Here is a 115,343-nt window from a genome sequence, read left to right as displayed (position 1 = left end):
TTAATCCAGGACCCATGTGCCATTGCCCTTCGGCATCGCAAAACATCTCGACATTCCACAGACCATCCGGACTGTCCGGATTCTCACGAACGCCGGTGTAAGACCAATCATACGTAGCGACCACCCTAGATAGACCATGCCCATCAACTCCACCCGCCTTAAGCTTGGCTTTCTCCTTGATCGCCTTGAATAACTCAACCGGGGAATCGAATACCTTGACTATATAGGGCTCGCGAATGTACTTGCCGGTTTTCGGATCCTTCTCACCGAGGTCTTTCTTCCACTTACCTATACGAACCCCGCCTGCGAAATCGTCTACCCATTGGATGGTCGATTCATCCGCCGCAATCCGAAACTGTTGACTTAGCCGAATATGGCTAAGCAAATACTCCCCTCCCCACCTATCAAGTCGTTCGAAAGGCTCCATCTCAGCATCACGTGACGCCCAGGTCTTATCCAACTCGTGATGGGGAAACAAGGCCTGTAGATCTTCATCCTTCCACTGCTGCGCATTCTGCAGAATCTGATTGGGATCAAATACCGCAACTACGACCCTTGACCTGCGCAGCAAATCATGGAGCATGTTCTTTCCGGAATAACCCTGATTTCCTTGAGTCAGCAGAAGATGGGCCTCGTCAACAAGAACAATGTCCGCCTTGCCCTGCGGTCTGTCCGGAATGCCACGACCGTTCGGCTTCTTTTCACTGAATTTGTTGATGAACTGGCTTGGCTTGAGCACCACTTCATCCGACTTCTTTTGCAATCCAAGTTTGGTTGCGATTTGGTTATAGACATGCACCTGCTGCTCATGGTTGACGAGAATATACGCCTTTCTTCGATCGACTACATTGAACGAAGAACCACGGTTCTCCATGAGCAGATCTTCATCGTCCTCATCATCAAGATGCCCATTGACGCCGAGCTCCGTCGATATGCGGTAGAACAGGTGGCTCAGTAACACTGTCTTGCCGGTGCCTGCCGCGCCCTGCACAAAAATCAAACGCGATGGAGAGGAGTCGGGGAAATCTGAAAGCACATCGGCAATCGCATTCATGATCGCAGTTTCCGCATTCATCTGGTCATCACTGAGCTGATGGAATGGCGAAGCTTTGAATAATGCGGAATCACGAATAATCTGTTCCGACGGGAATAACGTGGAATCCTGTTGATGCAGACCCAACCAGATATCGGAGAAAATCCGATCAAACTCATCTTGCGTATAGTAGTCGCCTTGGGCATTCGTTCTGCGATTGTTGAGATTTTTCACCGCGTCCGAGCCAAGCAGATAATGCATCAGCTTATTCTCTATATCCAATGTCAGAGACTTGTTGAAATGCTCATTCCCAATAACATATTGCCACACGGATCTTGGGTCCTGTTCCAGTTTCTTCTGGAATTCCTTCCAATCATCGCGCGAATTTGGATCTGAACGCAGGTGTTGAAAAGTACGGTTTTTTATATTATTCGTTTCTCCAACGTAGACCGTGTACTCGGGAACATTCCTATACTGGCTCTGCTTCTCCGAATGGACGACGTATACCGTAGGATAGTTGAAAATGTAGCGCAAAGCACTTTTCTCCACAACTGACGCATATGCCCCATCAGTGGGATTGACCACGCTTTCCCACGCCGTCTCCTCATTACCGATATCGGCATATGGCAAATGAACGATAATCGGTTCCGGAAGTCTATCTGCTGTCATACAGCCATTATCGCCCTCTTTCTTGTCTTCCACGGTATTGCACCCATTAAACTCGAAATCATGATTTCCAATTCAACCATCAATCTAATCCGTGATTTCGTCTCCGCCCGTGACTGGGATCAGTTCCATACGCCGGGCAATCTCGCCAAATCAGTCAGCATTGAAGCGGCCGAGCTTCTGGAGTGTTTTCAGTGGAGCGATGAGCCACGCAATGACGATTTGGAACATGTTCATGAGGAGATCGCTGATGTGCTCATCTACAGCATCATGTTGTCCAACAAACTTGGGTTCGACCTTGATGAAATCATACTTGACAAACTCAGCAAAAACGCTCGGAAATACCCAGTCGAAATCTCACGAGGCAACAGCAAAAAAGCCAGTTGACGACTGTATACTCCATACAGCATACGTATGTTCGGCACTGTCATTTTTTTATTCCCTTCTAGGAGGGGGCAGGCGAATGGCTACTCTCCCGTCTGGAAATTCCCATTGCCATGAAGGACCAGTTTGGGCTTGCTCGTCACGTTTCCATCAGCCGTTTCCCGTCCGCCTGAAACGACCGTCATAAAGCTGCCGAATGAAAATATCAAAACGAACACGTTCCGGGATTTTATGCGCATCAACCGCAATATATGGTTGCCCATCAAACACGAAGCTGAACGCGTCGACTTCCTTGCCTACGGAAGGCAGGCAAAAACACGAATACCGTGCGACTCAGCCAAGCTAACCATGTTGGGAAGAGGGTTCTTCCCATAACTCCAATCGCCGTGCAACGCCAAAGCCGAAGCTTCAGGAGGCATCTGCGCCACTTGCTCCATCGGGAGATCGCTGTCCGGAAGACGGAAATGGCTTTCAATCCAATGAAATAGCAGTAAGGCACTCCTCCCATGCCCTATGGCGGATTTGCGTTGCCGTGCGGTTGATTTACGCAACGAGCGGAACCAAACCTGCTGTTTCGCGTATGCAACGAATACGAGTGGAATCAAGTAGAAAACAAGACTCACCATCTTACGGAAATGGCGACAGCCACATCTTCGCTCTCGTTACGCTCATCATTATTTTCAGCCTCCGCGGAAAGCTGATTGAAATCAAGCGTCATCTGATCGGTCTGAGCATTGTGTCTTTGCTATTCAAGAGCAGTCACTGGCCCAAGGCGTCCAAGTCCAACCTCCTTTAACGAGAACCCCGTTGCGCTGTTGCCCGAGGCAAACGCCAAGACGAGACCATCATTACGGTACGCTCACGGAGACATACGATTATCAACATCCCTGTTGGACTTCCGCTGTTTGGTATGGGTGAGACCTAGATAACTTTCTCTTTAGCTCTCCGTCTTCACTTTCCATATTCTCGACCATGTATCTGAAATCTCTATTCTTTTACTCTTTCTGAACACATAGAAGGCATTGGCGAAATACAAAACCGCGTATGCCAGCAGAATAACAGCGTCAGAAAAACTGGTGCTTTGCGACAGAATGGCGTCTCCACTCTGCGCTTCCGAACCAAGGAAATAGATGGTGTCTGTGATTGTATGCAGGAACATGGTGATCCAGATATCGCCTGTTCTCAGGTAGATAGCGGCGAACAAGAAGCCTACACCCGTCGCATAAATGACTTGGAACAATGTGGTGACGGGATTCGCTCCGGATAAAATATTAAAACCATGCCACAGTCCAAAAAGAAGACTGGTAAATACAACAACCGGTATAACCAATCGTTCGCGTTCCTTGCTTCTCATGACAAGGGAAATCGGAATGACTCGGAGCATGATCTCTTCGCAGATTCCGGGCTGCATTCCCATCAGTAGTGCCACGCCGGGATTTCCATAGCTTTTATGTTCCAGTATCTCTGAAATCAAATTGAATGCACCTATTGCCAGCACACTCCACCCGAGAAGAACAAACTCGCCAAATCTTCTTGCATTGAAGAAACCCCGCAAATCTTTTCTGAATATGAGCCAATACAACAACAGAACGACTATGTGGGACACCATCGTAATCACTGTGGAAATTAGTCCCATATCTCCCATATATGCGCGATCCACTGAGCCATAAACAACCATGGCCGCGACTCCACCAGTGATAGCTTCAATGAACGTTTCAACTATTCCCGCCAATGCCATGGCAGCAGCCGCTACAACCAACGCATGCGCAACAGGATGCGTTTCAGACCAATTGCATTGCATTTCTCTTCTCACAGGTCACATCTCGCCTAAATTATTCTTCTGACCGCACTCATTTCGGCATTATTTTTACCTAAAGTCATGTTGGCAATTCCATTTTCTTCTGCCACATCACTTAACTCCCGAAATACTTTTTTGCATTTACACTGCTTCTATTCGATATCACATGAAATGTATGAACTGCACGCGTGCGAATATCTTATACCCCCTAATATTATCTTTGAAGCTGATCTTTGCACCGTTCAACACGCAAGGAAGTCTTGAAATCCTGATATGTTCCAGGACTTCCCTGATTCAGATTCGTGTATGAACGACAGTCGATCGGTCAGCGGCCGCCCTCACCTGTAGCATGACTTCAGATGGCCGGCTACGCTGGATGCAGTAGGATAAATAAGGGGTTCCTGGGGGAATTTTGCCGGAAGCAACGTACGAGGAGCTTCCTGCCACGAAAAGAAGAAATGAGAGCGAAACATGACACTTGAAACTGACAGACTCATTCTGCGCCGATGGGAAGAAAACGATGCGGAGGACTTATATACATACGCTAGCGATCCCGATGTGGGACCGATCGCCGGATGGCCCGCACATCAGTGTCTAGACGAGAGCCGGGACGTGATCAGGAATGTTCTTAACGGCAAAGAGGCTTATGCCGTCTGTCTGAAAGAAGACGGCAAAGCCATCGGCGCAATCGAGCTGAAGCTGAATGGCCATACCGATATGACCGACCGGGATGATGAATGCGAGATGGGCTACTGGCTTGGGAAACCCTTCTGGGGACGGGGCATCATGCCGGAAGCCGTGAAGGAAATGCTCCGCCATGCCTTCGAGGACTGCGGCATGCGCAAAGTGTGGATCGGCTACTACGAAGGCAACATCAAATCCAAGCGCGTCCAGGAAAAATGCGGATTCAAGTACCAGTGGAAAACGCAGGATGTGGATGTTCCGCTGATGCACGAAAAAAGGACAGGCAATGTGAGCCTGATGACGAGGGAAGAGTGGCTTTCAGGAAAGTAAATCGGTATGGTGCCCTCGAACTCATCCGAGGGCACCATACGTTTCTGATTACCGGACTCCTATGCCTCTTCGCGGGCGTCTTCGACAAGCTGGCGAATCAGGTTCTCGTCACGTTGGCGAATGACCGTCTGCCCGGTCTCGCCGGTCCACTCGTAGAAGCCCCGACCGGTTTTGGCCCCCAGATCGCCAGCCTGCACCTTGGCTTCCAGCAACGGGCTCGGCTCGGTGCCGTTGTCCATGTCTTTGAGCAGATAGGTGCTGACGTTGTAGAACGTATCCAATCCGCCCAGGTCGGCGCTGGCGACCGGTCCGACCAGATTCCAGCGGCGGCCGAGACTGTATTTCACCACGGTATCGATGGTTTCCGCGTCGGCGATGCCTTCGTTCATGATGTTGAACGCTTCGCGCAGTACGGCGAGTTGCAGGCGATTGCCCACGAATCCCAATGATTCCTTCCTGATTTTCGCGGGCTTCTTGCCGATCTTGCGCATGAGCTCGAATGTGGCTTCCTCCACCTCTTCGGCAGTGCTCTCACCCGGTACCACCTCGACCAGTGGCATGAGCTGCGCCGGATTCCAGAAATGCGCGACCACGAGTCGTTCCGGGTGCTTCAATACGGATTGAATGGCCGTCGGGCTCAGTCCGGAGGTGTTCGTTGCGAAAATGGCGTCTTCCGGAGCATATTGCTCAATCTCGCTCCAGACCTTCTGCTTGACGTCAAGTTTTTCGACGATTGATTCGATGATGAAATCCGCGCCTGCCGCGCCATGCTCGTAATCGGTATAGGTGGTGATGCGCGACAGCACATCCTCGACGCCCTCCCCCTGAGCCAGCAGACCGGCCTGCGCGAACTCCTCGGCATCGGAACGAATCCTTGCCATACCGGCATCAAGCAACTCCTGCGAGCAGTCGACCAGTTTCACCGGATAGCCGGCCACGGCGAACTGCAATGCCGTGGCATGGCCCATGGTTCCCGATCCGATATTGGCGATTGTTCGTATATCCCTGACCATTGCAACCTCGCAATCCTTGAATTGTTCATACGGACATCATCGTCCGCCAACGTCTTGTAGCCTAAGCCGCGAATCTGAACGTTTCATAAGAGCCCGCCTTCGTAAAGGAAGAACGTCTTCGGCGTCCCATCCGCATCCACGTGGCGTTCAGCCCGTCTGAGAGCGATCTGCAGGCACGAAATCACGTATCGATTCGTTCCATTCGCGTCAAGGCCTTGTTCCGGTACACCAAATCCTCGCGAACCGTGAAGCCAAGCCTCTCCCGGAAGGCATTTGCGAATGGTTCGTATGGCCCGCGAATCATCAGGTCTTCGTACGGGTCCGGATGAGTATGCTGAAGTCAAGTCCGCCAGAGATACCGCGAGAGAGGCATTATGGGAACGGTTGCAAGACAAGTGGTGTTTGGTGTGTGCATGGTGTTGGCTTTCGCATGCGTCTGCTATGCATGGGCTGTATTCAAAACGCATTCCGGCACCAACTTCTGGATGGTCTGGGTCGTGTTCGCGGTGTTGTTCGAAGCGCTCGGGGGCGGTTTCCTGTTCCACTGGTGGGACGCGATGCCCCGTCTGATCCGTGACATTCTCGTGGCACTCATCTGCATCGCGGTGGTGGCGTTCGGAACGGTCGAAGGCTGCATAGTCAGCAAAATGGGTGCGCAGGGCAAACCCGGTCTGGATTATGTGATCGTACTCGGTGCGCAAGTGCATAGGGCCAGGCCGAGCCGCGTACTGAAATTCCGACTTGACAAGGCAATCGAATATCTGAACGACAATCCGAAGACCATCTGCATTGTTTCCGGCGGGCAGGGATCGAACGAGCCGTTCCCGGAAGCCCAGGGCATGGCCGACTATCTCAAGACGAACGGCATTGCCGAATCCCGTATCGTGGAGGAATCCAAGTCGAAGACCACCGAAGAGAACATCATCAACAGCAAAAAGCTGATTGCCGACGAAAACGCTTCAGTGGGCATCATCACCAACGACTTCCACGTATTCCGGGCACTGCAGATTGCACGGAAGAACGGTCTTGATGATGCGCAAGGCATTGCCGCCGGTTCTCCGCCGGACATGCTCGTCAACAACATGGTCCGCGAGTTCTTCGCCGAAATCAAATTCCTGCTGTAGCACGCTGAATTAAGGCCTTGCTCAGAGGCGGGTCAGCCGGATGCCGGAAAAAGCGTGACGGCGCGTCATCAGTAGTCGATGCCGTTCACCATGGCCTGCTCCAGCCAATGTTCCGCCACGATCGGAATGCCGTAATCGCGGGCCTTGCGCGCTTTGGTCGATTCGGAATAGGGGTCGGCGGCGACCACGAGCCTCACCTGTTTGGTGACGGATGGCCTGACTTCAAGCCCCATGCTCTCCAGCTCGGCCTCCCAGTCGGATCGCCGCTGACGCATCGATCCGGTGAGCACGATTTTGTCGCCCACGTGCAGACGAAAATCCTTCGGCAACGGTGGATTGAAACCGGTCGCATCGTCGGCACCGATTGCCGATGCGCCGCCGATCATGCATTGCAGATTGTTTTCGACGTGACTGCGGCGGGGCAGCCATTCCCGTCGTTCGAAGGACGTGAGTTCCGGCCAGTGCTCCCCTGCCTCTTCGGCGGCATCCAGTCGGCGTCGCCAGCCACTCCATTCCGGATCGGCGTCCATAAGTCTGCCAAGCAGCAACGCCGTGGCGTGCGCGTCACTCAAGGCACTGTGCGCGTCCTCGTTGTCGATGCCGAATTCACGGCAACAATCGGCAAGACTGCCGACACCGATCAAGGATCGCGACAGTTTCATGGTGCACAGCATGGTATGCGAGTTCACAGGAATATCGGCACCCAACCGCCGATATTCCGACAATAGGAATTTCGAGTCGAACGCCACATTATGTGCCACGAATACACGCCCCGCAAGCAGGTCACGTAGTTCGCGCGCGATGCCTTCGAATTCCGGCGCATGAATGAGTTCGACGGCGCTGATGTGGTGAATCCACTGCGCGCCAATGTCACGGTGCACGCGAATCAGCGTCTCATGCTCGTCTTCAAGCGTGCCGTCCGGTGCCACGTGCACCAGGCCTATTTCTATGGCCCTATCGCCGCGTGCCGGATTCAGTCCGGTGGTTTCGAAGTCAACGACCGCATATCCTTTGGAATTCACGTACGTAAGTATAGGAAAAAGGCTGGAACCCATTCGGATTCCAGCCTTTCACAATGCTTGATTCAGTGAATCAGACTCACTCGGCATCCTTGTCGGCGGCGAGTTCGTCGGCCACGGCGGCAGCAGCGGAAGCGGCCTCGACGCTTTCGGCCTCTTCGTCCTCAGCTGCTTCGCCGAGGAAGGCGCTCAGGTCGAGGGTTTCACCGTCGGACTTGAAGGTCACGGCGCGCATGCCGGCAAGCAGGCCCTTGGAACGGCCGACTTCCTGCACGGCGGAGCCGAGCTGGCCATTACGCATGATGGCCTGGATGAAAGCGTTCGGATCCATACCGTACTGCTGGGCGATGGAGGCGAGGAAGTTGAACACGTCGGCCTGGGAGACCTTGACGTCCATCTTCTCAGCGAGCACGTCGAGCACCATCTGGTCACGCAGTTCCTTCTCGACGGTCTCTTCGGCTTCGGCCTTCTGCTCCTTGGTGGCCTTGTCCGGGTCGGCGGTCACGTTCTTGAGCTGCTGCTCGACCATTTCGGCCTTGACGCCCTTCGGCACCGGAATCTCCAGGCCCTCTTCGAGCTTGGCGATGAAGGCATCGCGGGCGGCGGTGGCCTGACGGCCTTCGGCATCCTGGGAGGCGGCCTTCTTGAGGTCTTCCTTCAGCTCGTCAAGGGTGTCGAACTCGGAGGCTTCGGATGCGAAGTCGTCGTCGAGTTCCGGGAGCTCCTCGGTCTTGACGGAGTTGACCTTGACCTTGATCTGAGCCTTTTCGCCTTCGTGCTCGCCTGCTTCGAGGGTGCCTTCGAAGGTGGTCTCCTCGCCGGCGGACAGGCCTTCGAGAGCCTCGTCCAGACCGTCGAGCATGGTGCCGGAGCCGAGCTCGTAGCTCACGCCCTCCTGGGAATCGACGGATTCGCCGTCGATTTCGGCGTTCAGGTCGATGTTGGCATAGTCACCCTTGGCGGCCGGGCGATCCACACCCACGAGGGTGCCGAAGCGCTGACGCAGGGCTTCCAGACGGTTGTTGATGTCTTCATCGGTGATTTCGGCCTTCTCGACCTCGATCTCCATGCCGTCCACTTCCGGCAGCTCGATGTCCGGGCGACGCTCGACGGTGGCCACGAACTTCAGCTTGGTCTCATCCTTGGCGGATTCCGGAACTTCCTGAACGTCGATCTCCGGCTGGGCCATCGGGTGGATCTTCTTGGTTTCGAGAGCCTTGGAATACAGCTCCGGCACGCCATTGTTCACGGCTTCGCCAGCGACGGCACCAAAGCCGATGCGCTGATCGATGATCTTGCCGGGCACGTGACCCTTACGGAAGCCAGGCACGTTGACCTGCTTGGCGATTTCCTTGCGAGCCTCGTCGAGATACGGGTTGAACTCCTCCGGATCGACGGTGACGGTGAGCTTCACCTTGGTCGGCTCAAGATTCCTGACGCTGATTTTCACGCTTGCGCTCCTGAAAAATACGGTTCTTCAACAGTTCTGCCGTTAGGCAACCTCTACATGATAGCGCGACTTACGGACTCTGCGATAAGCGACACCTGCCAATCGCGCGCGCCCTGCTCCTTAAGGAATCCGGCAACGTCGCGCTTTTGTGGTTCGTCCGTCCAGCATAGATTGCGCAAGTACTGCGGTTTGATGATAATCTCCGCAGGCGTACGCGTATCGACCGCGATCTGCTGCACCACTTTGCGTGCCTTCTCCAGCGTGCGCAATCGCTCCGGATAACGATCTTTCCAATACCGTATCGATCGCGGTGCGTGCGTCTGCGATTCGTCGTTGTTCGGTTGCGAGCTCGGCATGGTCGGCCATTCGCTTCTCGGCATGTCGAGCGCCTGCTGGATGACCGACTTCCAAAGACTCGGCTTCACCTTGCGCTGGATGGGGGCATACCGTTCGAACATCTTCTCCTGTGCGGCGTCGGCCTGAATGCGCACACGTTCGTTGATGGAACGGATGGCACGGAACTGCGCCGCATTGTGAGGCTTACGTTTCGCCGCCTCAATGATTGAGAAATCGGACAGCAGCAGAGCCGGAGCGATATCGAAACGCCGGGCCAATTCGTCGCGTTTCTCCCATAGGGCCTTCGCCACGGCAAGCGCCTGCCGGTCCTTGGCGATTTCCGTGATGCGGGAAATGCGCAGCCACGGTACCGGATGTTCCTTGCGCGGCCCCATCCCCTCGTGCAGCGCGTATGCGAACTCCTCTTCGGCCCAATCCCTTTTGCCCTGCCTCTTCAATTCGGTTCGCATACGCTGTTCGAGCTCGATCAGCAATTCCACATCCAAGGCGGCGTAATTGCGCCAGTCGCGTGGCAACGGCCGGTACGACCAGTCGGCTGCGGAATGTTCCTTCGCCAATGTCAATCCCAGAAAATGTTCGGTAACTGCCGCCAAGCCAAAACGGTGCATGCCAAGCAGACGCGCCGCGATCTCCGTGTCGAACAGATGATGCGGCTCCATGCCGAGGTCCGCGAATCCTGGAAGGTCCTGCAGGGAATCATGCAGAATCCACGTGGCGTCGCCTACGGCGCGATTGAAATCGTTCCAGTCGGCCCCCGCTTGCGCCAATGCCTGCGGATCGAGCAGGCCGATACCTGCACCGGTACGCTTGAACTGCACCAACCAATCCTCATGCCCGTAACGGTATCCGGAGGCACGTTCCGCGTCGGCGGCCAAAGAGCCTGTTCCGGCCGCCAGAAGATCGCAGTAATCGCGGAAGGCCGGCAACGTATCAATCACATCGGGTACGCCCTCACGCGGCTCGGACTGCAGCCTCGGCTCGTCAATCAACGGGAACACCTTCCTCGGATTACGTCATGGTTCGGAGGAACCAGGCCCATGATTCAACCTGAGCGCCGGCATCAAGACCCCCATCGGCATAGTCTAATGGAGTCCAAGACACACGAAGTTCGCAGCCCATGGACGGCACACCGCTCATCGATCCGAAGGTGGTGTTCCTGGTAACCGTGACGGTGCCGGAAACATTCTCCGCACCGGCTTCGTCCAGATGTTCGAGCATGGAATCCCAATACATCGACGGCGTGAGGCAATCCTCCTGCTCATCGGGCAATGGCAAAGACGCAAACGCGACGCAACGCCAATGGGAATGCCAATCGTCAAGGCAATCGTGCGAATACAGCACCATGATCCAGCCGTCCGCTGTCGCGCAACGGTTCCCGGTCATGGCGCAATCATTGCGGAAATAGGATTTTTCGTCGCGATACGAGCTGCTCTCCAATGCCACGCCGACGCCAAAATCGGCCATGGCGCAAGGTATCGGAATCTCACGATAGGCCACGCCGTTCACTCGCCGCATATTGCGCACGGAAAGAACGGCATTCCACACGACATCGGGCACGCCGAGAGGTCTGTTCATCGGCATGTCGGCGGCATGGTTTTCCCTGTTGTCGGCACGCGCTGCAGTGGGCGTGCCCAAAGGGAAAGCATAAATGTCCGCCATGATTCAAGGCTAAGGCAGACATCATGCGATTCATGGTATTTCGGGGTATTTCACTTCGCGTCGAATGTGAAGATTTGCAATCCCCACCGTTCCGAGTCGGTTTCGCCGACGACTTCCGCCGGCGAAACCCCGGGCAAGACCTTAATATACGACGAATCCATGGGAGCGGAACTGGTCCATGACACGCTGCTTCATGGCCGCCGACGGACCCTTCTGATCTTCCAACGGGTACGGGATGCGCAGCTCATGCCACTTCGGGCGGCCGAGCTGGTGGAATGGAAGCACATCGATATGCTCCACCGCATCGCCGAACGTTTCGCAGATCTTCGCCACGTTCTCGACGTTCTCCTCCGCGGAGGTGAGATCCGGCACAAGCACGAACCGTATCCAGATCTTCTTGCCCGCCTTGGCGAGACGCTGTCCGAAATCGATGGTGGGCTGCAGCACTCCCCCGGTCACGATACGGTAGGTTTCCTCATCACCGGACTTCACGTCAAGCAGACACAGGTCGATATCATCGATCATTTCGTCCGTATAGTTTCTGTTGAGGAAGCCGGAAGTGTCGAGGCAGGTGTGCACGCCCATCTCCTTGGACGCTCGGAACACGCGGGACACGAATGCCGGTTGCATCATCGACTCGCCTCCCGAGAAGGTGATGCCGCCACCGGTGGCCTTGAACAGGTCGGCATAGCGGTCGATCTTTTTGATCATCGCTTCCAGGTAGACGGGCTTGCCGTCGCGCATCTTCCAGGTGTCGGGATTCTGGCAGTACTGGCAACGCAACGGACAGCCACTCATGAACACCGTCATGCGTGTACCTGGCCCGTCGACGGACGTGTTGATGTCCCAGGAATGCACGAAACCGATGTCACCGCTTTTCAGCGCATTGATGCGGTCCCGTCGATCCATGCCGATCGGCGATTCGAAGCCGGACAGGCCTCCCATCAGCGTCTGGCTGGCGTAGGCTTTCGAGCCTTTGAGCATGTGCCTGGTGGTGGTGCGGAACTGTGCGATCTCAGACATCAATGTCCCTTTCATTTATTCCGAAGTCCCCCTATCCGGGAAACAAAACGCAAGGGGCGAAGCCTTTCAAGCACCGCCCCTTGCCGTATTACCGCTTCACGCGGCGCTCATCCGTCCTAGTCGACGACGGCGCCCTGGTGGAACGTACGGGAGATCACGTCGAGCTGCTGCTCCTTGGTGAGCTTGACGAAGTTCACCGCGTAGCCGGAGACACGCACGGTCAGGTGCGGGTACTTCTCCGGGTGCTCGACGGCATCCTCGAGCTGCTCCTTGCGCAGCACGTTGATGTTGGCGTGGTACAGGCCGTGGCCGTTGCCGGCGTCAAGGATGCCTACGAGGTTGCCGATACGTTCGTCCTCGTCGCGGCCCAGACCATCAGGGGTGATGGTGTTGGTCAGCGAGATGCCGTCAAGAGCGTCGTTGTAGTCGATCTTGCCGACGGAGAACATGGACGGCAGCATGCCGTGGGAATCCATGCCGTTCTCCGGGTTGGCGCCCGGAGCGTACGGGGTGCCCTTCTTGTGACCGGACGGGAAGGCGCCGGTGGCCTTGCCGTACTCCACGTTGGAGGTGATGGTCAGGATGGACTGGGTCGGGACGGCACCACGGTACACCGGCAGGCGCTTGACCTGGCCCATGACGGTGGAGACGACCCACTTGGCGATGTCGTCGGCGCGGTCATCGTCGTTGCCGTACAGCGGGAACTCGCCTTCGGTACGGTATCCGACGATCAGATCGTCATCGGCGCCTTCGACGTATTCGTCCTCGTGACCCGGGGTGGTCTTGGCATCCTTGTTGTAGATCGGGTAGACCTTGGCATACTTGCAGGCGGACAGGGAGTCGGCTGCGATCGACAGGCCGGACATGCCGCAACCCAGGGTGCGGTACACCTCCTTGTCGTGCAGAGCCATCTCGATGGACTCGTATGCATACTTATCGTGCATGTAATGGATGATGTTCAGAGCCATCACATAGGTCTCGGACAGCCATTCCAGAGCCTTCTCGTAGTTGGCCTTGACCTTCTCGTAGTCCAGGGTGCCGTCGGCTTCCGGAGCGATCGGTTCGATTACGCCCTTGTCGATGACCTGCATGCCGGTCATCTCGTCGCGGCCGCCGTTGATGGCGTACAGCAGGGCCTTGGCGGAGTTCACGCGAGCCGCGAAGAACTGCATCTGCTTGCCTACGCGCATCGGGGAGACGCAGCATGCGATTGCGGCGTCATCGCCCCAGTGGCCGCGGATTTCCTTATCGGACTCGTACTGGATTGCCGAGGTGTCGATGGAGATCTTGGCGCAGAAGCGCTTGTAGGCTTCCGGCAGCTTCGGATCCCAGAAGATGGTGATGTTCGGCTCCGGGCCAGGTCCAAGGTGCTCAAGGGTCAGGGTGTTGAGCAGACGGAACGAGGTCTTGGTGACCAGGGTGCGGCCGTCGTCGCCGAAGCCCGCATCGGACCAGGTCGCCCAGTACGGATCGCCGGAGAAGATCGCATCATAGTCCTGGGTACGCAGGAAGCGCACGATACGCAGCTTCATGACCAGGTTGTCGATGATCTCCTGAGCGTCGACCTCGGTAATCTTGCCGGCCTTCAGATCGCGCTCGAAGTATACATCGAAGAAGGTGGATACGCGGCCGAACGACATTGCGGCGCCGTCCTGGCTCTTGACGGAGGCGAGGTAACCCATGTAGGTCCACTGCACGGCCTCCTGGGCGGTCTGTGCCGGGCGGCTCAGGTCGAGGCCATACTCCTTGCCGAGGTTGATCAGCTGCTTCAGGGCCTTGATCTGTTCGTCGTGCTCTTCACGGAAGCGAATCCAGTGCTCGATCTCCGGCTCGGTGAAATCGTTGCGATACGGCACGGAATCCTTGTCGCGCTGCTTGAACTTGATCAGGGTGTTCACGCCATACAGGGCCACGCGGCGGTAATCGCCGATGATACGGCCACGGCCGTAGGCATCCGGCAGACCGGTGAGGATCTTGTTGTGACGAGCGACCTTGATCTGCTTGGTGTACACGCCGAAGACACCGTCATTATGGGTCTTGCGGTACTTGGTAAAGATCTTCTTGATCTCCGGATCCGGCTCCTTGCCGGCCTCACGAATGGCCTGCTCGACCATACGCCAGCCGCCGTTCGGCATCATGGCGCGCTTGCACGGCACATCGGTCTGCACGCCGACAACCACATTGTCGACTTCCGGGGAGTCGATGTATCCGGCCGGGAAAGAATCAATGCCTGCCGGGGTATGGGTATCCACGTCATAGACACGCTGCTTGCGCTCTACGGCCAGATAGTTATCGTCAAGATACTTCCACAGATGCTTGGTCTTGTCGGTGGCGTCGGCCAGGAAGGACTCGTCACCCTCATACGGCGTGTAGTTCTTCTGGATGAAGTCACGAACATCGATGTCCTTCTGCCAGTTGCCCTCGGTGAAGCCGTCCCAGGCCTTGGCCTCAAGCTCCTCCTGGGAGACCGCCGTTGCATCAACTGCTGCCATTTCCACTCCTTCTGGGTGTAGGGTTGGCGACGCATCGTTACGTCGTCGCTAATTCAAAATTCTATCGGTCCTCACCTGAGAACTGGCTGATATTCAAGCCGAATAAAAGTGATTTATTTCACATATCCAAGGTGTTGCTCAATGCCAAGTGTTTCCAATGCCTCCCGCAAGTCGGACGGATGAAATCCACTCCATCCGCACTCCAGAGGACCCGTTGCATGTTCCATGAACATCGCTTACTTGGAAAATCACAGATTGCGGGCCAGCAGACGGGCCACGTTTTCGGCGGTACGGGCCAGGTTGTCCGCCGCATGGTCGACGGCGTCGCGCATGGTGGAGACGCCTGGCATGATGCCGAAAATCGCGTCGATGCCCAGGTCATACAACTGATCGATACCCTCCCCGATGCTGCCGGCCAGCGCCACCACCGTGCAATACGGCGACGCCTGCTTGACCGCTCGGGCCACACCCATCGGCGTTTTGCCGTATTGCGTCTGAAAGTCGATGCCTCCTTCGCCGGTGAAGCAATAGTCCGCCCCTGCGGCCAGCCCCGCCAATCCGGTCGCCTCGATCACCAGGTCAACGCCAGATCTCATGCTTGCTTCGGTGAAGGCCAGGAATCCCGCGCCAAGGCCACCGGCCGCACCCGCACCCGGCACGGTCTCCACCTCGCGACCCAGCTGCTTGCGGATCACCGCAGCATAATGGGCCAGCGCGTCGTCCAACCGCTCGACCATGTCGGGAGTCGCACCTTTCTGAGGGCCGAACACGGCCGATGCACCGCGCACGCCGGTCAACGGATTGGTCACGTCCGAAGCCAGACGGATGCGCACGTCGGCAAGCCTTGGATCAAGACCGGAGACATCCACTTCAGAGAGTTCGGCCAGCGCCGCACCGCCAAACGGCAATGGCGCGCCGTTGTCGTCCAGCAGCCGTACGCCCAGTGCCTGTGCCATGCCCGCCCCGCCATCGTTCGTAGCCGAACCTCCCAGTCCCACGATGATGTCGCTTACGCCCTGCTCCAGCGCGTCCTTGATCAGTTCACCAGTGCCGTAGGTGGTGGCGATCAGCGGATTGCGCGTGGTCTCGTCGATGTATTGGATGCCGCTTGCCGCGGCCATTTCGATGACCGCAGTGCGGCCGTCACCGAGAATGCCGTATTCCGCATTCGTCGGATGACCGAGAGGATCGGTGACCAATACGCGCATGATGCGCCCGCCGGTGGCATCCACCAGCGATTGAACGGTGCCTTCGCCGCCATCCGCCATGGGGATGCTGACGCATTCGGCTTCGGGCAGCACCCTGAGAATGCCGGATTCGATGGATTGCGCCGCTTCTCGCGCGGTAAGGGAGCCCTTGAATGAGTCCGGGGCGATGACGATTTTCATGGGAATCCTTTCGGGGAGGAATATGAATGATTAGGTTATCGGACAATCGTTAGAACACGATGTTCAGTACCACGGCCACAACCGTCATGGTCAGGCCGACCAAGGCTTCGAAGGGCAGCACGCCCAGTCTTTCGCCGATGGACATGTTCATTGATTTGGCGGAGACGTGGAAGTAGTTGCCGTGCGGCAACGCGTCAATCACCGTGGCACCGGCCTGCATGGTGACCGCGGCGGCCACCGGCGTAGTGCCGAAGGCGAGAATCGTCTCGCCGAAGGAGCTCGCGCCGAGAATCACACCGGTAGAGGTGGATGCGGTGGCGGCGGCCATCAGGATGCCTGCGATCGGTGCGAGCAGGGCGCCGGGCACACCGGCGGCGGTAATCAAGCGCACGATCTGGTCGGGAAGGTCGGAGCTGGTGATAAGACCACCGAGAGCGCCAGCGCCGATCAGAATCATGACCACATCGATCATGCGTGCAATGCCGGCTTTGGTGTAATCGAGGATGCGCCGCCCCTGCCCCATGGCCAGCAGTCCCACGATGGCCGCAAACGGGAGAATGTACATCGCGTCGACCTGGAACATGGTGAGCGCCTTGATGCCCAGCACCGAACCCAGCGGATTGATGAGCAGTAGCACGACGGCGATTGCGGGCGCGACCATGGCCCTGCCGATGGAGGGCAATTCGCGAGAGGCCTTGCCACCGCTCTTCGCGCTTGCGTTCTCACCGCCGTTCAGATCGTCCATGGTAACGACCTGGCCACGATGCTGTACCAGCGTGGCCAGCAACACCGCCATGCCCAAGCCGAACAACGCCGGAATGAAGCTGGAGACCATCACTGCGGAAGGCTGGATGTCGAAGCCGGAAGCCGCAGCGATGGTGTTAGGATTCGGGGAGATGATGTTGCCGGCCTTGCCGCCACCGGAGAGCGCCACAAGCAGCGCCAATTTGGACACGTGCATCTTCGAGCCGACTTCAATGGCGATGGGCGCGACGATCAGCACCGCCACGGGAATGAACACACCCACGGCACAGATGACCATCGTGGCGAGCGCCAACGCGAAAATCGCAAGTTTCTCACCGAAGGTGACCACGATGGTCTGGGCGATGCGATTGGCCGCACCGGATTCCATCATCACCCCGGCCAACACGCCCGCGGCAAGTACACGCACCACCGTGCCCATCACGCTTTGTGTTCCAGAGACTACGATGTCAACGGTCTGTGACAGTGTGGCACCGCCGATGACACATCCGACCACGGCACCGAGCATCAGCGCGTAGGTGGTGTTGAGCTTACGCAGAATCAGACCGATGGCGAGCGCCAAACCAAGTAGCGCCGCCCACCAATGCAATGAAATGTCCACTTTGACACCTTTCGTAACGATGGATACGAAATCTTTTCGCTGCATTCATTATCCGTCGGGCACCCATGCAAAACCATGTGCCTTACCCCAGGAACATTCCCCCTGTTCTACCGAAAGAAATGGTACGTGTACTATTTTTGTATGGAAATCGATCCGAATATCGCCACCGACATCGTGACGCATCTCAAGGATGCGCTGCGCCACGAAATCAACTTCTTCAATACCAGCGGCATCATCATCGCCAGCACCGACCCCACACGCATCGGTTCCGGGCATGACGGTGCGCGACTGGCCATCGCCAGCAAGCAAACCGTGTGCGTGGATGACGAGCATCGATTCGCCGGCGCCCGGAACGGCATCAACGTGCCGGTGCAGTTCGACGGCGAGCCGGTGGCGGTGATCGGCATTACCGGCGAGCGCGATGAGGTTGAACCTTTCGGCACCGTATTGCAGAAAATGACCGAGATACTGATCCGCGAGCATCTCGACCAGCTGGCCCGATTCAATCGACGGACCATGCGTGATTCGCTGATCACGGCATTGGCCTACGGCAGCGGGAATGTTGCGGACAACGAACGTCTCGCGGCCATGTTGGGCATCGATCTTGATCTGCCGTGCATGATCGCATCGATACGCGGCGTTGACCCTCACGACCTGCTGACGTATCAGGAACGAATCGTCTCCGCATTGGATCGGCAGGTCGAGGACCGTCCTGACGTATTGGCCACGCTGACCCCACAGGAATGTCTGCTAGTTATCGTCGGTTCCGATGACGAGACCGCCGAATCCACCATCCGAGCCACGGAATCGCTGATTTCGTCGTTCACCGGGCATGCCACGCACTGTGGTGTCGGCGGCAGGGCATCCACCATGCATGATTGTCGGCGTAGCTACGATCAGGCCGTGGCCGCGCTGCGCTGGGGCATCACGGCCCATGCTTCGCCACGGCCGGCATCCGATGAACGTGATAATGCCTCGCCCCGTACACGGATCGCATCAACGGAGCTTCAACATTGCGATGACGAAAACACGAGTCTCTCGACTTTCACCCGATACGAGGACCTCGACTTGGGGCTCATAGTTCCCGTAATTCCTCCGGAACAGGCGCAGGCGCTAACGCGATTGGTGTTCGGTGGGCTGGACGATGGCGTGATCGACGCATACGAGATTACGTTCGATGCCTACACACGGCATAACGGCAGCATTAGCGCCGCCGCCAAGGAGCTGTTCCTCCACAAAAACACGATGCAGAACCATCTGAACCGCATCGCCGCCATCACCGGTTACAATCCGCGCAATCTCAACGATCACACCATTCTGGCGCTGGCATTTCTTCTGCGTAGGCACAACAGCCGTTGTCTACGCTGAACGGGGCAGGACTGGACGAATCGGATCAGACCGAATCGGGCCGGTCGTCAGTGGAATCCTTCAAATCCTCCGACCAGCGCTTCCATTCGCGGTCCTGCTCTTCCCATTTGAGATTGCGCTCCTGCACGATCTTCCATGCGTCAAGCGCATCCTCACGGGTTTTGTACGGGCCCATGCGATGGCTGGCCGGAGAGACCATGCCCAGCTCAGGCTGCTCGGTCACTGTGTTAAAGTACCACTGCTTTTCCATATCCATACTCCTTGACTCGCTTTGCCGTCTACTCACGGAAGGCGTTGGTGATTGGCAACCGGCGATCGCGTCCGAATGCGAGTGCGGTGACCTTCGGCCCCAACGGATACTGGCGACGCTTCCATTCGGCACGGTCCACCAAGCGCATCACCGTGTCGACGGTGGCTTCGTCGAAACCATCGGCCAGCAGGTCGGCGCGACCGTGCGCATGCTCGATGTACATGGCGAGCACCTGATCGAGCAACGCATATTCAGGAAGCGAATCGGAATCCTTCTGACCTGGGCGCAGTTCGGCGCTCGGCGCCTTCTCGATCGAATTGACGGGAATCATCACGCCGTCGGACAACGGAACGCCAGCCGAACCGGATTCATTACCGACGACATGCAGCCCGCCGATACCCATGCCTGCGGCGGCCGCCTTGTTACGCCAACGGGAAATCTCCCAGACGCGCGTCTTGAGCAGATCCTTGATCGGGGCATAGCCGCCGACCGCATCACCGTAGATCGTGGAATAGCCGCAGGCGAGTTCAGATTTGTTCCCGGTGGCCACCGCAAGCAGACCCTTGGAATTCGAATAGGCCATCACGATCACGCCACGGATGCGGGCCTGCAGGTTTTCAGCCGCCACGCCTTCCAGATCAAGCTGCTTCTGATAGGCCACGAACAGCGGTTCGATGGGCTGGATGTCGTAATGCGCGCCGATGTTGTTCGCCAGATCGGCCGCATCGTCCTTGGAACCATCGGATGAGTACATGCTCGGCATGGAAATGCCGTACACGTTGTTGCCACCGACCGCGTCGGCCGCCATGGCCGCCACCAGCGCGGAGTCGATGCCGCCGGACAGACCGAGGCACACACCCTTGAAATGGTTCTTGGCCATGTAGTCCTTCAATCCCAATACGCACGCAGTGTACACCTCTTCGTCGGGATCGGGTTTGTCCGCGATGACGCCAACGCTCTGGCGTTCGGCGGTAGTATCGAGGTCGAAGAGCGCCAGGTCCTCCATGAACATAGGCGAGCGCTGTAGCAACGTGCCGTCGGCATCGACGGTGAAGCTGCCGCCATCGAACACGAGATCGTCCTGTCCTCCGACCTGGTTGAGGTAGATCATCGGCGCGTTTACCTCGGCCGCACGCCGCACCGCCAAGTCGAAGCGAGTGTCGGTTTTGCCCTCCTCATACGGCGAACCGTTCATGGTCAGCAGCAGGTCGATGTCCTGTTTGGCGAGTTCGGCGACCGGGCCGCCATCCTGCCAGATATCCTCGCAGATGGCCACGCCGATACGCGCACCGTCCACGTCGAGCACCATGGACTTGTTGCCCGGGCTGAAGATGCGGAATTCGTCGAATACACCGTAGTTGGGCAGGAAGTGTTTGTCATAGCCGGCCCAGACCACGCCATCGTGCAGCACGACGAGTCGGTTGCGTGGTTTGGAGTTCTCACGGTCGGTACCCACGGTGCCGACCACCACGAACAGGTCATCGAGCCCATCTGCGGCGAGTTCGGTGGCAAGCCAGTTGGCTTTGTCCCATGCGGCCTTGCGGAAGGTGCCGCGGAGGGCCAGATCCTCGATCGGATAGCCGGTCAGGGTCATTTCCGGGAACACGACCACCTTGGCGTGCTGCGCTGCGGCCAGATGCGCGTAGTGCATGACCTTGTCGGCGTTGGCGTCAAGGTCTCCTACGCAGGTGTCGATTTGAGCGAGGGCGAAACGAATGTCAGTCATACTTGCCTAGTCTATTGCGCTGTGCGTATCGTCCACGCGAACGGCGCGCATATGGCATGAAAAACCACACGCGCGCCGTTCGTCCGCACCATTTCGCCCAGCTCGTCATCATGCGAGCTCGTTCAACACGGTAAGCGCCGCGTTGGCATAGAATTCCACACCGGCCTGCAACGACTCGTCGAGACCCACGAAGTTCGGACTGTGCCAATCCGGGCATCCCGCTTCGCCGTTGGATCCGATGAAGGCGAATACCGGCAGCGTGACCTTGCCGTATTCGCAGAAATCCTCCCCCGCCATCGAAGGACGGATCGGCTCGAGTTGAGCGTATTCGCGCACATCGTCCGCAACGGCCTTGGACAGTCCTTCGTCGGAAACAAGAGGATCCTGGAAATCATCCCAATCGATGTCGGCGGTGATACCGTACCCTGCCGCGATGGCGTTGACCTGTTCCGCGAAACGACGGCCGACCATCTCGCCATCGGACTTGTGGAAGTATCGTACGGTACCTTGGAAGCTGGCCTTATCAGGCACCACGTTCCACACATGGCCGCCGTGCAGTTCGGTGATCGACAGTACGAGCGGGTGGAATGGCGAGACGTTGCGGCTCACGATGGTCTGCAATGCCAGAATCATCGTGGCGAGCGCCTCGATCGGGCCGGTACCCTTGTGCGGGTAGCCGGCGTGTGTTCCGGTGGCGTGCAGGGTCACGTGGAATTTCACGCAGCCCGCCATCATCGGTTCGGGGCCGATGGCCACCTGTCCCGGCGCATAGTTCGGATTGTTATGCGCGCCGATGGCCGCCGAGACATCGCTCAGCAGTCCGGCGTCAATCATGGCACGGGCACCGGTTCCCGTCTCTTCGGAAGGCTGGAACAGCAGTTTGACGGAACCCTTGATCTGCTTGCGATGCTTGGCGAGCCAGAATGCGGCGCCAAGAAGATACGACATATGCAGGTCGTGCCCGCATCCATGCATCACGCCGTCGTTCACGGATGCGAACGGCAGGCCGGTATCCTCCTGAATCGGCAGACCGTCGATATCGGCGCGCAGGGCGATGCGCGGACCGGGTTCGACGCCGCGTATCAGGGCGACGACGCCTGATTCCAGAGGATTGTTCAGGATTTCGATGTCATGTGCCCGGAGCAGCTTCTCAATGTAGGCACTGGTCTCATACTCCTTGAAACTGCGCTCGGGGTGGGCGTGCAGATGGTGTCGGATTGCTATCAGTTCCGGCGTGATTTCGATGTGTTCGGTCATTTTCCCGCGAACTCCTTGTCTTCTTCCGCGCGACAGACGGCGTCAACGCTTCAGCAGGTGCCTGGCGATGGAATTGGCGATGCCCTGCACAACCTGCACAAGCACAATCATAATGATGACCGCGGTCCATGTGACGGTTTGGTCGAATTTCTGGTAGCCATAGGCGATGGCGAAATTACCCAAGCCGCCACCGCCGATGTAGCCCGCCATCGCAGACATGTCAAGAACGCCGATGAACAGGAATGCGTAGGCGAGAATCAGCGGCGCCAACGCTTCCGGAATCAGCACGGTACGTACGATGGTCGGTTTCGAGGCACCCATGGAACGGGCCGCCTCGATGACGCCTGGATCAACTGGGACGAGATTCTGTTCGACCAAACGCGACGTAGCGACCGTACACATGATGATCATCGGGAAAATCGCCGCGACTGTGCCGATGGACGTGCCCACCACCTTGATGGTCAGCGGCTGCATGGCCGCAAGGAAGATGATGAATGGAATCGGGCGAATGATATTCACGATCACATCCAGGATGCGGTAGAGTACCGCGTTTTCGAATAGATTGCCCGGCCTGGTGCCATACAACACCACACCGAGAATCAGCCCGAGGAATCCGCCGACCACCAGTGTGATCAGCACCATCTCAAGGGTCTGCCCGATCGACTCGAACAGCAGCGGCCTCAGCACGCTCCAATCGCTGCGACTTGCCAGAACGATACTTTCTTGCGTCATATCCGTCACTCCTGTCCCGCTGTGGCCAAAGCCTGCTCATACGGCACTTGGTCATCCGCCGTGCCGAAATCGATGATGTCGCTGTTCCGTGCAAGTTCGGCAAGGAACGCGTCAACGCCGTCACCCGAAAATTCGTATGTGATGGCGCCGATGGCGACGCCGCGCACCGTGTCGATGCCGCCGTACTGCAGACTGCTGTGTATGCCGTGTTCGGCGATCAGCTGGGAGATGTTCTGCCCGGAAGCGCCGATGACCGAGCCGTCCACGGTATCGGTCACATCATGCTGACGGATCAGCACGGTGACGATGTGCCCCGGACATTGCGCATGCAGACGTTCCACCCGGGATTTCTCGGGAATGCCACTGACCGCAGTGGAGATGAACCTTTTGGTGACTTTCTGGCGCGGCGCCGCGAACACGTCATACACGTCGCCTCGCTCCACCACTTTGCCGGAGCTCATGACCGCCACACGATTGGCGATCTGCTGCACGACATTCATCTGGTGAGTGATCAGCACGATGGTTACGCCCAATTCTTCGTTGACACGCCTGAGCAGGGACAGCACCTCCATGGTGGTTTCGGGATCCAACGCACTTGTCGCCTCATCCGCAAGCAGAATCTTCGGATTGGTGGCCAGGGCCCTGGCGATGCCGACACGCTGTTTCTGGCCTCCGGACAGTTGCGACGGATACTTGTTCGCATGCTCGCTGAGGCCGACGAATTCAAGCAGTTGCGAGACTCGTCTGTCCTGATAATCCTTACGCCAATGATCAAGCTGCAACGGGTAGGCGATGTTCTGCGCCACCGTCTTGGTGGAAAACAGGTTGAACTGTTGGAAGATCATGCCGATCTTCTGACGAATCGGCCGCAACTTGGCCTCGCTGAGTGCGGATACCTCGGTGTCAAGCACGGTGACGGTTCCCGACGTAGGCTTCTCCAAGGCATTGATCAATCGCACCAGCGTCGACTTGCCGGCACCGGAATAGCCGATGATGCCGAAGATGTCGCCTTCGTTGATGGTCAGGCTTACATCGTCCACCGCGCGTGCGACCGTAGCGCCTCTGCCTGATGCGGCATTGCCGCCGCGCTGTTTGAATTCCTTGACCACGTGGTCAAAGACGATAATCGGAGTGGGTTCTGTCATACTGTCACTTTCGTTGGGAACGACTCGGCGTATGCACCGGTTTCAGGTGCCACCGGCATCTCATCATAACGAGAGGAAGCCCCCTCGAGACACGAGGGAGCTTCCCCATACGAAATCACTTGACTTCCTTGGCTTCCTTTTCGATCTTCTGCAGGTAGTTCTGCAGGTCAGAGGCGCTGAACTTGTCGGCGAACACCGCGGTACCGCCGGAATTCTCCTGTAGCTTGTCAAGCACGTCTTGGGTCTGGAAGATCTCGACGACCTTCTTGTAGACCTCATTGTTCACATCGGCCTTGCGGGTGGCGAAGATGTTGATGTACGGACGTGCCTCCTCGGATTCGGCATCATCCTGATAGATGGCATCGGAGGCTTTCAGACCGGCATCGGAAACGTAATCGTTGTTGATCACACCGGCGGCGACCTGCGGGTCCTTCAGGGAATTGGCGACCTGCTCGGCCTTCAGCGGAGTGACTTTCACCTTCGACTTCGCCTCATCGATGTCCTGCGGAGTGGAGAACGGCGTCCAATCACCCTTCAACGTGACCAGACCTGCGGCCTTCAGCACGCCGATGGCACGTGCCTGATTGGTTTCATCGTTGGGAATCGGCACGGTGGAGCCATCGGGAATGTCCTTGACATCCTTGTATTTGGTGGAGTAGATGCCCAGCGGGTAGATGGCCACACCGCCGATCGGCTGCAGATCCTTGTTGTTCTGCACGTTGTAGTTCGCCAGATACAGAAGGTGCTGGAATTCGTTGAGGTCAAGCTCACCGGAATCCACCGCAGGATTTTCGGACGTATAGTCCTGGAAATCAACGATCTTGACATACAGTCCGGCTTCTTTGGCCTTTTTCTGGAATTCCACCCACTGCGGGTCGGTGGCCCCCACCACGCCGATCTTCACCGGATTGGATTCGGTGCCCTTGGCATCGGCCGTCTTGGAGCCGTTCACCACACGCAGGCCGAAGAATCCACCCACCGCCACCAGAACGACCACGATTGCGGCGATGATGATGTTGCGAACGGTGTGATTGACACGCACCGGTTCTTCCGGAGCCCCGTTCGGTTGTTGAATCGAAGATGTCATGTCTGTCCCTCTCTCTTATGGAATCCTGCTCGTGACGTGGCTTCCACATCACGTGACGTCCTCTACCATACGGGATGAATTCAGCGGAAAAGGCGGAAATGCAAGGATTTCCTATCGGCGTTCGTTATAGCCTGTATTCAAGGCCAACATTGGCGCTGTTGGGTGGAAGATTATTTTCGACGCATATGCGTGCACGATTATGCTATCGCGTAGCGTGTTACCCGACCTATGCTTTTCTAGACTGGGCCAGACGGAATGTTTACGAAAGGTTGTTTCCATGCATGACACCTACGACATCAAGGCGGCGTTTTTCGACATCGACGGCACGTTGACCAGTTTTGTGACGCATGTGGTACCGCAATCCACCGTTGACGCGTTGCGAGCGCTGCAGGCCAAAGGCGTGAAGATCTTCATCTGTTCGGGTCGGGCGCCGTCCTACATGGGCGTGGTACTCAACACGATTCCCGTTACCTTCGACGGCATCGTAGGACTGAATGGCCAATATTGCATGGACAACACCGGACTCTCCTATCGTCACCCGCTCGATCAGGTCGACGTGGAAAGAATCACCGCATGGCTGGACGAGCATACGAACGTCATCGCCAACTATGCGGAAAGCGATCACGGGTATTTCAACCGCGTCGACGAGGCGATGCGGCAGACATGGAAGAGTCTGGGCAAAACCGCGCCGAAGGTCGATATCTGTGATCCGCATACCCGAATAACGGATCATCCCACTTTCCAGATCAGTCCTTACGTCGATAGAGCCGTCGAGGCTGAAATCACCGGAATCTGCGACAACGTGCGGGGAGTGCGCTGGCATCCGGATTTCACCGACCTGATTCCCGCCGATGGCGGCAAGGCGAAGGGCATGCAGGTCATGCTCGAACACTACGGATGGCACCGCGGCAATGCGATTGCCTTCGGTGACGGCGGCAACGATGTAGACATGCTGGAGTACGCGGGAATCGGCGTGGCCATGGGCAATGCCACCGAAGAGCCGAAACGAGCGGCCGACTACATCACCGACAGTGTGGATGATGCGGGAATAGCCAACGCCTTGCATCACTTCGCGATTTTGTAACGGCATCACGTTCGTCACGACTACCGTCACTATCGCATTGTCAATATGAACGAATCGTGCGCCTTGCCCGTATACGATTACAATCATGCGCACGATTCGAAAGCATCCCCCGCAAATCGAAATCGTGCACGCACAGCATGAGGAAGCCAGCCCTCTTTTCACGCACAGCCGGCCATTCCGATGCCCATAAGCGACAGCGCTCAGCCCATATGCCCCAGATGACTTACGATTCCGGCGAGCCGCAAGACATCCGTCATCCTTCGGGCCAAACGTGCGCGATCGGGAATCCACAATGAATGAAACCTGATGGTCCCGAACCTATGGGAGAATCGGGAACCATGACTACTATCATCATGCGCACGACCGAAGGTGACATCAAGATCGACCTGTTCGACGACAAGACCCCTGAAACCGTAGCCAACTTCCTTGGCCTGGCCACCGGCGAGAAGGAATGGACCGACCCGTTCACCGGCCAGCCGAGCCACGAACCGTTCTATGACGGCCTGACCTTCCATCGCATCATCAAGGACTTCATGATCCAGGGCGGCTGCCCGCTGGGCACCGGCACCGGCGGTCCGGGCTACAACTTCGATGACGAAATCGTGCCGGGACTGACCTTCGACCGTCCGTACCTGCTGGCCATGGCGAACGCCGGCCTGCGTCGCGGCATGGATGGCAAGGTGCACGGCACCAACGGCTCCCAGTTCTTTATCACCACCGTACCGACCGAGTGGCTCAACGGCCACCACACCATCTTCGGTGAAGTCGCGGATGATGAGTCCAAGGCCGTCGTCGACAAGCTCGACGCCGTGGCGACCGACCGTTCCGACGCTCCGCTCGAACCAGTGGGAATTACTTCGATTGAAGTCGTGAAGTAACACCATCAGCAATACACAGGGTTGGAGAAGTCTCCTTCCTAGACCACACTCCGATCGTCGGTCTGAAGAAATCCAGATTCGATGATCGGCAGGAGTGCGGCTCTCCCGTCTCTCCCCATCATGCTTCGCACATCATACTCCTCATCCAGAGGAGGGAACCGCTATATCCTTCGCAAACGGGGTTCGGCGGAATCCTTGGCACCGGTGATGCGATACACGTCGAACACGCCTTCGATCTTGCGTACTGCCGCAAGCAGGATGTTGAGATGCTGCGGATCGGCCATCTCAAAGCTGAACTGACTGGTCGCCACACGATCCGTACCGGTGGAAATCGAGCCGGAGATGATGTTCACGCCATGATCGGACAGCACACGCGTCACATCGCTCAACAGGTGCGGACGATCGAGCGCCTCCACCTGAATCTTGACCATGAATACGCCCTTGGTACTGGTCCACTGCACGTCGACCACACGTTCAGGCTGCCGCTTCTGCAAGTCCAACATGTTCTGGCAATCCACACGATGCACGGACACGCCCTGGTTACGCGTGATGAAACCGATGATCTTATCTCCCGGCACCGGCATGCAACAGCGTGCCAGTTTGACCCAGATGTCACCCACACCCTTGACGGAGATGCCCAGCGAACTGGTGGTGTTCTTCTTGTTGCGCTCGACCTGTTTGAGAGGCAGCGCCTCCTGCTCCACCTCTTCGTTGACCTCGTCGCTGCCGGCATCCTTCACCAGATGCGAAATCACGTTCTGCGTGGAAATCTGACCGTCGCCGATGGCCGCGAACACGGCATCCGCGTTGGCGAGATTGAGTTCGTCGGCGATGCCGACCAACGCTTCCGGAGTCAGCAACGTGGTAATCGGCAGATTGCGCTTGCGCATGGCTCGTGTCAGCTCGTCACGGCCTTCTTCGATGGCTTCGGTACGTCGTTCCTTGCTGAACCATTGACGAATCTTGTTGCGGGCCTTCGGGCTTTTGGTGAAACTCAGCCAATCACGGGACGGCCCCGCGGTATCGGATTTGGATGTCAGCACTTCGACGGTGTCGCCATTCTCCAGTTTGGTGTCCAACGGCACCAAGCGTCCGTTCACACGGGCGCCCATGGTGCGGTGGCCCACTTCGGTATGCACGGCGTAGGCGAAGTCAATCGGAGTGGCCTCGGCAGGCAACGACACGATCTTGCCCTTCGGCGTGAACACGTAGACTTCCGCGGAGCCCAGATCTTCCTTCAAGGAGCCGAGGAATTCGTTGGAATCCGGAGTCTCGCTCGTCCAATCGGCAAGCTGCTGGATCCATTTGAGATTATCGGCCTCGGAAAGCTCCTGGTTCTCACCGCGCTTGCGGTCGGACTTATCCGGTGACGACAGGGCACGGCCCGCCTGACCGTTCTCCTTGTACTTCCAATGCGCCGCGATGCCGAATTCGGCGCGACGGTGCATATCCCAGGTTCGAATCTGAATTTCCACCGGCTTGCCGCCTGGGCCCACCACCGTAGTGTGCAGGCTCTGGTACATATTGAGCTTCGGCATGGCGATGTAATCCTTGAAACGGCCCGGAACGGGGTTCCAACGCGCATGCACGGCACCTAGCGCCGCATAACAGTCCTGAATGGTGTCGACGATGATACGTACACCGACCAGATCGTAGATGTTGGCGAAATCATGGCCGCGCACGATCATTTTCTGGTAGATGGAGAAGTAGTCCTTTGGACGCCCGGTCACATAGGCCTTGATATGCTGCTCGTCGAGATCCTCATTGATCTCGGCGAGGATCTGCTTCAGATACACGTCACGCTGTCCGGCCCTGCGAGCCACCAATACCACGATCTCGTTATAGATCTTCGGGTAGAGCACCTTGAAGCTGAGCTCTTCCAGTTCGGTTTTGATGGCGTTCATGCCGAGCCTGTTCGCCAGCGGCGCATACACGTCGAGCGTTTCATGCGCCTTCTTCTGCGCATTGGATGGCTTGACGTAACGCCAAGTACGAGCGTTGTGCACGCGGTCGGCAAGCTTGACCACCAGAACACGCACGTCCCGGCTCATGGCCACCACCATCTTGCGGATGGTTTCGGCCTGTGCGGAATCCCCGTATTCCATTTTGGAAAGCTTGGTCACGCCATCAACGAGGCCCGACACGGTATCGCCGAACTCGGCACGGCACTCCTCAAGCGTGTAGTCGGTATCTTCGACCGTATCGTGCAACAGACCCGCCGCCACGACAATCGGTCCCATGCCCAGATCGGCAAGAATCTGCGCGACGGCCAGCGGGTGGATGATGTAAGGCTCGCCGGACTTGCGCCGCTGCGTGCAATGCTGCTTGACGGCACGCTGATAGGCGCGCGCCAGAATACCCATATCCTCATCGGGATGGTGGTATTCGCACATCTTCAGAATCGGTTCAAGTGGATCAAGAGGATTCGTGCTGATCTCGCAACCCAACATGTGGGCCGAACGAACCTCGTTCTCATCGTCGCCCATCTTCCACCTCCTCTTGCAATGCTCCCTATCCTACCCGTGCCGCACGGCATGACCGACGCATCCGACCGCGTGTTGTGCGGTCGGATGCATGCGTGGCGAACAGCCTCAGGAGGCCACGCCGGTCGAGCCGAAGCCGCGTTCGGCGCGATCCGAACCCGGCAACGACGCCGCCGGCACGAATCTCGCCTCGACATAGCGCTGGATCACCAATTGCGCGATGCGGTCCCCCGGCTGGAATGTCACGGTGTGTTCCGGATCGAGGTTGATCAGCGGAACCTTGATTTCACCACGGTAGCCGGCATCAATCGTGCCCGGGGCGTTGAGCACGGTGACGCCGCGCTTGACGGCGAGCCCCGAACGGGGGTGCACCAGGGCGACGTAGCCAGCCGGTAGCGCAATGGCCACGCCAGTAGGCACCAGCGCCCGCTGGAACGGCTCCAAGGTGACCTCCTCCGTCGTTTTGAGGTCCGCCCCGGCATCTCCGGCATGGGCATAATACAGTTCCGCAGGTTGGTCGGGATTCAGCGACTTTACCAGAACCTCGACGTTTTCCGGCTCGTTGTATGCTTCGTCGAATGCCATCAGGCAGCGCACTCCTGACAGACGGGCTGCCCATCCTCGGTGGTGTAGGCCAGCTGGCTGCGATGCTTCACCAGGAAGCATTCAGAACAGATGAATTCATCTCCCTGCATGGGAATGACGGTCACCGAAGCGTCTTCATTGCTCAGATCGGCGCCGGGCAACTCATAGTCCTCGGCAATGGCGTTCTCGTCATCGTCCATATCGTTGGAGGAATTCTGCGAGCTTTTGCCCAGAGCCTGGAGCGACTCCTCGTCCTCGTCCTTGTTACGCGGGGAATCATAATCCTGTGCCATCGCGATTCCTTTCGTCATCTATGGTGCCTATGCGCCATAGAATACATGACATTTACCCCGCATAGGATACACGATTCGAAATACTCGTAAAATCCGACACGTGCGGCACAATGGAAATATCTGATGCCCGAAGAAGGAAAGTGGTGCGCTCATGCCTGAAAATCCGTTCGAGGAAGCCCGGTTCGATCATGTGGGGGAAACCGGTGAACTCGTCTTTGTTTCAGGTGCCGGAAAATTCGCCGTAAAGGTCGATGATGCGCTTGAGAGAGCCATTTTGGAGGCGAAACAGATTCGTTCCGAAGTACAACGGGAGCACCAGCCGCATACGTCCACAACGTTGCCGATCTCACAGATTCAGTCGCTGATTCGCGCCGGTGCCGATCCCGCGCGAGTCGCGGAACGATACGCTTTGAGCGAGGCTCTTGTTCGGCGTTTCTCGGCCGCGGTCGAAACGGAAAAGCAGTATGCCATCGAGCAGTTCCTCGCTGTGCCGGCACCGAAGGAGAGCCGCGTACGCACGCTTTCCGAGCTCATCGAACGCACGTTCGCGGCGGCCCGCGTCCGTTTGGAGGACGTGACTTGGAAGGCTACGCGACGCGGTCTGGAGCCATGGAAAATCACCGCGCAATTCACATCCAACGGTCGCACCATCCGTGCCGAATGGACATGGAACATGCACGACAACGCCGTGACTTGCCTCAATGCAACCGCCAAGAAACTCATCGGCGAACAGGACACGCCTAAAACGGGAGGCGCCGAAGATCATACGGTGGATGAGGATTTTCTGGCATCGTTGAATCTGCCTGGCAATTCCGCGCGCTCCGCCCGCATCGAACAGACCGTCTCAGCCTGGAACACGCCTGAGCCGACCATGCCAGCCGCCCGGCCGAAATCAGCCGCTCCCTCCGTACCGTTGTCCCCCATTGATTCGGGCACGATCGCAACGACCCCGCCGATTCCCGAAGGAGTCGGCGCCGTGCCGATGCCGCAGTCCCCGAGCGAATCCGACATGCAGGCGCAGCCCGAACAGGACTCGCCGCAGACGAAGGGCGAAACATCGTCCCACACGGCTTCGACGCCTGACGAACATGGCCAAGGCGCCACGAAGGCGAAACGTCGTGCCGGACGTTCCGCAGTGCCCAGCTGGGATGAGATTCTGTTCGGCGACTGACCTTGCGGCACGCTGCTAGGCCATGTCAATCAGACAGGGAATGTCCGATTCCAGCATGGTCAACGATCCGTGCACGCTAGGCAGGTGCGTCGCCTTCTCGGCCTGCGTCCGTGAGTCGACGATGGTCACGGATTGTGCGGCCGACACGATGACATCACCCAACATCGGTTCCACATACGGTTCGACCGGCCCGTACACGCCTTGTGCAATCGCCTCGGCACGCGTACGCACCTGCGCCCGCTCCTCTAGGAAATCACGCCATCTCATGGCGATGTCCTCAGGGTTCTCGCCATGTTCGGCATAGAGCATCACGCAACGTGGTTCGCCGCCGATACTCGCCACACCTTGGGATAGCCGGGGCTCCCCGGCTATGTCGATGCGTTGTTGTGGATCAGCGGCGATCATGCCATGATCCGCGACGACAACGATCAGCGTCCCTTTGGGAAGGCTGCGTCTGAGCAGCCCAAGCTGACCGTCCACACGTTCGAAGGCCCCGATCCACTTGTCGGAATCCCAACCATAGTTATGGCCGACCTTGTCGGTATCACGCAGATAGACATAGGTCAATCCCGGCCTTCGTGCGGCCCTTGCGGCAACCGCGATCCTCGTGCGCGGATCCGTATTGGAGATGTAGTCGGTACCACGCAACGAAGACTGCGTCAACGCCGAGAACGCGAATTTAGGCAATCCGGAACTGGTGACGCGTACACCCTGTTCGGCAAGACGCTCGAATACCGTGGGCTGGCGTTGCAGATCAAGTGGGGCCATCGCGTTTTTGAACGATATCAGCTGGCAGATTTCGCCATTGTTCGGATTCAGCTGCGTATATCCGGTCATGCCGGTCAATCCGGGGCATGTGCCGGTACCGAACGAGGCCATGGCGGCCACCGTGGTGCTTGGCATGCAGGTAGCAATCGGGCGTTGGTTGACGGAATCGTTCATCAGCGAACGCAGGTATGGCGCATGGCCGAGTCTCATATTGAGATTCCAGTAGCCAAGACCGTCAACCAGCACGATGACCGCCGATCGCGCATCGGGAAGTCCCAACACGGTCTGCAGGGAGAGCGGATCCCGATGAATCGCGGTCGGGATTGGATGGCCAAGGGCTGCGGAAATCGCCGGCAGCACCGCCGAAAGATGCAGCGCTCCCCCGCGTTCGCCCATTTTCGCCGACCTGCCGTCGCCGTATCGCGCGGGCGAGGTCATGGAAAGCAGCTCCTGCATATGCGGCACTTCAATACTCATGTCTTCCATTCAATCACCGCGTCGCGTCAGAAGCCGGCATATCGGGATCGTATGGACGTTCACCGAACGCGAAATCATCACGCTTTCGGCAGGACCGCATGCATTGCGATGCATGGAGTTCGACATTACCGGCTGGTAATATGGGCAGGTTGATTACCGTCCGACGACTGTGAGGGAGAATCACTGCATGGTATCGCACCGCAAACCGGCACAACCCGCTTTCGACCCGCGTACGGTCAAGGAGCACATCGTCGAGACGCCTCTGAACGAGGAAATGAGCAAGTCGTTCCTCGAGTATGCATACTCAGTGATCTATGCGCGTGCACTGCCTGACGCCAGGGACGGTCTCAAGCCCGTGCAACGCCGCATCATCTACCAGATGGGCCAGATGAATCTCTCTCCCGACCGCCCATATATGAAATCGGCACGTGTGGTCGGCGAGGTGATGGGCAAGCTCCATCCGCATGGTGATTCCGCAATCTACGAGGCCATGGTGCGTCTCGCCCAACCGTTCGCGATGCGTCTGCCCTTGGTGGATGGCCACGGCAATTTCGGTTCCCTTGATGACGGGCCGGCGGCATCCCGCTACACCGAAGCGCGTATGGCACAGGCCGCACTCGGCATGAACGCGGACATCGCCGAGGACACCGTCGATTTCACCCCCAACTATGACAACAAGCTTCAAGAGCCGACCGTTCTGCCCTCGGCCATTCCGAATCTGCTGGTCAATGGCGGTTCCGGCATCGCGGTCGGCATGGCCACGAACATGGCCACGCATAATCTCGGCGAAGTCGTGGCGGCGGCCAAGCATCTGATGCGTCACCCCGATGCCACGTTGGAGGATCTGATGAGGTATGTGCCAGGTCCGGATTGGCCAAGCGGCGGCGTAATCGTGGGGCGGAGCGGCATTCGCGAGGCATATGAGAGCGGCCGTGGCGCACTGACCACCCGTTCGGTGACGCATATCGAAAACGTGACGGCACGCAAGAAGGCCATTGTCGTGACGGAACTGCCGTTCATGGTGGGACCGGAACGTGTGTTGGAGCGTATTTCCGAAGGTGTGAAGAATCGCAAGCTGGAGGGCATTTCCGGTGCGATCGACCTGACGGATCGACATAACGGCACACGGTTGGTCATCGAGATCAAGACCGGTTTCGATCCAAATGCCGTGTTGGCACAGCTGTTCAGGCACACGCCCCTGCAAGACAATTTCACCATCAACAATGTAGCTCTGGTCAACGGTCGTCCGCACACCATGGGATTGAAGGAAATGCTCAAGGTGTGGGTGGATCATCGTCGTGTGGTGATTCGCCGCCGTAGCGAATTCCGCAGACGGAAGGCGTTGGAGCGCCTGCATCTGGTCGAAGGCCTGCTGTTGGCCATGGTCGATATCGACGAGGTCATTCAGGTGATTCGGTCCTCCGATGACGCCGAGGCCGCAAAAACCAGACTGATTGCCGTATTCGATTTGGACGACATTCAGGCGCAGTACATTCTCGACTTGCGTCTGCGCCGCCTGACGAAGATGAGCCGTATCGAACTTGAGGCCGAACGCGACGATCTGAAGCAACGCATCGAAGAGCTGGAGCGCATCCTCGCCTCCAACGAAGCCTTGGACGGTGTGGTGATCGATGAGATGGACGAGGCCGTCGCCGCATATGGCACACCACGACGTACCGTGCTGTTGGACGAGGATGCCGACGGCGGTCTGGTACCGGTGACCGCGCATGGCGATGATGGTGTTTCCGCCACCGCGCTGGCTGCCGCCCGCACCGCCGCGACCGTGTCTTCGGCAGCCGCCGACGTGGCCGCCGCCGCGAAAGCCGCGAAAAAAGCCGGCGAGGATAATGCGACCGCGACCGCCTTGCAGATCGATGACGAACCCTGTGCAGTGATGCTGAGCGCCACCGGTCTGATCGCTCGCACCCATGAGGATGCCGTGGAACGTTGGGAAAACCGTTCCGGCTCGGATGCGCGAACCAAGGATGACCAGATCGTTTCGATCTTCCGCACGACCACACGCTCCTCATACGGGCTGATCACTTCCGCAGGTCGCCTGGTGTTGGCGCATGTGGTCGAGTTGCCGGCCGTCGCCCCGGACGGCCCGTTGAACGTTTCCGGCGGCGTGAAAGCCGAGGAATTGCTAGACATGACGGAAAACACCGATCCGATTCGCGGCGAACGTGTAATCGCCGCCATCGCAATGCCCTCCGTGGACGATGCCGGCAAGGATGGCGATGGCGCCGAACCTGCTCCGCTGGCGCTGGGTACGCGCAACGGTGTGGTCAAACGCTGGAATCGCGAGTCACCAACCACCATGGATTCCTGGAGCGTCATCGACCTGAAGGACGGTGATGAGGTTCTGGCCGCGGCCGAAGCGCGGGATGGGGATCGTCTGGTGTTCGTATCCACGGATTCCTCGCTGCTGACATTCGAGGCGAAGAACGTGCGACCACAGGGCCGTACCGCCGGTGGCATGGCGGGCATTCGTTTGGCCACCGGCTGCTCGGTCGCCGCATTCGCCGTGGTTCCGGCCGAAAAGGTCGCTTGGACGTATGACGAAGGCGAGAATGGTCTGTTCTCCGCTTCCGGCGCCGTGGTGCTGACCGTCGCTGGTGATTCCGAGGCGTTGCCGGGTACGGAGAACGGCGCGGCGAAGGTCACGCCGTTGGAGATGTACCCGACCAAGGGCCGAGGCACTGGTGGCGTACGTTCGCAACGGTTCCTGAAAGGTCAGAATACGCTGATCTTCGCTTTCGTGGGCGCATATCCGATTCATGCCTCCACAGAGGGTGGCTCCGGTGTGGAGTTGCCCAAACCCGACATGCGTCGCGACGGCTCCGGTACGGATATGGCCGCCCCCATCGCCGTTGCCGGTTGATCGTCAGCGATAGAGTTTCATGCCTTGCGGGCTTTCCGTGAAGCCTGCGGCATGGAGCAGCCGCATGTATTTGTTGCGTTGTTTTAGCGATATGCCGTTCATCTCGTTGAAGCTGATGCTACCGCCGGACTGACGCTGCAGCGCGTAGACGAGTTCCGAACAGGCCTGGCGCAAGGTGCCTTCGGCATCGGTAAACGCCATGATCCTATGGCTTTTCGGCACGGCGAACAGCACAGGCTCACCTTCCTTGAATACGACGATCGACCCCGTTCTGCGTGCCGGCTTCGCACCACGCGAGCCATCAGCCTTCTCGGTTTTCGTCGGCTCAAGTTCAGGCCATGCGATTGCCGCGCCCGTAAGGCTCGCGGGATCGGTCACCTCAAGCGCCACACAGGATTGGCTATGCCACTGGTTTTCACTGCGCAACGCGTCCACGGTATCGTGACCGGCGAATTGCGCCGCACCGAAGCCATCTACGAACAGGCCCCGCACCAGCATGCCGTGCTCTTCCATACGTTTCAGAACGGGATACAGCCTTGAAAATCCGCCGGCAATTCGGTCTTTATCGATGAGTGGGGCCGCGATGACGCCGTATCGATCCAGCAATGATTCGATCCGCGCTATTTCACGTTCCTCCATGCCACCGTTCGATGTCGCCGTTCCGTTTTCGATCGGCCTTGGCGCGACGACCGCGGACCACAATCCGCCCAGTGTCATCGGCACCGCAGTATGCATGCGTACTCGCCTGCGTAAGGTGGCCCTTGGCGCACGTGCGATTCCGGAACCTTGCATCAGTGCCCGTACGGGAGCAAAAGAGCTGTTGGTCACCCTGCCCTGCCATACGAGTGACCAAAGCGCTTCCTCGAATTGGCTTTCGCCCCATGCGGGAACGATGATTTCGCCCGTGGTTTCGTCCACTTGCGCCTCGGCATGCCGCTCCCACACCGATTTGGCGGTCGCCGACAACTGTGACGCATGGAAGGCGCCACCATCCTGCAATGCCGTGATGATGGCCTGCGGTACGGTCAGGGCCTCATCGTCTTCGGCTGTATCCGATGCGACCGTTTCGGAGACCAGCGGCGAATCGGCCGGATAGAATGCGATGTTTCCGACCTCCTTGGCGGCCGTGTCGCCGCCCCCTTCGCCAACCCAGATCACGTCGCCGGAGGCTATCAGCTCATCAAGCATGGAAGGATGATATCCGCGCACTCTCGTCGAAAACACGGAGGACTCCCAGATCTGGGCGGCCAAAGACACACCTTCGAGCTGTTCGATGACACGCATCAGACCGTCAATGCCCTCATAGCGTTCACCGCCGACCGGACCGACTCCCTGACGGTCAAGCAGGAAAGCCTGGTAGGTCTGCGGGCTGACCGGTTTGATGGCGTTACGCGCCTTGGCAAGGGACCTAGAGCGGATACGGCGAAAGACGTCCCTATGCAGCCACTGCTGCGACGACGTTCCATAATCGGTTTCGCCAATGGTCCCCGCGCGAGGAGACGAAGAGTGCGCAATCAGCGAACGAACATCAGCGGAGTCGGAATCCGTCAATGCGGCATCAGCCAATGCCTCGGCATCAGCGAAGTGGCCTGTAAGCAGATCCCCCTTGGCATGAAGCATATCGAGGGCGCGCACAGCCTGAACGGCATCGATGTCCAGATCGGCAATCATCCGGTCCGCGACAAATGGACCATGCGTTTTGGCATAGCGGGTCACTCGACCGGTAACGTCGCCTTTATCCAGATCGTTCCAGAAGGTCTTTTCGGCTAACTCGTGCGCAACCTGTCTGATTACGTCGGCATCCAGTACGGTGGACATGTCGGTGCCGCCAAGCAGACGTTCCAGTACCTCTGGATCCATGGACAGCAATCGCGTGCTGCGCTCGGCCTGCGGCACGTCGTATTGGTACATGACCGCACCCACGAATCCGAAAAGCATGCTTTCCGCGAATGGCGACGGCGTTTCAGTGGTCACATCGCTCAGTGCGATCGTTGCGGAGTTCAGTCCGGTCATGATTCGCCGCAACGCCGGCAGGTCGTACACATCCTGCAGGCATTCGCGCGCGGTCTCCAGCAGTAGCGGGAAGTTCTGACGTGCACGGGCCGCGTTAAGCAGTTGGGCGGCACGCAGTCGTTGCTGCCAAAGCGGCACGCGCCTGCCGGGATCAGTGCGTGGCAGGAACAGCGAGCGCGCCGCGCATTCACGGAATCGTGCCGAATACAGCACGCTTTCGCCGACTTGCGCTTCGATGATGCGGTGTAGATCGTCGAGATCGAACAACACCAGTTCACGGATCGGCAGGGCACCATCGACATCCGGCAGGCGGATGATGATGCCGTCATCGGCCGCATACACCTGCCCATCGAACCCATATCGCTGCCTGATGCGCGTGGTGATGGCCATGGCCCACGGCTCGTGTACGCGTCTTCCGTATGGCGAATGGATGATAATGCGCCAGTCGCCCTCTTCGTCCCTGCAACGTTCGATGACCAGTTCACGGTCATTCGGGATTATGCCGGTGATGGCACGTTGCTCTTCGAGCAGGTCGGCCAGATTTCCGATGGCGTTGTCATCGAGTCCGTCACGGCGCAGTCGCGCGATGATCCTCGCATCGAAGCGTGATTCGACATCGACACCGTCAACGTTCGCATGCCTGAAGTTTTCAGCCGTCCGCGCGCGTAGTCCTTGGGAGATCTCACGGAGGAACCGGCCTTGGGCGAGACCGAAGCCATAGTCCCGCCCATCACCTTCGCCATGCCAGAACGGTAGCCGCGCGGTACGCCCGGGAGCAGGAACCACCACCACACGATCACGCGTGATCTCCTGAATCTGCCATGTGGAGGTACCCAAGGTGATCACGTCGCCTTCGCGTGACTCATAGACCATCTCTTCGTCAAGCTCGCCTACCCTCCGCGGGCCGGGACCGCAGTCCGTTTCGGGAAGCACCACGGTGTACATGCCTCGGTCGGGGATGGTTCCGCCACTGGTCACGGCCAGGCGTTGCGCCCCGGGACGTGCGGAGATGAGTCCGGATTCCTCGTTGCACTGCAGTGGTGGGCGGAATACGGAAAAGTCCTCGCTATCATAGGCACCGGTCATCATGCCCATCACCGCATCGAAGATCGACCGATCCAGATCCGTGAAGGAGGCCGCCTTGCGCACCCGCCCATACCACTCGTCAGGATCAAGATCGTCCATGGCCGCCGCGGCCACGGTCTGTTGGGCAAGGACATCCAACGGATTGATCGGAATCGTCAACGGTTCGATATCACCTGCCCGCATACTTTCGATACAGGCGGCCGTACCGATGATCTGTTCGCGCGTGATCGGGTAGAACAACGCATGCGACACTCCCCCGACTTGATGATCGGCGCGTCCTACCCGCTGCAATCCCGAAGAGATCGACAACGGCGGTGCGATCTGAATCACTAGGTCCACCGACCCCATGTCAATGCCGAGTTCAAGGCTGGAAGTGGCCACCACGCATCGCAGTTGGCCTCGTTTGAGCCGCTCCTCGATTTGCTTGCGCCTGTCTTTCGACACGGATCCATGATGGGCCATGGCGATCGCATCACCATCTGCATGGGACCCGACCAGCATGGTGGTCGATCCAATCACGGAATCGTAGTGCCCGGCGAATCCTTCACGTCCTTCCGGTGAACCAACGTCGTGAGGCTCGGAACGGCACATGCCGGCATGCATGTCGTTGAGGCATGCGGTGAGCTTTTCCGCCAGCCCTCGGGAGTTGACGAATACGAGTGTGGTGCGATGCTTCAGTATTTCGTCGAGAACGCTGCGTTCTATGGCCGGCCATACCGAACCGCCTACCAGTCCTGGCGAAGCGGGACTCCCGGTCGTCGCTTTTCGAATGATGCCCTTGCGTTCGGCAAGCGATTCCATGGCCGGAGTCACTCCGGAAATACGCGGAGTACGGGGATTCGGAGAATCCACACCGCCAGCCCGACGCCTGGCTTCGGAGGATTTGGGACCATGCACATACTCTAGAGGTTCCACGACCTTCAAATCCATTGCGGGGCGCGTTCCGGAATTGATGATCCGCACCGCTTGCGCGCCACCAAGGAATCGCGCGGCCTCCTCGGGTGGATTCACGGTTGCGGACAGACCGATACGTTGCACCGGATGACCGACGAGGCCATCCAACCGTTCCAGACTCAAGGCAAGGTGCGCGCCACGTTTGGAGCCTGCGACGGCATGCACCTCATCGACGATCACCGTCTCCACGGTCGAAAGGATGCGCCGGGCCTTGGATGTGAGCATCAGGAACAACGATTCCGGAGTGGTGACGAGAATATCCGGCGGATGGTTGACGATGGCGCGCCGCTCCTTCGGTGCGGTGTCGCCGCTGCGTATGCAGACCCGGACTTTCGGCGCGGGCAATCCCGAGGCCTTGCACTGATCGGCTATGCCGCACAACGGCGTTTCAAGATTCTTCGCCACATCGACGCCCAAGGCCTTCAAAGGCGAGATGTACAACACCCTGACGCCGCGCTTGGGCTTTCCCGACGTGTTTCCACCATCACCGACGGTACCTGCGGCAGACTCCCCCATCAGCCCGTCAATTGCCGAAAGGAACGCGCACAGGGTCTTACCGGAGCCGGTGGGCGCAGTCACCAGCACGTTCCCACCGGAGCGAATGGCCGGCCATGCCTGCCTTTGCGTGTCAGTCGGGCATTTGAACGCATGCTCGAACCACGCCTTGGTAGGCTCCGAAAACAGGTTCAGACATTCGTACATACGTTCGATTATGACATCAGTCACAGACGTCAGCCCTTATCGTCGTCGACCCACTCAAGCACATCGCCGGGCTGACAACCCAGCGTCTGGCAGATGGCGTCAAGCGTGGAGAATCGAATCGCCTTGGCCCGTCCGTTCTTCAACACCGAAACGTTGACCGGCGTGATGCCTATCGCCTCGGCCAACTCGTTGACGCTCATCTTGCGTCTGGCAAGCATCACATCGAGGTTCACACGAATCGCCATATCAAATCACCGCCGCCAACTCATCACGCTGTTCGATGGCCTGCATCAGCAATGAGCGCATTACCAGCATCAGCAGCTCGAACGCGGCAATCAGCAGCAAGGAAACCAGACCTGCGCCCAATATGGCGAATCGCACCAGATCCCGTTCGACGCCCAATACATCGGCCAACAACATCGAAGGCGACATCCAGATCTGAGACAGCATCAGCAGGACCACCAATACGGCCTCGGCTCCGGCGCACGCAAGAATACCGTTCGTCCAATGCACCGCCTCGCCGGAAAACACATCGCGCCGCCTGGCGAGGGTCAACAATCGCCACAACGGAATCAGCGCGATCTCGAAGCAGGCGACCATCAGCGCACCATCGATCACGTACAGCCAATGCAACGCATCGGCATGGGGGTGCGCGGCCGCGACGCCGCACGCAACCACGAACAGACCTATCTGCAATCCCAAACAACACACGGCGAACAGTATGATCAGCACACGCAACGCACCAATCACCCCGCAACGGCATACCAAACGATCCGACATGACAGATCTCCCATCCTATTTTTGAATATCGATAATAATCTATCGAAACTCGATATGCAAATCTTGTGAAAGTAAGTCCATCGATATATTCCTATCGTTTTTCGATAGCTTACGATGGCGCCATACACACTACGTACCATCACCGAAAGGCTCCGCATGACGGCATTTCAATCCCAGGCACAACCGGTGGCCAATCCCCTACCTGCCGCATCCGGCCCGCAGAACGTCAAGCCGGAGGTGGATCCCACAACCAGGCGGCGGGAGATGGCGAGCCGACCGATCACCCAACGCACCATTGTCACCATCTGCGTGGCGCTGGCAATCACATTCGTCTTCGACCGGCTGGTCTGCGACATCACCCCAACATGGCTGTCCGGCTACGCGGTGCCGCTGTTCTGGGTGATATGCACCACGGCGCTCACCGCGCTGCACTGGCGGACCGCCCGCAAGCGTCCGCTCGTCTGGCTGGTCTCAGGAAGCATCATCGCCATCGGCATATGGGAAGCGCTGTTCTCGTCCGTATGGTCATACTCGAACAATCTGGAATATGCATTGACCACGGCATTGGCCCAGCCCGCCCTGCTGATGCTGCATTGCCAACTGGTCAACGGCCAATATGACGTGCGGCACCCGTTCCAAGTCGCGTGGAGCTGGATCACCGGCTGGTTCATACAGCCATTCGTGAAGCTGAAAGGTTTCTTCGAGCCATGTGCAATCCTGTTCGCCCGATTCGCCACCGCATCGGGAAAGCGCTCGAAAGCCCGCGAAATCGGCATGGCCCTGCTTGTTTCGATTCCCGTGCTGTTGGCGATCGTCCCGCTGCTGGCGGACGCCGACCTTGTGTTCCGATATGAGCTGGCGAACGTTTTCGGGCACATCGACCCGACGGATTTCATCCTTCATGCGACCATCGTTCTTCTGCCATGGCCGTTCCTGTGCTCGCTGCTCATCGGACTTGATGGCAAGCCCGCATCGCCACTCCCGGAACGCCGCATCACATTGGGCACGACAACGACCATCGTGGTATTGTTGATGACACTACTCGTATACGCGTTGTTCTGCGTGGTGCAATTCCGCTTTCTGTTCGCGGGATTGTTCATGAACGGCTCTATCGCATTGCCTGACGGACTGACCTACAGCGACTACGCGCGCAGCGGCTTCTTCCAGCTGCTGACGGTCACGGCGATCAATCTGACCATCTTCGCAGTTGCGCTCACCTTCACGCCGTGCACACGCTCACTGACGGTCTCGCTGATCGCGTTGATGACGGAGACCGCCATCATGCTCGTTTCTGCGGCGTTGCGCCTCGGCCTGTATATTGACGCATACGGGTTGACATGGCTGCGCTATGTCTCGATGACGTTCATCGCACTACTGGCAGTCGCGATCCTGCTGTGCCTGGTCCGACTGAAAGTGCAGCGCCTTCCGTTGATCGCAACGCTCGTCGCGCTGTTCATCGTCTGGTATGTGGCGCTTGGCTTCAGCAATCCCTACTGGATATGCGAAACCTACAACGCATTCCACGGCTTTGGTACAGTCGCATCGATTCAGCCGATTCGTTGACCGCCGCACTTCCTGCGCAGGGATTCATGCATGACGATCATGAGCACAAGGAAAACGACCAGATACCACGGGAACAAGGTGATGGTGACATGCTGTGCGATCAGGCCGAACACCGGCGGCATGCACATCGACCCGACATAGGCGCAGGCCATCTGCATGCCGACGATGGCCTGCGACTTGTCTTCGCCGAAATACGTCGGCGTGGAGTGGATGACGCACGGATAAATCGGCGCGCAGCCGAGTCCGACGACCATCAGACCGACAATGGTGCCAAGATGCTGCGGCAACGGTAGCAACATGACCACAACGCCAAGCAACACAAGGACCTGCCCCATGCGAATCATGGTCGGATCGTTGAATTTCATGGTGACGAAACCGCTCAGCAAACGACCAACGGTGATGCCGATGCAGAACAGACTGGCCCACATGGCCGCCGTGGTCTTGTCGATGCCCTTGCCGAGTGCCATGTAGCTGCTGGCCCATAGCATGGCGGTCTGTTCCAGTGCGCAATAGCAGAAGAACATGATGAGAATCTCGCGTGCGCCGCGGATGGCAAGCACCCCTCGAATGCCAAGTGGTTCGCGAGATGGCTCCTGGGCAAGCCCTTCGGCGGCGGATTGCTCAGTGATGTCTGCCGAAGGTTCCGTCTCAATGCTTTGCGGTTGCGGAACCCGTTGTTTCCATAACGGCAGGCTGAAAATCAATATGGCCGTCAAGACGATCTGCAGGATGGAGATGTAACGATACCCCCATGACCAGCCTTGTCCCGCATTCAACGCATATCCCATGATGTATGGGCCCGTCAGCGCACCAATACCCCACATGGCGTGCAACCAGCTCATGTGGTGGCTTTCGTAATGGATGGCCACATAATTGTTGAGGGCCGCATCCACGCCGCCGGCACCGAGGCCATATGGAACGGCGAACAGGATCAGCACCCAATAGCTCGGGGCCATGGAGAATCCGAACAGGGCCAGTGCGGTCAATGCCACCGATATGGCGGTGACCTTGCCGGCGCCGAATCGCAGGGTCATACGATCCGACATCAATGCGGAGACGATGGTACCTGCCGAAATGACCATGGAAATGCCGCCCGCCCATGATACGGGAGCGCCCAGATCGGTACTCATGGTGGGCCATGCGGCACCAAGTACGGCATCGGGTAGACCAAGGCTGATGAAGGCCACGTAGATTACGGCAAGTAGGAGATTGACCAATCTCGTCTCCTTTGGCGGCATACGGTTACGACAACGTTTTCTCGACTAGTATTCTAGACACATCTATCTACCGATCGGTAACCAGTGGCTTGCATTATCGTTCGGGAAAATTTCAGTGTCCACCGGCATGCCCGATGCGGCGGAACCGGACCGGACGACGATCAGGTATCGATCTTGGAACGGTCGAAATCATCGGCGTTCTCGACGATGAACGCCTTGCGCGGCGGCACGTCATCGCCCATGAGCAGACTGAAGATCTCGTTGGCCTGTTCGGCGTCCTCCATGCGGATACGGCGCAGCATGCGCGTACGCGGATCCATGGTGGTGTCGGCGAGCTGGTCGGCATCCATCTCACCCAAGCCCTTGTAGCGCTGAATGTCATCGTTATAGGCGATATGTTTGCGCTCGAGCTCGGAAAGTTTGCCGGCCAGCTCGTCATCGGAATAGGTATAGATGTACTCGCCCTTATGCGCGCCGGTCAGGGCGATGCGATGCAATGGCGGAACGGCGGCATACACGTGACCGTGCTCGATGAGTGGACGCATGTAGCGGTAGAACAGCGTGAGCAGCAGAATGCGGATATGCGCGCCATCGACATCGGCATCAGTCATCATGATGATTTTGTTGTATCGTGCCTGCTCGATATCGAAACTGGCCCCGGAACCCGCGCCGACCACCTGAATGATGGCTGCGCATTCCTTGTTCGACAGCATTTGCGCCAGTGAGGCCTTCTGCACGTTGAGAATCTTGCCTCGAATCGGCAACAACGCCTGGAAACCGGAGTTTCGTGCGGCCTTGGCGGTACCCAATGCGGAATCGCCCTCGACGATGAACAGTTCCGCCACATCATCGTTGCCCGGTTGGCAATCAGACAGTTTCGGCGGCATGGAAGCGGATTCGAGCGCATTCTTACGGCGGGTGACCTCTTTGGTCTTACGCGCCTGAATGCGGGCGTGCATCTCACCGACGATCTTTTCAAGTACGCGGCCGGATTGCTCCTTGTAGCCACGCTTGGAACCGGTGATCATCTCGCCGAACTGCCTGTCGGTCATGCGGGTGACGATCGGTTTGACCTGCGCGGTACCCAGCACATCCTTGGTCTGCCCCTGGAACTGGGGTTCGGCGATACGTACGGTCACCACGGCCACGAGGCCGGCCATGATGTCGTCGCGCTCGACCTTCATGTTGGAATCCTTGAGATTCACCTTGAGCTTGCGTGCGTTGTCCTCCACGGCCTTGCGGATCTGTTTGGTGATGTCTTGCAGGAAACCATCCACATGCATACCGCCGCCGGGAGTTTCGACCACGTTCACGAAGCTGCGCATGGTGGTGTCGTAACCGTCGGTCCAACGCATGGCGATATCGACGGCACAGTCGCGGGTGACCTTCTGCGCGTGCAGTTCGCCGCCTTCGCCTACGGCCTGGGTCTCCTCGACATAAGTGTCGTCACCGGTGATGCGCCAAATGTCGGAGACCGCCTCGCCTTTGGAGAGGAAGTCGACGAAGTCCTTCACCCCACCGTTGTGGCAGAATTCCTCGACACGCGCGTGACCGTAGCGCTGTCGCGCCGGTTGCGACGGTTGCTCCGGTTGCTCATCACCGGTAGCGTTCTCTGGGCTCTCAACTTCGTCGGCATTGTCTACCGCTACCTCATCGAAGCCTTCGATCGCCGATCCGATATTATCCGTATCGTCCACCTCGTCCGTAGCGTCCACCACGGCATCCGACGTTCCGTCCGCCGGTACGTCGATCTCCCGCATTTCGTCGATGGATTCGTCACCGGTTTCGGGAATATTCTCGTCAATGACGGTGATTTTCAGTCCCGGTACCAGAAAACTGGTCTGACGTACACGGTCGATAAGCTGCTCATAACTGAATTCGGCGGTGTCATTGAAGATTTCCGGATCGGCCCAATATCGGATACGGGTACCGGTGGTCTTCGGACTGACCTTGCCGATGATCTCCAACTCGGTCGGACGGTTCTTGCGCGTGCGTTTGAACGGCGAATCGGGAGACGGATGCTCCGGATCCGCATCGGCGTACACACCGGGATGTCCCTGGTGGAACGACATGTGATGCGTTTTGCCGTCACGATCCACTTCGACGTCAAGTCGGGAGCTCAAAGCGTTGACCACCGAAGAGCCCACGCCATGCAAACCGCCGGAAGCGCCATAGGAGGAATTGCCGAACTTCGCGCCGGCGTGAAGCTTGGTGAGCACCACTTCCACGCCGGTAAGCTTGGTTTTCGGTTCCACGTCGACGGGAATGCCACGGCCGTTGTCGGCGACTTCGACGGAACCATCGGAATGCAACGTCACGACAATATGGTTGCAGGCACCGGCAAGGGCCTCATCGACGGAGTTGTCGATGATCTCCCACAGACAGTGCATCAGACCCTGGCTGTCGGTCGTGCCGATGTACATGCCCGGACGCTTGCGCACCGCGTCCAGACCTTCCAGCACGGTTAGGCTGCCTGCGCCGTAATTATCCTTGGCCATACTCCTCATTCCACGGTTGTGTCGGTTACACGAGAGAAGTCGGGAAATCCACTTCTTTCAGGGATTTCCCGACTTCGTCCATACGTTTTTCCGTTCGAATCACTGATCCAGGAAGTCGCGCAGCGTCTGCGAACGGGACGGGTGGCGTAGCTTCGACATGGTCTTGGACTCGATCTGGCGAATACGTTCACGGGTCACGCCGTACACACGGCCGATATCATCCAATGTCTTCGGCTGGCCGTCTTCCAAGCCGTAACGCATCTTGATAACGCCGGCTTCACGCGGAGACAGGGTTTCGAGCACCTGCTTGAACTGCTCCTGCAGCAACGAGAAGGCGACCGCATCGGACGGTGCGATGGCGTCGGTATCCTCAATCAGATCGCCGAACTCGGAATCGCCATCCTCACCTAGCGGGGTGTGCAGCGAAATCGGCTCACGCCCGTACTTCTGCACTTCCTGCACCTTCTCGACAGGCATATCGAGCTCGCGCGCCAGTTCATCCGGCGTAGGCTCACGACCCAGATCCTGCAGCATCTGACGTTGCACACGGGACAGCTTGTTGATGACCTCGACCATATGCACGGGCACACGTATGGTGCGGGCCTGATCGGCCATGGCTCGGGTGATGGCCTGACGGATCCACCACGTCGCATAGGTGGAGAACTTGAAGCCCTTCTTCCAATCGAACTTCTCGACGGCACGAATCAGGCCCAGGTTGCCTTCCTGGATCAGATCGAGGAACAACATGCCACGGCCGGTGTAACGCTTGGCAAGCGACACCACCAGTCGAAGGTTGGCCTCCAGCAGATGGTCCTTGGCCTTCTTGCCGTCATTCGCCGCCCACTTGAGCTCACGCCTACGCTTGAAATCCATCTGACTGGCCTCGGTGTCCAACAGATGCTGGGCATACAGGCCAGCTTCGATACGTTCGGACAGGTCGACTTCCTGTTCCGCATTCAGCAGGCTTACGCGTCCGATCTGCTTCAAGTAGTCCTTGACCGGATCGGCGGTGGCGCCGGCAGCGATTACACGACGCTTCGGGTTGCCGGACGGAGTCAGATTGTCGTCGTCATCATCATCTCGCACGACGAAAGCGCCCTTTTCCTTGGGCTCCTCAGGCTTCTTGCGTTCCTCGTCGTCCTCATCCTCGTCATCTTCAGGCTCGGATTCCTCATCCTCGTCGAGATCGGCCTCATCGTCTTCCGCGTCGACGTCGTCGAGATCATCGTCGAAATCGTCGAGATCGGCCTCATCGACCTGATCCTCTTCGCCATCAAGGGTATCTTCGTCCTCGATCGGCTCCTCCTGCCTCTTGGCGGGAGCTTTCTTCTTCGCGGTAGTCTTACGCGGGGTCTTCGTGGCCGGGGTCTTCTTGTCCGCAGCTTTCTTGGTGGAGGCCTTGCGCGAGGGGGCTTTCTTCGTGGAGGTGGTCTTATCGGTCAGATCAGCCTGTTCAGTGCTCGCCGTCGTTTCCTTAGTGGCCAAACTTATCCTCCTGCATGATCCTGCCGGAAGCATATACCACACGGGCCCACTTCTGGCAAGGGCAAATCGTCAACTATGTGAGTAAACCATCTTCCAAGGACGATTATTCCCCAATCGGCGAAGTCCCCCAGCGCCATTCATCCGACTCACGGTGTGTCGCCTATGGTTTCACCGATCCACGCCGGACCGACATGCCGATGCACGGCCGAGCAGACTATCGCTGCCAGCGAACACCCCTCATCGATCGCGAGGGCGCGCATCGCGCACGGCATGGCGCGATCGTCTCCCAGCCACCACAGGACGTAACTGATTACCGCCAGCGGCTGCACATGGTAGGACTCCGGCACCATCGCGATGATATCGAGCAACATGCCAATGCCACGGCCACAACGCGCCATATCGGGATGCGTGGCGGCATCATGGAACGATGCGCTGAGCAACTCCTCCAGACGACGCGCATTGCGCGGCAGCATGGGCCGTGAAGCGAAGTCGAGCAGAAACTCACGCGGGCAACGTTCCTCATCGATGATGATCGAGATCAACAGGGCATCACGAATGGCCAGGGTCCGGCTCATACCGACCGCGAGCGCGGCCATGTCCGTCCGACCGAGATCGCCTCCGCACCGTAGCGTCTCCATCCAATGATCGAGTGGCTCCCGCAAATACATGCGAATGGCGTCATACATACCCTGCTCCCTGCAATGTTCACGAAGTATTCGATCCGTGGCGTCCAGTTCCCGCTCGGAAAATGGCATGGGGCGTTCGCCGTCGCCCGTTCGTGATGTCCGCGGCTCCTGCACGCGCGAACATGGGCCACGTTCCTGCCCATACCCGCACTTCCTGCCATCGTTGCCATCGTTCACACCGTCCATGTCATGAACCTCCTCGGTCGTTCTCGGTTTTCGGGTCCTAACAGGCCCTTGGAAGGCACTATGCCGTATCGCACGGCTTCATCCGTTCTTTTTCCGCCCCTGTGGTCGGAGGATGCGCCCTTCGGCGTTTCGTAACGGTTTTTTCCGTGGCAGGCGTTGCGAATATTGAGATTCGCTCTTGTCGAAAGGCTGTGGATAACTGAAGGTATGAGTAGCTCCACGGATTTGGAACAGATCGAGTCCCGCATTGTCGAATTGGTGAAGGATTTCGTCACGCCGCATGCCGACGATGCGGTGGCTTCCTCCTGCAAAGACGTCGCCGATGCGGTGGCCCGTCAGGCGGTCACGTCCAGCGAAGGCGGCAAAAGGTTGCGCGCGTTGCTGACGTTGGATTCCTTCCGCGCATTCGCCGCCGATGCCGCTAAGGAGGCCGATTTCGACGCAGTGTTGGATCTGGCCTGCGCGGTTGAGGTGTTCCAGACCGCTGCCTTGGTGCACGACGACATCATTGATGACTCCGATTTGCGCCGCGGCAGGCCGTCCGCGCATCGGGCACTGGCTTCCGGCACGCATAGCGATGCGATAGGACGTGGCCTGGGCATCATGTTGGGAGACATGCTCGCGACATCCAGCGTGGATATCGCCAACCGTGCGGCACGTCGCCTATCACGTTCCGATGATGTGGTCGGCGCGTTTCTGACCATGCATCGCGAGGTGGAGATCGGACAGGTGCTGGATCTTGCCGTGGAGTTGAATCCGCTGGACGATCCCGAGGAACTGGTCCGTGCCTCATTGAACGTGTTCCGTTGGAAGACCGCCAGTTATACCACCATCGCCCCTTTGAAATTCGGCATGCTCGCCGCAGGATTGGATGCCTCCGCCGCTCGCGACCTTGCCATGTCGATCGGCCTGCCGTTAGGTCTGGCGTTCCAGCTTACGGACGATTTGCTGGACGTGATCGGCTCAAGTCTCAACACCGGCAAGCCTGTCGGCGGAGACATTCGTGAGGGCAAGCGTACCGTATTGCTGGCCGACGCCCTCAGCGGCGCCGACGAGCCGGAACGTGCGGAGCTTATCGGCATGTGGGAAGCGCCATCCCGCTGCGAGGAACAGGTGAGACGGGCCATCACGCTGTTTGCGTCAACAGGAGCCATCGAACGTTCCCATGGTCGGATTCGTAATCTATGGAACGCCTCGAAAAGCATCATCGACGCGTTGGACGTGCCAGATGACCGCAAGGAGTTGCTGATCAGGGCCTGTGCGCGGTTCGTGCCGACCGTCGTCTAGGAGAGGCGGCGGCAACACTCCCCCATGTTCTCGTTGCGGAATCCGCGAAAGCCTGCTTGTAGACTGAGGTGAGGATACCGCTTGTCGAGAGATTTTCAGAAGGAACCATACGGATCAACCATGAGTGAAGCTTCACACGCACCCGAAGGGCAAGTCATCGAAGGCCGCTATCGGGTCGTCAGCAAAATCGCCGAAGGCGGCATGGCCACGGTGTATCAGGCCATGGACGAGCGTCTGGAGCGCACCGTCGCCATCAAGATCATGCACACCCAATTGGCGCAGGGCCCCCATCGCGATCAGTTCGTACAACGGTTCCACCGCGAGGCCAAGTCGGCGGCCGCCATCGCCAACCCTCATATCGTACAGGTGTATGATACCGGCGAATTCAATGGTCTGGACTATCTCGTCATGGAGTATGTGCATGGCGTGAACCTACGGTACGAAATGAACCAGCAGGGCATGTTCAGCGTACGCGAGACACTACGCGTCGTGGGCGAAACACTGGATGGCCTTGCCTCGGCCCACCGTGCCGGCGTGGTGCATCGTGACATCAAGCCGGAGAATATCCTGCTCAACGATCGCGGGCATGTGCAGATCACCGATTTCGGTCTGGCGAAGGCCGCCTCGCAGGCCACGTTGTCTTCGACGGGGATGCTGCTTGGTACGGCGGCCTATCTGGCACCGGAAATGATTGAAAACAATCAGGCCACCCCTCAAGGCGATCTGTATTCCGTAGGCATCATGGCATGGGAAATGTTGACCGGAGAGGTGCCGTTCACTGCGGATAATCCGGTGACGCTCGTATTCAAGCATGTGCATGAGGATGTACCGTCCGTGTCCACAAAGTGCCCCGGCATCAATGCGGATGTGGCCGCGTTCATAGCGCATATCGCCGCCCGATCCGTCGATGCGCGCCCTGCCGACGCCTCCGTGGCGTTGCAAGAGCTGCAACGACTGCAGTCCAAACTGTCGATTGAGGATTGGCAATATCGTTTGCCCCCTTCCACCGACGTGACTGGCCCCGATGACGCCACTGCGCCCATGGTTTCGCCGATTCCCGAACCACCAGCGCCTCCGACGAAGACCACCGTCATGTCGCCGGACGCCACCACGCAACTGCCACCATCACTGGCGTTCCTGCAGGAGAACGCTCCACGGCGGACACCCGACGCCACGCAGGTAATCGGAACAGGTACGGGCAACGGCGGTGCCGCGCCGTCTTTCACCGGACAGCGGACACCAAGCGAGAATGGCGAGGTCAAGGAGCAACGCAACAAATCGCATGGACCGCTCATCGCAGCCGCAGTCGCGGCGCTGCTGGTAATCGGCGGAATCGGCGGCGGTTGGGCATGGTGGTATTACCGTGGTCCCGGTAGCTACTGGACCATGCCGACCCCCACGGGAATCCAATGCGCAACCGGACAGACTTGCCGCATCACCAATACTTCATGGAGCGAATACGAACGGCTGCTGAAGGTCGCCAACATCCCATACTCGACCAGCAAAGCCTATGACGACACCATCGCCAGAGGCAACATCATCTCCACTGATCCGGCGAACGTGCTCGACCATGTCAGCAAGAGGAACGGTCAGAAGGTGAAAATCGTGATTTCCCAAGGAGTGAAGCAGGCGACCGTGCCCGCCGATATTCTCGATGCGACCAGTGCGAACGGCAAAGATCCGATCAATGCGCTAAAAAAGGCCGGCTTCGATGACATCGAACAAACCGCCGCCTCCGACGACGATTATTCGATGGACGTGCCGCAAGGCGCATTGCTGAGCATCAGCGTCGATCCAGGCGCGACGTTGCCTCATAACACGAAGATTTCGGTTACGCTCTCACAGGGTCCGAAGCCCGTGACCATGCCGGATATCGTCGGCAAGACGCAGGATGAGGCGCAACAGGCACTGGATGAGCTCAAGATCACTGCGAACTGGACTGAACAGTTCGATGACAAGATTCCCCAAGGGCAAGTGATTTCAGCTTCCGCCAAGTCCGGTGACGCCCTGCATTGGGGAGACGAGGTGGATGTGGTCGTTTCGAAGGGTCCGGAAACGGTGACCCTGCCGAATTATGTGGGCCAAAAGGCATCCGAAGCAAAAAGCGCGCTGGAAAAGCTGGGCTTCAGCGTGAAAATCAGTTCGCAGTTGACCTTGGATTCCAGCCAGGACAAGAAAGTGGCCTCACAGGATCCGGTCGGCGGCACTGAGGTTCATTTGCGCCAGGAGGACGGCACGCCGACCACCGTCACCCTGAAAATGTACTCATCCCTGTTCTAAGTCATCTTCCGGGTTCCCGCCTGCGGGAACCCGGAAGGAATCAGGCCTCTTCCTTGGCTTTGAGCTGCTCCTTGATCTTCTGCGCGTACTCATCCACGTATTCCTGACCGCTCATCTTCTGGATCTCCATGGTCACGCGATCGGTCAAGGAACGCAGATCGTCATGAGTGATCCGGTCCGCCGGCTTCTTTTCGACTTCGATCGGCTTGCCGTAAATCACCGCGGTCTTGCCCTTGCCCGGAATGACCTGGCCGGGCACCTGCAACTCACGTGAACCGATGATGGCCGTCGGGATGATCGGACAGCCGGTCTCATATGCCAGGCGTGCGGCACCGGTGTGCCCCTTGTACAGTCGTCCATCGGGGCTGCGTGTGCCCTCGATATGGATGCCGAACAGGTGTCCGTCCTCGAGAATCTCACGGGCATGATTCAACGCGCCGAGCGACTTGGAACCGCCGGAACGATCCACCGGGAACACGCCGACGGAGGTGAACCACCACTTCTTGAACCGGCCCTTGATGCCTTTGCCCTCGAAGTACTCGGCCTTACCCATGAAGTGAATCATGCGTGGGCTGGTCAACGGCAGCAGTGCGTCGTCGATGACGGCAAGATGGTTGGCCGCAATGATGGCGCCGCCCTCGTGCGGAATATGCTCAAGCCCTTTGGCGGTCGGCCCCAAGCGATGGATGGCGATCGGTCCCAGGCCTTTCACGAAAAACCAGTAGAGCATTCTTCACGATCCTCCCAGCGGATTGGCCTCCGCTTGATTAGAGTTATAGGTATGACTGACCTCAACAATAGCAATGCCGACGAAGAACACCCAAACGCCACGTCGAATGATGGCGCCGATGACCTTGACGCCGCCTGGGCCGAATTCACCCAATCCCACGCCGACGATCTGAAGGCCGTGGAGCAGTCACGCAACGCCAAACGCTTCGAGAAGCATGCGCAACGCCGCGAGAAGGAGGCGTTGCTATCGATCAACGACCTCGATCACGGCACGTTCACCGACGATATCCCGCAAGGCCGTGGACCTCGTGATTTCACCGGCTCAAGCTGGCTTGACACAGATAATGTCATGGACCGTTATGGCGATGATTTCGTGCCGCCGAACCCGAAGATCGGTCACGTCAAACCATCGAAGTTGGTGTTTTGGGCACTGCTGGTCGTCGGCGTGGCCGGCATCATCCTCTCGGTATTCGTGCCGGCATTGGCCGCGATTCTGGGATCGATCTTCGGCGTGTGCGCGCTGGTCGGCGCCGCAGGCCTGATTGCGCAGCACAAGGGCCATGCACAGACGCGCACTGACCCCTTTGACGATGGTGCACGCGTATAGGTACATACAGTTAGTGGCTGTTGGTTGCGAGTAACGGGTCATTACTCGCAACCAACAGCCACTAACCGGCCATCTTCAGGCTTCCAACTGCGAACAACAGGCTACTACTCGCAACCAAAGACCTCAAAGAGGCAATTTTAAGGCTCTTGATTGCGAGCATTCCCGGCGTACTGGCAGGTTCAGGCCTTCATTGCCTGAGCGGCGGTAATCCACTTGTCGAGCAGGGCCGTGGCATTGCCGGAATCGACCGTCTCCTCGGCGATGGCGTAAGCCACCTTGAAGCGTTCGGTCAGATTGGCGTCAGCCGGCACCAGATGACCGTCGGCCACGATGGCGGATGCCGCGTTCAACAGTGCGGTGGTGCGGAACGGCACATCCTTACCGGCGAAGAAGTCGCAGGCAAGCTGGGCGTTCAGTGCCGGCTCACCGCCCTTAAGGTCCTCGACGGTCACCTTGGCGAGACCGAGTTCCACGGTCGGGTCGAATTCGGTCTCGGTAACCTCGCCATCCTTGAATTCCCAAACGGATACCGGACCGGTCGGAGCCATCTCGTCAAGGCCTTCGCTGGAAGTGTAGACCATGCCGGTTTGCCCGTTGGCCGCATAGACGGCGGCCATGACCGGGCTCATCGCACGATTGGCACAACCGACGGCCATATGCTTCGGGGACGCCGGATTGGTCAGCGGGCCGAGCACGTTGAATACACAGGGCACCCCCAGAGCGGCGCGCACGGGGCCCACGAAACGCATGGCTGGATGGAAGGTGCGTGCGAACGCGAATGCGATGCCGCATTCGTTACCGACTTCAGCAACCTGCTCAGGAGTCAGGTCAAGCGGCAGCCCCAACGCTTCGAAACAGTCGGCGGTGCCGCACTTCGAGGAGGCGGCACGGTTACCATGCTTGACGACCTTCACACCGGCGGCCGCAGCCACCACGGCGCCCATGGAGGACAGATTCACGGTGGCGGCTCCGTCACCGCCGGTACCGACGATATCGGTGGTTTCGCCGTCAATGTTCAGTGGGATGGCATGGTCGACCATGGCCTTAGCCGCACCGCGCACCTCGTCCGTGGTCAGGCCCAGTTGCTGCTGGGTGGCGAGTACCGCACCCACTGCGGCCGGATCGGCGTTGCCATTCATCAGGTCATCAACGAACCACTCGGACTCCTCCGCGCTTAAGTGGTCCCCTCCGACCAGCTTGGTGAGGATCGACTTCCATGTGATTTCGGCCATGATGCCCTCCTTGGCGTTTCGGCGCGCCAGCGATGTATACGTAACGCCGCCAATTCTATCGATTCCAGATTTCCACACCACCCCTCGTCCATATCACGAACAAGGCAAGAGCTCCCACGGGTGCGAGTGCCAGACGTAAAGCTGACGACTCATACCAATGGGAGCTCCGTTAGGTCAACGAGACCTGTCTATCCAAGGCATTGTGATGCCCGTTTGAGATGCGCCTTCCGTCACTGCTCGTTCTGGCCGTGGCACATCTTGTATTTGCGACCGGAACCGCACGGGCACTGGGCGTTCTTACCGGTTCCCGGGAAGGTACGGCCATCGGCCCATGGTGAGCGCAATTCCTCACTCTTCGGACGCTTGTTGGCCGGAACCTTGCCTTCGGCGTGGCTAATCGGCTGCATGCCGACGATGCCCGGCTCGGCCTTATGCTCTTCAGCAAGCTCGTCAATGGCGGCCTTTTCGGCTTCGTCATCGGTCTCCGGCTCAGCGGGAGCGGACTGTCCGGTGGGCTCTGCCTCGCCTTCAAGCCCCATCACGGCTTCGGCTGCGTTCACGGCCTCGTCCTCATCGGATTCGGTTTCAGTGTCCTCGGTGACGGCCACACGTTCGATATCCACGTGGAACAGCAGCTGGATGGATTCCTCCTTGATGGCCTCGATCATGGAGTTGTACATCTGGTAGCCTTCGCGCTGGTATTCGACCAGCGGGTCGCGCTGGCCCATGCCACGCAGACCGATGCCGTCCTTGAGGTAGTCCATCTCGTAAAGGTGCTCACGCCACTTGCGGTCGAGCACGGCAAGCACCACACGACGTTCGAGTTGGCGCAGGCCCTCTTCGCCGAGCTTCTCTTCGAAGTCGAGATACTGGTCCTTGGCGTCGGCGACGATGAGGTCCTTGACTGCCTCGACGGCCTTGTCTCCCTTGAGCTTGGAGACGGCATCCTTCGCGGCGTCCTGGTCCACCGCAATTGGATATACGGAGGCGAGTGCCTTGAACAGGCCTTCCCAATCCCAGTCCTTCGGCTTATCGGAGCCCTTGTTGGCGCCCTTGATGTAACTCGTCACGGTATCTTCAATGAAACGCAGGATATCGTCATGGATATCCTCGCCCTTGAGCACCGCCTGACGTTCGGCGTAGATCACGGTACGCTGTTTGTTCATCACGTCGTCGTACTTCAGCACGTTCTTACGGATTTCGAAGTTGCGTGATTCCACGGCCTTCTGCGCGGTACGCACACCCTTGGACACGCTCTTGGCCTCGATCGGCTCGCCTTCCGGCATACCCTTGGCCATGACGCGAGCCACGAGCTGGGTGTTGAACAGGCGCATCAGATCGTCTTCGAGCGACAGATAGAAGCGGGATTCGCCCGGATCGCCCTGACGGCCGGAACGGCCACGCAGCTGATTGTCGATTCGGCGGGATTCGTGACGTTCGGTGCCCAGTACGTACAGGCCACCGAGGTCGACGACCTCCTCATGCTCGTCCTTGACCTGCTCCTTGATTTCAGCCAAGGTGCCCGGCCAACGCTTCTCGTATTCGTCCGGAGTGTCGTCCGGCGAGTAGCCCTCGGACTTGAGCTTGGCGTCGGCAAGGAATTCGACATTGCCGCCGAGCATGATGTCGGTACCACGGCCGGCCATGTTGGTGGCCACGGTGACGGCGCCCTTACGGCCTGCGACGGCCACGACGGCGGCTTCCTTGTCGTGCTGCTTCGCATTCAGGACCTGATGCGGAATCTTGGCCACGTCAAGCAGTGAGGAGACGATTTCGGAGGATTCCACGGAAGCGGTGCCCAGCAGGACCGGCTGGCCCTTCTTGTGACGCTTGGCGACATCACGCACGATGGCGGCGAGCTTTTCCTTCTTGGTGCGGAAAATCAGATCGTCCTGATCCTCGCGGATCATCGGCTTGTTGGTCGGAATCGGAAGTACGCCGAGCTTGTAGGTGCCCATGAATTCGGCGGCCTCGGTCTCTGCGGTACCGGTCATGCCCGACAGTTTGTCGTACATGCGGAAGTAGTTCTGCAGGGTGATGGTGGCGAAGGTCTGGTTTTCGGCCTTGACCTCCACGCCTTCCTTGGCCTCGATGGCCTGATGCAGGCCTTCGTTGTAGCGACGTCCCGGCAGGATACGACCGGTGTGCTCGTCGACGATGAGCACCTCGCCTCCGGTCACGACGTAGTCGCGGTCACGCAGGAACAGCTCCTTGGCCTTGATGGCGTTGTTCAGATAGCCGATCAGGGCGGTGTTGTTCGGCTCGTACAGATTGTCGATGCCAAGATAGTCCTCGACCTTGGTGATGCCCGGATCGAGAATGCCGACGACCTTCTTCTTCTCATCGACATCGTAGTCCTCGTCGCGGGTGAGCTTCGGGACTAGGCGCGCGAACTGGCGGTACCAACGAGTCACGTCGCCTTCGGCAGGTCCGGAGATAATCAACGGGGTACGGGCTTCGTCGATGAGGATGGAGTCGACCTCGTCGACGATGGCGAAGTGATGTCCGCGCTGCACCAGGTCGGATTTTTCCCAGGACATGTTGTCGCGAAGGTAATCGAAGCCGAATTCGTTGTTGGTGCCATAGGTGATGTCGGCGTTGTACTGCTTGCGACGCTCCGGCGGCTTCTGATCGGTGATGATGCAACCGGTGCTCATGCCGAGGAATCGATAGACACGACCCATCAGCTCGGCCTGATAGCTGGCCAGATAGTCGTTGACGGTGACGACGTGAACGCCCTTGCCTTCCAACGCGTTCAGATATGCCGGCAATGTGGCGACAAGGGTCTTGCCTTCACCGGTCTTCATTTCGGCGATATTGCCCCAGTGCAGGGCGGCGCCGCCCATCAGCTGCACATCGAAGTGGCGCAGTCCGAGCGTACGCTTGGACGCCTCACGAACGGTAGCGAAGGCTTCCGGCATGATCTTATCGAGGGATTCGCCGTTGTCGATGCGTTCCTTGAACTTGGCGGTCTGGCCTTTGAGCTCCTCGTCATTGAGGGCCGCAATCTCGTCTTCCAGCGCATTGGTCGCCTTGGCGACGTTCTCGAGTTTCTTGATCTGTCGGCCTTCGCCCATACGCAGGGCTTTGTCAACGATATCTACCACAATCACTCCCTTGGTGTATGCGTGTTTCCTTAGGCGAGATTAGTCTTGCCGCACCGTTTTCGGAAAAACATCGTCCATTTTACGGTATTTTTCCGCGTGTTGTGTTCCGGCATGCAAAAAAAGGGATCCGCACGATAAGTGCGAATCCCTTCAATGATCGGCTTCGGCGATTGCCGTCACCGAATGCCGAAAATCACTTCTTGACATTCTCCGGAGTATCGATCTCGAAGACGCCGTAGCTCCAGCCGTGACGATGATAGACGACGGACGGACGACCTGTCTCCTTGTTTACGAACAGGAAGAAGTCATGCCCGATCAGTTCCATCTCGTACAGCGCCTCGTCGATGGTCATTGGCTCGGCGACATGCAGCTTGCGACGGATGACGATGGGAGTATCGCCAACCTGGACTTCAACGGATTCACCAGGGCCGAGATCCGTAGCCACGGCATCGGCCGGGCTGTTGTTCGGTTCCTCGACCGGTTCCACAGTCGGTTCCGGCTCAACCACGCCCATGTCGACCGGGACCGGGTTGGTGTAGCCACGGCGATGATCCTTGCGGCGATCGCGGGTGCGGCGCAGGCGCAGGGTCAGCTTGTCAAGAGCCATATCCAGTGCGCTGAATTCGTCGGCGCTGGAAGCTTCGGCACGCACTACGGTACGGCCCGCGATGACGGTGATTTCCACGCGCTTGGCGGTGTCGGCCTGACGCGGATTGCCCTCATGCGACAGTACGATCTGCACGCGCTGCGCATCCGGAGCGATAGCGGTCACACGATTCATCTTGCTTTCGACAACGTCACGGAACCTTTGCTTGATCTGCGTATGACGTCCGGTAACGACGATTTCCATGTGGACCTCCCTAGACTCAAGCGGTGTTACCCGCTATATGTGGACCAAACGGCTGCTCCGCCGCTTGGGTAGTTTTATTGTAGCCGCAATCGTACGGATTTCACGGAATACCACTACAAGAAAACCGATATTTTTCTGATTTCCTTTTTCGTCATACCTATTGCTATCATGGTGCGTTTGAGACCTCTTGATGACCGCGATCATGAAGATGATTGAGGAACTTCCGGGCTCCACAGAGCACGATGGCGGATAACGTCCGCCCAGGGCGACCTGAGAGATAGCGCAACAGAGAACAGACCGCCGGTCTTCGGACCGGTAAGGGTGAAACGGTGGCGTAAGAGACCACCGGGCCGCTGGCAACAGTCGGTCGCATGGCAAGCCTCATCGGGAGCAAGGCCAAGCAGAAGGCGTTTGAGGGCTGCTCGCCCAATGCCTTCGGGTAGGCTGCTAGAGCCTGACGGCAACGTCAGGTCGAGATGGATGGTCATCCGTGCCTTACGGCACGACAGAACCCGGGGTATAAGAGGTCTCAATCCCTTTCTTCCACGAACAGTTCCTGTGCAATTTCCCGCAGGATTTCGGGGTTATGCCCCTTGCGCCCCCCGGCACTCCACAGGCGGCGCCTTCGCACTTCAAGATCCATCCCGGCGGTCTTACGTGCGGTACGACGGCCCAACTCCCATGCGGCATCATCGAATACGCCTCGCGAATCGGCTTCGGCGCATACTCGTTGCGCCAACACACGATCGACGCCTTTGCGGGTCAGTTCCGTCACCGCTCCCCTGCGCCCCATAAGACGGGCGGCGCAATAGCGCACCGCGGACTGTGCATAGGCCTCATCATCGATAAGCCGCACTCGAGTCAGCCGTTCGATGACATCATCAACCACATCGGGCAAATAGCCCTTGCCCAAAAGTCGTTCCCGCAGAGCCCCTGATGATCGAGGAGCCGCATCCAGCAGGCGCAACGCGGCCTCACGACACGCATCAAGGTCAGACGGGTCTCGCGGCGTGTCTGGCCTTTGTCCATCGACATGCCGACGCGACACGCGCATGGTCGCGCGTCGGCGTTCCACCGGCGAGTCGCGCCGATTCCAGGAACGCCCATATTCGTCAGCGTGCGGCTCCCGATACGAGGAGGGATCCTCACACACGACCTGAGTCGGCCGAAGATCCCGTTCTTTCAGAAATGATTCAGCGCTGATCATGCATCAGGCCTTGGTCGATGCCGGTTTGGCGCCCTTTGCCGTCTTCGACTCGCCTTTGCCGCTTTCGCTTGCCGCAGTCTCATTCCCATCGCCGTCTTCAGCGAACTGATCAGTCGGTTCAATCAGTCCAAACGCAGCCTTTACCCGATTTTCGATTTCTTCGGTGACCCCAGGATTGTCCTTAAGGAACTGACGTACATTTTCACGGCCCTGACCAAGCTGGTCACCATCGTAGGTGAACCAGGAGCCGGATTTTTTGACGACATTGACTTGCAAGGCCATGTCGAGCACGGAACCTTCCTTGGAGATACCCTCGCCGTAGAGCACGTCGAATTCAGCGGACTTGAACGGCGGAGCCATCTTGTTCTTCACGACCTTGACCCTAGTGCGGTTGCCCACGGCCTCGTCACCGTTCTTGATGGTCTGTATGCGGCGGATATCCATACGTACCGAAGCATAGAACTTCAGCGCCTTGCCACCGGTGGTGGTCTCCGGATTGCCGAAGAACACACCGATCTTCTCGCGCAACTGGTTGATGAAGATTGCCGTGGTGCCGGCCTGGGCCAGCGCACCGGTCATCTTGCGCAAGGCCTGGCTCATGAGCCTTGCCTGCAGACCGACATGGCTGTCGCCCATTTCACCTTCGATTTCAGCCTTCGGCACCAACGCGGCCACGGAATCGATGACGATGACGTCAAGTGCGCCGGAACGAATCAGCATATCGGCGATTTCCAACGCCTGCTCACCATTGTCGGGCTGGGACACGATCAGCGAATCGGTATCGACACCCAGCTTGCGGGCATACACCGGATCGAGTGCATGCTCGGCATCGATGAACGCAGCGACGCCGCCCTTCTTCTGCGCATTGGCCACGACATGCAACGCGAGCGTGGTCTTGCCGGAGGATTCCGGGCCGTAAATCTCGACAATGCGACCCTTCGGCAGACCTCCGATGCCCAATGCCATATCAAGAGCCAACGAACCGGTCGGAATGACCTCGACGTCCTGCTCCGGGCGGTCCCCCAGACGCATGGCCGATCCCTTACCGAAGTTTTTCTCGACCTGTGCCAACGCCGTTTCCAGCGCGGCCTGGCGACGGGGGTCAATGCCGTTGGCGGCTTGGTTCTGCACGGCGCCTTTCGTCGCTGCATTCGTCTGTGCCATGGCTACTCCTTCTTCCAAGAACAATGGCGAATCTTTCCATTCACCGTAAAGTCCGACGGTTCTTTCATGCAAGCCCGAACGACCATGGTGGTCGAAGGACGCATATTCCGACACGCCGGTAGGCCGCAAAGCATTGGCATGACACGGTTTCTACCGTATCCCCGCCCAATGCCCCAGCCGGGCCTTGTCGAACATCTGTGGATAACTATACCCCATCGTACGAACATCTGTTCGAATCGTCGTTTCCGAACGTCACACTCAACGAACGGGCATGGGAGGCGCATTGTGATCCCTGCCCCAACGTTTGGAATCGGGGACGTTCATCTGATCACACAGCACATTCCAGATTACGCGAGGCTCCTCCCCCGCATCCAGTGCCTCAACCACCGTCATGCCATGCAATTCGGTCAGGCTCTGGTCATGGGCCAGCGATCGGCCATAGCTCCGCCCGAACACCTCTTCAAGCAACTGCCAAAATTCGCGTTCCTGCACGCGCCCAAGTGTACACAGTCCGGACCACATACGAAAAGGCGCCCGGCATCACCGGGCGCCCAATATACGGAGATTCCCTCCACGCCGCGGGAGGGCAAAGCCTCCTACGCTCCTACGGAGTCGAGATAGTCGGCGACCATGCGCAGCATCTGCGCGCTACTCAGGCCGAGCGACTGCGCAATGGAGGTGAGCAGCTCCGAGCTGGCCTCCTTCTGCCCGCGCTCGACCTCGGACAGGTATCCGAGCGAGACGCCGGCCTTCTCACTGACCTCCCGTAGCGTCTTATGGTCACGGGTGCGCAGATCGCGCAACACGTGCCCGATCGCCTCCCGCAGGGAGACCTCCTTGGTCTCGGCGACGATTTCCGCCACATGAGGCGCAGCATGCATGCGCACCTTGTCGGCATCTTCTTCCTGCCACATGCGGGTCAACGCCGCTTGGCGTTCATCCTTGGCCCTCTTGGCCGCACGGGCACGAATTACCTGCTGCTGCGCGAACATCACCGCACGACGTTGAGCCGGAGTGAGCTCCCTCATACGAGCGGTACCAGGCTGTGCGGCGGAGACCATCTTCTTGAGTTCCGCGCGTTCCTTGGTGAGTGTCATCGCTTCCATTGTCGCCTGCCCCTTTCGTTGCTTTCAAACGTCCATTGTGGATAACACCCATCATCGGAAATTATTCCTGTGAAATAGCTGAAAGAGAGCTCAGATTTTGCAAAACACGTTGCACTACAGTCATTCTTACCTGTTCCCGCGTCCCCTGTAACCGCAACTCAATCACTTTTGTACGCCGACAGCGAACATTGCCGAATCCGTCAGGCATGGAAACACCGACGTATGCAAGGCCTGCCGGCTTGTCTCCATCCGGGCCGGGACCAGCCACGCCGGTGGTGGATAATCCCACGACGCAGTCGCCATCCTCCGGTTGTGCATACAGATCCGCAGCCGCCTCGGCCATCTGACGTGCGACCTCAGGATGCACCGCCCCCTCACGAGCGAGCAAATCGGCATCGACGCCCAGTATCGACGATTTGGCACGAATGTCGTACGTCACCACGGAACCGAGAAACACCTTCGAAGCGCCGGGAATGCGTACGAAGGCATCCGCCAGCAATCCTCCGGTCAGTGATTCGGCGGCGGCAATCTTGAAATGGCGCTCCTCGCAATATGCAAGAACGGCCGCGGCCAGCTCATCGCATCGTGCGTGCTGGCCCGCGACCGTCATCGGTTCTGCAGTCATAGCCGTTACTTGGATTCCTTCTTGCGCCCGCCGAAGGTGTTCACCAGATATTCGCCGCCGGAATACAGGCACAGGATGAGCGCCAGATAGATCAGCGCATAGGTGATGGTGTAGTAGACGGTCATCCACAGCGGAGTCGGCTGCAGGCTGTCGCCGGCCAGTTTCCACATCGGCAGCATGAGCATGGCCAGGCCGATGCATTGCGCCAGTGTCTTGTACTTGCCGGCTTGGGAGGCCGCGATCACCTTGCCGCCGGTGTCGATGACGAAGAAGCGCATGACGGTGATGCCGATCTCGCGAATGAGGAACAGGGCCGTAACCACCCAACCGAGAATCTGATTGCCGAATTCATTGAACGCCGCCGCCACGATCAGCGTGCCGCAGGTGAGCAGCTTGTCGGCGATCGGATCCATGAGCTTGCCCAGTTCGGTGACCTGGTTGTACTTGCGTGCCATCCAGCCGTCGAGTTTATCGGTGCACGCGGCGATGATGAAGATGACGGCCGCCGCCCAGCGCATGGCGACGTTATCGACCCCCCATGCGCCGGCCTTGACATAAAGCACCAGAAACACGATTACGAGGATGATTCGGGAGAAGGTGACGAGGTTCGGTGGCGCGTTCCAACCATCGAGCAGCGACGATTTACGTTTGTCTTGCTTTTCCATACCGTTCACGTTACCTCGAGACTTCTACCTTGTGACTATTGCATGCCGTCGGAGCCGTCCTGCTGCGGCGCGCCCGACGTAAGGGATGAGGTCTCCCCCCTGATGAAGGCGAGCACGGAAGGCAGGTCCTGCGGTTGCACCAACACCTCTCGCGCCTTGGAGCCTTCGGAAGGACCGACCACTCCACGAGACTCGAGCAGATCCATAAGCCTGCCGGCCTTGGCGAAGCCGACACGCAGTTTGCGCTGCAGCATGGAGGTGGAGCCGAACTGCGTGGTGACCACAAGTTCCGCGGCCTGCAGGAGCACATCCATGTCACCGCCGATGTCCTCGTCCGGTTCGATGGCCTTCTTCTCGGCCTCCTTGGCCATCTCTTCGATGTCTTCGCGATAATGCGGCTTGCGCTGGGTGCGCACGAATTCCACGGCCCTACGGATTTCGGATTCATCGACCCATGCGCCCTGCACGCGCAGCGGCTTGGCCTGCCCCATCGGCAGGAAGAGTGCATCGCCCTGTCCGATCAGCGTCTCCGCACCGGTGGAATCGAGAATGACTCGCGAATCGGTGGCGGATGAGGTGGCGAAGGCCAATCGTGACGGGATATTCGCCTTGATCAGACCGGTGACCACGTCGACGGACGGACGCTGGGTGGCGAGCACCAGATGCACGCCTGCGGCTCGCGCCAGCTGGGTGATGCGCTGAATGGAGCTTTCCACGTCGTTCTTGGCGACCATCATGAGATCGGCCATCTCGTCGACGACCACAAGAATATACGGGTATGGAGCCACCTTGCGTTTGGAGCCTGCGGGCGCATGCACCTTGCCGGCACGAACGGCGGCATTGAAGTCCTTGATGTGACGGAAGCCGAAGAATTCAAGGTCGCTGTATCGGGCGTCCATCTCCTTGACCACCCATTCGAGCGCCTGCGCGGCCTTCTTCGGATCGGTGATGATAGGTGTAAGCAGGTGCGGGATGCCGGCATACGCCGACAACTCCACACGCTTGGGGTCAACCATGATCATACGCACCTGATCGGGAGTGGAGCGCATGATCACGGAAGTGAGCATGGAGTTGATGAAACTCGACTTTCCGGAGCCTGTGGCACCGGCTACCAGCAGGTGCGGCATCTTGGTCAGATCGGCCGTCACGAAGTGGCCTTCCACATCCTTGCCGACACCGGTAAGCATCGGGTTCGGATCGTTCATGGCCTTGTCGGAGCGCAGCACGTCGCCAAGCACCACGGTTTCGCGGTCGGTGTTCGGAATTTCGATGCCGATGGCCGACTTGCCTTCGATCACGGACAGGATGCGCACATCGGAGCTGGCCACCGCATAGGCGATGTTCTTCTGCAGGTTGGTGACCTTCTCGACTTTGACGCCCGGACCGAGCTCCACCTCGTACATGGTCACGGACGGACCTCGCAGGAAGCCGATGACCTTGGCATCCACGCCGAACTGCTGGAAGGTGCCGGTCAGGGCGCGAATCACACGGTCATTCTCCGGCGTGTGCACGGCATGCGGCACGCCTTTCTTGAGCATGCCGAGGTCGGGAAGATGATACGGGGCGTCCGGAACGTCAGGCTCCGGCCCATCGTCGCCATGCGAGCCATCCATGTCGTCCACGATCTCGCCGGTCGCGGCGTCGACCATCACGGCATCGCCATTGGCCGTCCCGTCTTCGTCGATGGTGGCCCACGGATCGTCGGCAACGGCACCGACCTGCTTGACCTCGCCCGCTGGAGTGGCGGCGGTCGGCATGGTGCCGCTTGCCGTGCCGATGGGTTCGGACGAGAGGGAGCGACCCGCAGACGGTTGCGCCATGGCCGTGGTATTGCCGGGGAAATCATCGGCGGACGGAGCCGCGGAGCCATCCATCGATGAGATGGTGCGCGCACCGCCGACCGGCTGATACGGCCGGTACGGATCCTGCACCATGGTCTCGGCCGTCTCGCCGTGGCTGGAGGCCGCATTGAGGAAGGCCTCATCGCCGGCATAGTGGTCAAGTTTGCCTTGTTCGTCCTTGCCTCGCCTGCGCAAGGAGAACCACTGCGACATTCTGGAGAACAGTCCACGCGTCGCCTGATCGTCATCGCCGGCGTCGGTGCCGTCGTGGGATGGCACGCCTTCGGCGAACGCAAGCGTGGTGTCGCCTACACGGACCTCGTTCGGGAACTGTTCGGCTTCGTCGTCCGCATGCGTCTTGCCTGAGCCGACGCCGAATCTGTCGCCCATCATACGCAGGCCGTCGGGAATATCGGTCACCCGGGTATGGGTGATCAGCAGCAGCGAGAAGAGAATCACCACCACGAAGATGATGATGGCGAATGCCTTGGAAAGACCCCAGGCCAAAGGACATCCCAATACGTAGCCAAGCAGGCCGCCCGACCGTTGCAGCAGCGCCATGTCGAAAGCCGGCGAATCCGAAGCCATGGCCGCATCGAGAATCGAACATATCGACCATAGGATCATGAGCCAGCCCAACGCCATGCGAGCATTCTCGCTACGGCGTTCGGTTTTGCGCATGAGACTGAACACCACAAGGGCCAAGAACACGGGCAGTACCACGCTCATCAGGCCAAGAGCGCCGGATGCCAACGCGTGCAGGGCACGTCCGAACACGCCTTGTACACGGAACCATTCGGAAGCGCAGAAGAGCACGGCGAGAATCACCATGACGAAGCAGGCGATGTCGCGCCGGTATGCGGTGAGGATACCTGTCGTGGAGGACCGCTCGGGATCCATGACCTTGGTATCACTTGAGCGTGCCTTGCCCGGGGAGCCTTTGCCGCCTGTTTGTCCGTTGGAAGATGCTGTTCGTGCCATAACGGTCCTGATTTTACCCATTGGCACGCCCATGTCATGCCGTCGCTCCCGATTCGAACACAATCTCTAACTCAACCGAACGTCGTATTTCAGTAAAAACAACATTGTTAAGTACCTTTAAGCGGATTTCTCCCGAAATCACTGAAATCGACTGAAACACTCCCCCTGTTACTTAAGCGGTTCAGTCGCTAGCGTGGGTAATACACGTTCTATCTCGACGCAGAGTACGTGTTCACACGATCAAGGAAGACAACGAAGGAACATGGGAACAGTAACGAAAAGATTGCTGGCAACGGCCGCGGCGGCCTCTACCATCCTCGGTATGAGCGCCCTTCCAGCCATTGCGACAGAAGACAATCCGACCTCTTCGAACAACACGGTGAACATCAGTGACGTCAATGCCACGGACGAAACGAGAGCCTTGTTCGCCAAGCTTCGCGACAGCAAGGCAGGCGACCTGCGGTTCGGCCAACAGCATGCAACCGATGAACATATCAGCTCAACCGCTTCAGAAGGCGACGTCTACGAGATGACCGGCAAATACCCGGCCGTATTCGGCTGGGACGCTGGGCTCGCGCTGCGAGGTGCGGAGAAACCAGGCTCCGGCAGCGACAAGCAGGCCAATGCCAAGGCACTGGCCCAGAACATCGTCGACGCAGATGCCAAAGGCGCCATCGTGACGCTATCCGCACACTGGTACAATCCAGGCACCGGCGGCGATTTCAACGACACCACCGCCGTCGCATCCGAACTGTTGCCGGGAGGCAAGTATTCCGGCACCTTCAATGAGGAGCTTGATGCCATCGCGGCCACCGCACAACAGGCCAAGCGCAGCGACGGCACGATGATCCCGATCATCTTCCGCCCACTGCACGAAAACAACGGGGGCTGGTTCTGGTGGGGATCGACGCACGCATCCGCCAACGAGTACAAGGAACTGTATCGCTACATCGTCGATTATCTGCGTGACGTCAAGGGCGTGCACAACCTGCTCTACGCCTACTCCCCCGGCGGCGTATTCAACGGCGACTCCACCGACTACCTCGCCACCTATCCGGGTGACCAGTGGGTGGACGTGCTCGGCTACGACGAATACGACACCGATAATTCCTCCGACGATTCGAACGACTGGATCAACACGGTGATCAAGGACCTCAAGATGATCGGAGACGAAGCGACCAGCCGCGGCAAGATCGTCGCCTTCACCGAGTTCGGGCGTTCGGGAGAGCGCAAGTTCAACGAATCCGGAACCGGAGACAAGGACACCAAGTTCTTCTCCGAACTCGCCGATGCCATCGCCAAGGAGGTCCCGAACATCGCCTATATGATGACCTGGGCGAATTTCGGCGGCTCCGGCGAAGGATTCCAATCGTACACCCCATGGAAGGGATCCGATGGGGAACAGGACTTCAAAGACTTCGCCGACAGCAACGCGAACCTCATGGCATCCAAAGATAACGTCGATTATTCGAGCGCTCCGGCGGCCACGGAGCAGACCGGCACCGCACGCATCGTGACCCCTGTGGGAGGCAATCGCGTAACCGACACGAAACTCACCATCCGCGTCAAAACCGAAGGACTGCAGTATTCCCGTCTCAACACCGAATCCGCCACCGTGACCACCGACCGTGGGCAGAACGTGAAGCTCACATACTCCTGCAACGGCTATTTCATCGGCACACTGGACCTTGAAGCGGCAGGCATCAAGCTCGATCAGTCCAAACTCACCTTGACCGCACATGTCAGCACCAAGGACGGCAGGGAGCTTGCGGCCGCCGACGGCGACGGTACGGTAAGCGTGAAGCTCGGCGCCAAGCCGGAACAGACCGTGGACGATGTGGAAAGCTTCGATTCCTACGATTCCGATGCCGAATTGCAGACGGTCTACTCGCCCAATCACAGCACGAAGGCCAATCTCACGCTCACCGACAGTCCGAAGGACGACGGCACCAAAGCCGGCAATCTTCATTATGATTTCGTAAGCTACCCCGACTACAACGGTTTCCAGCGCTCATACACGCCCAAGCAGGATTGGTCCGGCTTTTCCAAGCTGAACATGTATCTCAAGGCGGATGGCTCCGACCACAAGTTCGTGGTGCAGATCAACGCCGGCGGCGTGACCTTCGAAGCCTATCCGAAAATCGACGGCAAGGACGGGCACGAAGTGTCGCTGAACTTCGGCGACGCCGACGGCAATGGCGGCGATTTCGCACCGGCTTCCTGGGATACCGCCCATGCCGGAACGAAGCTCTCACAACAGCTGCTCTCCGAAGTCAGCTCCTTCGCCTTATACGTCAACGACAATGGCGGCGACCGACCGAAATCCGGCGATCTGGTGCTCGACTCCATCGCCCTTGACGGCAAACGCGACGCCTACGTGCCGCAACAGACACCGTCCACGCCGAGCGACGCCGAACCGCAGATCGTCGATGATTTCTCCGAATATGCGGATGACGAAGCCCTCAGAAGCGCGTGGAACAGTCGCAAGCATACCGAAGTATTGTCGTTGACCGACGGTCCGACCAACGGTTCCAAGGCGCTGCGTTTCAAGTACGGTTTCGGCAACGGCGGCTGGTATGACGTGGCGCAATACTTGGGCGGCAAGAACTGGTCCGGCGAAGGCATGCTGAAGTTGCAGGTTCGCGGCGACGGCTCCGGCAACGCCATCGGACTGCAAATCGGCACCATGGATGGCAAATATTTCCATTACGACATCAAGCTCGATTTCGAAGGCTGGAAGCAGCTCGAGATTCCGCTGGTCGGCAATGGCGAATTGACCCAGACGTGGCCTGACGACACCAATAAGGGCAAATCCATGACCGATGCCGATCTGACCTCCATCAAGGAAATGGTGTTCGCATCCAACAAGTGGAATGCCGAAAGCACCGGCATCGACTTCGCCATCGCCGATATCCAGGTGGTCCCGGCCACCGGCTCCCCCACCGACGCCGATGCTCCGAAGGACGACGCCAGCGAAGGCACGAAGCAGGACGATGCCAAGGATGACGTCAAGGACACCTCCGCCGACGTCGCCAATCAGGATCCGGCGAGCTGCCCGATCACCGACGACTCATCCAACACCGCAGATAGCGGCAACGGCACTTCGACCAACCCCTCCACGCAGTCCGGCACGCAGACGTCCGATGCGGCGAAATCCGCCGCGCAGACGACGACGGCCAAAACCCTGTCGAACACAGGTTCCGGCATCATCCACGTCATTGCCGCGATGACCGTGTTGCTGCTGCTGGGAGGATGCGCCGCATACATCGTCCACAGGTGGAAGGCACATGCCGGACAACGGTAGACCCCCGCAAAGCAACATGACGACATGATCCGGTCAAGCCCTCCGTGATTTCCACGGAGGGCTTTTGCCATATCTGGCGTAAGCGTCACACGGTTCGCGCTATCATCGGGAATATGACTCCCGCAGAACGTGCGAGCGCAGTCGCATTTGCTCTGAAGAACTGCGCACTGGAAGCGATGACGCCGGGTCCTGCGACGATGCAGGCCGCAGCCGATTACGAACGCGGCTCAATCGATGTGTTGCGCCTGATTGAAATCGCCGACGATGAGTCCGATTCGCGAATCAGCCGCTATCGTCTGGCGGACGGCAGCCTGGACGATACCGCCTCCGATCATGCCTCAAGCCTGTTCGCAAGAAACGTGCTGCTGGCGGAACGCGGTTGGAAAACGACCGGAGACCTGAGTGAGCTGACCGCCATCCATAACGGACTGTTCACAGGGGTGTTCGATGATGCCGGCAAGCTACGCACTTCGAACACCACGCGCGAACGCAGTGACGACCGGGCCCGTGCCAAGGATCCGGAAGCGTTCTTCCCCGCCTCGCTCATCGAGACGGGTGCGATGAACATCTCCACCGAACTGGCGGAACAGCATAATCTGACTTGCCTGGACCGCGACGAGTTCATTCGAAAACTCGCCAAAATCTATGACGAGCTCGGCTACCTGCATCCATTCAAAGGCGGCAATGCGATGGTGCTGCGCATCTTCGCTTCGCGTCTTGCGCATGATGCCGGCTGGGACCTTGATTGGGGCCCGGTGACGCGCGAAACATATCGCAAGGCCAAGCATGACGCCTACCAAGGCAAGATCATCGCGTTCGAACGCATGTTCGAGGCGATGGTACGCCCGGCGAATCAGACACGTGTGTTCCTGATCGCCGGATGGGACCAAGGTCCCGCACACTGACAACCCCGCTCGGACCGTTCTCAGTCGATGTCACCGAGGTGATGTTGCGTGTAGGCATCGGCCTGTGCGTCAATGGCATCGTAGTCGCCGGCGTCCGCATGCCCGATGATGGCCATCGCGTTGTCAAGCAGGGCGGGATTGAGCGCCTGTAGCCAGTGGATGCGCGGATCCCGGCCGAACCAGCCCATCTGTTTGCGGGCAAGCCGTTTTGTTTTCTGCGCGATGTCCATGAACGTGTCGTTCAGATCACGCAGACCGTCCAGATAGTCGACGACCTGCTGATAGCCGAGCGCCTTGGCGGCGGTGATGCCGAGCCGAGGGCGAATCCGCTCCACCTCCTCGATGAATCCGCCTTCCAGCATCTGCTTGGTACGGATGTCGATGCGACGATCCAACTCTTCGCGTGGCAGATCAAGACCGATCTGCACGGTGGGAATCACATATCGATAGTGTGGCAGGCTTGCCGAATACGGACGACCGGTCACTTCGATCACTTCCAGCGCACGGATGGTGCGACGCGGATTATGTGGATCCATGCGCGCCGCCGCCTGCGGATCCTTGGCCTTGAGCTCGTCGAACAGCGCTCCGGCACCCTCCGTCCTCTCACGTTCCTCCAACCTGTCACGCACGTTCGGATCGGTGCCGGGGAACGAAATGTCGTCGATTGCGGCACGTGCGTACAGGCCGGAACCGCCGACCAGGATCGGACGAATGCCCTGCCCCTGCAGTTCGGTGATCTTCTCGCGTGCCAACTCCTGGAAGCGAGCCACCGACATGGCGTCATCCGGATCGATGATGTCGATGAGATGATGCCTGACCTGAGCCCGTTCCTCGGCGCTCGCCTTGGCGGTGCCGATATCCATGCCCCTATACATCTGGTAGGCATCGGCGTTGACGATTTCGGCCCTTTCGCCTTTGGACGCCAGCGCTTTGGCGATGGCGATGCCGAGTCCCGTCTTGCCGGATGCGGTGGGCCCCACGATGGAGACCACACGTCGCGACTGTTCCTCAGTGACGGACGGCATAGGTCTGGCCTGCCTTCGGATCGGGATCGGCGATGAGATTATGCCGGCCTGCATGGGTGACGGTGGCGGTGACGAAATCTCCCACCTGCGGCATCGGCTCACCTTCCGGAATGCCGACATGCACGAGCACTCCGGTCCTTTCGCGACCGGTCACGCGATGGGTGGCGGCATCCTTCCTGCCGGACGCACCGGTGACCATCACTTCGACGTCACGGCCTTCGAAGATCTTGAGATTCTCTTCGGTAATGCGCTCCTGCAGGGCGACAAGACGCTCGAAACGGTTCTGGACCACATCATGCGGCACCTGTTCCATCTCGGCGGCCGGCGTGCCGGGGCGTGGCGAGTAGATGAACGTGAATGCAGACGAGAATCTCGCCTCCTCGACCACGCGCATGGTCTCCTGGAAGTCCTCCTCCGTCTCGCCGGGGAAGCCGACGATGATGTCCGTGGAGATCTGCGCGTCCGGCATGGCCTCGCGAATCTTACGCAGAATATCCAGAAACTTCGCGGAACGGTAGGAGCGGCGCATCGCGCGCAGAATCCTGTCGGAACCGGATTGCAACGGGAAATGCAACTGATGCATGACATTCGGCGTTTCGGCCATGGCGGCGATCACATCGTCAGTGAAGGCTGCCGGATGCGGCGACGTGAAACGCACACGCTCCAGGCCCTCGATCTCGCCGCAGGCGCGCAACAGCTTGGAAAAGGCGAAACGATCGCCGATGCCGTAGCCGAAGGAGTTCACATTTTGCCCGAGCAACGTGATTTCCTTGGCACCTTCATCGACGCATTGGCGAATCTCGGCGAGGATGTCGCCCGGACGTCGATCATGTTCCTTGCCACGCGTGGTCGGCACGATGCAGAACGTGCACGTGTTATTGCACCCCACGGAGATGGCCACCCAGCTCGATACCCGAGAGGCACGATCGGTGGGCAGCTGGCTCGGGAAATAATTCAGTTCCTCCTCCACCTTGACCTGCGCATGCCCTTGGACGCGGGCCTGGTCGAGCAGCTGTGGCAGAGAGCCGATGTTCTTCGTACCGAACACGGCATCGACCCATGGGGCCTTCTCGGCGATCCGCTCACGATCGAGCTGCGCCATGCATCCACCGACGGCGATTTGCAGGTTCGGGCGTTCGCGCTTCATCTCGGCCCATAGGCCGATGGTGCCGTACATGCGTTCGGCGGCATTCTCGCGCACCGCACACGTATTCATGACGATCAGGTCCACATCATGATCCATATACTGTTCCTCGGTGGCCGGAACATAGCCGGCACTCTCAAGTACGCCCGCGATGCGTTCGGAATCATGCACGTTCATCTGGCAGCCGAGTGTATGCACGTAGAACACGCCCCTACCCCGCACGGGGGCCGTGTCGACGGTCGGTTCGGCCAGTTTCGAGGCACGCTCCGCCTCGGTCATCATGTCTTCATTCATAACGCACCATGCTATCGGCAGGGCCGCCCAGAGATTGATGAACGAGGCGACAATCATGGCGATTGCGTGAATACGAAGCGCTTCCTCGGTCTTTTCACAGTGTCGTTAGGGGCATCATGGGTACACTGTTGCCCGTGATACTTGACAGACAAAGCCGCATCAACACTGCCGATCTCAAAGCCAGATTGAAGAATGTGGACTTCGGCAAGGGGGCATTCCCTGCCGATCAGATCACCGAATTCATCGATCAGATGCAGGTGTATGAGGGTGCCATGTACGAGATCAGCACCAAGCTGGAAATCCTCGATTCGGAGTTCCAGGTACGCTTCTCGCATGATCCGATCCATCATATGGAACGTCGTCTGAAGTCCGTCAATTCCATTCTGGGCAAGCTGAAAAGGCGTGACCTGCCGCTTACCGTCAATGCCATCAAGGACAACCTGTTCGATGTGGCCGGCATCCGCGTGATCTGCAACTATCGGGACGACGTGTATTCCGTATCCAACTATCTGTCGGCTCAGAACGACATTCAGGTACTGCGGGTCAAGGACTACATCAGGAATCCCAAGCAGAACGGCTACCGTTCGCTGCATGTGATCTATGCAGTGCCGGTGTTCCTATCTTCAGGCCCGCACTACACACCGGTCGAAGTACAGTTCCGCACCATCGCCATGGACTATTGGGCGAGTCTGGAACATGCGCTGCGCTACAAGACGGATCTTCCGGATGCCAAGCTGTCCGAGCATTCGCAGACGTTGCTCGATTGTGCGCGCAGCCTGCAGAACATCGAAACGCAGATGCAGAACATCCATCGCGACATCAACGGCGCACCGCAGGTCGGCGAAGCCCCGAAGACCAGCTGATCATCATCTGCGCCGTTCCGCACCGAGCACCGCATCATCCGACTGCTCGCACCGCCGCAACCGTGGCACCCTGACCGGTATCTGCGCAAGCACGGTTCCCGCGAAAATCAGCGCACAGCCGACATAGGCACGCATCGTCATGACCTCACCAAGCAGCAGTGCACCGCCGATTACGGAAAAGAACGATTCGAGGGACATGATCACGGATGCTCGCGTGGGTGGCACCAATTGCTGTCCGACCACCTGCAGGGTGTAGGCTATGCCGGCGGATCCGACGCCCGCATAGACTATGGCGAACCACGCATGGCCCGCTCCCGCCCAGTCGACGGAGCCTTCGACGAACGAACCTACCCAGCTCAACACGGCGGTTGTGGCGATTTGACCGAACGAGAGCGCGATCACATCCATTTTCCGGCCGAACGTATCGATTACCAGGATGTGCGTGGCGAACAACACGGCGGTAAATAGGAGCACCACGTCGGCGATGGTGATGGAGCCAAAGCCATCGGTGACGCACAGCAGATAGAAACCGACCACGGCTATGGCCACACTGATCACGACGCTCAGATGGATGCGACGACGTAGCACCACGAAGGCAAGCAGCGGCGTCATAACGATATACAGTGCGGTGATGAAGCCGGAACGCCCCGCCGAACCACTGTAGAGCACGCCATACTGCTGCACCGTGCTGGCAGAAAAGAGCACCACGCCGCAGATGACGCTGACCGCCACGGGGCTGGCGGTCCATTTCGGCAGATCCATGACCTTGCCGTCCCCGAGCTCAAGAACCGGCCGTTCGCCTGCATCATATGCCGTTCGAGATCCGGCCGTGGCCTTGCCGCGCCGTCTGAACCATAACAACGGCAGCAACGAAAGGGCCCCCAGCGTGAATCGCGTGGCGTTGAAGAACAGGGGCGTCATGGAAGCCATGCCCTGCACCTGCGACACGAACGCGAATCCCCAAATCATGGCCGTCAATATCAGGCAGGCCATGCCTCCGATCTCTTTGCTCTTCATGAGGAACAACCGTAAAGCAGGCCGTTTACCAACAAAAAGGCCTGACCATATTCTGGTCAGGCCAACAAGCGACGCGAACGTCGTTACTCGATGTGCCTCAGTTACGGCTGCCGAACAGACGCAGGATGTACAGGAACATGTTCACGAAGTCGAGATAGAGATTCAACGCGCACAGAATCGAGATCTTCTTGATCATGTCCGGACCTTCGCCCGCGTACTGGGCGAACAGGGCGCGGGTGGCCTGGGCGTCGTAGACGGTCATACCGGCGAACAGCACCAGCCCGATGGCGGAGATGAGCATCAGGGCGGTGTCGCCCGGTGCGAAGATCGCCAGCAGCACTTCGGCGATGATGAGCACGATAAGGCCTGCAAGCAGGACCGGTCCCGCCTTGAGCATGTTGAACTTGGTGGTGCGGCCGAGCATGGTCAGCGCGAAGAAGAACCCAGCGCACAAGGCCAGTGAAATGCCGATGGTGCCGAGGTCATAGACGGCGAAGATGATGCTCAGGGTAAAGCCCATGAGCGCGGCGTACACATAGAACATGACGCGCGCCGAGGAAGGCGTCATCCTGGTGATGCGGGCACCGAGATAGACGGCCAGCACGATCTGGACGATGGCCGGTGCGAATACGCCGAAGATGCCGGTGTATTGGAGGAACGTGATGTACAGGCCGGTCATCTGCGTGACGATGGCGACCACGGCGGTGACGAGCAGACCAATGGTCATCTCGCCGTAGGCCCGGGTCACGGAAACGCGCTGTGCCTCCTCATAGGCATAGGTCGCCTGGGTGTTGATGGCCGCGGTGCCGTTCTGCGCGTAGCCGTACTGCTGGTACTGGGACTGGCCATACTGCGGCTGCTGGGCATTGTATTGGTACTGATATTGCGGCTGCTGGCCGTTGAGATTGTTGTTGGGGGTGTTGCCGCCCTGGGGCTGCTGACCGAATGTCATAATTGCTCCTTACCTCGATTACGCATAACAGTACGGGATTTTTCTGACTATTTCATGAATATCCCGTACCAATATGACGGAATCGGCACAAACCCGGACTTTATTCATCAACGCACATTGCGACGCCGGTTTTTGCGAATCCCATGCCGACACGCCACGGCTTCCCCCTTCATCACATACGGAACAACGCCCACATCTAGACTGGTAGGAAACGGTCCCGACGGGAAGGTCAGCATGTCAATCAGCGCCACGGAAAAGCCTTTGGGCAAAGTGTTCACCTCCGACTATCAGTTCACCATCCCTTCCTTCCAACGCGCCTACACATGGCAGGCGGACAACGTCTCGCAGCTGGTGAGCGACCTGCAGGACGCGTGCGCGAATCCGGACAGCCCCTACTTTCTGGGCTCCCTGATTCTCGTCAAGGACGGTTCGGCCAGATACCAGGTCATCGACGGACAACAGCGCCTCATCTCGCTGTCCATCATCATCTCCGTACTGCGCGAGTTGGAAACCGACCCGGACCTTATTGGCAGTCTCAACGAGCTTATTCTCGAGCCAGGCGACAAACTGCGCGGCATCAAGGCGCAACCGCGTCTGAAACTGCGCGAACGCGACACCGACTTCTTCCGCATGTATGTGCAGGAAGGCGATTTGGAGGGATTGTTCGACCTGCGCGACGGCGACATCGAATCCAACGCGCAACGCAACATCGCCGTCAATACACGACAGGTCTTCGATGAGCTTGCGAAGATGGAAGACCACGACCGACGCCGTTTCGCCTCGTATCTGGTCAACGAGGTCACGCTGGTGATCGTGACCACCGACGATCTGGCCGGGGCGCATCGCATCTTCGACGTGATGAACATGCGAGGCGTTCCCCTGACCGCATCTGACGTATTCAAAGCGAAATCGGTCGCCGCCATCTCGCCGGTCGCACGTACCGTCTACGCGACCCGTTGGGATGACATCATGGATCCGCTTGGCGACGATTCGCAACTTCTGGAGGAATTCTTCTCGGACCTGCACCTGATCGTCTCGCACAAGGCCGTCTGCACGCAACTGCTCGAGGAGTTCCGCAACGACGTACTCAAACCGTATGTCAGGGATCAGAACGTCATCTCGTTCATCGACGACGTGCTGGCGCCCTATGCCAACGCATGGCTTATCATCAGCAGACCGACCGACGCGAACCTGCCGGACGACGTGGTAGGCCAGCTCGTGGCACTCAACGATTATCAGACCACCGACTGGAAACCGGTCGCCATGTGGGCGCTGGTCAATTCCATCCGCAATCTCGGCAGCGACGCCGCCCGCGTGTTCTCCAAACCCGGAGCGCATACGAGGGAAACCACCACGAACGGGAAGAACGACGAAGACCTGCAACTGCACGACATGGCACGCCTGCGCGACGTTCTGTCCGCACTGGAACGCGTCACCGGCGTGGACAGCCTGAACAGACAAAGCCCGCTGTACCGACGTACGCGTTCGGCGAGCGCCATCCGCGACCTCGAACGAGGCCACACCCTGCAGCAGATCCGCGGATTCCTCATCACCGACGATGACCGCCGGAGCGCGCTGGCCCACCTGCGTGGCGAGCTACAGACCGGTCCCGCGCTGAAGCGTCTGCTGCTCATTCGCGCGAACGAGCAGCAGGCGGGATTGCGCATCACCCGACCGCGTAGTCTCAACGCCGTTGCGATCATGCCCGAACAGGTCGTGTCGGGTTCGTCGTTCGCCGATTGGCCGGAAGCCGTACGTGACCATTGGGCCAACCGTATCGGCAATCTTGCGCTTAGCCAGGCCAATGAACGCCAGCTTGCGCCGCTCGCATCCTTTGAGGAACGCCGCGACCGCATGCTCCTGTCGGCGAGCTCCAAACGATTCCCCCTGACCGCGCAGCTTGCCGATATCGCCCAATGCACTCCTCAGACCCTGCAATTCCGACAGGATGAAACCATCCGGCTTATCGCCGATCATTGGAACATTCGCTACGATGCGGAACGTACCGACCTGTCCACGTTAAGCGAGGAATTCCTCACCAGAAAAACCGAGGCCAAGACGCCGACCTCGAAACGCGTGACCATCATGCAGATTCTGGAGGCCGGGTTGCTCATTCCGGGCGAAACGCTGGTCTGGGACCGACCGCGCAAGGGCGAACGCTGGGTGGTGACCGTCACCGCCGAAGGCAAGCTACGCATGGATGACGGGCAGGAATACGCCTCCCCCACCGCTGCCGCCCGGGCCGTCGGCGGCGGCAGTGCGGGACTGACCGTATGGAAACGCACCTCGAACGGCCAAAAGCTCAGCGACATCTGGAAAGCCTACCGACTCAAGAAACGCTGACCCCCCTTCAGCCAATTCCTCCGACGGACTCAATGGCCGGCAAGCCATTCGACGGCGAGCTTCGTACGGTTCGAAATATTGGTTTTGGCGAGAATGTCGCTGATGCGGTTACGTACCGTGCCCTCGCTTAAGAACAGTTTCGCCGCGATCTCACGGTTGTCAAGGCCCTCGGCGACCAACTCCACCACGTCACGCTCACGGTCGGTGAGATGCGCGAAACGGTCGGGAGCATCCATGCACCCTGAGTCCTGCGGTTCGTTCGGTCGCGCTGCCGTTGGCGCCGTACCATTGGCGAACCGCAACTTCGCGAGAACCTCCGCGCCCATGACGATCTGCCCCGCCATGACGGCCTGCACCGCCGGGATGACGGAAGAGACGTCCTGCTTGATGAGATAGCCTTTCGTACCGATCTCCATGGCTTTGGCGATATACGCCTCATCCGCGAACGTGGTCAGTACAAGGATGCGGGCGTCCGGATGAGCATGAAGGATGCGCTCGGACGCGGTCAATCCGTCCATGCCGGGCATCTGTACGTCAATGAGCAGCATGTCGGGAACGTTCTCGTCATATTTGGACATGGCGGCTTCGCCGCTGTTTGCGGTCCAAGGCACCTCCGCGGCACCGGTCGCCGCAAGAATCGTCGCCAACGACGAGCAGACGATCGGATCATCATCGGCGATGGCGACTTTCATGATGAGGCCTCCTTCGACTTGGGAATCGATACGAACACCCGCCATCCTCCATGATACGGCCCGCAGACGGCGCTACCGCCCAAGGCCCGGGCGCGCTCCTCGATATCGGCCAGGCCGATGCCCCCATCGTCACGGGGTTTCGCCGGCATGGCATGGCCGTCGTCCTGCACGACCAGCTGCCACAATGCCGGCATATCACGCAACGTGATATGCACGGTTTCGGCGTCACTGTGCCTGACGGTATTGTTCAACGCCTCACGAATCGTGGTGGCGAAGCAACGCGCGATCGGAGAGGGCGCATCATCAATGGCGTTGTCGAGCATCACCTCAAGACCCACCGCCTGCGAGGCGGCATCGATCTGCGCGGTGAAATCGGCACCTTCCTCTTTCAGGTCATGCACCGATCTGCGCACCATGGTCATCGCCTCGTTCACCGTCGCATGAATATCCTCGAACCCCCGTGCGTCGGCATCCCGACCGGAGATTTGCGCCACCACTTGAGATGCTTCGGACTGCATGATGGCACGGGTCAGCAGATGCCCGACATTGTCATGAATCTCCCGGGCGATACGGGTACGTTCCGACAGGATGGCCGAACGCACCGAGGCCGCACGGTCCTCCTCGGATTCGGAGAGCCGATTGCGCAACTGGCGAATCTGGTTTCGCCGCGTGTCCTGCAGGCGCTTGGTCTGCAAGAGCAGATCATCAAGCCGCATAAGCTGCAGTCCGACGCCGAATCCCAGCATGGTCAACATGGACAATACCGCAATCCACGCCCAATCCCATGGAAGATTCGCAATGTTCCTACGAACCGCAAGACCTGCGAGAGGTATCGTCCAGACCCATCGCGCACACAGGGCCGCGCACTTGCCCATATCCGACCATGCTTCGCCTTGGCGGAGCGGCCCGCATCCACGAACCGCCGCCGCATCCACCGCAATCACCGGCAACAGCCAGCACATTTCCGGGCACCATACCGCATTGAGCGAGAACGCACAGACCACGGCAGACGTGACGATGCCGAATCGTGTATATTCGCCGACGGCGGCACAGCAGATGGCGAGCACCATCGCATAGATCAGTTGCAGGGAGGCATCGCCGATCACGGCGATGCCGAGAAGCACGCCCATGATCATGAGCAGACCTTGGAATGTCAGTCGCCGCATGCCTTACCTGTTTCGCCTCGCCGTCATACCACTGCTTCAAGCGTAATGCACGTGCTTCGGTATTCGGCGACGACGGCGTCCGAACGTGACAATTGTCATGATGAACCGTCATGGGCGTCATGAACGACGTGATTTCATGCACCATGTCGGAGAATTCCCGCGAACGACAATGGAACCAACGGAGCAAGGAGCATTCCATGAACGAAGACCATTCCACCGTGAGCGCGGTGCAGGTGACGCATCTCGTCAAACGTTACGGCGATATGCTGGCGCTCGACTATTTTGACCTCGACGTACGTCAGGGCGAAATCTTCGGCCTGCTCGGGCCGAACGGTTCGGGCAAGACCACGGCGATCAACTGCATACTCGCGCTGCTCACGTTCGACGCGGGTACGGTACGCGTGTTCGGGGAACCGATCGGCCCGACCAGTTACGCGCTGAAACGTCGCATCGGCATCGTTCCTCAGAACATCGCCGTGTTCAATGAGCTCACCGTCGAGGAGAACATCGATTATTTCTGCTCGCTCTATGTCGGTGACAAGGCCCGCCGACGCGAGCTGGTGAACGAAGCGCTGGATTTCGTGGGATTGCAGGACTACCGCAGATTCCGACCGGCGAAACTGTCCGGCGGACTGCTGCGCCGCCTCAACATCGCATGCGGCATCGCGCATAAGCCCGACCTGATTTTCTTCGACGAACCGACCGTGGCCGTGGACCCGCAGAGCCGCAATGCGATTCTCGAAGGCATCCAGAAGCTCAGCCGCGAGGGCGCGACCGTAATCTACACCAGCCATTACATGGAAGAGGTGGAACAGATCTGCGACCGTATCCTCATCATGGATCACGGCCGGCACCTCGCGCTCGGCACCGCCGACGAGCTCAAAGCCATGATTGACGCCGGCGAACGGATCAGTGTGGAAACCGCCGACCTAGGAGGGACCGCGGACGGCTCGAACACCGCAATCATGCTCAAACGACTGCGCGCGCTCCCCTTCGTGTTGGAGGCGGCCTATGACGGCCGCGAACTGACCGTGCGCTGCCGCCGGGGCGAACACAACCTCATCGACGTATTGAACGTACTCGAGGCGAACGGCACGAACATCGGGCATCTGACCTCGCATCAGCCGACGCTCAATGACGTGTTCCTTGAGCTGACCGGCACGGCGTTGCGCGACTGAAAGGCGTGTGATCACCATGTTGCAGACGTTACTGATCACGTTGAAACTGCATTTTCGTCAGAAAATACAGTTATTCTGGCTGTTCGCCTTCCCCATCATCCTGGCCACCATGTTCAACGGGATGTTCGGCAACATCTCCGAAAACTACGCATTGCACACCTTCGACATGGCGGTGGTCGAAGACGCGGACTGGAAGGCGAATCCGGGCCTGCAGACGCTGATTGCCGGCATCTCGACCGATGGGGGCTCTTCGGACTCCGATACGACGGGCAAGGTCGTCGACGACGACGGCGATATGCCGAAACTCATCAACGCCATCCCGACGACATCGAGAGCCTCCGCCGACAGGCTACTCGCCGACGGCAAGGCGCAAGGCTACCTGTATGCCGACTCCAGCGGCCGGTTGCATATGGCGGTCAGCGAATCCACGCAGGGCAGCGTCACGGATGTGATGGCCAACAGCAGCGGTCTGGGCATCTCGCTGACCATGCTGAACAACATCGTCAACCTGTACAACCGTACCGGCATGGTCATTACCGACATTCTCGCCACCAACCCGACGGCCATGATGGACGGACGACTGACCTCAAGCATCGGCGCGATATCCGGATACACGAAGGAAGTGAAGCTCACGAACTTCAAACCGGACGGAACCGCCCGTTACTATTACGCATTGCTGGGCATGACCGCACTGATGGCGATGACCTTCGCCGTGAGCACGGTGACGATGGCGCAGGCGAATCTGTCGACGCTGGGCGTCCGCCGTTCCGTGGCACCATTGGCCAAATGGAAACAGCTCGCAGCCGGATTCCTGGCCAGCTGGTTCTGCTCGTTCCTAAGCCTGACGGTCGCGATGCTGTACATCCGCTTCGGATGCGGCATATCGCTCGGCGGGCGCGAATGGGCCGCGATCGGCTCCTGCGCGGCGGCATCCTTCTCCGCGAGCGCATTCGGCATGTTCATCGGAGCCCTACCGAAGATGCCGACCGGCGCCAAACATGGATTGTGCACGGCAATCTCGTGCATACTGTCGCTCTTCTCCGGACTGTACGGTTCGTTCGCCATGGGCCTGAGCGATATGATCGCCCGGCATGCGCCATTGCTCAGCCTCATAAACCCGGCCCAGCAGATCACGAACCTGTTCTATGACATTCTCTACTACGACAGCTTCACACCGCTGTTCAAAACCATAGGCATACTGCTCACCATGAGTGCGATCTGCCTGGTAGCAGCGGTCGCTTTCCTGAGGAGGCAACGCTATGAATACCTGTAAAGCCGCATTGCGGATCCTCCATGCCCGCAAACTTTACGTCATCATCTATCTTGTATGGATCGGCGCGATGATGTTGGGCATCAGTTGGCAGATCATGCATGCCTCACGAAACGCGGACAGCACCACCTATCAGCCGAGCGCCGCCCAAGTGGCCATAATCGATCGCGACGCAGACGCCGACGGCCTGGCATCCTCGCTGCGTTCCTATCTGTCGACGGACAGCGAAATCGTCGACATTGCGGACGACGACGAATCGTTACAACAGGCCGTCGCCTCGAACTACGTCGATCTGATCGCCATCATCCCGAAAGGATTCGCCGAACGGTACCAGCGGTATCTGAATGAGGCCGACGGTTCCGCCGCTCAGCCCGCCATCGAGACGGTGGTGAGCTACACCTCCGGTTCCGGTTCGCTCGCACAGTTGAAGGTCAACGAGTTTCTTTCGCTGACACGCACCTCGTATCTGGGACTTCCCTCCGGCGCACGTAACGTGTCCGATGCGGCACGGACAGTATTGGACATCGCGAAGAAAGACATCAAGGAATCATCCGTCGCCGTCATCCAGGCGCCATCCAACGATACCGATACCGTCAAGCCGGCCGCCTCGGCATTCGCAAGCACCATCAAAACCGGCCTGTATCCGCTCTTGCTGGTCATGCCGATATGCACGTTCCTGGTGATCGGCACATTCAACGAAAGCGAGATCCGCCGCCGACTCTATGCCTCGCCGAAACGTTCGGTATCGCTGGAACTGCAGCAGGTGGCCACATGCTGCATGTTCGGCCTGCTGGTATGCATCGGCTACACCGCCGCGATCTTCCTGCTGATGACGATGGCGGGAGTGCCGTTCGAAGGACTGACGATTGCCAACGTCGGACTGTCGTTCGTCTCGCTGCTGGTCTATACGTTAATGGCCATCGCCTGCGGTTTCCTGCTGGGATCGGTCGTTCTTTCCGAAATGGCCGTGAATGGATTCGTCAACGTATTCGGCCTGCTCACCATGTTCACGTCGGGCATGTCGTTCGCAGTGGACATGATGCCAGCCCCGATGATCATGATCGGCAAGCTGCTGCCGGGATGGTGGCTGTGCGTGTCCATCGACAACGTGTTCGGACTCGGCACGGCTTCGAACACCGGCGTGGACTATGGCGCATGGGCGTCGTCGATCGGTCTGGTGGCGTTGTTCGGCGTAGCGTTCGTCTGCCTCGGTCTGGCCCTGGGTCGTATCCGTCGCACCCGTCCGACCTTGGCCTCCCCTGCGACCACGCAGCTGGCGAAGTAAGGATGCCGATCGAATTCGCGATATCGGAGTACTCGACCGCAATCGGCAGCCAGTCCCACACCGTTGGCCTATCGCAACGTCAGGAACGGAGCATGCCGTTGCGATAGGCCAACGGCGTGATGTGCATAAGCCTACGGAACGTGCGTGTGAAAAAACTGGCCGAGGAGAATCCCATCTGGGCGGCGATCGTGGCGATCGGCAGTTGCGTGGTCGTCAGCAGTTCCGCGGCGGCGCGGACGCGCACATCATTGACGAACTCGATCGGCGTCTGACCGAGCAACTCGCGAAAGATCGCGGTACACGTGGTGCGTCCCACCAATCCGGCCGCCGCTATCTGCGCCAACGTGATCTGATGCACGTAATGCTGCTGCACGAAATCGACCATCATGGCGAGTGTGGCGACATGCGGATGCCGTCCGGCATGGTCGTGCATGCCGTCATCGCCGCGCTCGCGTGCGATCACGGTCAGTTCACGCAGTATCGCATAGAAGCAGCTGAGTACGGTCAATGGCGCAGTGTCATCCGCCAATGTCATATCGCCTACCGCCGAAGACCTCATACCATCCGGTCGTCCGAATTTCGCATCGTGCAGTTGCACGATGCGGCCGATCAACTCGCTTCCGTGCACATCATCGGGGTTCAGGACGACGTAGGGCGTCGACTCATCCGTCACCAACGGCATCACGAATCGCTCATACACTGCGGTGGGAGCGCTCATACGTGCGGGATTGAGCAGCGTACAAGAGAATTCGCAGTCGGTGCCGTCTTCGGTGAACCCATAATGCAATTGGCGTGAGTTGACGAAAATCGCCTGTCCTTCCTCAAGACGAATGACCTCGCCATTCACGAAATACCACATGTGACCGTGGATGATATGCGTGAATTCAAGGTCGATATGCCAATGGCATTCCGCACGCATGTTCGGATATTGGTGCAATAAGGAGTGTTCGGTGAATGAAAAGAACATCGGCGCGTCGTATTGCACCATTTCCGCGCCGTTGGGCAGGCGCCCCCAGCCGGTGATCGGCATGAATTCATAAGGTAGACGCTCTGCCCGTTCAGATTGGTTCATCCAACGCTCCGCCAACTCGATTCGGTAAATAGTGCAAAATCTAGGAACGATAGTACAACGAAATGCGGTGTCGCCGAACGACAAGGGCATTGAATGGTACTCAGCATCCATCAATCGATTGACGTACGACGCAGGAGGAGCATCATCATGGCGGACACCATCAGCCAGCCGGCAAAGGACGAATGGGAACGTATGCTTTCCGGTGAACTGTATGTTGCCGACAGTCCGCAGCAGCAGGACGCGAACATGCGCAAACGCCGCCTCGTGCAGGCCATCAACACGTCGAAGTACGACGCGTTCAAGGAACGCGAGGAGTTGTTCCACGAGCTGTTCGGCTCGCTCGGCAAAGGTGGTTTCCTGGAACCGCCGTTCAATTGCGACTACGGCTGCAACACGTACATCGGAGACAACTTCTATGCCAATATGGACTGCATCTTCCTCGACGTCGCGAAGATCACCATCGGCGACCGCGTGTTCTTCGGACCAAGAGTAGGCCTATACACGCCATATCATCCGATCGACGCCGCCGTAGGTTCCTCCGGTCCGGAAGGAGCCCGACCCATCACCATCGGCAGCGACGTTTGGTTCGGCGGCAACGTAGTCGTCGGTCCCGGCGTCACCATCGGCGACGATGTGGTGATTGGTGCCGGCTCCGTGGTGGTCAAGGACATCCCCTCACATTCGGTGGCCGTAGGCAATCCATGTCATGTCATTCGCAGGATCACGGATGCCGACCGTGAATACTGGGAAGGCAAAGCCGCCGAATACCGTGCGTGGAAGGATTCGCTCAAAAGCTGATGTGAGTGGACGGCGGACAGCTGCCGCCATCCCGTGAATCACGACCGCGCATGGTACGGCGCCGGAATATGGCTGACTTGCCACGGCCTCATGTTCCGGCGCCGTTTTTCGTACCCGCCGCACCCACATTCCGACTTATGGAGGCCATCTTGAGAGCCGTTGCAACTTGGCATGATTTTTTGCGTCAGACCATGACGCTAGCCCTGCCCATTGCGTTTCAGCAGCTTATGCTGGCGCTCTCGTCCTGTGCCGACACGTTGATGCTGGCGGGGGTCGGGCAGGATGAGCTGTCCGCGGTATCACTCGCCACGCAGTTCCAGTTCATCTTCAGCCTGTGCCTTGCCGCATTGACGCTCGGCATGAGCATTCTCGTCGCACAGTATTGGGGTGCCGGCAACAAGGAGGCGGTGGAAAAGGTGCTGGCGTTCATCATGCTGTACGCCGGTGGATTGTCGTTGCTGTTCTTCGCCGCGACCTTGCTGCTACCGGATTCGCTGATGTCGATCATGACGAACGACGCCACACTGGTCGCTCTCGGTGCACAGTATCTGAGGATTTCGTCGGTCTCCTACCTGTTCATCGGCCTGTCGCAGATCTACCTGTGTCTGATGAAGAACGTCGGCGCCGCGACCATTGGCATGACGGTGAGCACGGTTGGCGTGATCGTGCATGTTGCGTTGAATGCCATGCTGATTTACGGTTGGCTGGGTCTGCCGGAACTGGGGATTTTCGGAGCCGCGATCTCCACGGTGATTTCGCGCGCGATCGAGCTGATATGGTCGGCTGCGGTGGCCTCACGAAACGACAGGCCACGATTGCGGTTGCGCATGATGTTGCATCCGGACGTAATGCTTCAGCGGGATTTCTGGCATTACAGTCTGCCGGTACTCGGCAACGAGCTGGTGTGGGGCTGCGGATTCACCATGTACACCGTGATCATGGGTCATCTTGGCGCGGATGCGGTGGCGGCCAACTCCATCGCCAATATCGTCAAGGATCTGCTGGTCTGTTTAAGTCTTGGTCTCGGCAATGCCGGTGGCATCCTGGTCGGCAATCTGCTCGGTCGCAATGCGTTCGAAGAGGCGAGGATCATGGGCGATCGACTATGCAGACTGGTGGCGCTGGTTGGCGTCGGCACGGGACTGCTGATCGTCGCCGTACGTCCTCTGGCATTGCGGTGGGCTGGATTGACGCCACAAGCCACGCACTATCTGTCGGTCATGCTGCTCATCTGCGCATACTATGCGGCCTGCGGATGCCTGACCAACCTGACCATCGCAGGTATTTTTCCAGCCGGCGGCGACGCGAAATTCGGTCTTGTCTGCGACGCGATCGTCATGTGGGCCATCGTCGTGCCGATTGGTCTGCTATCCGCCTTCGTAATCAAGTTGCCGGTGCTGGCGGTCTACGCACTGCTCAATACCGATGAATGCATCAAGATGATTCCCGCCCTGATCCACTATCGCAAATACCGCTGGATCAACAACGTGACCCGCCAATAACCCAACTTTCCGCAGCAATCATGGAGCGAACCGGCCACGATTGGGCCGAGCATACGAAAAAAAGGGGGATGGAATCCGATGATCCCATCCCCCTGGTAGGTTCCCACCTACTTCATCAAATTACGCAGGACGTACTGGAGAATGCCTCCATTGCGGTAATAGTCCGCTTCACCCGGAGTGTCGATGCGCACGATCGCATCGAACTCGGTCTTGGAACCATCCTCATGGGTGGCGGTAACGTGAACCGTCTTCGGGGTGAAGCCGCTGTTGAGTTCCTCGACGCCGGAAATGTCATATGTTTCCGTACCGTCGAGACCGAGGCTTTCATAGGACTCACCCGCCGGGAACTGCAACGGCAGCACACCCATACCGATTAGGTTGGAACGGTGGATGCGTTCGAAGCTTTCGGTAATGACAGCCTTGACGCCCAGCATGACGGTGCCCTTCGCGGCCCAGTCACGCGAGGAACCGGTGCCGTATTCCTTGCCGGCAAGCACAACCAGCGGCACGTCGTTGCTGATGTAGTCGCGGGATGCCTCGAAGATCGTAGTCGGCTTCTTGGCCAGGAAATCATAGGTAAAACCACCGGGGGTGACTTCTTCGCCTACGGAGGCGAGCAGCTGGTTCCTCAGGCGGATGTTGCCGAAGGTGCCGCGCACCATGACCTCATGGTTGCCTCGGCGGGAACCATAGGAGTTGAAGTTCTTCGGTTCGACACCGCGGTCGGTCAGATACTTGCCGGCCGGGCTGGTGGCCTTGAACGCACCTGCCGGAGAGATGTGGTCGGTGGTCACGGAGTCGCCGAGCAACGCGAGCACGCGGGCACCATGAATGTCACTGACCGGATCCGGGGTGGCCTTCATGCCGTCGAAGAAGGTCTGCTTACGCACGTAGGTGGAATTCTCATCCCATGCAAACAGCTCGCCTTCCGGCACATCAAGGCCCTTCCAGCGATGATCGCCATCGAATACGGAAGCGTAATCCTTGAGGAACATCTCACGGCTGACGGTACCGTCGACCACGGCTGCGACCTCTTCGTTGGTCGGCCAGATGTCCTTGAGATATACGTCGTTGCCGGCTGTATCCTCGCCGAGTGGCTGGGTCTCAAAATCGAAGTCCATGGTACCGGCGAGCGCGTAGGCAATGACCAACGGAGGAGATGCCAGATAGTTCATCTTGACATCCGGGCTGATACGGCCTTCGAAGTTACGGTTGCCCGACAGTACGGAAGTGACGGTCAGGTCGTTGGCATTGATGGCTTCGGAGATTTCCGGCAGTAGCGGACCGGAGTTGCCGATGCAGGTGGCGCAGCCGAAACCGACCAGCTGGTAGCCAAGCGCGTCGAGATCGTCCTGCAGGCCGGCGGCCTTCAGATAGTCGGCCACCACTTGGGAGCCCGGGGCGAGCGAGGTCTTGACCCACGGCTTCGGCTTGAGTCCCTTGGCATGTGCATTGCGGGCGATCAGACCGGCGGCGATCATGACGGACGGATTGGAGGTGTTGGTGCAGGAGGTGATGGACGCAATGGCCACGTCACCGTTCTTGATGTCGAAGTCGCCACGGAAGTCGGTGGAGACGGCAACCGGCTCCTGCACGGTCTTGTCGGTCTCGTAATCCGGCAGGGTCTCGGCGAACCTGGCCTTGGACTCGGTCAGCACGATGCGGTCCTGAGGTCGCTTCGGCCCGGCGATGGACGGCACGACCGTACCGAGGTCGAGTTCGAGGTATTCGGAATATTGCGGTTCCACGTAGTTCGGATCGGTGGTGTCTCCCCACAGCTTGTTGGCCTTGGCGTACGCTTCGACAAGTGCGATCTGCTCTTCGGAACGGCCGGTCAGGCGCAAATAATCAAGTGTGACGCCGTCGATCGGGAAGATGCCGCAGGTGGAGCCGAACTCCGGACCCATGTTGCCGATGGTGGCGCGGTTGGCCAACGGCACGGAAGCGATGCCTTCGCCATAGAACTCCACGAACTTGCCGACCACGCCATGCTTGCGGAGCATGTCGGTGATGGTCAGGACCACGTCGGTGGCGGTGACGCCCTCCGGAATGGAGCCGGTGAGCTTGAATCCGACGACACGCGGCACGAGCATGGAAATCGGCTGGCCGAGCATGGCCGCTTCGGCCTCGATGCCGCCAACGCCCCAGCCGAGCACGCCCAGGCCGTTGACGGTGGTGGTGTGTGAATCCGTACCCACACAGGAATCGAGATAGGCGAGTTCACGACCGTCTGCGGCGGCCGCGGTCATGATGACCTTGGCAAGGTATTCGATGTTGACCTGATGGATGATGCCGGTTCCCGGCGGTACCACGCGGAAGTTCTTGAACGCCTGCTGCCCCCAGCGCAGGAACTGGTAGCGTTCGCCGTTGCGCTGATATTCGATGTCCATGTTCTGTTCGACCGCATCGGCCACGCCGTATTTGTCGATCTGCACGGAGTGGTCGATGACCATGTCGGACTGCACCTGCGGGTTGATGACCTCCGGATCGCCTCCCAGCTCCTTGACCGCATCGCGCATGGTGGCGAGATCGACGATGCACGGCACGCCGGTGAAGTCCTGCATGACCACACGGGACGGGGTGAATTGGATCTCATGACTCGGCTGTGCGGCCGGATCCCAATCCAACAGGGCCTTGACATGATCATCCGTAATGTTGGCGCCGTCGATGTTGCGCACGAGGTTCTCGACGAGGACCTTCAACGAATACGGCAGATGATCGATGCCCGGCAGATCCGCAATGCGGTAATAGTCGTAATCCTTGCCGTCCACCTTCAGGGTGTCCAGCTGGTCGTCGCGCACAGACATGCTACCTCCGAGCTTTCTTGGATGTATAACAACAGCTGATTATCCGTTGTCAACGATACAGGGAGGTTAATTCAGCTCTGGCGTGTCTTCTTGAAGTATGGGACAATACGCGGCAGTTTCGGCACGAGCCAGATGCATAGCGCGAACATGATGGCCGACAGCGCCAGCGCGACCATGGTGGCACGCAGCATCTCCCCCGTCGGTATGACGAGCGCAAAGAAACGCGCGGTGAAAGGCGCGAACATGCCGGCCACGCCAGCCATGGCGAACGTCAGCACCAGCACGCCCCTCCACGAGTTCAAGGGGCTCGCCACCCGTGCCAGCACGAAAATGCCCATCATGAGCAAAATGATGGCATTGACGCCACGCAACATGGCCAATTGGACGCTCGAACGCTCGACATCCCATCCCATGAACATCGGCAGCAGCCATGACGTGCACAGAATCGACAGGCCCGTAGCGACGCCTCCTGGCAATGCAAAGCTCACCACACGCTTCAAAAAACCAGGAATATACCGACGTGTGTTCGGCGCCAGCGCCAGAATGAACGCCGGCATGCCGATGGTGAGCCCTCCGATATAGGTGATGTGACGCGGTAGATACGGAAATGGAATCTGCGTCAGTACCACACCAAGTGAAATCAGCGCGGAATACACGGTTTTGACAAGAAACAGGCTGGCTACGCGTTCCATGTTGGCCATGACCTGGCGTCCTCGGGCCACCACGTCAGGCAGATGCGAGAATTTCGAATCGACGAGCACCACCTGCGCCACGGCTTTGGTGGCCGGCGCCGCATTGCCCATGGCGATGCCGAGGTCGGCCTCCTTGATGGCCAGCGCATCATTCACGCCGTCGCCGGTCATGGCCACTACGTGGTCGGTCAGGTGCAATGCCTGGACGATGGCTTTCTTCTGGTCCGGCAGCACGCGGCCGAGCACATCCACATCATCGAGCACGCGAGCCAGTTCCTCACTGTTGGCCGGCAGTGCACGCGCATCCATGAACACCGGCTCCCGTTCGCCGGTCAATCGTACTTTTCTGGCGATCGCACCGACGGTGACGGGATTGTCGCCGGAAATGATGCGACAGCGCACGCCCTGCTCACGGAACCAGGCGAGCGTCGCCTCCGCGTCGCCTCTGATGTGTTCGGAACACAGCACCAACGCAACCGGCTGCGATGTGGAATCAAGCTTCGGATCGGTCTCGTAGTCGGACGAGGCGGCCCCGTCGAAACGTACGATCAGCAACACTCGATTGCCGTCGTCGGCGAAATCATTGACCTGACGCAATATGCCGGAATAATCGCCGTCGAGATGGGAGATGATGACCTCCGGCGCGCCCATCGTCCATACGGCATCGCCATCGTAGATCGAGCTCCATTTGCGGGCCGACGAAAACGGCACGCGTGCCGTAACCACACCCGGGGCAAAGCCCTGCTCCCCCAGCCCCGCAAGAACCGCCTGTCCGGTGCCGTTCGGCTGGCCTTCGTTCGACAGATCGAACAGTGCCTGCTTGATCCGATGCTCATCCGCATCATCCGCCAATGGGACGATACGGTTGAGCATGATGCCGCCGTCGGTGATGGTACCGGTCTTATCAAGGTTCAGGCAGTCCACACGGGCAAGCGTCTCCACGGACTCGAGTTCCTGCACCAGCGTGTTCCGTCGTGCCAGTCGGATTGCGGCAAGCGCGAAATTCAGCGAGGTGAGCAACACCAGGCCTTCGGGAATCATGCCCACCACACCGGCCACGGCGGAGACGACCGCGGAACGCCATTGGCCGGTCGTAACGGCAGTGTCCCAGCCTCCCACGGCGTGAATCTGCGACCAGATGAGCAGCACGCATAACGGTACGACCAGAAAGGTCATGAACTTCAGAATCGTGTTGATGCCCTTGTTCAGGTCGGAGACGGTTTTCTTGTAGACCTTCGCCTGTGCGGTCAACGTAGCGGCATAACTGTGTTCGCCGACCGCCTCGACCTTCGCCAACGCCATGCCGGAGATGGCAGTGGAACCGGAATAGATTCGTTCCCCATCGCCCTTGCGTACGGTACGCGATTCACCGGTAAGCATGGATTCGTCCAACTCCAGGCCCCATGTACGCACGATCCGAGCATCGGCGGGCACCTGTTCTCCCGAACGGATCCACATGAGATCGCCAAGCACGATTTCGTTATGCGGCACCTCGACGTCCACCCCGTCGCGACGCACCAGATAATCCGAAGCGACGAGAATCGACAGTCTGTCAAGCGTACGCTTCGCCTTAAGCTCGGTGATGATGCCGATGCCGGTGTTGATGATGATTACAAAACCGAAAACGGCATCCTTCCAGGACCCGGTAATGAGCACCATGAGCATGGCCGCGAGAATGATGCCGTTGAACAACGTGAACACATTCGCACGGATGATGTCGACCAGGGAGCGCGAGGTCGACGACTTGACGGCATTGGCCTGCCCGCCGTCTTTCAGGGTCTTGACTTCGGCGGCCGTCAGACCCGACTCGCCGATCGGGGGCATGGAAGGACTTGCACTCATGCTTGTCAGCCTACCGTCCCCGACTTATCCATGCCGGACTTTCCTGTGAAAGCACGGTGAAATAACCACCATATGCCGTGACGCGGCAAACGCCATGTTCGTTATTTCGTGGTGACGACCATGTCACGCTCATGCGGATCGTTGTTGCCGATGGTCATTACGGCATCGGCGATGGGAACCGCATCGGCCATGCGATCGTTGATGGTCAGCACAGCCGCATACAGCTTCCCGTCCTTGGGTGCCTGCACCGGATTGAGCAGTGCCACCGCGATTCCCGCCTCGCGGGCCCCTTGCAATGCCGCATGCCAGTCGTCGCGATTGGCATCGGTCACATCCATGCCGCCGATGACGATGATGCCAACCTTGCTCTGCGTCATGTCGCGTACGCCTTGAATGGCCGTTTGCTGGGCGTCGATGGTGCCGGTGACGGGAACATACGTCGGCTTGAGTTTGCCCTGCTCCATGGCATCCAGTACCAAGCCGTCAGCGTCGATGTCCTGCGAGCCGATGAACGCCACTTTGGTGTCGGCACGGTCAGGGCCGACGTGGGCGACGGCGGAATCCTGCGATTGCGTATCCCCCACGGCCCCGTTCGGCGGCGTGCAGGCGGTCAGGGAGACCGCCAGTCCGATCGCCAGCATTGCCATGCCCGCACGTCGCAACGCGTTGTCACTCACCGCTTATGCTTCCTGAACAATGCGACGGTCTCCACATGATGGGTCGTCGGATAAATGTCGAAAGCGTGGATGTCGGCCAACTCATAGCCAAGACCGGCCAGAGTGGCGGTATCGCGCGCAAGACTCGCCGGATTGCAGGCGATGTAGATCACGCTGCGTGCCTCGGAGTCGGCGATCTGCCCGCACACCTTGGCGCGGGCGCCGGCACGCGGCGGATCAAGCACCACCACATCGGGTCTGGCCAGATCGTTGCGCACATTGCCCAAGGTCTTCGCCACATCACCGGCACGGACATCCACATTATCCAAATGGACATGTCGCAGATTGCGTTGCGCATTGCGTACGGCCGTCTTACCGCCTTCCACGCTCAGCATGCGCGTGCGTTCCGCAGCAAGCGAAGCCAATGGCAGGGTGAACAGGCCCGATCCGGAATACAGATCCCACACGCAGGCCGATTGGGCACCGTTCAGCTCTCTCCGGACCAGATCAACCACGTGGTTGGTCAATGCGATCGGTGCCTGTCGATGCATCTGCCAGAATCCCCCGGCATCGACGCCGTACTCGAAGTCCCGGCCGGCGACGGTGACTTTTTCGGTCAGCGCACGCGTACCGGCCGTCACCTCGCCGTCCACCAACACCGCATAGTTCTCTTCGACCGCGGCACCGTCACGGGGTTCGGGTACGGAAAGCCTGATCTGGGAACCGGGAGTGAATCCGCCATCCCATACATGCTCGCGTTCGGCCACGTCGAGCAACGCGCGGCTAGCCAACGGCATCGTGTCGATCGGCACACGAACATGCGTGCCGCGCCGACGCATGGATGGCCGTCCGTCGGCATCGGCGATCATTTCGATACGGGTGCGCCAATGCAGTCCTCGTTCGGCTTCATCTTGCGGCATGCGATCGATCGGCACTTCCACTGCCGTATGCCCCAGCCGCAACATCTGCTCGACAATCGAGCAGGTCTTCCACTTGAGCTGCCCGGCAAGGCTCACATGCACCAGATCGGCGCCGCCAACCCCTCCGCCCATGGCAAGGGGCCCTGCCAATGGCCATATCGGTTCGGCACGGTCTTCGCTGGCCTCCAGCACTTCCACGACCTCACCAGTCCAGAAGCGCTCTTCCCTATCGTGTGGTTCATCAAGTTCCACACGGACCAATTCTCCCGGCAATGCGAAACGAACGAAAACGACCCGTCCGTCAATGTGGCCCACGCAACGCCCTTGATCGGCATATCGTTCGATGCGGATGGTCGCTTCCATCAGTGCTGTTCCTCCAAGCAATCATGTTCGCCCTGACCGGATTCTTCGGACAAGGCCTTGTGCCGGTGCATCGGCGTAGCGACGATCAGATACGAGACCCAGATCGCCAACGCCCAGAATGGAATGCCCATAAGCAGGCGTGCAGTGCCGAGCCAGCCGACATGATTGGCGGCATACAGTGGCACCTGTACGACCAGACGCAACGAGAACACGGCGATCCACAGCGCGGTGATGACCGTATAGGCCCGGTTGAGCGCCTTGTCCGATCTCCAATCGTCCAGCCACGCACGGAAATGCTCGGTGGGCAACGTGCGGATGAACTCGATGACCAGACCCAACCCTGGTACGCGTGCAATCAGCGACGTCGTAAGCAGCACGATGTAGAACGCGTTGGTCAGGAAGCCGAACATGTAATAATTACGCGCTTCATGGCTTTGCCACGCCCAAATCAGGCAGATGCCCACGGCGAGCAGGCCGCTGACGGCACCCATCACCGACTGGCGCTGCAACAACCGTACGATCACCTGAAGCACGGCCAGCGCAGCGGAAACGCCGACGGTCAGCTGCAGATTGGCGGTGATGACGAACAACACCACAAACACGACGCCCGGCAGCATCGATTCGACCACGCCACGCGGACCGCCGATGGCGTCGATTACGGAGAAGTCGTCGTCATTGCCGGCATCGGCGAGAGCGCCGAGACCGGTACGTTTTCTGGTTTCAGTCATTGGTCGAAACGAAAACCTTCGATCAGCGCACTTCGGAGAACATCGGACCACGGGACAGGGTGGTCTTGACCTCGACCTGATGATCGGAGTCGAACGGCCCCTTCGGTTTGCCCGGAATATCCGTCTTCTCGTCGTTGCCTTCCTGTTCGGCGGCCTCCTTGGCGGCCTTACGTTCGGCCGGTGCGACCGGAGGATGCATTGGGATGAGGTCACGTGGGGCAAGAGGATCGTCGCCGCGCTCCACCACGATATTCGCAAAGAATTCGTTCAATGCCTTGGTTTCGTCATGTTCCGGATCGGTGGCGGCCTTGCCCGAGAAGATGCCGCGTAGCATCCAACGCGGGCCATCGACACCTACGATGCGGGTCAGCACCTTACGGCCGCCCTTGACTACAACCGGCAACGACAGTTCGGTGCCGAACACACCGTCGACTTCGGAGGCGGCTTTATTGGCCTCGATCAGATCGGCACGCACATCATCCCATAGTCCCATGGTCTTCGGGGCTGCGAACGCCTCGATCTCCAAACTGGACGAGCCATAGGTGATGGTGGAGCCGAGCACCTGCTGCGTGGCGCGGTTCGCCTTCACACGCAGTTCGATGCCCTGCAGGAACGGCAGATAGTAGGATCCCAGATCAAGATAGTCATCGTAATCGGGCACATCCTCGTCGTCCACGTCCCAAGGACCGCGTTCATCGCCGCGTCCTTCGTATACGGCGGAAGGCTCGGGCAGCTCCATGACCTCCTGGGCCTGGGCCGCGGCCTCATCCACAGCCTGCTCTTCGGCGGCCTGCTGAGCGTCCTCGCTCTGGCGCTTCTTCTTGCCGAATCCAAACAATCCCATGATGTTCCTCATTTCATAACGGTTGCAACCGTGACCAGCCTAGCACCCACGCTTAATATGAGCTGGGAATTCGTGGCCCGTTCCTGCGAGTCGCGTCTCAGATGTCGTAGGTGATGGTCAGCGGCGCATGGTCGGACCAGCGTTTGTCGTAGGTCGGGGCCTTGTCGATGACGAATCCGCAAGCGGATTCGGCCAGCTCCGGCGTGGCGAACTGATAGTCGATTCTCCAACCCACGTTGTTGTCGAAGGCACGGCCACGTTGGCTCCACCACGTGTACGGGCCCTGGATATCGCCCGCGAGATTACGCATCACATCCACGAACTCCAGCTCACCCAGCCACTTGTCGACGTAGGCCCGTTCCTCGGGAAGGAATCCGGCATGCGTCTCGTTGGCCTTGGCGTTCTTGATGTCGAGCGGGGTATGCGCGATATTGAAATCGCCGCATAGTACGGACTGCCTGCCGCCATGCGCCGCCTCATCTCGCAGCTGGCCCATCCGTTCGAGCATGGTGTCAAGAAAACGGTATTTCTGTTCCATCTTGGCCGGATCATCGGTATTGCCTGCATGCACGTACACACATACCACGGTAACGATGTAGCCCTGTGGCGTCTTCACATCGGCCTCGATCCAACGGCCGGAATCGACGTCATCGTCAAGCCCCGGCAAGCCGTACCGCTTGTCAATCACCGGCAATGCCGAGAGCAGCCCCACCCCGGCACGTCCTTTGATACGGCATACCTCGTTGAGACGGTCCAGTTCACTTTGATCGGCGATCTTACCGGCGGTGGAGTATTCGAACCCAAATTCATCGAAAATCGGATCGATTTCATGCTGTGGCGCACGCACTTCCTGCATGCACCAGATATCGGGCGTGTTTCTGCCGGCCCAAATTTCGATGCCCTTGCGTTTGGCCGCACGGATTCCGTTCACGTTCGAAGTCGTAATGCTGATCGTCATAGCGCCAGCCTAACTCACATGCGAGAAAACCTCCCTCGAAAGGAGGGAGGTTTTCAGCGGTGCAGGCGGTCCGAACCGTTCACCGGCCTTCGCGTAGTAATCGTCGGAGCCCATCTTGTAGCTGACCTTCCCCCCGTCCGATCGCTGGGTTCGGGGAATCCGGATTCAGCGATCGGACGGTGCGGCCCAAGGCGTGTAGGAGAAGACCGCGCCACTCCACTGTGGTCATCAGTCGAGACCGAGCTGGAGCTTACCTCCTGGAATGGCGTCCAACAGATCGCGGGTGTACTGCATCTGCGGATGGTCGAACACCTCATCGGTGGTGGCATGCTCCACAAGCTTGCCGTGCTGCATCACCACCACCTCATCGGCGATCTGGCGAACGACCGCCAGATCATGGGTGATGAACAGGTAACTCAGTCCCCTTTCGGCCTGCAGGTCGTTGAGCAGGCGCAACACCTGATCCTGCACAAGCACATCCAACGCGGACACGGCCTCATCGCAGACGATCACGTCCGGATTGAGGGCCATGGCTCGCGCAATGGCGATGCGCTGACGTTGGCCGCCGGAAAGCTCGTTCGGATAGCGGCTCATCACGGATTCCGGCAGCTCCACCATGTCGAGCAACTCGCGTACGCGGGCGGCACGGCTGGTCTTGTCGCCGATGCCATGAATGCGGAGCGGCTCCTCGATGGAACGGTAGATGGAATACATCGGATCGAGCGAACCGTACGGGTTCTGGAACACCGGTTGCACATGGCGACGGAAATCGAGCAACTCCTTACCCTTGAAGCCCGCGATGTCCTTGCCCGCATAGGTTACGCTACCGGAGGTCGGTTCGAGCAGCTTCAGCACCATGTTGGCCACGGTGGACTTACCGGAGCCGGATTCGCCCACGATCGCCAGAGTGGTGCCCTTCTTGACGGAGAAGCTCACGTCATCGACGGCCTTGAACATCTCCTTTTTGCGTGGAAGCTTGAACTCACGGGTCAGATGGTCGACGGTGATGATGGCCTCGCCGTTTTTCAGGGAGGATTCGTTCACCGCATGCTCCATCACGGCCTTCGCGTCGCCCCCATGCTCCTTGACGGAGATGATGCGCTGCGATGCCAGCGATGGTGCGGCTGCGACCAGTCTCTTGGTGTACGGATGCTGTGGATGCTGGAGTACCTCGAGCGACGGACCGGATTCGACGACCTGCCCCTTATACATCACCACGATGTGCTGGGCTCGTTCCGCGGCCAGACCCAGATCATGGGTGATGAACAGCACTGCGGTGCCTAGTGAATCGGTTAGCGTATGCAGATGATCGAGAATCTTCTTCTGCACGGTCACGTCAAGCGCGGATGTCGGTTCATCGGCGATAAGCAGGTCGGGGCGGCAGGCAAGACCGATGGCGATCAACGCACGCTGGCGCATGCCACCGGAGAATTCGTGCGGGAACTGACGTGCACGGGTGGCGGCGTCCGGCAATCCCGCTTCGGACAGCAAACCCGCGATGCGATCGTTCATGGTGGAACCAATCACATACTTCTTGGCGAGATACCACGCATCCTCGGCTTTCACGCCGGCCTTGATGAGATCGTCGGCGACACGCCAGCGGGTTTCGGAACCCGGCACCCACTCATCAGTGAAGTACGCCATGGTCGTATCGAGATCCTCGCCGGTCTTGCCGATGTTGACCAGGGCTTCCTTGGCCATTGCCAACAGTTCCGGCAGCTCCTTGGAACCAAGGAAGGTCTCGTCATCGTCGCCTTTGAGCTCCACCCCTTCGCCGGCCAAGGCCTTGGCGAATTCAGAGCGTTTTTCATGGTCGATATCCATGTTGTTGGCGACAAGGGCCTCTTTGACCTGAGTCCCGATGCGCCATACCGGATTCAGATTGCTCATCGGATCCTGCGGTACAAGTCCCATTTTGGATCCGCGCAGCCTGTCGTAGTCCTTCTGCTTCAAGCCGGCGATCTCCTGGCCATCAAGCTTGATGGAGCCGCCGACCACATGGCCCGTGCCCGGCAAAAGCCCCAGCACTGCCATGGCGGAAGTGGATTTACCGGAACCGGATTCGCCCACGATCGCCACCCATTGGCCGGGATACACGCTGAAGGAGGAGTTACGCACCGCGTGCACGGCACGGCCTTCATCGGTGGTGAAGTCCACCTGAAGGTCTTTGACTTCGAGTAGCGGACCGTTGGCACGTTGCATGGCCTCAAGCTTGTTTTCGGTATTCATATCAGTCATCGAATATCCCTCACTTACACTCAGGCCGTACGGCTCTTCGGATCAAGGGCGTCCTTGACGGCGTCGCCCATCATGATGAAGGCCAGCACGGTGATGGCCAACGCGGCGGACGGATAGAACAACACCATCGGGTTGGTGCGCAGAATGGACTGAGCATGGGAAATGTCGCCGCCCCAGCTGACGGTGGTGGTCGGCAAGCCCACGCCAAGGAAGCTCAGCGTCGCCTCGAGCACGATGTACGTGGCCAACGATGTAGTGCCGACCACGATGATCGGAGCCAGGGAGTTCGGCAGGATGTGACGGAACAGGTTCCGTCCCGGCGTGGAGCCCAAGGCCGTGGAGGCGGTGTTGAACTCGAGGTTCTTCGCCTCCAGCACCGCACCTCTGGCGATACGCGCCACGGAGGTCCAGCCGAACAGCGTCATCACGAGGATGATCTTCCAGATGGAGTCGCTGGTCTTGAACATCTGCAGCACCACGATGGCGCCAAGCAGAATCGGCAACGCGAGGAAAATATCGGTCAGGCGGCTCAGCACGGCATCGACCCAGCCTCCGAAGAAGCCGGCCACCGCACCGATCAACGTGCCGAGCAGCACCACGAGCAGCGTGGCGAACACACCGACGCTCAAGGAAGTGCGGGTACCGTAGACCACGCGAGCGTACACATCGCAGCCCTGCAGGTCGAAGCCGAATGGATGGCCTGCGGATGACGGGTCGAGCGAATTGTCGAGATTGCAGTAGTTCGGGTTCTGCTTGGTCAGTACGCCCGGGAACAGTGCCACGAAAATGATGAAGACAATCAACAGCCCGGAGATGATGAACAGCGGATTGCGTCGCAGGGTGCGCCACGCATCCGCCCACATATTCGATGCGGGAGCCGATTCGTCGATGGAATCGACGGCTTTGAGCGGAGTCTCCTCAAGCGGGGCCACATAGCGCTCCTGTCCCGGCAGCGCGGTGGAAAGATTGGTTTCATTCATGTCAGTCATTGCTTATCCTCCACAGCTCACGCATAACGGATTCGAGGATCGAGGGCGGCGTAAAGCATATCGACCAGCAGGTTGCACACCACGAAGATCAGCATGAGCAGCGTCACGATGGACACCACCAGATTGCCTTCGCCCTTCAGAATGCTCTGATAGGTCAGATAGCCGATGCCGTGCACGTTGAAGATGGTTTCGGAGATCATGGCGCCACCCATCAACGCGCCCAGATCCTGCCCGAGATAGGTCACGACCGGAATCATGGAGTTACGCAGCACATGGCGCAGCATGACAGACTTGTTGTCCATGCCCTTCGCGCGTGCGGTACGTACGTAATCGAGCGCGATGTTGGACGAAATCTCCGCACGGCTCAATCGGATGATGTATGCCATCGATACGGAGCCGAGCACCATCGCTGGCATGAGCAAATCGATGAAACCTGGATTCGAGCCGGCGGTGACCGGAAGCAGACGCCATTTGACGCCGAGGAAGTATTGGGCCAGGAAACCGGTGACGAAAGTCGGTACGGAAATGAGCAGCAATGAGAAGATCAGGATGACGGTGTCGCACCACTTGCCCTTCTTCAAGCCGGAGATCACACCGAAAATCACGCCGAAGATGGCTTCGAACACGAAGGCCATCAGCGCGAGTTTGATGGTGATCGGGAAGGCGCGGCCGATCTGGTCGATGACCAGCTGCCCGGAGAAGGTCTTGCCGAAGTCGAGGGTCAGCGCGTTCTTCAGGAACAGCAGGTACTGGATGATGAACGGCTTGTCCAGGTTGTATTCGGCACGGATTTGGGCGGCAACCGCTTCATTGACCGGTTTATCACCGAACATGGCCTTGACTGGGTCGCCCGGCAGCGCAAACACCAGGGCGTACACCAGAAGCGTCGTGCCGAGAACCACAGGGATCATCTGCAGAATACGTCGCAGAAGATACTTGCCCATTGGTTTCTCCTTATTACTCAATTCTTAAGCCAGCCATTTGGCTATCGGTCTTTGTGAAAAAAGACCTTGCACGGGGCCGGCTGACAACTCGCCCCGCTAAGTCTACTAGCCGCTAAGTCTACTAGTTTCGCACCAAGGTGCCTTTATATTGTAGGTTTATGAAAATAAGCTGGGAAAACACCACACTGACCGGCACCTTACCCCTAGGTGTCTCATTTTCCCGTTTTTTTACCCTGGTAACGAATGCGGTCGTAACGACAAGGAAGGAACGGCGCATTACCGTTCCCTCCTTGTCAGCGATGAGAACCGATTAGTGAATCAAGCTCACTTGCTCTTGGTCATGTTCTCGTAGACCGGCAGGTTCTGCCAGTTCATCTCGAAGTTGGAGACGTTGGTGGAAGCCACGCCATAGGCATTGGCATAGTACAGCGGAACGGCCGGCAGATCATTGAGCAGCACTTCCTGGGCCTGCTGATACAGCTTGTTGGCCTCGTCGGTGGTCTGGGCGGCTGCGGCCTGGTTGCACAGGTCGTCGAACTTGGAGTTCTTGTAGTCGCCATCGTTCGAACCGTTGCCGTCGGCGGCGGAGGAGGAGAAGTTCTGGACCAGATAGTTCTCGGCGGACGGGTAATCCGGCTGCCAACCGCTACGGAACGCGCCCTGGACCTTGCGGTCGGACACCGCGGTGCGGTAGTCGTTGAAGGTCGGGTACGGGTTGGTGGCGGCCACTTCGGAGCCGAGAGTGTTGTTGATGGAGTTCACCACGGCGGTGTAGATGGTCTCATGGCCACCGTCGGCATTGTAAGCGAAGGTGAGCTTGTCATCGGAGGTCCACGGGCTGATGGCGTTGGCCTTCTCCCAGAGTTCCTTGGCCTTGGAGGCGTTGTACTTCAGGTTATCGGAGCCCTTGAGGGAATCGCTGTAGCCTGGAGTCAGCGGAGAGGTGAAATCACTGGCCGGCGTACCGGTGCCGTTAAGCACCTTCTCGCAGATGTTGTTGCGGTTGATGGCCATGGAGATGGCCTGACGGCGCAGGGTGCCTTCTTCGGTGCCAGCCTCGAAATGCTTCAGACCGGACGGGATGGTGAACTGCTGGATTACGGAGCCGGCCTTGTTGTAGGCCTGCACGGTGGAATCCGTTTCGAAGGTCTTGGTGGCGGAAGCCGGCACGGATTCCATCACGTCGAGGGAGCCGGACTGGATGTCGGCGTAGGCGGCCTCGTCCTTGGTGTAGACCTTGAAGGTCACGCCGTCGTTCTTCGGGGTGCGGTTGCCCTTGTAGTCCGGATTCTTCACGAGCACGATTTCGTTGTCATGATCCCAGGACTGGAACTTGTACGGACCGTTGCCCACCGGCCTTTCGCCGAAGGCCTTCGGATCCTTGTAGAAGGATTCCGGCAGCGGAGCGAAACCGGAATAGCCGACCTTGATGGCGAACACGGAGTCGGACTGGTTGAGGTCCACGGTGAATTCGTTGTCGTTGACGACCGTCAGGCCTTCAAGCTGCTCGTCGCCCTTGAGGTTGTCGGCATCCTGCAGCTTGTCATAGCCCTTGATGGTGGAGAAGAAGGAAGCGCACTTCTGCGCGTTCTTCGCATTGGCGGTATAGCTCCACGCCTTGGTGAAGGACTCGGCCGTCACCGGAGTGCCGTCGGTGAACTTCCAACCCTTCTTGAGCTTGATGGTGTACTGGGTGGCATCCGCATTGGCTTCGATGGACTCTGCCACTTCGTTGGAAGCATTGCCCTTGGCATCGAAGGAAATCAGGCGGGAGAACAGCAGATCGATCGGCTTACCGCCGCCGGTCTCATTGGTGTTGCCCGGGATAAGCGGGTTCTGCGGCTCGGAATTGTAAGCCGTGATGATGTTGCCGCCATCGGAGGCGGCATCATTGGAAGCGCCGCAGCCGCTGAGCAGCATGCCCAACGCGCAGGCCGCGGCGGCGAAAGCCAAAGCCTTCTTCTTCATAGAATCATTCTCCTATTCGTTATGTGAGGACCGTTGCGGCCCTCGCGTAAGAACGAGGTGGACGTTGATGCATGGCGTCAGCGCACACCTCGTTTTTACCGGTAGAGAACCATTGTTCCCTACTTAACGGACAACGCAGCATAACCTCTGCAAACGACATGGAGAAACGGATTGAAAGGGTGAATGCCGCTCACGGCCGGTCTCGTGAGGCCAAGACCGGAAGCATTGCGGAAATCAGCGTTTGGTCATGTCCTGATATGCGGGAACGTTCTGCCAGTTCATGGTGAAATTCTTCACATCCTTCGATGCCACACCTGCCGCATCGCCGTAATACAACGGAATCGACGGCAACTGACTGAGCAGGATCCGCTGTGCCTGCCGGTACAGATCGTTCGCGGTATCCTCATCGCCGGTCGAAGCCGCACGCGCGCATAGCTCGTCGAACTCGGCGTTCTTGTAGTCGCCGTCGTTGGAGCCATTGCCATCCGCGGCGGACGAATCGTACAACGGCACCAGATAATCCTGCGGAGACGGATAGTCCGGCTGCCAGCTGGTGCGGATGGCTCCGCTGAGTTTGCGGGCGGTCACATCATTGCGGAATTCCTGGAAGGTGGGAATCGGGCTGGTGGCCGCGTCGATGCCGAGCACGTTCTTCACGGAGTTGACGATGGCGTCATACACCGGGCCCGCGCCACCATCGGAATTATAGAAGAACTGCAGCTTGCCGTCATAATGGGAGATGGCTTCGGCCTGGTTCCACAACTCCTTGGCCTTCGTCGGGTTGTATTCAAGGTATTCGTGCCCTTCGATGGTGCCTGAATATCCCGGTACCTTCGGTGAGGTGAAGGAGTCGGCAGGGGTGCCCAGATTGCTGAGCACCTTCTTGCAGATGTTGCTTCGGTCGATGGCCATGGACAGCGCCCTCCGACGCAGCTGCCCCTCTTCGGTGGAGGTCTGCCAATGCTCGAGCTGTGATGGAATGGTTATGGTCTGCAGTACGGAACCGGCCTTGTTATACGCTTCGACTGACGAGTCGGTCTGGAAGATCTTGGCGTCGGCGGACGGAATGGTATCGAGCACGTCGAGATTGCCTGCCTGCACGTCGGCGTAGGCGGATGAGGGATCGGTGTAGACGCGGAAGGTCACGCCGTCGTTCTTCGCCTCACGATTGCCGTGATAGGCCGTGTTCTTTACGACGCTCAGCTCCTGGTCGTGAATCCATGAGCCGAACTTGTACGGACCGTCGCCTACCGGCTTTTCGCCGAAGGCCTTCGGATCCTTGTAGAAGGATTGCGGCAGCGGATAGAACCCGCAATACCCCACTTTGATGGGGAATACGGAATCAGGCTGGTTCAGTTCCACGGTGAATTCATGGTCGTTGATCACCTTCAGCCCTTCGAGCTGCTCATCACCATTGAGATTGGCGGTATCCTGTAGCTTGTCATAGCCCTTGATGTTGGCGAAGAAGCCCGAACACAGTTGCGCGTTCTTCGCGTTGGCGGTATAGCTCCACGCCTTGGTGAAGGACTCGGCCGTCACCGGAGTGCCGTCGGTGAACTTCCAGCCGGACTTGAGCTTGATGTCGTATTGGGAGGCATCGTCATTCGCGGTGATCGATTCGGCCACTTCGTTATGCGCCTTGCCGTCGTTGTCGAAGGAAATCAGACCGGCGAACAACAGGTCGATCGGACGACCGCCTCCTGACTCGTTGGTGTCTCCCGGAATCAACGGATTGGCCGGCTCGGCGTTGAAGGCGGTGATGACGTTCGCCGCCGATGGGGAGTCCGAACCGGAGCTGCCGCATCCAGCCAACGGTACGGCCAGCAATGCCAGTACCGACGTAAAGGCCACAAGCCTGTGTTGTTTCATTATTCCCTCGATTCATATGCATGGAAGCGGGCCGAAGGCCACAGGCTCTTTCATACATCTCGGGAATGCGAGTCATGGCCCGTTTTCGCGGCACGCGTATACCGTGCGGACCGATCGGCGGTTCAGGCTCGGGGGAACGCCTGCCCGTATCTCGCCTTGAGCTGTTCGATGGAGACATGGGTGTAGCGCTGCGTGGTTTTGAGCGAGGAATGTCCCAGCAGTTCCTGCACTTGCCTCAGATCCGCTCCCCCATCGAGCAGGTGCGTCGCCGCGCTGTGACGTAACGCATGCGGGCTGATGTCCGGCACGCCCGCCCGTTGCGCGCACTCATGCACCACCTGTCTCACCACCCGCTGGTCGATGCGATTGCCCTGCGCGCCAAGAAAGAGCGCATCCGCCGACCGTGCACGGACCAAACGGGGGCGTCCGTCCTCAAGCCAGCGTCGGATGGATTGCTCGGCCGGCACGCCGAACGGCACCACGCGCTGCTTGTTGCCTTTGCCCGTGACCTTCATCGTACGGTTGTCAAAGGCCACGTCATGCACGTCAAGTCCGACCAGTTCGGCGACACGGATGCCCGTGGCGTACAGCACTTCCAGCATTGCCGCATTACGTAGGCCGACGGCCTGTTTCCTGACGCTCTTCGTGCGCGATTTCGGCATCTGCTCGTCGACGCAGTCCATCAGCTTCTCCGCCTGTGATTCGCTGAGTACGGCAGGTAGCGTATCCGGAATCTTCGGTGTCATCAGCATGGCCGCCGGATTGGCGTTCGTCACGCCGCGTTCGTGAGTCCATGCGAAGAAGCCCCGCACCGCAACGGTTTTACGGGCCATGCTGCTTCTCGCATGCCGCTTCGAGGATTGCGACATCCACATGCGAAGATCCTCTATGGTCACTTCGTTGAGATCCTCACATCCCAATATCTCCAGCTGCGTCATGCATTCCTCAAGATCGCCACGGTACGCCTTGCGCGTATTATCACTCAATCCGCGGTTGGCCTTCAGATATGCATCAAAGGCGTCGATCGTATCCGCGAAACGCATATTCCGGCCTCTTTCCCCGAATTTTCCGCTGACTGCTCTTCCATTATGTGGCCATCTGTCGATAGACTTTACTCGGTATATTCTCCAGTGGACAGGCGGTATCATGGCACGTCACTCGGCACGGACCAGACAGCAGGGCGATTCCGGCAACGGAGTTGACGAACGAATCGTGGCAAGGGCCATCGACCTGACAAAGAGCTACGGAGACAAGGACAACCGGGTCACCGCGCTCAACCATGTGGATGTGGAATTCATGCGCGGCGAGATGACTGCGATCATGGGCCCTTCCGGCTCAGGCAAATCCACCCTGATGCATTGCATGGCAGGTCTCGACTCCCCTACTTCCGGCAGGGTCGTCGTGGAAGGTCTCGAAGTCTCGTCCATGAATCAAAAGCAACTGACCGATCTGCGCCGCGAACAGATCGGCTTCATCTTCCAATCCTTCAATCTGGTACCGACGCTGTCTGCCGAAGAGAACATCCTCCTGCCATTGCAGATCGCGAAACGGCCCATCGACCGCGATTGGTTCAACCAGGTGGTCAAGGTGGTCGGTCTTGAACAGCGACTGACCCATCGGCCGAGTCAGCTTTCGGGCGGCCAGCAGCAACGCGTCGCCTGCGCTCGCGCAATGATGGCGCGCCCTTCGGTGATCTTCGCGGACGAGCCGACCGGCAATCTGGATTCACGTTCCAGCCGGGAGGTTCTCGGGTTCCTCCGTGATTCCGTACGTGATTACGGCCAGTCCATCGTAATGGTCACGCATGATCCGCGTGCCGCCTCCTTCGCCGACCGCGTACTGGTGCTGGCGGATGGTGAGATCACCCGCGACATGAGCCACCCCACCTATGCCGATATTCTCGAAGTGTTCGCGGACGATGACGAGGCCGAAACCACGACTTCGACGGAAGGCGCCCAGTCATGATCCGTATCGGTTTGCGTGATGCGAGAAGCCATTTCAGCCGTTTCATCATGTCAATCGTGGCCATCGCGCTCGGCGTAAGCTTCGTGGTCGGCTCGTTCTGCTTCCGCGAGATGCTCAACAACCAGGTCTCGCAGATGATGGCCACCAACGCCGACCATGATGTGTACGTACGAGGCGCCAAACAGACCAAGAGCAGTTCGACACTGCTCGCATCGGGTTCGTCGATAGCAAGCTACAACGCCATCGACGTGGACCTCGCCGACGATATCGCCAAGGTGAAGGGCGTCACATCGGCGCGCGTGGCCTACTCACTCACCGGCGTGGTGCTGGTCGACAAACACGGCGACGCCGTGACCACTATGGGCTCGCCCTCGATGGCACTCGGCATCAGCGCTTCGACTCCGTGGCGCTCCGCCAAGTTCACTTCCGGCACGTACCCGAAAGGCGCAGATGAAATCGCCCTGCATTCCTTCGCAGCGGAGCGATCCGGTCTCAAAGTGGGAGACAAGACGAAGATCGTCTACTCCGATGGCCCGCATGACGTGACGGTCAGCGGTATCTTCTCGACCTCCGCAAGCCAGGCGGGCGCCATCATCATCGGCGTCGATCCAAGCGTAGCCAAGGAACAATCCGACAAACAATCGGACGATGCCGACAAAACCGCGCAGATCTGCGTCTACGGCAGTACGACCACTCCGTTGAACGCATCCGAGCAACAGCAGCTGGCGGACCGCATCAACAAGGCGCTGCCCAAGAATTCCAAGGCACACGCCGTCACCGGAGACGAATATCGCGACGATACCACCAAGGCCACGCAGGATTCACTCGGCTTCATCCAGCCGCTGATCCTCATCTTCGCCGTCATCGCGCTGTTCGTCGGTTCGTTCATCATCGCGAACACCTTCTCGATGATCGTACGTGAGTCGATGCGCGGATATGCGCTGCTACGATCCATCGGCGCCTCACCCGCACAGGTCTTCTCCACGGTGATCGTGCAGGCCGTGGTGCTCGGTCTGGTCGGTTCGGGCACAGGCATCGCGCTCGGTTGGGGCATGGTACGACTGATCGTCATGGGACTGGCGAATATGGGACTGCCATTGACCGGAGCCACCGATCCGTCCATCTCCGACATGGTAATCGGCCTGATCGTGGGTGTGCTGGTCACGTTGATCGGCGCGGCATTGCCGGCACGCAATGCCGCGCTTGCCCCGCCCATCCAAGCGATGAACGAGACGGTGAATCCGGAAAAACCGGTACGCATGCGAGGCATCGTCGGCACGATTATGGTGGTGCTCGGTTTCGCCAGCTGGGCGTTCGCCTGCGCCATGGCCGTCGCGGACGGCAACGGGCCGACGCCATGGGACGTGGTAAACCATATCGCCATCGGCTGGCCGCTCGGCGTCGGCGCGGCATTGGCCGTGGTCGGTGTCATCATGGCCGGACCGGCCTTCGTCTCCCCCGCCGGCAACCTATTGGGATGGTTGCCGTCGAAGATCTTCACCGTCACCGGCCGGCTCGCGACGCGCAACATCTCCCGTTCCAAGAGACGCACGTCGAATACCGCCGCCGCATTGTTCGTAGGCGTCGCAATCGTCAGCTGCCTCGGCGTGGTGGCCTCGTCGGCGAAGGCCTCGGTCAATTCCTTGGTGGACAACGGTTTCAAAGCGGATTTCGCCGTGATCTCCGCGTCCTTCGGACGGTTGCCAGATCAGGCCATATCCGACATCAAGAACACCGACGGCGTCAAGACGGTCACCACGAACCGTCTCATGCTCGGCGTCAAGTATGACGGCCGATCCATCGGTAGCGTGACATTCGCCACGCAAACGCACTTGTTCACCGACGTGTTCGCCGCGGAAACCACCGAGGGCGACGCCGTCAAGGCGATGAAGAAGGGTGAACTGCTGGTCGGCAAAGACGTGGCCGAAGACCGGGGCTGGCATGTGGGAGACCGGGTCAAGGTATCCGCCGAGAATACGGTGGTCGACCAAGAGGCCACCGAACAGGCCCAAGCCGATTATCAGGCCCAGGTTCAGGCACATGTGCAGGAGTTGCAGAACGAAGCGCAGCAGATGGCCGCATCCGGCGATGTGGCGGGAGCGCAGGCCAAGGCGGACGAGATCCAACGGTATACCGCCGACGCGCAGAACGTCGATCCGCAAACCTTGATCAAGACGAAGAAGGAGACCACGGAAAAGACGATCAGAATCGGTGCGATCGTGTCGAACTCCGTGTATCGCGACAATGTGATGTTCAACGATGACGTCGCCGAGCAGATCGGCAACAAGCAGACCATGTTCCCCATGTCTCTGTACGTCAATGCCAAGTCCGGCACCGATACCGCTGCGGTGAAGCGGAACATCAAGAACGCCGTGAAGAAGTACTACACGATTTCGGTGTTCGATCATGACGAATACAAGTCGACGATGAGCACGATGATCGACCAGGTGCTCATGATCCTGTACGCACTGCTGGCATTGTCGATTATCATCGCGATCTTCGGCATCGTGAACACGTTGGCGTTGAGCGTATCGGAACGTACCAAGGAGATCGGCCTGCTACGGGCCATCGGCACATCACGCGGACAGGTGCGCGGCATGCTCGGCATCGAAGCTGCCATCATCTCCGTATTCGGCACGGTGATGGGCTTGGTGGTCGGTGTCTCGGCCGGTGTGGTGATCCGCGCCGTCTACGCCTCCAAGGGATTGGAGACGCTTGCGGTTCCGTGGACGCAGTTGCTGATCTTCCTCGTGCTGTCGATCGTAGTCGGTCTGATATCCAGTATCTCGCCGGCCTCCCGCGCACTCAGGCAACCCGTTCTTGACGCCGTGGCCAGCGAATAGGTCTAGACTGTCGATAAACGGTGCAACGAAGGGGACAATATGCCGATTCCACATGAGATTCCTGCCGGCGCACGCATTGTGGTGCGCACGTACGAAGGCGTGGATCCGGCCGACCAACGTATGAAGTTCCGTGATTTTGTCGGCCATGTGCGCTCCTGGGACGGACGGACGCTGGAGCTGATGCGGGACGCGGCCGCCAATGGCTCACGTCCCGCACACCGTGTCAGCATTCCCGCCGACGCAATCGTCACGATCAAACCGATTCCCGAACGTTCCATGACCCGATCGCAATCGTGACGTTCGCTGTGTGCGCTTCCTCGGCGAGACTCACACAGCGGAACGGATTTGGACGTCAACCGCGTGATCATCCGTGAACCGGATGATGTGTTCTCCCCTGCGGGCGGATTCCAGCAGCATCTGTTGCCAGCCTTCCGCAGGGATCGCAAGCGAAACCGTCTCGCATCGTTCCATGAAATCAGGCTGCCGTATGGCCGTCTTGTAATCACGGAACGGTTGACCTTGCTCGAAGAAACGTGCCATCTCCTTGGCGTCGCTCTCCTGGGTGGCGGCGGTCTGCAACGCACCGGCGCCTTGGGGCTGAACGCCATGCAATACGTTGGCCATCAGCGTCAGACGATTGGCCATATTACGCAGCAATAGCTCCACATTGGCCGCATCCTCCTCCACCATGGCACGTGTGCGGTCCGGATCGGTCAATGCCACGCGGGTCATGTCACGCCAGGATCCCGCAGCGAGCGCGGCCGCGACATTACGATTCGGATTGACCACGAGTTCGTTGACCATGGCCGTGGCGATGACGTGCGGCATATGCGAGATCAGCGCGGCGCAACGGTCATGCGTGGCATCGTCAAGTACGATCAGGCGATTGGCGCAGGCATCGGTGATCATCGTCGCGACGGCCAGGAACCGCCGGTATTCAGTGCGTTCGTCCACGGTGATGGCCCATAGCGCGTCATCGTATAAAGCGGGATCCGAGGATTCCCAACCGGACAGTTCATTGCCGGCCATCGGATGCGCGCCGACGTAGCAGTTCTCCAGTCCGACGGCCTTCACCTGATCGCGCACCATGCCTTTGACGCTGCCGACGTCGGTGAGCGTCGTCACGTTCTGGTCGATCAGCGGCTTCAAAGCGGAGAGAATCTGCGGCATGGCCTTGAGTGGATTGCACAGTACCAGCACATCGGGCCTGCCATCGGCCAGAGCGGCCAATGTCGGCATGCAGGTGATGCCGTCCGCTTCGGCGGTCGCATACGGACGATCATTGTGATTCCAAGCCGTCACCTCGCAACCTGCGTTGACGAGCCTGCGTGCCAGAGAGCCTCCGATCAGGCCCAATCCCACGATTGCGATACGCTGCTTCACCACATCAGCTCCCTTCTTACCATACCGTCGTTCTGCCAATCCTCAGGCAGATGCCTATCGTCAAGACGCACTCCACCCTGCGGCAGCATCCAGCTGGCCACCGGCGGGCTCGGCCGTTCCCTACGAGGATAGACGGCCAAGGTCTTGGCCCAGTCTCCGTGCTCGGCGATTTCCACGAGCGCGTCACGGAACCGCCGTTCCCATGGGGCCGCGTCGAACGTGGCGATGAAGCTGTAGGTGCCATCATGTCCTTTGATCGGACGCGAGATGAAGCTGGTCATATTGAGTCCTGCATCGCGGAACACATCCAGCAGATCGGCGAGTACACCCGGGCCGGTAACCAGCGGGATGAGCGTCAATACCGATTCATAGTCCACATCGTCCTGGGTTTTCGGCTGTTCCAGCAGATCGGCGACTTCCTCACGTCGGGCCAGCACAAGAAACTCGGTGCGTGCGCCCTGATAGTCCTGTACCGCACTGCCGACGCGTTTGATGTCGTACAGATCGCCACAGATGCTCGGTCCGAATGCGACCTCACCCGGCTTGAGGTCGCGACAGGCGGCTGCGTTGGATGATGCCGTCACCGCGTCAAGATGATGCTCGGCGATGAATTTTCTGCATTGCGCAAGGCCATGCGAGTGGGCCGTGGCGACGTAGGCATCCTCCAGTCCGATGTCGGGCAGTGTATAGGCGTCAAACTCGACGTTGACGCCGACACGGGCGAAGCCGACCAGGTCCTGCGCGTCGATCAGGGCGTCAAGGTTCGGCACGACATACCCCTCGACGTTGTTCTCCCATGCGATGACGCCCCAACCTTCGCCGTTCTGCGCGGCCTGCATGATCTGCGGCACATCATCGCAGGCAATGAGATCGAATCCTTCGGGCACGACCGGCCGCAACAATCCGGCCGCACTGACCGCCGCCTGATGCGTGAATGTGCCTTGGGGCCCGAGATAGAACAACTTCCGCGCATTCATATCTTCCCGTTCCTCCTTCATGCTTCCTTGCACCTTACCGTAGTGGTGGCCCGTAGCGCAGCCCCTATTCCATCGGCTGGGCGTCCGTATCGGTCCGAGGCTGCACGACGAACCAGCGCTTTGGCAGGAGCAACATGATGCATGGGATCAGCACGATGCCATACAGCCAGAAGTAGCCGGCATGGTCGCTGAAGAACGGCATATTCGCGTCACTGCCGAAACCGACCGGAATCAAAGCGTCGCCGCCCGGACCGTATCCCGCCATGACCGTCCATACCACCAGTGACGAGCTGATGAGATGCAGGGCAAGCCCGACGACGCCGTCGCGTGAGCGGGCGCACCAGGTGGAAAGGATTACGATGAGAAAGGCCAATGCCAGGCCATATGGGATGTTCATCGATGCCCCCATACGATGTGCCATCGTGCCGACGGCACCGATTGCCGCGCCGGAAAGCACGTCGATGAGAAGCCTCACCGGCATCGGTTGCCGATACGACCATGGCAGCAGCCTGCGATCGTTGTCTTGAGTCATGCTCACCACTATTCTCCTCGTTCCTTATGATTTCATCACACCGTGTGCCGCCAGCTCGCCGGAAAAGGAAAAGGAGAGATGCACGCACATGCGCATCTCTCCTCTGCTCGATCAGCGACTACTTGCCCTGCTGATTGTTCTGACGACGCTGCTTGGCGCGCCACTTGTACCAGTCCTCACGGCTGAGGATGATCTTGCGGATTCGGATGGACTCCGGGGTGACTTCCACGCACTCATCCTCGTTGGCGAAGTCCAGGGACTCCTCAAGGCTCATCTTGATCGGCGGGGTCAGGGTCTCCAGCACGTCGGCGGTAGCGGAACGCATGTTGGTCATGTGCTTGGCCAGCGTGATGTTCACATCCAGCTCATCCGGCTTATTGTTCACGCCGACGACCTGGCCCTCGTACACCGGGGACTGCGGCTCGACGAAGAAGTTGCCGCGAGCCTGCAGGCGCTGCATGGCGTATGGGGTGGCGACGCCCTTACGGTCACAGACCATGGAACCGTTCTGACGGGTTACGATCTGGCCGGCCCACGGGGCGTAGCCTGCGGAGATGGAGGCTGCGATGCCGGTGCCGCGCGTGGCGGACAGTAGTGCGGTACGGAAACCGATCAGGCCACGGGAGGGAACGGTGAACTGCAAACGCACCCAGCCGGTGCCGTGGTTGGTCATGTTGTCCATACGGCCCTTGCGATCGGCCATGAGCTGGGTGACGGTGCCCATGTACTCTTCCGGTACGTCGATGGTGGTGTTTTCCATCGGCTCGTTGATCACGCCGTCAACGGTCTTGGTGACCACCTGCGGACGGCCGACGGTCAGCTCGTAGCCTTCGCGGCGCATCTGCTCGGCGAGCACAGCCAAGGCGAGTTCGCCACGGCCCTGGACCTCCCAGGCGTCCGGACGCTCGGTCGGCAGCACCTTGATGGACACGTTGCCGATGAGTTCACGGTCCAGGCGGTCCTTGATCATGCGGGCGGTGAGCTTGTGATCCTTGCCTTCCGTGCCGGCCAATGGCGAATCGTTGATGCCGAAGGTCATGGAGATGGCCGGATCGTCGACGTGGATGAGCGGCAGCGGACGCGGGTCGCTCGGGTCGACGATGGTCTCGCCGATCATGATGTCGTTCACGCCGGCCACTGCGACGATGTCACCGGGGCCTGCGGAATCGACGGGGGTGCGCTCCAGGCCCTGCGTGCGCAGCAGTTCGGAGACGCGGAAGTTCTCGATGGAGCCGTCCACACGGGACAGGCCGTAGGTCTTGCCCTTCTCCAGGGTGCCGTTGTAGATGCGGACCAGGCCGAGTCGTCCGAGGAAGTCGGAGGAGTCGATGTTGGCCACATGGGCCTGGAGCGGTGCACCTTCGTCGTATTCCGGGGCCGGAATGTTCTTGATGATGGCCTCGAACAGCGGCTCGAGATTGTCGTTATCCGGCAGACCGCCGTTCTCCGGCTGATTCTCGGATGCGTATCCGGCCTTGGCCGCGCAGTAGATTACCGGCAGGTCGAACAGGGAGTCCTCGTCAAGATCGATGCCCTCCTCGATGACGTCCTGTGCCAGACCCAACAGCAGATCGGATGCCTCGCCGACGACCTCTTCGATACGGGCGTCCGGACGATCGGTCTTGTTCACGCACAGGATGACCGGCAGCTTGGCTTCAAGGGCCTTGCGCAGCACGAAACGGGTCTGCGGCAGCGGGCCTTCGGAAGCATCGACGAGCAGCACGACGCCGTCGACCATGGAGATGCCGCGTTCGACCTCGCCGCCGAAATCGGCGTGGCCGGGGGTGTCGATGATGTTGAGGGTGATGCCTTCCGGATGACCGTACTTGGCGGCCAGCGGACCGGTGTACTGCACGGCGGTGTTCTTGGCGAGGATGGTGATGCCCTTCTCGCGTTCCAGATCGTTGGAGTCCATCACGCGATCCGGGACTTCCTCACGCTCGTTGAACACATGGGATTGCGCCAGCATGCCGTTGACCAGGGTGGTCTTGCCATGATCGACGTGTGCCACAATCGCTACATTTCGAATATCGCCGCGAACCGCCATCGAAACCTCTCTTAGTATTGCCGTTCTCTTGCGTAACCGTTCGGTACGTGCATGGTTATCGGTACTTGAATTCCGTACTTACACACAAACGAAACCAATCCTAGCGAAGCAATGCGACAGATAAGCCGAGGGGCCCATCGGCGCAACGT

Annotated in this window: 87 protein-coding genes and 1 other RNA gene (1 of these 88 running past the window's edge); 25 read left to right on the top strand and 63 right to left on the bottom strand. The window is 59.0% G+C overall.

Going from position 1 to position 115,343, the window contains the following annotated elements; all coding sequences use genetic code 11:
* Nucleotides 1-1,702, bottom strand: partial view of a DUF2075 domain-containing protein gene (locus HMPREF1494_RS07100; protein WP_192917620.1) — the 5' portion only. The gene continues 422 nt to the left of window position 1, outside the view; only the first 1,702 of its 2,124 coding nucleotides appear in the window; it begins with the start codon at nt 1,700-1,702; its stop codon lies off the left edge, out of view.
* Between the two features lie 60 nt (nt 1,703-1,762).
* Here HMPREF1494_RS07100 and HMPREF1494_RS07095 point away from each other — a divergent pair, with 60 nt between their 5' ends.
* Complete coding sequence (locus tag HMPREF1494_RS07095; RefSeq protein ID WP_003843634.1) at nt 1,763-2,086, top strand: nucleotide pyrophosphohydrolase; 324 nt, start codon at nt 1,763-1,765, stop codon at nt 2,084-2,086.
* 934 nt (nt 2,087-3,020) lie between these two features.
* Here HMPREF1494_RS07095 and HMPREF1494_RS07080 read toward each other — a convergent pair.
* Nucleotides 3,021-3,896 carry a CPBP family intramembrane glutamic endopeptidase gene (locus HMPREF1494_RS07080; RefSeq protein ID WP_231495365.1) on the bottom strand — a complete coding sequence of 292 codons (876 nt, stop codon included), beginning with the start codon at nt 3,894-3,896 and terminating at the stop codon, nt 3,021-3,023.
* Between the two features lie 456 nt (nt 3,897-4,352).
* On the opposite strand from HMPREF1494_RS07080, the gene HMPREF1494_RS07075 reads away from it, so the two are divergent.
* The gene (locus HMPREF1494_RS07075) at nt 4,353-4,895 is read left to right on the top strand and encodes a GNAT family N-acetyltransferase (RefSeq protein ID WP_034521432.1); all 543 of its coding nucleotides are present in this window, start codon (nt 4,353-4,355) and stop codon (nt 4,893-4,895) included.
* A 59-nt stretch (nt 4,896-4,954) separates the two neighbouring features.
* Here the strand turns inward: HMPREF1494_RS07075 and HMPREF1494_RS07070 are convergent, their stop codons facing one another.
* Nucleotides 4,955-5,908, bottom strand: a complete 954-nt coding sequence (locus tag HMPREF1494_RS07070; protein ID WP_034521428.1) for a 3-hydroxyacyl-CoA dehydrogenase family protein — start codon at nt 5,906-5,908, stop codon at nt 4,955-4,957.
* 374 nt (nt 5,909-6,282) lie between these two features.
* Between HMPREF1494_RS07070 and HMPREF1494_RS07065 the strand changes: the two genes are divergently transcribed.
* The gene (locus tag HMPREF1494_RS07065; protein ID WP_033488908.1) at nt 6,283-7,032 is read left to right on the top strand and encodes a YdcF family protein; all 750 of its coding nucleotides are present in this window, start codon (nt 6,283-6,285) and stop codon (nt 7,030-7,032) included.
* A 68-nt stretch (nt 7,033-7,100) separates the two neighbouring features.
* Here HMPREF1494_RS07065 and HMPREF1494_RS07060 read toward each other — a convergent pair whose 3' ends face one another.
* The 8 genes from HMPREF1494_RS07060 to HMPREF1494_RS07025 form a co-directional block, all read right to left on the bottom strand.
* Nucleotides 7,101-8,087: an exonuclease domain-containing protein gene (locus HMPREF1494_RS07060; RefSeq protein WP_034521426.1), complete on the bottom strand. Its 987-nt coding sequence runs from the start codon at nt 8,085-8,087 to the stop codon at nt 7,101-7,103.
* A gap of 43 nt (nt 8,088-8,130) precedes the next feature.
* Complete coding sequence (gene tig / locus HMPREF1494_RS07055) at nt 8,131-9,501, bottom strand: trigger factor (RefSeq protein ID WP_003839718.1); 1,371 nt, start codon at nt 9,499-9,501, stop codon at nt 8,131-8,133.
* Nucleotides 9,502-9,554: 53 nt separating this feature from the next.
* Nucleotides 9,555-10,847, bottom strand: a complete 1,293-nt coding sequence (locus HMPREF1494_RS07050) for an HRDC domain-containing protein (protein WP_204311413.1) — start codon at nt 10,845-10,847, stop codon at nt 9,555-9,557.
* A 19-nt stretch (nt 10,848-10,866) separates the two neighbouring features.
* Nucleotides 10,867-11,517 carry a DUF3000 family protein gene (locus HMPREF1494_RS07045; protein WP_034521421.1) on the bottom strand — a complete coding sequence of 217 codons (651 nt, stop codon included), beginning with the start codon at nt 11,515-11,517 and terminating at the stop codon, nt 10,867-10,869.
* Nucleotides 11,518-11,658: 141 nt separating this feature from the next.
* The gene (pflA, locus tag HMPREF1494_RS07040) at nt 11,659-12,540 is read right to left on the bottom strand and encodes a pyruvate formate-lyase-activating protein (protein WP_003844037.1); all 882 of its coding nucleotides are present in this window, start codon (nt 12,538-12,540) and stop codon (nt 11,659-11,661) included.
* 116 nt (nt 12,541-12,656) lie between these two features.
* Nucleotides 12,657-15,032, bottom strand: coding sequence for a formate C-acetyltransferase (pflB, locus tag HMPREF1494_RS07035; protein ID WP_003839712.1), 2,376 nt, complete (start codon nt 15,030-15,032; stop codon nt 12,657-12,659).
* A 248-nt stretch (nt 15,033-15,280) separates the two neighbouring features.
* Complete coding sequence (locus tag HMPREF1494_RS07030; RefSeq protein WP_034521409.1) at nt 15,281-16,420, bottom strand: glycerate kinase; 1,140 nt, start codon at nt 16,418-16,420, stop codon at nt 15,281-15,283.
* Between the two features lie 49 nt (nt 16,421-16,469).
* Nucleotides 16,470-17,828: a GntP family permease gene (locus HMPREF1494_RS07025; protein ID WP_003839708.1), complete on the bottom strand. Its 1,359-nt coding sequence runs from the start codon at nt 17,826-17,828 to the stop codon at nt 16,470-16,472.
* 30 nt (nt 17,829-17,858) lie between these two features.
* Here HMPREF1494_RS07025 and HMPREF1494_RS07020 point away from each other — a divergent pair, with 30 nt between their 5' ends.
* A complete protein-coding gene (locus HMPREF1494_RS07020) occupies nt 17,859-19,151 on the top strand; it encodes a CdaR family transcriptional regulator (RefSeq protein WP_034521406.1) in 1,293 nt (430 codons plus the stop codon).
* Between the two features lie 25 nt (nt 19,152-19,176).
* Here HMPREF1494_RS07020 and HMPREF1494_RS07015 read toward each other — a convergent pair whose 3' ends face one another.
* The 6 genes from HMPREF1494_RS07015 to HMPREF1494_RS06990 form a co-directional block, all read right to left on the bottom strand.
* Complete coding sequence (locus HMPREF1494_RS07015; protein ID WP_034521403.1) at nt 19,177-19,407, bottom strand: hypothetical protein; 231 nt, start codon at nt 19,405-19,407, stop codon at nt 19,177-19,179.
* Between the two features lie 22 nt (nt 19,408-19,429).
* Nucleotides 19,430-21,127 carry an NAD+ synthase gene (locus HMPREF1494_RS07010; protein ID WP_034521400.1) on the bottom strand — a complete coding sequence of 566 codons (1,698 nt, stop codon included), beginning with the start codon at nt 21,125-21,127 and terminating at the stop codon, nt 19,430-19,432.
* Nucleotides 21,128-21,235: 108 nt separating this feature from the next.
* The gene (locus HMPREF1494_RS07005) at nt 21,236-22,384 is read right to left on the bottom strand and encodes a M20 metallopeptidase family protein (RefSeq protein WP_003839699.1); all 1,149 of its coding nucleotides are present in this window, start codon (nt 22,382-22,384) and stop codon (nt 21,236-21,238) included.
* Nucleotides 22,385-22,426: 42 nt separating this feature from the next.
* A complete protein-coding gene (locus tag HMPREF1494_RS07000; RefSeq protein WP_034521398.1) occupies nt 22,427-23,116 on the bottom strand; it encodes a methionine ABC transporter permease in 690 nt (229 codons plus the stop codon).
* 5 nt (nt 23,117-23,121) lie between these two features.
* Nucleotides 23,122-24,261, bottom strand: coding sequence for a methionine ABC transporter ATP-binding protein (locus tag HMPREF1494_RS06995; protein ID WP_003841503.1), 1,140 nt, complete (start codon nt 24,259-24,261; stop codon nt 23,122-23,124).
* A 115-nt stretch (nt 24,262-24,376) separates the two neighbouring features.
* Nucleotides 24,377-25,348 carry a MetQ/NlpA family ABC transporter substrate-binding protein gene (locus HMPREF1494_RS06990; protein WP_034521395.1) on the bottom strand — a complete coding sequence of 324 codons (972 nt, stop codon included), beginning with the start codon at nt 25,346-25,348 and terminating at the stop codon, nt 24,377-24,379.
* A 277-nt stretch (nt 25,349-25,625) separates the two neighbouring features.
* Between HMPREF1494_RS06990 and HMPREF1494_RS06985 the strand changes: the two genes are divergently transcribed.
* Nucleotides 25,626-26,432 (top strand): Cof-type HAD-IIB family hydrolase, encoded by an 807-nt coding sequence (locus HMPREF1494_RS06985; RefSeq protein ID WP_003839692.1) that lies wholly within the window; start codon nt 25,626-25,628, stop codon nt 26,430-26,432.
* A gap of 338 nt (nt 26,433-26,770) precedes the next feature.
* The gene (locus HMPREF1494_RS06980; RefSeq protein WP_012902264.1) at nt 26,771-27,310 is read left to right on the top strand and encodes a peptidylprolyl isomerase; all 540 of its coding nucleotides are present in this window, start codon (nt 26,771-26,773) and stop codon (nt 27,308-27,310) included.
* 161 nt (nt 27,311-27,471) lie between these two features.
* Here HMPREF1494_RS06980 and HMPREF1494_RS06975 read toward each other — a convergent pair whose 3' ends face one another.
* The 3 genes from HMPREF1494_RS06975 to HMPREF1494_RS06965 all read right to left on the bottom strand — a co-directional run bounded on the left by HMPREF1494_RS06975 (nt 27,472) and on the right by HMPREF1494_RS06965 (nt 30,671).
* Nucleotides 27,472-29,796 carry a RelA/SpoT family protein gene (locus HMPREF1494_RS06975; RefSeq protein ID WP_003839668.1) on the bottom strand — a complete coding sequence of 775 codons (2,325 nt, stop codon included), beginning with the start codon at nt 29,794-29,796 and terminating at the stop codon, nt 27,472-27,474.
* 105 nt (nt 29,797-29,901) lie between these two features.
* The gene (dut, locus tag HMPREF1494_RS06970) at nt 29,902-30,378 is read right to left on the bottom strand and encodes a dUTP diphosphatase (protein WP_003841496.1); all 477 of its coding nucleotides are present in this window, start codon (nt 30,376-30,378) and stop codon (nt 29,902-29,904) included.
* A complete protein-coding gene (locus HMPREF1494_RS06965) occupies nt 30,378-30,671 on the bottom strand; it encodes a DUF4193 domain-containing protein (protein WP_003844001.1) in 294 nt (97 codons plus the stop codon). The genes dut and HMPREF1494_RS06965 overlap by 1 nt, the downstream gene beginning before the upstream one ends.
* 151 nt (nt 30,672-30,822) lie before the next feature.
* Here HMPREF1494_RS06965 and sepH point away from each other — a divergent pair, with 151 nt between their 5' ends.
* The gene (sepH, locus tag HMPREF1494_RS06960; RefSeq protein ID WP_003841495.1) at nt 30,823-31,842 is read left to right on the top strand and encodes a septation protein SepH; all 1,020 of its coding nucleotides are present in this window, start codon (nt 30,823-30,825) and stop codon (nt 31,840-31,842) included.
* Between the two features lie 15 nt (nt 31,843-31,857).
* Here sepH and HMPREF1494_RS06955 read toward each other — a convergent pair whose 3' ends face one another.
* A complete protein-coding gene (locus HMPREF1494_RS06955) occupies nt 31,858-33,087 on the bottom strand; it encodes an alkaline phosphatase family protein (RefSeq protein ID WP_192917609.1) in 1,230 nt (409 codons plus the stop codon).
* A 187-nt stretch (nt 33,088-33,274) separates the two neighbouring features.
* On the opposite strand from HMPREF1494_RS06955, the gene HMPREF1494_RS06950 reads away from it, so the two are divergent.
* Nucleotides 33,275-35,968, top strand: a complete 2,694-nt coding sequence (locus tag HMPREF1494_RS06950) for a DNA gyrase/topoisomerase IV subunit A (RefSeq protein ID WP_034521381.1) — start codon at nt 33,275-33,277, stop codon at nt 35,966-35,968.
* 3 nt (nt 35,969-35,971) lie between these two features.
* On the opposite strand, the gene HMPREF1494_RS06945 is transcribed toward HMPREF1494_RS06950, so the two are convergent.
* Genes HMPREF1494_RS06945 through HMPREF1494_RS06935 form a run of 3 tightly spaced genes read right to left on the bottom strand, consistent with a single transcriptional unit; the run spans nt 35,972 to nt 41,503 of the window.
* Entirely contained in the window at nt 35,972-40,723 is a 4,752-nt protein-coding gene (locus HMPREF1494_RS06945) for a DEAD/DEAH box helicase (protein WP_034521379.1), read from the bottom strand.
* A gap of 29 nt (nt 40,724-40,752) precedes the next feature.
* Nucleotides 40,753-40,968: a helix-turn-helix domain-containing protein gene (locus HMPREF1494_RS06940; protein ID WP_003841491.1), complete on the bottom strand. Its 216-nt coding sequence runs from the start codon at nt 40,966-40,968 to the stop codon at nt 40,753-40,755.
* A 1-nt stretch (nt 40,969) separates the two neighbouring features.
* Nucleotides 40,970-41,503 (bottom strand): DUF2975 domain-containing protein, encoded by a 534-nt coding sequence (locus HMPREF1494_RS06935; protein ID WP_034521376.1) that lies wholly within the window; start codon nt 41,501-41,503, stop codon nt 40,970-40,972.
* 156 nt (nt 41,504-41,659) lie between these two features.
* Here HMPREF1494_RS06935 and HMPREF1494_RS06930 point away from each other — a divergent pair, with 156 nt between their 5' ends.
* Nucleotides 41,660-43,066, top strand: coding sequence for a DUF4153 domain-containing protein (locus tag HMPREF1494_RS06930; protein WP_231495363.1), 1,407 nt, complete (start codon nt 41,660-41,662; stop codon nt 43,064-43,066).
* On the opposite strand, the gene HMPREF1494_RS06925 is transcribed toward HMPREF1494_RS06930, so the two are convergent.
* From HMPREF1494_RS06925 to HMPREF1494_RS06910, 4 genes are all read right to left on the bottom strand, one after another.
* Nucleotides 43,051-44,283 (bottom strand): MFS transporter, encoded by a 1,233-nt coding sequence (locus tag HMPREF1494_RS06925; protein ID WP_171843688.1) that lies wholly within the window; start codon nt 44,281-44,283, stop codon nt 43,051-43,053. The genes HMPREF1494_RS06930 and HMPREF1494_RS06925 overlap by 16 nt on opposite strands.
* A gap of 161 nt (nt 44,284-44,444) precedes the next feature.
* Nucleotides 44,445-46,781 (bottom strand): DNA gyrase/topoisomerase IV subunit B, encoded by a 2,337-nt coding sequence (locus HMPREF1494_RS06920; RefSeq protein ID WP_034521366.1) that lies wholly within the window; start codon nt 46,779-46,781, stop codon nt 44,445-44,447.
* A 99-nt stretch (nt 46,782-46,880) separates the two neighbouring features.
* On the bottom strand, nt 46,881-48,266 hold the full coding sequence (locus HMPREF1494_RS06915; protein WP_003839652.1) for an RNA polymerase sigma factor: 1,386 nt from the start codon (nt 48,264-48,266) through the stop codon (nt 46,881-46,883).
* A 146-nt stretch (nt 48,267-48,412) separates the two neighbouring features.
* Nucleotides 48,413-48,952, bottom strand: coding sequence for a DUF4192 domain-containing protein (locus HMPREF1494_RS06910; protein WP_231495362.1), 540 nt, complete (start codon nt 48,950-48,952; stop codon nt 48,413-48,415).
* A gap of 393 nt (nt 48,953-49,345) precedes the next feature.
* Here HMPREF1494_RS06910 and HMPREF1494_RS06905 point away from each other — a divergent pair, with 393 nt between their 5' ends.
* Nucleotides 49,346-50,425: a polyprenyl synthetase family protein gene (locus tag HMPREF1494_RS06905; RefSeq protein ID WP_034521362.1), complete on the top strand. Its 1,080-nt coding sequence runs from the start codon at nt 49,346-49,348 to the stop codon at nt 50,423-50,425.
* Nucleotides 50,426-50,545: 120 nt separating this feature from the next.
* Nucleotides 50,546-52,705 carry a Stk1 family PASTA domain-containing Ser/Thr kinase gene (locus tag HMPREF1494_RS06900; protein WP_034521361.1) on the top strand — a complete coding sequence of 720 codons (2,160 nt, stop codon included), beginning with the start codon at nt 50,546-50,548 and terminating at the stop codon, nt 52,703-52,705.
* 40 nt (nt 52,706-52,745) lie between these two features.
* On the opposite strand, the gene HMPREF1494_RS06895 is transcribed toward HMPREF1494_RS06900, so the two are convergent.
* Nucleotides 52,746-53,435 carry a lysophospholipid acyltransferase family protein gene (locus HMPREF1494_RS06895; RefSeq protein ID WP_034521352.1) on the bottom strand — a complete coding sequence of 230 codons (690 nt, stop codon included), beginning with the start codon at nt 53,433-53,435 and terminating at the stop codon, nt 52,746-52,748.
* A gap of 51 nt (nt 53,436-53,486) precedes the next feature.
* On the opposite strand from HMPREF1494_RS06895, the gene HMPREF1494_RS06890 reads away from it, so the two are divergent.
* A complete protein-coding gene (locus HMPREF1494_RS06890; protein ID WP_003839647.1) occupies nt 53,487-54,041 on the top strand; it encodes a hypothetical protein in 555 nt (184 codons plus the stop codon).
* Nucleotides 54,042-54,220: 179 nt separating this feature from the next.
* Here the strand turns inward: HMPREF1494_RS06890 and trpD are convergent, their stop codons facing one another.
* The 3 genes from trpD to hpf all read right to left on the bottom strand — a co-directional run bounded on the left by trpD (nt 54,221) and on the right by hpf (nt 59,230).
* On the bottom strand, nt 54,221-55,273 hold the full coding sequence (trpD, locus tag HMPREF1494_RS06885; protein ID WP_003841475.1) for an anthranilate phosphoribosyltransferase: 1,053 nt from the start codon (nt 55,271-55,273) through the stop codon (nt 54,221-54,223).
* Nucleotides 55,274-55,503: 230 nt separating this feature from the next.
* Nucleotides 55,504-58,380 (bottom strand): preprotein translocase subunit SecA, encoded by a 2,877-nt coding sequence (secA, locus tag HMPREF1494_RS06880; protein ID WP_012902275.1) that lies wholly within the window; start codon nt 58,378-58,380, stop codon nt 55,504-55,506.
* A 193-nt stretch (nt 58,381-58,573) separates the two neighbouring features.
* The gene (hpf, locus tag HMPREF1494_RS06875; RefSeq protein WP_003839643.1) at nt 58,574-59,230 is read right to left on the bottom strand and encodes a ribosome hibernation-promoting factor, HPF/YfiA family; all 657 of its coding nucleotides are present in this window, start codon (nt 59,228-59,230) and stop codon (nt 58,574-58,576) included.
* 178 nt (nt 59,231-59,408) lie between these two features.
* Between hpf and rnpB the strand changes: the two genes are divergently transcribed.
* An RNA gene (rnpB, locus tag HMPREF1494_RS11010) (RNase P RNA component class A) lies at nt 59,409-59,766 on the top strand.
* Here the strand turns inward: rnpB and HMPREF1494_RS11260 are convergent.
* The 7 genes from HMPREF1494_RS11260 to HMPREF1494_RS06840 all read right to left on the bottom strand — a co-directional run bounded on the left by HMPREF1494_RS11260 (nt 59,760) and on the right by HMPREF1494_RS06840 (nt 66,819).
* On the bottom strand, nt 59,760-60,437 hold the full coding sequence (locus HMPREF1494_RS11260; RefSeq protein ID WP_081724127.1) for a regulatory protein RecX: 678 nt from the start codon (nt 60,435-60,437) through the stop codon (nt 59,760-59,762). The two genes, rnpB and HMPREF1494_RS11260, sit on opposite strands and share 7 nt — an antisense overlap.
* Nucleotides 60,438-60,440: 3 nt before the next feature.
* Entirely contained in the window at nt 60,441-61,601 is a 1,161-nt protein-coding gene (gene recA, locus HMPREF1494_RS06865) for a recombinase RecA (RefSeq protein WP_034521348.1), read from the bottom strand.
* A 258-nt stretch (nt 61,602-61,859) separates the two neighbouring features.
* Entirely contained in the window at nt 61,860-62,093 is a 234-nt protein-coding gene (locus tag HMPREF1494_RS06860) for a DUF3046 domain-containing protein (RefSeq protein ID WP_012902278.1), read from the bottom strand.
* Nucleotides 62,094-62,197: 104 nt separating this feature from the next.
* Entirely contained in the window at nt 62,198-62,707 is a 510-nt protein-coding gene (locus HMPREF1494_RS06855) for a helix-turn-helix domain-containing protein (RefSeq protein ID WP_003839635.1), read from the bottom strand.
* Between the two features lie 61 nt (nt 62,708-62,768).
* Nucleotides 62,769-63,332 (bottom strand): CinA family protein, encoded by a 564-nt coding sequence (locus HMPREF1494_RS06850; RefSeq protein WP_003841469.1) that lies wholly within the window; start codon nt 63,330-63,332, stop codon nt 62,769-62,771.
* Between the two features lie 5 nt (nt 63,333-63,337).
* A complete protein-coding gene (gene pgsA / locus HMPREF1494_RS06845; protein WP_003841467.1) occupies nt 63,338-63,997 on the bottom strand; it encodes a CDP-diacylglycerol--glycerol-3-phosphate 3-phosphatidyltransferase in 660 nt (219 codons plus the stop codon).
* A gap of 35 nt (nt 63,998-64,032) precedes the next feature.
* The gene (locus HMPREF1494_RS06840) at nt 64,033-66,819 is read right to left on the bottom strand and encodes an FtsK/SpoIIIE family DNA translocase (RefSeq protein ID WP_034521345.1); all 2,787 of its coding nucleotides are present in this window, start codon (nt 66,817-66,819) and stop codon (nt 64,033-64,035) included.
* Between the two features lie 262 nt (nt 66,820-67,081).
* Here HMPREF1494_RS06840 and HMPREF1494_RS06835 point away from each other — a divergent pair, with 262 nt between their 5' ends.
* Together HMPREF1494_RS06835 and HMPREF1494_RS06830 are read left to right on the top strand one after the other, a co-directional pair.
* Nucleotides 67,082-70,123, top strand: a complete 3,042-nt coding sequence (locus HMPREF1494_RS06835) for a glycosyl hydrolase (protein ID WP_034521341.1) — start codon at nt 67,082-67,084, stop codon at nt 70,121-70,123.
* 113 nt (nt 70,124-70,236) lie between these two features.
* Nucleotides 70,237-71,028, top strand: coding sequence for a Fic family protein (locus HMPREF1494_RS06830; protein WP_033488897.1), 792 nt, complete (start codon nt 70,237-70,239; stop codon nt 71,026-71,028).
* Between the two features lie 20 nt (nt 71,029-71,048).
* Here HMPREF1494_RS06830 and miaA read toward each other — a convergent pair whose 3' ends face one another.
* Together miaA and miaB are read right to left on the bottom strand one after the other, a co-directional pair.
* Complete coding sequence (gene miaA / locus HMPREF1494_RS06825) at nt 71,049-72,053, bottom strand: tRNA (adenosine(37)-N6)-dimethylallyltransferase MiaA (RefSeq protein WP_034521337.1); 1,005 nt, start codon at nt 72,051-72,053, stop codon at nt 71,049-71,051.
* On the bottom strand, nt 72,037-73,491 hold the full coding sequence (miaB, locus tag HMPREF1494_RS06820) for a tRNA (N6-isopentenyl adenosine(37)-C2)-methylthiotransferase MiaB (RefSeq protein ID WP_003844040.1): 1,455 nt from the start codon (nt 73,489-73,491) through the stop codon (nt 72,037-72,039). The genes miaA and miaB overlap by 17 nt, the downstream gene beginning before the upstream one ends.
* A 116-nt stretch (nt 73,492-73,607) precedes the next feature.
* On the opposite strand from miaB, the gene HMPREF1494_RS06815 reads away from it, so the two are divergent.
* Nucleotides 73,608-74,354 (top strand): GTP pyrophosphokinase, encoded by a 747-nt coding sequence (locus tag HMPREF1494_RS06815; RefSeq protein WP_003841456.1) that lies wholly within the window; start codon nt 73,608-73,610, stop codon nt 74,352-74,354.
* A 3-nt stretch (nt 74,355-74,357) separates the two neighbouring features.
* Here HMPREF1494_RS06815 and HMPREF1494_RS06810 read toward each other — a convergent pair whose 3' ends face one another.
* Both HMPREF1494_RS06810 and HMPREF1494_RS06805 read right to left on the bottom strand, forming a co-directional pair.
* Nucleotides 74,358-75,371, bottom strand: a complete 1,014-nt coding sequence (locus HMPREF1494_RS06810) for a DMT family transporter (protein WP_003839617.1) — start codon at nt 75,369-75,371, stop codon at nt 74,358-74,360.
* Nucleotides 75,372-75,468: 97 nt separating this feature from the next.
* Entirely contained in the window at nt 75,469-76,323 is an 855-nt protein-coding gene (locus HMPREF1494_RS06805) for a Bax inhibitor-1/YccA family protein (RefSeq protein WP_034521334.1), read from the bottom strand.
* A 234-nt stretch (nt 76,324-76,557) separates the two neighbouring features.
* On the opposite strand from HMPREF1494_RS06805, the gene HMPREF1494_RS06800 reads away from it, so the two are divergent.
* On the top strand, nt 76,558-78,666 hold the full coding sequence (locus HMPREF1494_RS06800; protein WP_034521330.1) for a GmrSD restriction endonuclease domain-containing protein: 2,109 nt from the start codon (nt 76,558-76,560) through the stop codon (nt 78,664-78,666).
* A 29-nt stretch (nt 78,667-78,695) separates the two neighbouring features.
* On the opposite strand, the gene HMPREF1494_RS06795 is transcribed toward HMPREF1494_RS06800, so the two are convergent.
* Both HMPREF1494_RS06795 and HMPREF1494_RS06790 read right to left on the bottom strand, forming a co-directional pair.
* Entirely contained in the window at nt 78,696-79,358 is a 663-nt protein-coding gene (locus HMPREF1494_RS06795) for a response regulator transcription factor (RefSeq protein ID WP_034521329.1), read from the bottom strand.
* Nucleotides 79,355-80,524: a sensor histidine kinase gene (locus tag HMPREF1494_RS06790; protein ID WP_034521325.1), complete on the bottom strand. Its 1,170-nt coding sequence runs from the start codon at nt 80,522-80,524 to the stop codon at nt 79,355-79,357. The genes HMPREF1494_RS06795 and HMPREF1494_RS06790 overlap by 4 nt, the downstream gene beginning before the upstream one ends.
* Before the next feature lie 197 nt (nt 80,525-80,721).
* Here HMPREF1494_RS06790 and HMPREF1494_RS06785 point away from each other — a divergent pair, with 197 nt between their 5' ends.
* The 3 genes from HMPREF1494_RS06785 to HMPREF1494_RS06775 are packed head-to-tail and all read left to right on the top strand — an operon-like array spanning nt 80,722 to nt 84,257.
* On the top strand, nt 80,722-81,702 hold the full coding sequence (locus HMPREF1494_RS06785) for an ABC transporter ATP-binding protein (protein WP_012902285.1): 981 nt from the start codon (nt 80,722-80,724) through the stop codon (nt 81,700-81,702).
* Nucleotides 81,703-81,718: 16 nt separating this feature from the next.
* Nucleotides 81,719-82,975 carry an ABC transporter permease gene (locus HMPREF1494_RS06780; RefSeq protein ID WP_003839599.1) on the top strand — a complete coding sequence of 419 codons (1,257 nt, stop codon included), beginning with the start codon at nt 81,719-81,721 and terminating at the stop codon, nt 82,973-82,975.
* A complete protein-coding gene (locus HMPREF1494_RS06775) occupies nt 82,962-84,257 on the top strand; it encodes an ABC transporter permease (protein ID WP_003839597.1) in 1,296 nt (431 codons plus the stop codon). The genes HMPREF1494_RS06780 and HMPREF1494_RS06775 overlap by 14 nt, the downstream gene beginning before the upstream one ends.
* Before the next feature lie 79 nt (nt 84,258-84,336).
* Here the strand turns inward: HMPREF1494_RS06775 and HMPREF1494_RS06770 are convergent, their stop codons facing one another.
* Nucleotides 84,337-85,287: an AraC family transcriptional regulator gene (locus HMPREF1494_RS06770; protein ID WP_051404742.1), complete on the bottom strand. Its 951-nt coding sequence runs from the start codon at nt 85,285-85,287 to the stop codon at nt 84,337-84,339.
* 189 nt (nt 85,288-85,476) lie between these two features.
* Between HMPREF1494_RS06770 and HMPREF1494_RS06765 the strand changes: the two genes are divergently transcribed.
* Together HMPREF1494_RS06765 and HMPREF1494_RS06760 are read left to right on the top strand one after the other, a co-directional pair.
* Nucleotides 85,477-86,127, top strand: a complete 651-nt coding sequence (locus HMPREF1494_RS06765; RefSeq protein ID WP_034521319.1) for a sugar O-acetyltransferase — start codon at nt 85,477-85,479, stop codon at nt 86,125-86,127.
* Nucleotides 86,128-86,264: 137 nt separating this feature from the next.
* Nucleotides 86,265-87,629 (top strand): MATE family efflux transporter, encoded by a 1,365-nt coding sequence (locus HMPREF1494_RS06760; protein WP_003839592.1) that lies wholly within the window; start codon nt 86,265-86,267, stop codon nt 87,627-87,629.
* 107 nt (nt 87,630-87,736) lie between these two features.
* On the opposite strand, the gene acnA is transcribed toward HMPREF1494_RS06760, so the two are convergent.
* The 13 genes from acnA to HMPREF1494_RS06695 form a co-directional block, all read right to left on the bottom strand.
* On the bottom strand, nt 87,737-90,436 hold the full coding sequence (gene acnA, locus HMPREF1494_RS06755) for an aconitate hydratase AcnA (protein WP_034521316.1): 2,700 nt from the start codon (nt 90,434-90,436) through the stop codon (nt 87,737-87,739).
* A 71-nt stretch (nt 90,437-90,507) separates the two neighbouring features.
* On the bottom strand, nt 90,508-92,970 hold the full coding sequence (locus HMPREF1494_RS06750) for an HAD-IC family P-type ATPase (RefSeq protein ID WP_034521302.1): 2,463 nt from the start codon (nt 92,968-92,970) through the stop codon (nt 90,508-90,510).
* 101 nt (nt 92,971-93,071) lie between these two features.
* A complete protein-coding gene (locus HMPREF1494_RS06745) occupies nt 93,072-93,647 on the bottom strand; it encodes a sugar ABC transporter substrate-binding protein (RefSeq protein WP_034521299.1) in 576 nt (191 codons plus the stop codon).
* A complete protein-coding gene (locus tag HMPREF1494_RS06740; RefSeq protein WP_034521295.1) occupies nt 93,644-94,909 on the bottom strand; it encodes a class I SAM-dependent RNA methyltransferase in 1,266 nt (421 codons plus the stop codon). Before HMPREF1494_RS06740 ends, HMPREF1494_RS06745 begins: the two co-directional genes overlap by 4 nt.
* Entirely contained in the window at nt 94,909-95,637 is a 729-nt protein-coding gene (locus HMPREF1494_RS06735; protein WP_003839522.1) for a DUF3159 domain-containing protein, read from the bottom strand. Before HMPREF1494_RS06735 ends, HMPREF1494_RS06740 begins: the two co-directional genes overlap by 1 nt.
* 22 nt (nt 95,638-95,659) lie before the next feature.
* Entirely contained in the window at nt 95,660-96,481 is an 822-nt protein-coding gene (locus tag HMPREF1494_RS06730) for a DUF3710 domain-containing protein (RefSeq protein WP_003844002.1), read from the bottom strand.
* Nucleotides 96,482-96,578: 97 nt separating this feature from the next.
* Nucleotides 96,579-97,439 carry an exodeoxyribonuclease III gene (locus tag HMPREF1494_RS06725; RefSeq protein ID WP_003839519.1) on the bottom strand — a complete coding sequence of 287 codons (861 nt, stop codon included), beginning with the start codon at nt 97,437-97,439 and terminating at the stop codon, nt 96,579-96,581.
* 228 nt (nt 97,440-97,667) lie between these two features.
* Nucleotides 97,668-99,677, bottom strand: coding sequence for a dipeptide ABC transporter ATP-binding protein (locus tag HMPREF1494_RS06720; protein WP_003839517.1), 2,010 nt, complete (start codon nt 99,675-99,677; stop codon nt 97,668-97,670).
* 20 nt (nt 99,678-99,697) lie between these two features.
* Nucleotides 99,698-100,666 (bottom strand): ABC transporter permease, encoded by a 969-nt coding sequence (locus HMPREF1494_RS06715; RefSeq protein WP_003839515.1) that lies wholly within the window; start codon nt 100,664-100,666, stop codon nt 99,698-99,700.
* Between the two features lie 17 nt (nt 100,667-100,683).
* Nucleotides 100,684-101,610 carry an ABC transporter permease gene (locus HMPREF1494_RS06710; protein WP_003839514.1) on the bottom strand — a complete coding sequence of 309 codons (927 nt, stop codon included), beginning with the start codon at nt 101,608-101,610 and terminating at the stop codon, nt 100,684-100,686.
* A gap of 324 nt (nt 101,611-101,934) precedes the next feature.
* Nucleotides 101,935-103,578, bottom strand: coding sequence for a peptide ABC transporter substrate-binding protein (locus HMPREF1494_RS06705; RefSeq protein ID WP_034521290.1), 1,644 nt, complete (start codon nt 103,576-103,578; stop codon nt 101,935-101,937).
* Nucleotides 103,579-103,812: 234 nt separating this feature from the next.
* Nucleotides 103,813-105,447, bottom strand: a complete 1,635-nt coding sequence (locus HMPREF1494_RS06700) for a peptide ABC transporter substrate-binding protein (RefSeq protein ID WP_034521285.1) — start codon at nt 105,445-105,447, stop codon at nt 103,813-103,815.
* Nucleotides 105,448-105,569: 122 nt separating this feature from the next.
* Complete coding sequence (locus HMPREF1494_RS06695) at nt 105,570-106,490, bottom strand: tyrosine recombinase XerC (RefSeq protein WP_003839509.1); 921 nt, start codon at nt 106,488-106,490, stop codon at nt 105,570-105,572.
* Between the two features lie 103 nt (nt 106,491-106,593).
* Here HMPREF1494_RS06695 and HMPREF1494_RS06690 point away from each other — a divergent pair, with 103 nt between their 5' ends.
* Genes HMPREF1494_RS06690 through HMPREF1494_RS06680 form a run of 3 tightly spaced genes read left to right on the top strand, consistent with a single transcriptional unit; the run spans nt 106,594 to nt 110,552 of the window.
* Nucleotides 106,594-107,412 (top strand): ABC transporter ATP-binding protein, encoded by an 819-nt coding sequence (locus tag HMPREF1494_RS06690; protein WP_034521282.1) that lies wholly within the window; start codon nt 106,594-106,596, stop codon nt 107,410-107,412.
* On the top strand, nt 107,409-110,255 hold the full coding sequence (locus HMPREF1494_RS06685) for an ABC transporter permease (protein WP_034521278.1): 2,847 nt from the start codon (nt 107,409-107,411) through the stop codon (nt 110,253-110,255). Before HMPREF1494_RS06690 ends, HMPREF1494_RS06685 begins: the two co-directional genes overlap by 4 nt.
* Nucleotides 110,256-110,294: 39 nt before the next feature.
* Nucleotides 110,295-110,552 carry a DUF6725 family protein gene (locus HMPREF1494_RS06680; protein ID WP_003839505.1) on the top strand — a complete coding sequence of 86 codons (258 nt, stop codon included), beginning with the start codon at nt 110,295-110,297 and terminating at the stop codon, nt 110,550-110,552.
* A 30-nt stretch (nt 110,553-110,582) separates the two neighbouring features.
* On the opposite strand, the gene HMPREF1494_RS06675 is transcribed toward HMPREF1494_RS06680, so the two are convergent.
* The 4 genes from HMPREF1494_RS06675 to typA form a co-directional block, all read right to left on the bottom strand.
* On the bottom strand, nt 110,583-111,638 hold the full coding sequence (locus HMPREF1494_RS06675; RefSeq protein ID WP_171843691.1) for a prephenate dehydrogenase: 1,056 nt from the start codon (nt 111,636-111,638) through the stop codon (nt 110,583-110,585).
* The gene (locus tag HMPREF1494_RS06670) at nt 111,635-112,615 is read right to left on the bottom strand and encodes a prephenate dehydratase (protein WP_192917608.1); all 981 of its coding nucleotides are present in this window, start codon (nt 112,613-112,615) and stop codon (nt 111,635-111,637) included. The genes HMPREF1494_RS06675 and HMPREF1494_RS06670 overlap by 4 nt, the downstream gene beginning before the upstream one ends.
* Nucleotides 112,616-112,679: 64 nt before the next feature.
* Nucleotides 112,680-113,147, bottom strand: coding sequence for an alcohol dehydrogenase (locus HMPREF1494_RS06665; protein WP_042329993.1), 468 nt, complete (start codon nt 113,145-113,147; stop codon nt 112,680-112,682).
* A 118-nt stretch (nt 113,148-113,265) separates the two neighbouring features.
* Nucleotides 113,266-115,194, bottom strand: a complete 1,929-nt coding sequence (gene typA, locus HMPREF1494_RS06660; RefSeq protein ID WP_003839500.1) for a translational GTPase TypA — start codon at nt 115,192-115,194, stop codon at nt 113,266-113,268.
* Nucleotides 115,195-115,343 lie beyond the last annotated feature (149 nt).

The organism is Bifidobacterium sp. MSTE12 (genome assembly GCF_000513015.1).
In the GTDB taxonomy this organism is placed as follows: domain Bacteria; phylum Actinomycetota; class Actinomycetes; order Actinomycetales; family Bifidobacteriaceae; genus Bifidobacterium; species Bifidobacterium dentium.
This window is presented reverse-complemented; position numbering and strand designations above follow the sequence as displayed.

Coding starts and splice junctions, on each gene's coding strand:
- dut (WP_003841496.1), bottom strand. CDS start 30,378: ATGGCATTCGACGAAGCATACAACGAGCCGGAAAACGTCGAGGTTCTG.
- HMPREF1494_RS06735 (WP_003839522.1), bottom strand. CDS start 95,637: ATGACTGAAACCAGAAAACGTACCGGTCTCGGCGCTCTCGCCGATGCC.
- acnA (WP_034521316.1), bottom strand. CDS start 90,436: ATGTCTGTGCGCGACGACCAGCTGGACACCCTGAAGGTGGACGGCAAG.
- HMPREF1494_RS06985 (WP_003839692.1), top strand. CDS start 25,626: ATGCATGACACCTACGACATCAAGGCGGCGTTTTTCGACATCGACGGC.
- hpf (WP_003839643.1), bottom strand. CDS start 59,230: ATGGAAATCGTCGTTACCGGACGTCATACGCAGATCAAGCAAAGGTTC.
- HMPREF1494_RS06980 (WP_012902264.1), top strand. CDS start 26,771: ATGACTACTATCATCATGCGCACGACCGAAGGTGACATCAAGATCGAC.
- HMPREF1494_RS06815 (WP_003841456.1), top strand. CDS start 73,608: ATGGGTACACTGTTGCCCGTGATACTTGACAGACAAAGCCGCATCAAC.
- miaB (WP_003844040.1), bottom strand. CDS start 73,491: ATGAATGAAGACATGATGACCGAGGCGGAGCGTGCCTCGAAACTGGCC.
- HMPREF1494_RS06695 (WP_003839509.1), bottom strand. CDS start 106,490: ATGCGTTTCGCGGATACGATCGACGCCTTTGATGCATATCTGAAGGCC.
- HMPREF1494_RS06810 (WP_003839617.1), bottom strand. CDS start 75,371: ATGAAGAGCAAAGAGATCGGAGGCATGGCCTGCCTGATATTGACGGCC.
- HMPREF1494_RS06950 (WP_034521381.1), top strand. CDS start 33,275: ATGGTATCGCACCGCAAACCGGCACAACCCGCTTTCGACCCGCGTACG.
- HMPREF1494_RS06705 (WP_034521290.1), bottom strand. CDS start 103,578: ATGAAGAAGAAGGCTTTGGCTTTCGCCGCCGCGGCCTGCGCGTTGGGC.
- pflA (WP_003844037.1), bottom strand. CDS start 12,540: ATGTCTGAGATCGCACAGTTCCGCACCACCACCAGGCACATGCTCAAA.
- HMPREF1494_RS07025 (WP_003839708.1), bottom strand. CDS start 17,828: ATGCAGCGAAAAGATTTCGTATCCATCGTTACGAAAGGTGTCAAAGTG.
- HMPREF1494_RS07095 (WP_003843634.1), top strand. CDS start 1,763: ATGATTTCCAATTCAACCATCAATCTAATCCGTGATTTCGTCTCCGCC.
- HMPREF1494_RS06830 (WP_033488897.1), top strand. CDS start 70,237: ATGACTCCCGCAGAACGTGCGAGCGCAGTCGCATTTGCTCTGAAGAAC.
- HMPREF1494_RS06710 (WP_003839514.1), bottom strand. CDS start 101,610: ATGGGCAAGTATCTTCTGCGACGTATTCTGCAGATGATCCCTGTGGTT.
- trpD (WP_003841475.1), bottom strand. CDS start 55,273: ATGGCCGAAATCACATGGAAGTCGATCCTCACCAAGCTGGTCGGAGGG.
- sepH (WP_003841495.1), top strand. CDS start 30,823: ATGCCTGAAAATCCGTTCGAGGAAGCCCGGTTCGATCATGTGGGGGAA.
- HMPREF1494_RS07030 (WP_034521409.1), bottom strand. CDS start 16,420: ATGAAAATCGTCATCGCCCCGGACTCATTCAAGGGCTCCCTTACCGCG.
- HMPREF1494_RS07010 (WP_034521400.1), bottom strand. CDS start 21,127: ATGACTGACATTCGTTTCGCCCTCGCTCAAATCGACACCTGCGTAGGA.
- HMPREF1494_RS06945 (WP_034521379.1), bottom strand. CDS start 40,723: ATGTACGAATGTCTGAACCTGTTTTCGGAGCCTACCAAGGCGTGGTTC.
- HMPREF1494_RS06690 (WP_034521282.1), top strand. CDS start 106,594: ATGGCACGTCACTCGGCACGGACCAGACAGCAGGGCGATTCCGGCAAC.
- HMPREF1494_RS06850 (WP_003841469.1), bottom strand. CDS start 63,332: ATGACTGCAGAACCGATGACGGTCGCGGGCCAGCACGCACGATGCGAT.
- HMPREF1494_RS06840 (WP_034521345.1), bottom strand. CDS start 66,819: ATGGCACGAACAGCATCTTCCAACGGACAAACAGGCGGCAAAGGCTCC.
- HMPREF1494_RS06905 (WP_034521362.1), top strand. CDS start 49,346: ATGAGTAGCTCCACGGATTTGGAACAGATCGAGTCCCGCATTGTCGAA.
- HMPREF1494_RS06780 (WP_003839599.1), top strand. CDS start 81,719: ATGTTGCAGACGTTACTGATCACGTTGAAACTGCATTTTCGTCAGAAA.
- HMPREF1494_RS07045 (WP_034521421.1), bottom strand. CDS start 11,517: ATGGCGGACATTTATGCTTTCCCTTTGGGCACGCCCACTGCAGCGCGT.
- HMPREF1494_RS07070 (WP_034521428.1), bottom strand. CDS start 5,908: ATGGTCAGGGATATACGAACAATCGCCAATATCGGATCGGGAACCATG.
- HMPREF1494_RS06955 (WP_192917609.1), bottom strand. CDS start 33,087: ATGAGTATTGAAGTGCCGCATATGCAGGAGCTGCTTTCCATGACCTCG.
- HMPREF1494_RS07005 (WP_003839699.1), bottom strand. CDS start 22,384: ATGACCGAACACATCGAAATCACGCCGGAACTGATAGCAATCCGACAC.
- HMPREF1494_RS06855 (WP_003839635.1), bottom strand. CDS start 62,707: ATGGAAGCGATGACACTCACCAAGGAACGCGCGGAACTCAAGAAGATG.
- HMPREF1494_RS06685 (WP_034521278.1), top strand. CDS start 107,409: ATGATCCGTATCGGTTTGCGTGATGCGAGAAGCCATTTCAGCCGTTTC.
- HMPREF1494_RS06790 (WP_034521325.1), bottom strand. CDS start 80,524: ATGCGGCGACTGACATTCCAAGGTCTGCTCATGATCATGGGCGTGCTT.
- HMPREF1494_RS06765 (WP_034521319.1), top strand. CDS start 85,477: ATGGCGGACACCATCAGCCAGCCGGCAAAGGACGAATGGGAACGTATG.
- miaA (WP_034521337.1), bottom strand. CDS start 72,053: ATGCCGTCCGTCACTGAGGAACAGTCGCGACGTGTGGTCTCCATCGTG.
- HMPREF1494_RS07060 (WP_034521426.1), bottom strand. CDS start 8,087: ATGGGTTCCAGCCTTTTTCCTATACTTACGTACGTGAATTCCAAAGGA.
- HMPREF1494_RS07020 (WP_034521406.1), top strand. CDS start 17,859: ATGTGCCTTACCCCAGGAACATTCCCCCTGTTCTACCGAAAGAAATGG.
- HMPREF1494_RS07015 (WP_034521403.1), bottom strand. CDS start 19,407: ATGGATATGGAAAAGCAGTGGTACTTTAACACAGTGACCGAGCAGCCT.
- HMPREF1494_RS06805 (WP_034521334.1), bottom strand. CDS start 76,323: ATGACATTCGGTCAGCAGCCCCAGGGCGGCAACACCCCCAACAACAAT.
- HMPREF1494_RS06965 (WP_003844001.1), bottom strand. CDS start 30,671: ATGGCACAGGATTATGATTCCCCGCGTAACAAGGACGAGGACGAGGAG.
- HMPREF1494_RS06835 (WP_034521341.1), top strand. CDS start 67,082: ATGGGAACAGTAACGAAAAGATTGCTGGCAACGGCCGCGGCGGCCTCT.
- HMPREF1494_RS06900 (WP_034521361.1), top strand. CDS start 50,546: ATGAGTGAAGCTTCACACGCACCCGAAGGGCAAGTCATCGAAGGCCGC.
- HMPREF1494_RS06785 (WP_012902285.1), top strand. CDS start 80,722: ATGAACGAAGACCATTCCACCGTGAGCGCGGTGCAGGTGACGCATCTC.
- HMPREF1494_RS06770 (WP_051404742.1), bottom strand. CDS start 85,287: ATGCCGATCACCGGCTGGGGGCGCCTGCCCAACGGCGCGGAAATGGTG.
- pgsA (WP_003841467.1), bottom strand. CDS start 63,997: ATGGAAAAGCAAGACAAACGTAAATCGTCGCTGCTCGATGGTTGGAAC.
- HMPREF1494_RS06890 (WP_003839647.1), top strand. CDS start 53,487: ATGACTGACCTCAACAATAGCAATGCCGACGAAGAACACCCAAACGCC.
- HMPREF1494_RS06930 (WP_231495363.1), top strand. CDS start 41,660: ATGACGGCATTTCAATCCCAGGCACAACCGGTGGCCAATCCCCTACCT.
- HMPREF1494_RS06895 (WP_034521352.1), bottom strand. CDS start 53,435: ATGCTCTACTGGTTTTTCGTGAAAGGCCTGGGACCGATCGCCATCCAT.
- HMPREF1494_RS06990 (WP_034521395.1), bottom strand. CDS start 25,348: ATGACATCTTCGATTCAACAACCGAACGGGGCTCCGGAAGAACCGGTG.
- HMPREF1494_RS06910 (WP_231495362.1), bottom strand. CDS start 48,952: ATGTATGACGCCATTCGCATGTATTTGCGGGAGCCACTCGATCATTGG.
- HMPREF1494_RS06920 (WP_034521366.1), bottom strand. CDS start 46,781: ATGGCCAAGGATAATTACGGCGCAGGCAGCCTAACCGTGCTGGAAGGT.
- HMPREF1494_RS06760 (WP_003839592.1), top strand. CDS start 86,265: ATGGAGGCCATCTTGAGAGCCGTTGCAACTTGGCATGATTTTTTGCGT.
- pflB (WP_003839712.1), bottom strand. CDS start 15,032: ATGGCAGCAGTTGATGCAACGGCGGTCTCCCAGGAGGAGCTTGAGGCC.
- typA (WP_003839500.1), bottom strand. CDS start 115,194: ATGGCGGTTCGCGGCGATATTCGAAATGTAGCGATTGTGGCACACGTC.
- HMPREF1494_RS06935 (WP_034521376.1), bottom strand. CDS start 41,503: ATGTCGGATCGTTTGGTATGCCGTTGCGGGGTGATTGGTGCGTTGCGT.
- HMPREF1494_RS06715 (WP_003839515.1), bottom strand. CDS start 100,666: ATGACTGACATGAATGAAACCAATCTTTCCACCGCGCTGCCGGGACAG.
- recA (WP_034521348.1), bottom strand. CDS start 61,601: ATGGCACAGACGAATGCAGCGACGAAAGGCGCCGTGCAGAACCAAGCC.
- HMPREF1494_RS06995 (WP_003841503.1), bottom strand. CDS start 24,261: ATGACAGAACCCACTCCGATTATCGTCTTTGACCACGTGGTCAAGGAA.
- HMPREF1494_RS06680 (WP_003839505.1), top strand. CDS start 110,295: ATGCCGATTCCACATGAGATTCCTGCCGGCGCACGCATTGTGGTGCGC.
- HMPREF1494_RS06725 (WP_003839519.1), bottom strand. CDS start 97,439: ATGACGATCAGCATTACGACTTCGAACGTGAACGGAATCCGTGCGGCC.
- HMPREF1494_RS06795 (WP_034521329.1), bottom strand. CDS start 79,358: ATGAAAGTCGCCATCGCCGATGATGATCCGATCGTCTGCTCGTCGTTG.
- HMPREF1494_RS06740 (WP_034521295.1), bottom strand. CDS start 94,909: ATGGAAGCGACCATCCGCATCGAACGATATGCCGATCAAGGGCGTTGC.
- HMPREF1494_RS07075 (WP_034521432.1), top strand. CDS start 4,353: ATGACACTTGAAACTGACAGACTCATTCTGCGCCGATGGGAAGAAAAC.
- HMPREF1494_RS06940 (WP_003841491.1), bottom strand. CDS start 40,968: ATGGCGATTCGTGTGAACCTCGATGTGATGCTTGCCAGACGCAAGATG.
- HMPREF1494_RS06720 (WP_003839517.1), bottom strand. CDS start 99,677: ATGACTGATATGAATACCGAAAACAAGCTTGAGGCCATGCAACGTGCC.
- HMPREF1494_RS07065 (WP_033488908.1), top strand. CDS start 6,283: ATGGGAACGGTTGCAAGACAAGTGGTGTTTGGTGTGTGCATGGTGTTG.
- HMPREF1494_RS11260 (WP_081724127.1), bottom strand. CDS start 60,437: ATGATCAGCGCTGAATCATTTCTGAAAGAACGGGATCTTCGGCCGACT.
- HMPREF1494_RS06775 (WP_003839597.1), top strand. CDS start 82,962: ATGAATACCTGTAAAGCCGCATTGCGGATCCTCCATGCCCGCAAACTT.
- HMPREF1494_RS06670 (WP_192917608.1), bottom strand. CDS start 112,615: ATGAATGCGCGGAAGTTGTTCTATCTCGGGCCCCAAGGCACATTCACG.
- HMPREF1494_RS06665 (WP_042329993.1), bottom strand. CDS start 113,147: ATGACTCAAGACAACGATCGCAGGCTGCTGCCATGGTCGTATCGGCAA.
- HMPREF1494_RS06730 (WP_003844002.1), bottom strand. CDS start 96,481: ATGGGATTGTTTGGATTCGGCAAGAAGAAGCGCCAGAGCGAGGACGCT.
- HMPREF1494_RS06700 (WP_034521285.1), bottom strand. CDS start 105,447: ATGAAACAACACAGGCTTGTGGCCTTTACGTCGGTACTGGCATTGCTG.
- HMPREF1494_RS06800 (WP_034521330.1), top strand. CDS start 76,558: ATGTCAATCAGCGCCACGGAAAAGCCTTTGGGCAAAGTGTTCACCTCC.
- HMPREF1494_RS06975 (WP_003839668.1), bottom strand. CDS start 29,796: ATGGGCGACGATGAGAACGAGGTTCGTTCGGCCCACATGTTGGGTTGC.
- HMPREF1494_RS06750 (WP_034521302.1), bottom strand. CDS start 92,970: ATGAGTGCAAGTCCTTCCATGCCCCCGATCGGCGAGTCGGGTCTGACG.
- HMPREF1494_RS07000 (WP_034521398.1), bottom strand. CDS start 23,116: ATGACGCAAGAAAGTATCGTTCTGGCAAGTCGCAGCGATTGGAGCGTG.